At 58.8% G+C, this 111,883-nt stretch carries 110 protein-coding genes (2 of these 110 cut by a window edge); 46 read left to right on the forward strand and 64 right to left on the reverse strand.

The annotated features are described in order from the left end of the window. On the reverse strand, nucleotides 1–325 hold the beginning of the coding sequence (locus HTT03_RS16420) for a 3-deoxy-manno-octulosonate cytidylyltransferase (protein ID WP_174860864.1). It extends 476 nt beyond the left edge of the window; 325 of the gene's 801 nt are visible here — the first part of the coding sequence; the start codon lies at nucleotides 323–325; the stop codon falls past the left edge of the window. Further along, nucleotides 325–1,122, reverse strand: coding sequence for a 3'(2'),5'-bisphosphate nucleotidase CysQ (gene cysQ / locus HTT03_RS16425; protein ID WP_174860865.1), 798 nt, complete (start codon nucleotides 1,120–1,122; stop codon nucleotides 325–327). Before cysQ ends, HTT03_RS16420 begins: the two co-directional genes overlap by 1 nt. 118 nt (nucleotides 1,123–1,240) lie before the next feature. On the opposite strand from cysQ, the gene HTT03_RS16430 reads away from it, so the two are divergent. Further along, complete coding sequence (locus HTT03_RS16430; RefSeq protein ID WP_174860866.1) at nucleotides 1,241–2,065, forward strand: ABC transporter permease; 825 nt, start codon at nucleotides 1,241–1,243, stop codon at nucleotides 2,063–2,065. Further along, nucleotides 2,062–2,676: a COG3650 family protein gene (locus HTT03_RS16435; RefSeq protein WP_174860867.1), complete on the forward strand. Its 615-nt coding sequence runs from the start codon at nucleotides 2,062–2,064 to the stop codon at nucleotides 2,674–2,676. The genes HTT03_RS16430 and HTT03_RS16435 overlap by 4 nt, the downstream gene beginning before the upstream one ends. A 46-nt stretch (nucleotides 2,677–2,722) precedes the next feature. On the opposite strand, the gene HTT03_RS16440 is transcribed toward HTT03_RS16435, so the two are convergent. Then, on the reverse strand, nucleotides 2,723–3,325 hold the full coding sequence (locus HTT03_RS16440) for an alpha-ketoglutarate-dependent dioxygenase AlkB family protein (RefSeq protein WP_174860868.1): 603 nt from the start codon (nucleotides 3,323–3,325) through the stop codon (nucleotides 2,723–2,725). 208 nt (nucleotides 3,326–3,533) lie between these two features. Here HTT03_RS16440 and dnaK point away from each other — a divergent pair, with 208 nt between their 5' ends. From dnaK to radC, 3 genes are all read left to right on the forward strand, one after another. Beyond that, nucleotides 3,534–5,456, forward strand: a complete 1,923-nt coding sequence (gene dnaK, locus HTT03_RS16445) for a molecular chaperone DnaK (RefSeq protein WP_174860869.1) — start codon at nucleotides 3,534–3,536, stop codon at nucleotides 5,454–5,456. Between the two features lie 80 nt (nucleotides 5,457–5,536). Continuing rightward, nucleotides 5,537–6,685, forward strand: a complete 1,149-nt coding sequence (gene dnaJ, locus HTT03_RS16450; RefSeq protein WP_174860870.1) for a molecular chaperone DnaJ — start codon at nucleotides 5,537–5,539, stop codon at nucleotides 6,683–6,685. Between the two features lie 161 nt (nucleotides 6,686–6,846). After that, a complete protein-coding gene (radC, locus tag HTT03_RS16455; RefSeq protein ID WP_174861249.1) occupies nucleotides 6,847–7,560 on the forward strand; it encodes a RadC family protein in 714 nt (237 codons plus the stop codon). Between the two features lie 7 nt (nucleotides 7,561–7,567). On the opposite strand, the gene HTT03_RS16460 is transcribed toward radC, so the two are convergent. The 3 genes from HTT03_RS16460 to secA all read right to left on the reverse strand — a co-directional run bounded on the left by HTT03_RS16460 (nucleotide 7,568) and on the right by secA (nucleotide 12,915). Continuing rightward, nucleotides 7,568–9,127, reverse strand: a complete 1,560-nt coding sequence (locus HTT03_RS16460) for a substrate-binding domain-containing protein (RefSeq protein WP_174860871.1) — start codon at nucleotides 9,125–9,127, stop codon at nucleotides 7,568–7,570. 19 nt (nucleotides 9,128–9,146) lie between these two features. Continuing rightward, a complete protein-coding gene (locus tag HTT03_RS16465; RefSeq protein WP_174860872.1) occupies nucleotides 9,147–10,109 on the reverse strand; it encodes a hypothetical protein in 963 nt (320 codons plus the stop codon). A 103-nt stretch (nucleotides 10,110–10,212) separates the two neighbouring features. Further along, complete coding sequence (gene secA, locus HTT03_RS16470; protein ID WP_174860873.1) at nucleotides 10,213–12,915, reverse strand: preprotein translocase subunit SecA; 2,703 nt, start codon at nucleotides 12,913–12,915, stop codon at nucleotides 10,213–10,215. A 173-nt stretch (nucleotides 12,916–13,088) separates the two neighbouring features. Between secA and HTT03_RS16475 the strand changes: the two genes are divergently transcribed. The 5 genes from HTT03_RS16475 to HTT03_RS16495 all read left to right on the forward strand — a co-directional run bounded on the left by HTT03_RS16475 (nucleotide 13,089) and on the right by HTT03_RS16495 (nucleotide 17,627). After that, nucleotides 13,089–13,937 (forward strand): peptidylprolyl isomerase, encoded by an 849-nt coding sequence (locus tag HTT03_RS16475; RefSeq protein ID WP_174860874.1) that lies wholly within the window; start codon nucleotides 13,089–13,091, stop codon nucleotides 13,935–13,937. 3 nt (nucleotides 13,938–13,940) lie between these two features. Then, nucleotides 13,941–15,167, forward strand: coding sequence for a bifunctional glutamate N-acetyltransferase/amino-acid acetyltransferase ArgJ (argJ, locus tag HTT03_RS16480; RefSeq protein WP_174860875.1), 1,227 nt, complete (start codon nucleotides 13,941–13,943; stop codon nucleotides 15,165–15,167). A gap of 4 nt (nucleotides 15,168–15,171) precedes the next feature. Then, nucleotides 15,172–15,570, forward strand: coding sequence for an NUDIX domain-containing protein (locus HTT03_RS16485; protein WP_174860876.1), 399 nt, complete (start codon nucleotides 15,172–15,174; stop codon nucleotides 15,568–15,570). A 336-nt stretch (nucleotides 15,571–15,906) separates the two neighbouring features. Then, a complete protein-coding gene (locus tag HTT03_RS16490; RefSeq protein WP_174860877.1) occupies nucleotides 15,907–16,824 on the forward strand; it encodes a diacylglycerol/lipid kinase family protein in 918 nt (305 codons plus the stop codon). Next, nucleotides 16,821–17,627, forward strand: coding sequence for a metallophosphoesterase family protein (locus HTT03_RS16495; RefSeq protein ID WP_174860878.1), 807 nt, complete (start codon nucleotides 16,821–16,823; stop codon nucleotides 17,625–17,627). Before HTT03_RS16490 ends, HTT03_RS16495 begins: the two co-directional genes overlap by 4 nt. An 8-nt stretch (nucleotides 17,628–17,635) precedes the next feature. Here HTT03_RS16495 and infB read toward each other — a convergent pair whose 3' ends face one another. From infB to pip, 6 genes are all read right to left on the reverse strand, one after another. Next, nucleotides 17,636–20,101: a translation initiation factor IF-2 gene (infB, locus tag HTT03_RS16500; RefSeq protein WP_174860879.1), complete on the reverse strand. Its 2,466-nt coding sequence runs from the start codon at nucleotides 20,099–20,101 to the stop codon at nucleotides 17,636–17,638. A gap of 9 nt (nucleotides 20,102–20,110) precedes the next feature. Continuing rightward, nucleotides 20,111–20,731 carry an RNA-binding protein gene (locus HTT03_RS16505; RefSeq protein WP_174860880.1) on the reverse strand — a complete coding sequence of 207 codons (621 nt, stop codon included), beginning with the start codon at nucleotides 20,729–20,731 and terminating at the stop codon, nucleotides 20,111–20,113. Between the two features lie 20 nt (nucleotides 20,732–20,751). Next, the gene (nusA, locus tag HTT03_RS16510) at nucleotides 20,752–22,380 is read right to left on the reverse strand and encodes a transcription termination factor NusA (RefSeq protein ID WP_174860881.1); all 1,629 of its coding nucleotides are present in this window, start codon (nucleotides 22,378–22,380) and stop codon (nucleotides 20,752–20,754) included. Continuing rightward, on the reverse strand, nucleotides 22,380–22,958 hold the full coding sequence (gene rimP / locus HTT03_RS16515; protein WP_174860882.1) for a ribosome maturation factor RimP: 579 nt from the start codon (nucleotides 22,956–22,958) through the stop codon (nucleotides 22,380–22,382). The genes nusA and rimP overlap by 1 nt, the downstream gene beginning before the upstream one ends. 136 nt (nucleotides 22,959–23,094) lie before the next feature. Further along, nucleotides 23,095–23,958, reverse strand: a complete 864-nt coding sequence (locus HTT03_RS16520; protein ID WP_174860883.1) for an ABC transporter substrate-binding protein — start codon at nucleotides 23,956–23,958, stop codon at nucleotides 23,095–23,097. Further along, nucleotides 23,958–24,926, reverse strand: coding sequence for a prolyl aminopeptidase (gene pip / locus HTT03_RS16525; RefSeq protein WP_174860884.1), 969 nt, complete (start codon nucleotides 24,924–24,926; stop codon nucleotides 23,958–23,960). Before pip ends, HTT03_RS16520 begins: the two co-directional genes overlap by 1 nt. Before the next feature lie 48 nt (nucleotides 24,927–24,974). Here pip and ubiG point away from each other — a divergent pair, with 48 nt between their 5' ends. After that, a complete protein-coding gene (gene ubiG, locus HTT03_RS16530) occupies nucleotides 24,975–25,733 on the forward strand; it encodes a bifunctional 2-polyprenyl-6-hydroxyphenol methylase/3-demethylubiquinol 3-O-methyltransferase UbiG (RefSeq protein ID WP_174860885.1) in 759 nt (252 codons plus the stop codon). On the opposite strand, the gene HTT03_RS16535 is transcribed toward ubiG, so the two are convergent. From HTT03_RS16535 to HTT03_RS16550, 4 genes are read right to left on the reverse strand one after another with little or no spacing between them, the layout of a single operon-like run. After that, nucleotides 25,708–26,148 carry a MarR family winged helix-turn-helix transcriptional regulator gene (locus tag HTT03_RS16535; protein WP_174860886.1) on the reverse strand — a complete coding sequence of 147 codons (441 nt, stop codon included), beginning with the start codon at nucleotides 26,146–26,148 and terminating at the stop codon, nucleotides 25,708–25,710. The genes ubiG and HTT03_RS16535 overlap by 26 nt on opposite strands. An 11-nt stretch (nucleotides 26,149–26,159) precedes the next feature. Then, nucleotides 26,160–26,990 carry a carbon-nitrogen hydrolase family protein gene (locus tag HTT03_RS16540; protein WP_174860887.1) on the reverse strand — a complete coding sequence of 277 codons (831 nt, stop codon included), beginning with the start codon at nucleotides 26,988–26,990 and terminating at the stop codon, nucleotides 26,160–26,162. Next, entirely contained in the window at nucleotides 26,987–27,247 is a 261-nt protein-coding gene (grxC, locus tag HTT03_RS16545) for a glutaredoxin 3 (protein WP_067941907.1), read from the reverse strand. Before grxC ends, HTT03_RS16540 begins: the two co-directional genes overlap by 4 nt. Before the next feature lie 37 nt (nucleotides 27,248–27,284). Then, nucleotides 27,285–28,016, reverse strand: a complete 732-nt coding sequence (locus HTT03_RS16550) for a ComF family protein (RefSeq protein ID WP_174860888.1) — start codon at nucleotides 28,014–28,016, stop codon at nucleotides 27,285–27,287. 14 nt (nucleotides 28,017–28,030) lie between these two features. Here HTT03_RS16550 and HTT03_RS16555 point away from each other — a divergent pair, with 14 nt between their 5' ends. Both HTT03_RS16555 and hemH read left to right on the forward strand, forming a co-directional pair. After that, nucleotides 28,031–28,849: a methyltransferase domain-containing protein gene (locus HTT03_RS16555; protein ID WP_174860889.1), complete on the forward strand. Its 819-nt coding sequence runs from the start codon at nucleotides 28,031–28,033 to the stop codon at nucleotides 28,847–28,849. Between the two features lie 54 nt (nucleotides 28,850–28,903). Beyond that, nucleotides 28,904–29,965 (forward strand): ferrochelatase, encoded by a 1,062-nt coding sequence (hemH, locus tag HTT03_RS16560; protein ID WP_174860890.1) that lies wholly within the window; start codon nucleotides 28,904–28,906, stop codon nucleotides 29,963–29,965. 101 nt (nucleotides 29,966–30,066) lie between these two features. Here hemH and HTT03_RS16565 read toward each other — a convergent pair whose 3' ends face one another. After that, complete coding sequence (locus HTT03_RS16565; protein WP_067261136.1) at nucleotides 30,067–30,249, reverse strand: hypothetical protein; 183 nt, start codon at nucleotides 30,247–30,249, stop codon at nucleotides 30,067–30,069. Between the two features lie 141 nt (nucleotides 30,250–30,390). After that, nucleotides 30,391–31,002 (reverse strand): L,D-transpeptidase, encoded by a 612-nt coding sequence (locus HTT03_RS16570; protein ID WP_174860891.1) that lies wholly within the window; start codon nucleotides 31,000–31,002, stop codon nucleotides 30,391–30,393. Between the two features lie 163 nt (nucleotides 31,003–31,165). Between HTT03_RS16570 and dalA the strand changes: the two genes are divergently transcribed. Further along, complete coding sequence (gene dalA / locus HTT03_RS16575) at nucleotides 31,166–31,663, forward strand: divisome-associated lipoprotein DalA (protein WP_174860892.1); 498 nt, start codon at nucleotides 31,166–31,168, stop codon at nucleotides 31,661–31,663. A gap of 54 nt (nucleotides 31,664–31,717) precedes the next feature. Here the strand turns inward: dalA and HTT03_RS16580 are convergent, their stop codons facing one another. From HTT03_RS16580 to hslO, 7 genes are all read right to left on the reverse strand, one after another. Continuing rightward, nucleotides 31,718–32,215 carry a L,D-transpeptidase family protein gene (locus tag HTT03_RS16580; RefSeq protein WP_174860893.1) on the reverse strand — a complete coding sequence of 166 codons (498 nt, stop codon included), beginning with the start codon at nucleotides 32,213–32,215 and terminating at the stop codon, nucleotides 31,718–31,720. A gap of 99 nt (nucleotides 32,216–32,314) precedes the next feature. Continuing rightward, nucleotides 32,315–33,538 (reverse strand): class I SAM-dependent RNA methyltransferase, encoded by a 1,224-nt coding sequence (locus tag HTT03_RS16585; protein ID WP_174860894.1) that lies wholly within the window; start codon nucleotides 33,536–33,538, stop codon nucleotides 32,315–32,317. A gap of 37 nt (nucleotides 33,539–33,575) precedes the next feature. Further along, a complete protein-coding gene (locus tag HTT03_RS16590; RefSeq protein WP_174860895.1) occupies nucleotides 33,576–35,408 on the reverse strand; it encodes an ABC transporter ATP-binding protein in 1,833 nt (610 codons plus the stop codon). After that, nucleotides 35,405–37,243 (reverse strand): ABC transporter ATP-binding protein, encoded by a 1,839-nt coding sequence (locus tag HTT03_RS16595; protein ID WP_174860896.1) that lies wholly within the window; start codon nucleotides 37,241–37,243, stop codon nucleotides 35,405–35,407. The genes HTT03_RS16590 and HTT03_RS16595 overlap by 4 nt, the downstream gene beginning before the upstream one ends. Before the next feature lie 169 nt (nucleotides 37,244–37,412). After that, nucleotides 37,413–38,570: a CCA tRNA nucleotidyltransferase gene (locus HTT03_RS16600; RefSeq protein ID WP_174860897.1), complete on the reverse strand. Its 1,158-nt coding sequence runs from the start codon at nucleotides 38,568–38,570 to the stop codon at nucleotides 37,413–37,415. After that, nucleotides 38,567–39,163, reverse strand: a complete 597-nt coding sequence (locus HTT03_RS16605) for a CoA pyrophosphatase (RefSeq protein WP_174860898.1) — start codon at nucleotides 39,161–39,163, stop codon at nucleotides 38,567–38,569. Before HTT03_RS16605 ends, HTT03_RS16600 begins: the two co-directional genes overlap by 4 nt. A gap of 1 nt (nucleotide 39,164) precedes the next feature. Continuing rightward, complete coding sequence (gene hslO, locus HTT03_RS16610) at nucleotides 39,165–40,139, reverse strand: Hsp33 family molecular chaperone HslO (protein ID WP_174860899.1); 975 nt, start codon at nucleotides 40,137–40,139, stop codon at nucleotides 39,165–39,167. Nucleotides 40,140–40,215: 76 nt separating this feature from the next. Between hslO and HTT03_RS16615 the strand changes: the two genes are divergently transcribed. Beyond that, nucleotides 40,216–40,653: an NUDIX domain-containing protein gene (locus tag HTT03_RS16615; protein ID WP_174860900.1), complete on the forward strand. Its 438-nt coding sequence runs from the start codon at nucleotides 40,216–40,218 to the stop codon at nucleotides 40,651–40,653. Here the strand turns inward: HTT03_RS16615 and HTT03_RS16620 are convergent. Continuing rightward, nucleotides 40,641–41,915, reverse strand: a complete 1,275-nt coding sequence (locus HTT03_RS16620; protein ID WP_174860901.1) for a PP2C family protein-serine/threonine phosphatase — start codon at nucleotides 41,913–41,915, stop codon at nucleotides 40,641–40,643. The genes HTT03_RS16615 and HTT03_RS16620 overlap by 13 nt on opposite strands. Nucleotides 41,916–42,037: 122 nt before the next feature. Between HTT03_RS16620 and HTT03_RS16625 the strand changes: the two genes are divergently transcribed. Next, on the forward strand, nucleotides 42,038–42,379 hold the full coding sequence (locus HTT03_RS16625) for an Hpt domain-containing protein (RefSeq protein WP_174860902.1): 342 nt from the start codon (nucleotides 42,038–42,040) through the stop codon (nucleotides 42,377–42,379). A 5-nt stretch (nucleotides 42,380–42,384) separates the two neighbouring features. On the opposite strand, the gene ilvA is transcribed toward HTT03_RS16625, so the two are convergent. Continuing rightward, the gene (gene ilvA / locus HTT03_RS16630) at nucleotides 42,385–43,617 is read right to left on the reverse strand and encodes a threonine ammonia-lyase IlvA (RefSeq protein ID WP_174860903.1); all 1,233 of its coding nucleotides are present in this window, start codon (nucleotides 43,615–43,617) and stop codon (nucleotides 42,385–42,387) included. Between the two features lie 124 nt (nucleotides 43,618–43,741). On the opposite strand from ilvA, the gene HTT03_RS16635 reads away from it, so the two are divergent. Beyond that, entirely contained in the window at nucleotides 43,742–44,968 is a 1,227-nt protein-coding gene (locus HTT03_RS16635; RefSeq protein ID WP_174860904.1) for an argininosuccinate synthase, read from the forward strand. A 140-nt stretch (nucleotides 44,969–45,108) separates the two neighbouring features. Here HTT03_RS16635 and HTT03_RS16640 read toward each other — a convergent pair whose 3' ends face one another. Continuing rightward, complete coding sequence (locus HTT03_RS16640; protein WP_174860905.1) at nucleotides 45,109–45,522, reverse strand: DUF7282 domain-containing protein; 414 nt, start codon at nucleotides 45,520–45,522, stop codon at nucleotides 45,109–45,111. 226 nt (nucleotides 45,523–45,748) lie between these two features. On the opposite strand from HTT03_RS16640, the gene msrA reads away from it, so the two are divergent. Continuing rightward, on the forward strand, nucleotides 45,749–46,414 hold the full coding sequence (gene msrA, locus HTT03_RS16645) for a peptide-methionine (S)-S-oxide reductase MsrA (RefSeq protein ID WP_174860906.1): 666 nt from the start codon (nucleotides 45,749–45,751) through the stop codon (nucleotides 46,412–46,414). 3 nt (nucleotides 46,415–46,417) lie between these two features. Here the strand turns inward: msrA and HTT03_RS16650 are convergent, their stop codons facing one another. Further along, entirely contained in the window at nucleotides 46,418–47,293 is an 876-nt protein-coding gene (locus HTT03_RS16650; protein ID WP_174860907.1) for a ribokinase, read from the reverse strand. Next, nucleotides 47,293–49,551 (reverse strand): phosphate acyltransferase, encoded by a 2,259-nt coding sequence (locus HTT03_RS16655; RefSeq protein WP_174860908.1) that lies wholly within the window; start codon nucleotides 49,549–49,551, stop codon nucleotides 47,293–47,295. The genes HTT03_RS16650 and HTT03_RS16655 overlap by 1 nt, the downstream gene beginning before the upstream one ends. A 194-nt stretch (nucleotides 49,552–49,745) precedes the next feature. Between HTT03_RS16655 and mutS the strand changes: the two genes are divergently transcribed. Next, complete coding sequence (gene mutS, locus HTT03_RS16660; RefSeq protein ID WP_174861250.1) at nucleotides 49,746–52,367, forward strand: DNA mismatch repair protein MutS; 2,622 nt, start codon at nucleotides 49,746–49,748, stop codon at nucleotides 52,365–52,367. Between the two features lie 31 nt (nucleotides 52,368–52,398). On the opposite strand, the gene HTT03_RS16665 is transcribed toward mutS, so the two are convergent. Together HTT03_RS16665 and hrcA are read right to left on the reverse strand one after the other, a co-directional pair. Further along, entirely contained in the window at nucleotides 52,399–52,962 is a 564-nt protein-coding gene (locus HTT03_RS16665) for a nucleotide exchange factor GrpE (protein WP_174860909.1), read from the reverse strand. Nucleotides 52,963–52,971: 9 nt separating this feature from the next. Further along, a complete protein-coding gene (gene hrcA / locus HTT03_RS16670) occupies nucleotides 52,972–54,036 on the reverse strand; it encodes a heat-inducible transcriptional repressor HrcA (RefSeq protein WP_174860910.1) in 1,065 nt (354 codons plus the stop codon). A gap of 110 nt (nucleotides 54,037–54,146) precedes the next feature. On the opposite strand from hrcA, the gene rph reads away from it, so the two are divergent. Genes rph through hemW form a run of 3 tightly spaced genes read left to right on the forward strand, consistent with a single transcriptional unit; the run spans nucleotide 54,147 to nucleotide 56,615 of the window. Continuing rightward, complete coding sequence (gene rph / locus HTT03_RS16675; protein ID WP_174860911.1) at nucleotides 54,147–54,860, forward strand: ribonuclease PH; 714 nt, start codon at nucleotides 54,147–54,149, stop codon at nucleotides 54,858–54,860. Then, complete coding sequence (gene rdgB, locus HTT03_RS16680) at nucleotides 54,857–55,468, forward strand: RdgB/HAM1 family non-canonical purine NTP pyrophosphatase (RefSeq protein WP_174860912.1); 612 nt, start codon at nucleotides 54,857–54,859, stop codon at nucleotides 55,466–55,468. The genes rph and rdgB overlap by 4 nt, the downstream gene beginning before the upstream one ends. Next, nucleotides 55,461–56,615, forward strand: coding sequence for a radical SAM family heme chaperone HemW (hemW, locus tag HTT03_RS16685; RefSeq protein ID WP_174860913.1), 1,155 nt, complete (start codon nucleotides 55,461–55,463; stop codon nucleotides 56,613–56,615). Before rdgB ends, hemW begins: the two co-directional genes overlap by 8 nt. On the opposite strand, the gene HTT03_RS16690 is transcribed toward hemW, so the two are convergent. The 7 genes from HTT03_RS16690 to HTT03_RS16720 form a co-directional block, all read right to left on the reverse strand. Next, nucleotides 56,612–57,511 carry a ParB/RepB/Spo0J family partition protein gene (locus tag HTT03_RS16690; RefSeq protein WP_174860914.1) on the reverse strand — a complete coding sequence of 300 codons (900 nt, stop codon included), beginning with the start codon at nucleotides 57,509–57,511 and terminating at the stop codon, nucleotides 56,612–56,614. The genes hemW and HTT03_RS16690 overlap by 4 nt on opposite strands. A 9-nt stretch (nucleotides 57,512–57,520) precedes the next feature. Beyond that, nucleotides 57,521–58,321 (reverse strand): ParA family protein, encoded by an 801-nt coding sequence (locus tag HTT03_RS16695; protein WP_343035870.1) that lies wholly within the window; start codon nucleotides 58,319–58,321, stop codon nucleotides 57,521–57,523. Next, nucleotides 58,314–58,916, reverse strand: a complete 603-nt coding sequence (gene rsmG, locus HTT03_RS16700; protein ID WP_343035871.1) for a 16S rRNA (guanine(527)-N(7))-methyltransferase RsmG — start codon at nucleotides 58,914–58,916, stop codon at nucleotides 58,314–58,316. The genes HTT03_RS16695 and rsmG overlap by 8 nt, the downstream gene beginning before the upstream one ends. Beyond that, entirely contained in the window at nucleotides 58,913–60,817 is a 1,905-nt protein-coding gene (gene mnmG, locus HTT03_RS16705) for a tRNA uridine-5-carboxymethylaminomethyl(34) synthesis enzyme MnmG (RefSeq protein ID WP_217482847.1), read from the reverse strand. The genes rsmG and mnmG overlap by 4 nt, the downstream gene beginning before the upstream one ends. After that, the gene (mnmE, locus tag HTT03_RS16710) at nucleotides 60,783–62,066 is read right to left on the reverse strand and encodes a tRNA uridine-5-carboxymethylaminomethyl(34) synthesis GTPase MnmE (protein WP_174860916.1); all 1,284 of its coding nucleotides are present in this window, start codon (nucleotides 62,064–62,066) and stop codon (nucleotides 60,783–60,785) included. Before mnmE ends, mnmG begins: the two co-directional genes overlap by 35 nt. Nucleotides 62,067–62,098: 32 nt before the next feature. Next, entirely contained in the window at nucleotides 62,099–63,370 is a 1,272-nt protein-coding gene (gene rho, locus HTT03_RS16715) for a transcription termination factor Rho (RefSeq protein ID WP_067267859.1), read from the reverse strand. Nucleotides 63,371–63,493: 123 nt separating this feature from the next. Further along, on the reverse strand, nucleotides 63,494–63,943 hold the full coding sequence (locus tag HTT03_RS16720; RefSeq protein WP_174860917.1) for a CopD family protein: 450 nt from the start codon (nucleotides 63,941–63,943) through the stop codon (nucleotides 63,494–63,496). A 406-nt stretch (nucleotides 63,944–64,349) separates the two neighbouring features. Here HTT03_RS16720 and HTT03_RS16725 point away from each other — a divergent pair, with 406 nt between their 5' ends. From HTT03_RS16725 to dnaQ, 4 genes are read left to right on the forward strand one after another with little or no spacing between them, the layout of a single operon-like run. After that, nucleotides 64,350–64,949, forward strand: coding sequence for a Maf family protein (locus HTT03_RS16725; RefSeq protein WP_174860918.1), 600 nt, complete (start codon nucleotides 64,350–64,352; stop codon nucleotides 64,947–64,949). Continuing rightward, entirely contained in the window at nucleotides 64,946–65,779 is an 834-nt protein-coding gene (locus HTT03_RS16730) for a shikimate dehydrogenase (RefSeq protein ID WP_174860919.1), read from the forward strand. Before HTT03_RS16725 ends, HTT03_RS16730 begins: the two co-directional genes overlap by 4 nt. Then, the gene (coaE, locus tag HTT03_RS16735; protein WP_174860920.1) at nucleotides 65,779–66,369 is read left to right on the forward strand and encodes a dephospho-CoA kinase; all 591 of its coding nucleotides are present in this window, start codon (nucleotides 65,779–65,781) and stop codon (nucleotides 66,367–66,369) included. The genes HTT03_RS16730 and coaE overlap by 1 nt, the downstream gene beginning before the upstream one ends. Next, nucleotides 66,362–67,051, forward strand: coding sequence for a DNA polymerase III subunit epsilon (dnaQ, locus tag HTT03_RS16740; RefSeq protein ID WP_174860921.1), 690 nt, complete (start codon nucleotides 66,362–66,364; stop codon nucleotides 67,049–67,051). The genes coaE and dnaQ overlap by 8 nt, the downstream gene beginning before the upstream one ends. A gap of 3 nt (nucleotides 67,052–67,054) precedes the next feature. Here the strand turns inward: dnaQ and secB are convergent, their stop codons facing one another. Then, complete coding sequence (secB, locus tag HTT03_RS16745; protein ID WP_174860922.1) at nucleotides 67,055–67,537, reverse strand: protein-export chaperone SecB; 483 nt, start codon at nucleotides 67,535–67,537, stop codon at nucleotides 67,055–67,057. A gap of 65 nt (nucleotides 67,538–67,602) precedes the next feature. Continuing rightward, on the reverse strand, nucleotides 67,603–68,100 hold the full coding sequence (locus HTT03_RS16750; protein ID WP_174860923.1) for an FxsA family protein: 498 nt from the start codon (nucleotides 68,098–68,100) through the stop codon (nucleotides 67,603–67,605). Nucleotides 68,101–68,204: 104 nt separating this feature from the next. On the opposite strand from HTT03_RS16750, the gene HTT03_RS16755 reads away from it, so the two are divergent. Genes HTT03_RS16755 through HTT03_RS16765 form a run of 3 tightly spaced genes read left to right on the forward strand, consistent with a single transcriptional unit; the run spans nucleotide 68,205 to nucleotide 70,482 of the window. After that, nucleotides 68,205–68,867, forward strand: coding sequence for a Tim44/TimA family putative adaptor protein (locus HTT03_RS16755; protein WP_174860924.1), 663 nt, complete (start codon nucleotides 68,205–68,207; stop codon nucleotides 68,865–68,867). 41 nt (nucleotides 68,868–68,908) lie between these two features. After that, entirely contained in the window at nucleotides 68,909–69,901 is a 993-nt protein-coding gene (mltA, locus tag HTT03_RS16760) for a murein transglycosylase A (RefSeq protein WP_174860925.1), read from the forward strand. Next, the gene (locus HTT03_RS16765) at nucleotides 69,898–70,482 is read left to right on the forward strand and encodes a Smr/MutS family protein (protein ID WP_174860926.1); all 585 of its coding nucleotides are present in this window, start codon (nucleotides 69,898–69,900) and stop codon (nucleotides 70,480–70,482) included. The genes mltA and HTT03_RS16765 overlap by 4 nt, the downstream gene beginning before the upstream one ends. Here HTT03_RS16765 and HTT03_RS16770 read toward each other — a convergent pair. The 3 genes from HTT03_RS16770 to hslV are packed head-to-tail and all read right to left on the reverse strand — an operon-like array spanning nucleotide 70,479 to nucleotide 73,598. Next, entirely contained in the window at nucleotides 70,479–71,696 is a 1,218-nt protein-coding gene (locus tag HTT03_RS16770; RefSeq protein WP_174860927.1) for an MFS transporter, read from the reverse strand. The genes HTT03_RS16765 and HTT03_RS16770 overlap by 4 nt on opposite strands. A gap of 37 nt (nucleotides 71,697–71,733) precedes the next feature. Continuing rightward, nucleotides 71,734–73,041 (reverse strand): ATP-dependent protease ATPase subunit HslU, encoded by a 1,308-nt coding sequence (gene hslU / locus HTT03_RS16775; protein WP_174860928.1) that lies wholly within the window; start codon nucleotides 73,039–73,041, stop codon nucleotides 71,734–71,736. Then, nucleotides 73,038–73,598, reverse strand: a complete 561-nt coding sequence (gene hslV, locus HTT03_RS16780) for an ATP-dependent protease subunit HslV (protein WP_174860929.1) — start codon at nucleotides 73,596–73,598, stop codon at nucleotides 73,038–73,040. Before hslV ends, hslU begins: the two co-directional genes overlap by 4 nt. A gap of 27 nt (nucleotides 73,599–73,625) precedes the next feature. Between hslV and HTT03_RS16785 the strand changes: the two genes are divergently transcribed. Continuing rightward, on the forward strand, nucleotides 73,626–73,889 hold the full coding sequence (locus HTT03_RS16785; protein WP_174860930.1) for a hypothetical protein: 264 nt from the start codon (nucleotides 73,626–73,628) through the stop codon (nucleotides 73,887–73,889). A 127-nt stretch (nucleotides 73,890–74,016) separates the two neighbouring features. On the opposite strand, the gene trxA is transcribed toward HTT03_RS16785, so the two are convergent. The 8 genes from trxA to regB all read right to left on the reverse strand — a co-directional run bounded on the left by trxA (nucleotide 74,017) and on the right by regB (nucleotide 85,909). After that, entirely contained in the window at nucleotides 74,017–74,337 is a 321-nt protein-coding gene (gene trxA, locus HTT03_RS16790) for a thioredoxin (protein ID WP_174860931.1), read from the reverse strand. A 36-nt stretch (nucleotides 74,338–74,373) separates the two neighbouring features. Beyond that, nucleotides 74,374–77,748: a double-strand break repair helicase AddA gene (gene addA, locus HTT03_RS16795; protein WP_174860932.1), complete on the reverse strand. Its 3,375-nt coding sequence runs from the start codon at nucleotides 77,746–77,748 to the stop codon at nucleotides 74,374–74,376. Further along, nucleotides 77,745–80,702 (reverse strand): double-strand break repair protein AddB, encoded by a 2,958-nt coding sequence (gene addB, locus HTT03_RS16800; protein WP_174860933.1) that lies wholly within the window; start codon nucleotides 80,700–80,702, stop codon nucleotides 77,745–77,747. Before addB ends, addA begins: the two co-directional genes overlap by 4 nt. Beyond that, a complete protein-coding gene (locus tag HTT03_RS16805) occupies nucleotides 80,695–81,387 on the reverse strand; it encodes a nucleotidyltransferase family protein (protein ID WP_174860934.1) in 693 nt (230 codons plus the stop codon). The genes addB and HTT03_RS16805 overlap by 8 nt, the downstream gene beginning before the upstream one ends. After that, a complete protein-coding gene (locus tag HTT03_RS16810; RefSeq protein WP_174860935.1) occupies nucleotides 81,363–82,370 on the reverse strand; it encodes an aminoglycoside phosphotransferase family protein in 1,008 nt (335 codons plus the stop codon). The genes HTT03_RS16805 and HTT03_RS16810 overlap by 25 nt, the downstream gene beginning before the upstream one ends. Beyond that, nucleotides 82,367–82,843 (reverse strand): tRNA (adenosine(37)-N6)-threonylcarbamoyltransferase complex ATPase subunit type 1 TsaE, encoded by a 477-nt coding sequence (gene tsaE, locus HTT03_RS16815; protein ID WP_174860936.1) that lies wholly within the window; start codon nucleotides 82,841–82,843, stop codon nucleotides 82,367–82,369. Before tsaE ends, HTT03_RS16810 begins: the two co-directional genes overlap by 4 nt. Nucleotides 82,844–82,900: 57 nt before the next feature. After that, entirely contained in the window at nucleotides 82,901–84,427 is a 1,527-nt protein-coding gene (locus HTT03_RS16820) for a PAS-domain containing protein (protein ID WP_174860937.1), read from the reverse strand. Nucleotides 84,428–84,517: 90 nt separating this feature from the next. Beyond that, nucleotides 84,518–85,909 (reverse strand): sensor histidine kinase RegB, encoded by a 1,392-nt coding sequence (gene regB / locus HTT03_RS16825; RefSeq protein WP_174860938.1) that lies wholly within the window; start codon nucleotides 85,907–85,909, stop codon nucleotides 84,518–84,520. A 99-nt stretch (nucleotides 85,910–86,008) separates the two neighbouring features. Between regB and HTT03_RS16830 the strand changes: the two genes are divergently transcribed. Together HTT03_RS16830 and HTT03_RS16835 are read left to right on the forward strand one after the other, a co-directional pair. Then, nucleotides 86,009–86,620 (forward strand): SCO family protein, encoded by a 612-nt coding sequence (locus HTT03_RS16830; RefSeq protein WP_174860939.1) that lies wholly within the window; start codon nucleotides 86,009–86,011, stop codon nucleotides 86,618–86,620. A 51-nt stretch (nucleotides 86,621–86,671) separates the two neighbouring features. Beyond that, nucleotides 86,672–87,220: an ActR/PrrA/RegA family redox response regulator transcription factor gene (locus HTT03_RS16835; RefSeq protein ID WP_174860940.1), complete on the forward strand. Its 549-nt coding sequence runs from the start codon at nucleotides 86,672–86,674 to the stop codon at nucleotides 87,218–87,220. Here the strand turns inward: HTT03_RS16835 and HTT03_RS16840 are convergent. Both HTT03_RS16840 and HTT03_RS16845 read right to left on the reverse strand, forming a co-directional pair. After that, on the reverse strand, nucleotides 87,217–87,696 hold the full coding sequence (locus HTT03_RS16840; RefSeq protein ID WP_174860941.1) for a GNAT family N-acetyltransferase: 480 nt from the start codon (nucleotides 87,694–87,696) through the stop codon (nucleotides 87,217–87,219). The genes HTT03_RS16835 and HTT03_RS16840 overlap by 4 nt on opposite strands. Beyond that, complete coding sequence (locus HTT03_RS16845; RefSeq protein ID WP_174860942.1) at nucleotides 87,693–88,289, reverse strand: HD domain-containing protein; 597 nt, start codon at nucleotides 88,287–88,289, stop codon at nucleotides 87,693–87,695. Before HTT03_RS16845 ends, HTT03_RS16840 begins: the two co-directional genes overlap by 4 nt. Before the next feature lie 77 nt (nucleotides 88,290–88,366). Between HTT03_RS16845 and HTT03_RS16850 the strand changes: the two genes are divergently transcribed. The 4 genes from HTT03_RS16850 to HTT03_RS16865 all read left to right on the forward strand — a co-directional run bounded on the left by HTT03_RS16850 (nucleotide 88,367) and on the right by HTT03_RS16865 (nucleotide 91,737). Further along, nucleotides 88,367–88,669, forward strand: coding sequence for an S-adenosyl-L-homocysteine hydrolase (locus tag HTT03_RS16850; protein WP_217482848.1), 303 nt, complete (start codon nucleotides 88,367–88,369; stop codon nucleotides 88,667–88,669). An 86-nt stretch (nucleotides 88,670–88,755) separates the two neighbouring features. Further along, nucleotides 88,756–90,147, forward strand: coding sequence for an adenosylhomocysteinase (gene ahcY / locus HTT03_RS16855; RefSeq protein ID WP_174860943.1), 1,392 nt, complete (start codon nucleotides 88,756–88,758; stop codon nucleotides 90,145–90,147). 212 nt (nucleotides 90,148–90,359) lie between these two features. Next, a complete protein-coding gene (locus HTT03_RS16860) occupies nucleotides 90,360–91,229 on the forward strand; it encodes a PRC-barrel domain-containing protein (protein WP_174860944.1) in 870 nt (289 codons plus the stop codon). Nucleotides 91,230–91,395: 166 nt separating this feature from the next. After that, nucleotides 91,396–91,737 carry a DUF2853 family protein gene (locus HTT03_RS16865; RefSeq protein WP_174860945.1) on the forward strand — a complete coding sequence of 114 codons (342 nt, stop codon included), beginning with the start codon at nucleotides 91,396–91,398 and terminating at the stop codon, nucleotides 91,735–91,737. 281 nt (nucleotides 91,738–92,018) lie between these two features. Here the strand turns inward: HTT03_RS16865 and HTT03_RS16870 are convergent, their stop codons facing one another. Genes HTT03_RS16870 through tsaD form a run of 4 tightly spaced genes read right to left on the reverse strand, consistent with a single transcriptional unit; the run spans nucleotide 92,019 to nucleotide 94,753 of the window. Then, a complete protein-coding gene (locus tag HTT03_RS16870) occupies nucleotides 92,019–92,438 on the reverse strand; it encodes an EVE domain-containing protein (protein WP_174860946.1) in 420 nt (139 codons plus the stop codon). Beyond that, nucleotides 92,438–92,710, reverse strand: coding sequence for a YciI family protein (locus tag HTT03_RS16875; RefSeq protein WP_174860947.1), 273 nt, complete (start codon nucleotides 92,708–92,710; stop codon nucleotides 92,438–92,440). The genes HTT03_RS16870 and HTT03_RS16875 overlap by 1 nt, the downstream gene beginning before the upstream one ends. Nucleotide 92,711: 1 nt before the next feature. Continuing rightward, nucleotides 92,712–93,665: an NAD(P)H-dependent glycerol-3-phosphate dehydrogenase gene (locus tag HTT03_RS16880; protein ID WP_174860948.1), complete on the reverse strand. Its 954-nt coding sequence runs from the start codon at nucleotides 93,663–93,665 to the stop codon at nucleotides 92,712–92,714. Then, entirely contained in the window at nucleotides 93,662–94,753 is a 1,092-nt protein-coding gene (gene tsaD / locus HTT03_RS16885; RefSeq protein WP_174860949.1) for a tRNA (adenosine(37)-N6)-threonylcarbamoyltransferase complex transferase subunit TsaD, read from the reverse strand. Before tsaD ends, HTT03_RS16880 begins: the two co-directional genes overlap by 4 nt. A gap of 168 nt (nucleotides 94,754–94,921) precedes the next feature. Here tsaD and HTT03_RS16890 point away from each other — a divergent pair, with 168 nt between their 5' ends. From HTT03_RS16890 to HTT03_RS16900, 3 genes are all read left to right on the forward strand, one after another. Further along, complete coding sequence (locus HTT03_RS16890) at nucleotides 94,922–95,527, forward strand: uroporphyrinogen-III synthase (protein WP_174860950.1); 606 nt, start codon at nucleotides 94,922–94,924, stop codon at nucleotides 95,525–95,527. Nucleotides 95,528–95,599: 72 nt separating this feature from the next. Then, complete coding sequence (locus HTT03_RS18910; protein ID WP_343035872.1) at nucleotides 95,600–97,135, forward strand: mitofilin family membrane protein; 1,536 nt, start codon at nucleotides 95,600–95,602, stop codon at nucleotides 97,133–97,135. Between the two features lie 10 nt (nucleotides 97,136–97,145). Continuing rightward, nucleotides 97,146–98,651, forward strand: a complete 1,506-nt coding sequence (locus HTT03_RS16900) for a heme biosynthesis protein HemY (protein WP_174860951.1) — start codon at nucleotides 97,146–97,148, stop codon at nucleotides 98,649–98,651. On the opposite strand, the gene HTT03_RS16905 is transcribed toward HTT03_RS16900, so the two are convergent. The 5 genes from HTT03_RS16905 to HTT03_RS16925 all read right to left on the reverse strand — a co-directional run bounded on the left by HTT03_RS16905 (nucleotide 98,641) and on the right by HTT03_RS16925 (nucleotide 103,608). Further along, entirely contained in the window at nucleotides 98,641–99,090 is a 450-nt protein-coding gene (locus tag HTT03_RS16905) for a GNAT family N-acetyltransferase (protein WP_174860952.1), read from the reverse strand. The two genes, HTT03_RS16900 and HTT03_RS16905, sit on opposite strands and share 11 nt — an antisense overlap. Nucleotides 99,091–99,133: 43 nt before the next feature. After that, entirely contained in the window at nucleotides 99,134–99,979 is an 846-nt protein-coding gene (gene nadC / locus HTT03_RS16910; RefSeq protein WP_174860953.1) for a carboxylating nicotinate-nucleotide diphosphorylase, read from the reverse strand. Next, complete coding sequence (locus tag HTT03_RS16915; protein WP_174860954.1) at nucleotides 99,976–101,538, reverse strand: L-aspartate oxidase; 1,563 nt, start codon at nucleotides 101,536–101,538, stop codon at nucleotides 99,976–99,978. Before HTT03_RS16915 ends, nadC begins: the two co-directional genes overlap by 4 nt. An 11-nt stretch (nucleotides 101,539–101,549) precedes the next feature. Beyond that, nucleotides 101,550–102,602, reverse strand: coding sequence for a quinolinate synthase NadA (gene nadA, locus HTT03_RS16920; RefSeq protein ID WP_174860955.1), 1,053 nt, complete (start codon nucleotides 102,600–102,602; stop codon nucleotides 101,550–101,552). 133 nt (nucleotides 102,603–102,735) lie between these two features. Continuing rightward, entirely contained in the window at nucleotides 102,736–103,608 is an 873-nt protein-coding gene (locus tag HTT03_RS16925) for a MurR/RpiR family transcriptional regulator (protein WP_174860956.1), read from the reverse strand. 120 nt (nucleotides 103,609–103,728) lie between these two features. Between HTT03_RS16925 and HTT03_RS16930 the strand changes: the two genes are divergently transcribed. Genes HTT03_RS16930 through HTT03_RS16960 form a run of 7 tightly spaced genes read left to right on the forward strand, consistent with a single transcriptional unit; the run spans nucleotide 103,729 to nucleotide 111,421 of the window. Further along, the gene (locus tag HTT03_RS16930; RefSeq protein WP_343035873.1) at nucleotides 103,729–104,496 is read left to right on the forward strand and encodes an N-formylglutamate amidohydrolase; all 768 of its coding nucleotides are present in this window, start codon (nucleotides 103,729–103,731) and stop codon (nucleotides 104,494–104,496) included. Next, the gene (locus tag HTT03_RS16935; protein WP_174860958.1) at nucleotides 104,493–105,059 is read left to right on the forward strand and encodes a TRAP transporter small permease subunit; all 567 of its coding nucleotides are present in this window, start codon (nucleotides 104,493–104,495) and stop codon (nucleotides 105,057–105,059) included. The genes HTT03_RS16930 and HTT03_RS16935 overlap by 4 nt, the downstream gene beginning before the upstream one ends. After that, nucleotides 105,059–106,384 (forward strand): TRAP transporter large permease, encoded by a 1,326-nt coding sequence (locus HTT03_RS16940; protein ID WP_174860959.1) that lies wholly within the window; start codon nucleotides 105,059–105,061, stop codon nucleotides 106,382–106,384. The genes HTT03_RS16935 and HTT03_RS16940 overlap by 1 nt, the downstream gene beginning before the upstream one ends. 50 nt (nucleotides 106,385–106,434) lie before the next feature. Next, nucleotides 106,435–107,472 carry a TRAP transporter substrate-binding protein gene (locus HTT03_RS16945; RefSeq protein WP_174860960.1) on the forward strand — a complete coding sequence of 346 codons (1,038 nt, stop codon included), beginning with the start codon at nucleotides 106,435–106,437 and terminating at the stop codon, nucleotides 107,470–107,472. A gap of 59 nt (nucleotides 107,473–107,531) precedes the next feature. Next, the gene (locus HTT03_RS16950) at nucleotides 107,532–108,896 is read left to right on the forward strand and encodes a glutamine synthetase family protein (RefSeq protein ID WP_174860961.1); all 1,365 of its coding nucleotides are present in this window, start codon (nucleotides 107,532–107,534) and stop codon (nucleotides 108,894–108,896) included. Between the two features lie 2 nt (nucleotides 108,897–108,898). Then, the gene (locus tag HTT03_RS16955) at nucleotides 108,899–110,272 is read left to right on the forward strand and encodes an aldehyde dehydrogenase family protein (protein WP_174860962.1); all 1,374 of its coding nucleotides are present in this window, start codon (nucleotides 108,899–108,901) and stop codon (nucleotides 110,270–110,272) included. A gap of 3 nt (nucleotides 110,273–110,275) precedes the next feature. Then, nucleotides 110,276–111,421, forward strand: coding sequence for an iron-containing alcohol dehydrogenase (locus HTT03_RS16960; RefSeq protein ID WP_174860963.1), 1,146 nt, complete (start codon nucleotides 110,276–110,278; stop codon nucleotides 111,419–111,421). Nucleotides 111,422–111,482: 61 nt separating this feature from the next. Here the strand turns inward: HTT03_RS16960 and HTT03_RS16965 are convergent, their stop codons facing one another. Further along, nucleotides 111,483–111,883, reverse strand: the 3' portion of a protein-coding gene (locus tag HTT03_RS16965) for a c-type cytochrome (protein WP_174860964.1). Its footprint extends 79 nt past the window's final position; only the last 401 of its 480 coding nucleotides appear in the window; its start codon lies beyond the right edge, outside the window; the stop codon is at nucleotides 111,483–111,485.

The raw sequence follows: 111,883 nt of genomic DNA on the forward strand, positions 1-111,883 counted from the left end.
TCAGCGGCGCGTCGCCTTGCAGGTTCACCACGATGTCATAGCCCCCACCCAGCGCCGCATGGGCTTCGGCACAACGCTCCGTCCCATTGGCGCAGTTTTCCGAAGTCATAACGACCTCAGCACCAAAACTCTCCGCAGCGTCGCGGATACGCGCGTCATCGGTGGCCACCACCACTTGATCTACGCCGGAGACTGCACAGGCTGCACGCCAACTGCGCTCAATCAAAGTCTGCTGGGTGCCACTGGCCCCGGTTAGAGCCACAAGCGGCTTGCCGGGATAGCGGGTAGAGGCATAGCGGGCGGGGATGACAATCAGAACAGACATCAGCTTTCCTTAAGCTCCACGCCCGGCGCGTGGGCGATGAAGAAGGGGTTGGCAAAGGCGTCTTTGCCATAGGTAAGCGGTGTGAGATCATCGAAACGCACCACGGCGCCGCCTGCCCCGTTCAATACGGCATGTCCGGCGGCGGTGTCCCACTCCATCGTGCGGCCAAGACGGGGATAGAGATCCGCCTCACCTGTCGCCACGAGACAGAATTTCAGCGACGACCCGGCCGAGGTCATATCCCGCACGGCATACTTGCTAATATAATCATCCGTAGCTTGATCCCGGTGAGATTTCGACGCGACGACCATCAGGGCTGAATTATCCGGCTTAGAGACGGAAATTACTTTGGTCTCCCCCACCTGATCCTTCGCGAAGGCGCCGCTCTCCTCAACCGATTGCCCGTCGGCTTGGGTAAAAAACATGCGGGATTTGGCAGGGGCATAGACAACACCTCGTGTGGGCTTGCCCCCTTCGACCAAGGCGATATTTACGGTGAAATCGCCCCGGCGGTGGACAAATTCTTTGGTCCCATCCAATGGGTCAACGATCAAGAACGTATCGCCTTGCGCGGAGTGCGTTGCGGCTTGCTCTTCTGTCACCAACATCACGTCAGGAAACGCACTACGCAGGCCTTCTGAAATGATCGCATCCGCTGCTTCATCGGCGGCAGTCACAGGGCTATCGTCCGATTTCGATTTCACTTCAAAATCATCTTGGCCATAAATTTCCATAATCCGGTCGCCCGCTTCTAGCGCCAAGCGCCGCATTTCTGTGACCAGCTTGTCGTAGTCCATTCTGCCTCCAGCCCTGTTACCGGGAACATTGCTTCAATTAATGGTTTCCCTTATGCTTTGGCACTAACGGAACAGCAAGAATTCCGTGTCACACTAGGACTTCGTCGAGGGCGCGCGCATGTTCCAATCCAACAGAAAGCCGAAGTCGGGTCTTGGGTCAGCCCTCGCCATGGCCGAATTGATCTATCATTCGGTGGTGCGCAATGTGCGCAAACAGCACAACAACGCTTTTGCCGCGATTGCCATGAACATGATGCAGGCTGTGATGTTCGTGCTCGCCTTTTACATCATGTTTTCAATCCTTGGCATGCGCGGTGCTGCGGTGCGGGGTGACTTTCTGGTTTACCTGATGTCGGGCATTTTCCTGTATTTGACCCATGTCAAAGCGCTGGGCGCAGTTGCCGCGTCTGAGGGGCCAGCGAGCCCGATGATGCAACATGCGCCAATGAATACGATTATCGCCATCGCCGCAGCGGCGGTGGGCGCACTTTATATTCAGGTGCTGTCGCTCTTTGTCATCTTGTTTATCTACCATGTGGCGGTCACCCCGATTTCCATTGATCAACCAATCGCAGCTTTCGCGATGCTGTTGATTTCATGGTTTACCGGCTGCGCGCTCGGGCTGGTGATGCTGGCGATTAAGCCGTGGTTTCCATCCTTTGTCTCGATCTTCTCTACGGTCTATCAGCGCGCCAATATGATCGCTTCGGGCAAGATGTTTTTGGCCAACTCACTGCCTGGCTATATGCTGGCGATGTTCGATTGGAACCCGCTGTTTCACACCATCGACCAAGCGCGGGGCTTTGCTTTCATCAATTACAACCCGCGCTACAGCAATTGGGAGTATCCTCTTTGGGTGGGGTTGGTGCTGTTGATGATCGGGTTGATGGGGGAGTTTTATACCCGCCGTCACGCCTCGCTCAGTTGGAATGCCCGGCGATGAGATGGCTGGCCGCCCTGCTCTGCCTGTTGGCCCTGCCTGCGGCTGCGACACAGGATGCTTGGCCTGCGCTTTATGATGTTGTCGATGTTGCGGCGAATGATGTGCTGAACATTCGCAACGATCCCAATGCGCGGGCACCTATTGTTGGCAGCCTTGCACATGATGCCCAAGCGGTGGAACTGATCCGGCCTGATGAAAGCCATCGCTGGGCGCTGGTGAACAACGGCGAAGGCAGCGGCTGGGTGTCACTGCGCTATTTACAACGTCGAGCGGGGCAATGGGCTGGGTCGATGCCGCAGGTGGCGCAGTGTTCGGGAACTGAGCCGTTTTGGTCGCTAGATGTTGAGAGTGCGACAGCCAGCTTCAGTGCGATTGATGCGGAGCGTCAGAACTATGACATTGTGCAAAAGGGGCCGGCCCAAGGGCGACGGGACAGCTTTCACTTGATCGCCGAAGGGGCAGATGGCCTCGCGGTCGGCGCACTTTCGGCGGAGGCGTGTAATGATGGCATGTCTGGCCGTGCCTATGGGCTGTCGGTTGAACTTCTTATGAAGGGTGCGGCGGGCTGGCACCATGTTTCGGGGTGCTGTTCCCTCAGCCGCTCGCGTTGACGAACTTTCTAAAATAGTCCGTTTCGTTTTCTTTAGAGAAAACCGCTTATTCCACCACCCGCAACGTCAGGTTAATCCGCCCGCCTTTGGGCAGCAGCGTCGAAGACCCGGCCTTGATGCGATCTACCCCGTGATAGGTCAAGCGCGCCGCGCCGCCCATCACGACCACATCGCCCGATTGCAGCCAAATTGATTCCGTCTTGCCGCCCCGCGTTAAGTTACCAATGCGGAACAACCCATCATCGCCCAGTGACACCGACACAACTGGCCATTGAAAATCCGCTTCATCCTTATCCTGATGCAATCCCATCTTTGCAGCGGAATCGTAATAATTGATCAGACAGCACTCGGGTCTGCGGTCTAATCCCGTTACCTCGTCCCATATCGCCAGAATTGGTGAAGGGATCTCCGGCCACGGCTGGCCGTCTGGATGCTCGGTCACATAGCGATAGCCACGCCGGTCTGAATACCAGCCATAACGCCCTGCTGAGGTCATACGTACCGACATACGCCCACCGCGGGGGGTCTCCGGTCGGTAAAAAGGCGCTTTACGCACCACACCGCGCAGGGCCTCCAGCACTTCTGTTTGGGCTGCGCGGTTCAGAAAACCCTTGTGAATATCAAAATCCCGAAGGCGCAATACAGTCATTTTATCCTCGTTCTCAGGCGGTTTGGCAAAAACATCACGGAATCGCGACCAACCTGCCTCGCCAGTGGTTGCAGGGTCGAAATACCCTCCCTATATACGCTCCGAACCGTCGAAGGCACGTTGCCTTTGATGCCAACAGATCGGGGCAGGATGCCGAAACGGGTCCGCGTCTCGTGTCATCGCCTTGGATTTAAAGAGGGATCGAAACATGTCCAAAGTAATCGGTATTGACCTTGGAACCACCAACAGCTGCGTCGCCATCATGGACGGCAGCCAGCCTCGCGTGATTGAAAACGCAGAAGGCACACGTACAACCCCGTCGATCGTCGCCTTTACAGACGACGAACGCCTTGTCGGCCAGCCCGCAAAGCGTCAGGCGGTTACCAACCCTGAAAACACTGTCTTCGGCGTCAAGCGCCTGATCGGTCGCCGCAACGACGATGCGGATCTGGCCAAAGACAAAAAGAACATGCCGTTCAGCGTCATCGATGGCGGCAACGGCGATGCATGGGTTGAAGCCAAAGGTGAGAAATACTCCCCGAGCCAAATCTCGGCCTTCATCTTGGGTAAGATGAAAGAAACCGCAGAAAGCTATCTGGGTGAGGAAGTCTCGCAAGCGGTTATCACCGTGCCTGCCTACTTTAACGACGCCCAGCGTCAGGCCACCAAAGACGCCGGTAAAATTGCCGGTCTCGAAGTGCTGCGCATCATCAACGAGCCAACAGCCGCTGCTCTGGCCTATGGCCTCGACAAAGAGAACACGCAAACCATCGCGGTCTATGACCTTGGCGGCGGTACATTCGACGTGACCATCCTTGAGATCGACGATGGTCTGTTCGAAGTGAAGTCCACCAACGGTGACACCTTCCTCGGTGGTGAAGACTTTGACATGCGCATCGTCAACTACCTTGCGGATGAGTTCAAAAAGGCCAACGGCGTTGACCTGACTCAAGACAAGATGGCGCTGCAGCGTCTGAAAGAAGCTGCTGAGAAAGCGAAGATCGAACTGTCGAGCTCCAGCCAGACTGAGATCAACCAGCCCTTCATCTCGATGGGCAAAGACGGCTCGCCGCTGCACATGGTCATGAAACTGACCCGCGCCAAGCTGGAAAGCCTCGTGGGTGATCTGATCAAAGCGTCGATGAAGCCCTGCGCCGCAGCGCTGAAGGATGCGGGCCTGTCCGCTTCCGACATCGACGAAGTCGTTCTGGTCGGTGGTATGACCCGTATGCCAAAAGTTGCTGAAGAAGTGACCAAGTTCTTCGGGAAAGAGCCGCACAAGGGTGTGAACCCTGACGAAGTTGTGGCTCTTGGTGCCGCCATTCAGGCCGGTGTTCTGCAAGGTGACGTCAAGGACGTTGTTCTGCTCGACGTGACCCCGCTTTCGTTGGGCATTGAGACCCTCGGTGGTGTGTTCACCCGTCTGATCGACCGTAACACCACGATCCCGACGAAGAAGTCTCAAGTATTCTCGACCGCCGAAGACAACCAGAACGCTGTGACCATCCGGGTTTTCCAAGGTGAGCGTGAAATGGCAGCCGACAACAAGATGCTCGGTGCCTTCAACCTTGAGAACATCCCGCCTGCCCCACGCGGCATGCCGCAGATCGAAGTGACCTTTGACATCGACGCCAACGGCATCGTGTCGGTGGGCGCGCTCGACAAAGGCACCGGCAAGGAGCAGAAGATCACGATCCAAGCGTCGGGCGGTCTGTCGGATGCGGATATCGAGAAGATGGTCAAGGACGCGGAAGAAAACGCCGAGGCGGACAAGTCCCGTCGCGAGCTGATCGAAGCGAAGAACCAGGCGGAATCGCTGATCCACTCGACCGAAAAGTCGCTGGAAGAGCATTCCGACAAGGTCGATCCGACAACCGTCGAAGCGATCGAATTGGCCATTGCCGCGCTGAAAGACGAACTGGAAACAGACAACGCCGACAAGATCAAATCCGGCATCCAGAACGTCACAGAAGCCGCCATGAAACTGGGCGAAGCCATCTACAAGGCCGCTCAGGAAGAAGGTGGCAACGACGACACGGCGCAGCCTTCGGATGCTCAGCAGTCGCAGGGTGGCGATGACGACATCCTCGATGCCGAGTTCGAAGATCTGGACGACGACAAGCGCGCGTAAGCGTGAAACGGAACCTGTGAAAGGGCCGGTCCGTCAGACGGGCCGGCCCATCACGTTCCAGCGCAGGAGCATGATAACCCATGGCAAAACGTGACTACTACGAGGTGCTTGGCGTTGCCAAAGGGGCCTCTGCCGACGAGATCAAAAAGGCCTATCGCCGTAAGGTGAAGGACCTGCACCCCGACCGCAACAAAGACAATCCCAAAGCCGAAGCCCAGTTCAAAGAAGTGGGCGAAGCCTATGACGTCCTGAAAAGCGACGACAAAAAAGCGGCCTATGACCGCTACGGCCACGCCGCCTTTGAAAACGGCATGGGCGGCGGGCGTCCGGGTGGCGGTATGGGCGGCGGTCAGGGCGATTTCTCGTCGGCCTTTTCTGATGTGTTCGATGACCTGTTCGGTGACTTCATGGGCCAACGCGGCGGCGGTGGTGGACGCCGCGCCGCACGCGGTGCCGATTTGCGCTACAATCTGCGCATTTCGCTCGAAGACGCTTTTTCTGGCATGCAAAAGTCGATCACCGTTCCGGCCTCTGTCCAATGTGACGCCTGTGACGGCAGCGGTGCAGAAGGCGGCGCAGAGCCGACCACCTGTCCCACCTGTTCCGGCATGGGCAAGGTCCGCGCGCAACAGGGCTTCTTTACTGTTGAGCGGACCTGTCCGACCTGTTCCGGCATGGGTCAGATCGTTAAGAACCCGTGCAAGAAATGCCGCGGCGCGGGCCGTGTTGAGAAGGAGCGTACGCTCTCGGTCAACATTCCGGCAGGCGTTGAAACTGGCACCCGTATCCGGCTCGCCGGTGAGGGCGAAGCAGGAATGCGGGGCGGTCCGTCTGGTGATCTCTACATCTTTATCGAAGTGACAGATCACGAGCTCTTTGAGCGTGACGGGCCAAACCTGTTCTGCCGCGTGCCTGTGTCGATGAGCACCGCCGCTTTGGGCGGCAATATCGAAGTGCCAACCATCGACGGCGGCCGTGGTCGGGTACAAATCCCGGCGGGCAGCCAGTCTGGGCGTCAGATGCGCCTGCGCGGCAAGGGGATGCCCCCGCTGCGGGGCGGTGGCGTTGGTGACATGATCATCGAGCTTGCTGTTGAGACGCCGGTGAACCTGACCAACCGTCAAAAAGAACTGCTGCGGGAGTTTGAGGGCGAAGCCCAGAACAACAACCCGGAGAGCAGCAATTTCTTCTCCTCCGTCAAATCCTTTTGGGATTCGATGAAGGGCTAAGCCATCCGGGTGGAGCGTTGCGGCGCTCCACCCCTTCTCTACGCGTTCTTGCTCTGGTAGAATTTAAGTTTCTATTAACTAAATCCTAACCAACTTGGGTCACCTTGACTGACATGGCCCGCGCTCCCACGACCCTTGTTGATCAGCCATTGCCTTTCTTGATGGAAAAGGGCGGCAAGCGGCCGTCCAATGGGCAAAAGCAACCCTCATATATTGCAGACCACCGTCAAAGGCTCCGCAGCCGGTTTATGCAGGGCGGCGCTGCGGCGATGCCAGATTATGAGATGCTTGAACTCGTTCTTTTCCGCGCCATTCCCCGGCGCGACGTAAAACCCCTCGCTCGCGCCTTGCTGGACCGCTTCGGCGATTTTAATCGCGTCATCACGGCACCTTCCACACGACTGCGCGAGGTAAAGGGGGTCGGGGAGGCGGTTATCGTAGAGTTAAAGATTGTTGAGGCCGCTGCGCAACGGCTCGCCCGCGCCAAGGTTCTGCGAAAACATGCGATTTCAAACTGGGACGCGCTTGTCGACTATTGCCATACCACCATGGCCCATCTTGAGACGGAGCAGTTCCGTGTGCTTTATCTGGATCGCAAAAACATCCTGATCGCTGACGACGAGCAGGCCAAAGGCACCGTTGACCATGTGCCTGTCTACCCCAGAGAGGTTGCCAAACGGGCGTTAGAATTGAACGCAAGCGCACTGATCCTTGTGCACAACCACCCCTCTGGCGATCCGAGCCCGTCGCGGGCTGACATTGACATGACCAAACAGGTTGCCATTGCCTGCGATGCTTTAGGCCTGTCGCTCTACGATCACCTGATCATCGGGAAATCGAGCGAGTTAAGCTTTCGAAGTGAGGGCTTTATCTAAGGCCCGCTTAGCGCACCCAAACCTCGACCCGGCGGTTGGCTTGACGCCCCCACTCGCTGTCATCACAGGCCATCGGCATCGCCTCGCCAAAGGCATCTACGCGCAGATCGATCCGCGACAGGTTCGCCGTTTCTGCCGCCGCAGCAACCGCACGGCGTACCGCTTCGGCCCGTTGCAGGGCAATCTGGCGATTGGCCCGCGCTGGCCCTTCGCCATCGCTAAATCCGACAAACATCAAACGGCGCGCATCATATTGCCCCTGCTCCAAGGCCCGCGCCAACTGTCGCACGTTCGACCGTGACTGCGCATCCAACCGGATCGACCCGGCCTCAAATCGGAACGACGTGGTCAGCCGCGCCATAGGGACCAAGGTCGCCGTCATCCGCTGCAATTCTTTCAGCGATGTCTCGCTCCCTGCCACGATAATGGCATTGGCAAAACGATTGCCCTGTTCTTCGACCGGAATCTCTTCGGGCGCCTGATCCACGAAGCCCGCCCGACGGATGATAATTTGAGCGGTTTGGCTGCGCGTAAAAGCGAGGAATTCCCGCGTAATCAACGGCAACCGACGGGCCGGGAAGTATAAAAACATCGGCGCGGTAAGCGGATAGTCCTCAGTTTTGATGGTCCGCCGCGCAGCATCTAGCGCAAAGCCGCAGTCCCCGCCCAGCGTTAAGACTTCGGTCGCACGCTGTTCGGCAAAACTGGTGATGCCAATCGCAAACATGTCATCGGCCACGGCCTTGGCCAGATTTTCAGGCAGCCTATGGCGGCGAATGTCCTCAGCCAATTCAAGCCCGGCTGGTGTCATGACCTGATCAACAATGGCTTGGCTCAGCCCGCTTCCCGTACCCGGCAAATGCAAGGAGATCGGCGCATCAGGGCCGCCCAAACGCTGCCAGTTGTGAATTTCCCCCGCAAAGACACGCGCCAGCGTCTGCGGTGAGATTTGCTCGACCGGGTTTGTCGGGGCCACAACAGGCACCACTGCGTCCAAGGCCAGCACTCGGCTTCGGTTCGGACCGGTTAGATCACCCAGCCCGCGTTCACGGGCGTTGATCCGCTCTCCCCTGCGCACCTCGCGCAGCGCCATGACGACATCCGCCTCATCGGCCAGAAGATCGGCAAAACCCTCGTCCGTGTTCGTCGCCCGGAACGCAAAACTAGCTGCCAGCTTACCACTGTCTGCGCGGGAGAGCAGCATCACGAAACGTTCCGGGTCAATGTCTTCGCGCGTCACGATGTAATCGTTCCGCGCGGCAAAGGCTTCGACCAAGGCGGGCATCAAAACCGCGCCAATCGTCGCTGATCCGGAAAGCCGCACTTCGGCCACGAAATCGGCAAGGCTGGGACAGCCCGGCCCCGCGCAAGACACGCCGCTGCTGTCCACGGTCAGTTCGCCGTAGTCGGTATCAACCCGGTAGAACTCTCCGTCAAAGCCCAACAGCGTGCCGCTGATCTCTACACTGCCATCTCGTGACGTTAAGGCGACATCCTGCGCAGCAAGCCGGCTTGCCGTCAAAAGCAAAAGTGCGGCGCAGATCGCCGCACGTTTTAGACCGTTCATCAAGGTTCACCCGATTGCGTTACTTTTGCGCGACTTTCAGGTCTTGGAGCAAATTATTCAACACCAGAAAGTTGCCCACCGCATCGCAATCCGGCACCGCAAGCGTCAAGTTACGGGTCGTGACCTCGCCCTGATCGCGCAGTTCCAGCGCCTGTGCTTCGATCTCAAGCCCGCAATTGGCTTGGCTCACTTCCGCTTCGACACTAAGCGCAATATCGCCATCCCGCGTCGCTGTTGAGACTGGGAAGCTATAGACTTCGGCCATGAGCGGTTCAGCGACATCGGTATTACCGTTGCGCGTCAGAAACCCGCCCTTGCCAGTGACGGCCGCGGCCATGTCCCGTGGCGCGCCGGACCATACATGGCCTTCTTCGCCATAATCGGCGCCGAACTCACGCGCATGGATTTCAAAGCCAGCCGCGCCTTTCCATTGCAGCACGACACGGTCGTAGTCCGCCAAATCCGGTACAGTGGTCTGGGCAACAGCCCCGTCTCCGTTGCCAAAGGCAAGGATGAACACCGCTTGTTCTGCCAAGGCCGGGACGGTCACGTTCAACTGCCCTTCGTCATCGGTGGTTTCGGTAAAAATCATGCCGTTGTGATGCACGGTCAGGCGCTCATTCGGCAAGCAGGACGCCTCTAGAGACAGCTCTACCATCGCAGCTTCGCTGGCGCGTGCAGTGGCCTCAATGTCGCAAGAAGCCACCACAGCTGCGCCATGGCTCTCTGGCGCGGGCGGGAGGCTCTGAGGAGCGGAGGCCTTGAAAAGCTGGGCGTCGGTGTCCGGCAGGGCGATTGTGTTTACGAACTCGCCGGAGGTCAGCGTAATGCTTTCCACGTCAAGCAGCGCACCGTGATCCGCGATGGGTCGTGCGTCGCCATAGCGCTGTTCCGCCGCTTCGGAGTTCTGCATGACAAAACCAATGGCAACCGCACAGATCAGCGTTCCGGCTGTCGTCAGGATTTCTTTGGTGCGTTTCATAACAGGTCTCCTTCAACGGAATCGTTGGAGACCTCTATGAAGCAGGATCAGGGCCGCGTTATGGCCCTGACACGCCAAGTTATGGGCGAAAAGGTGGCGCCGCTCAGGTGATCTGGCCGTGGCAATGTTTGAACTTCTTGCCGGAGCCACAGGGGCAAGGATCGTTGCGCCCCGGATTGCCCCATGTCGCGGGATCATTCTCGTCAAAGCCAGCCACTGCAGCCTCGGCTTTCTCAGCAGAGGAGTCCGCCGCTTGCGTCGCCGCGGCCTGCATTTCCGCCTGCCGCGCGGCCATTTCGCGCATCATCTCTTGCCGCTGTTCTTCGCTCATCGGTTGGATCTGGCCCAGCTTTTGAGTCACGTCCTGACGCAGGCTGTCGAGCATCGACTCAAACAGTTGGAAGGCTTCGTTCTTATACTCATTCAGCGGGTCCCGCTGCGCGTAGCTGCGGAAGCCAACGACCGAGCGCAGATGCTCCAACGTCAGCAGATGGTCGCGCCATTTGGTATCGATGGCCTGCAAGAGCAACTGCTTTTCGATGTTGCGCATATTCTCTTCGCCGAACTTCTCCGCCTTCTCGGCCATCATCTTATCGGTGGCTTCCATCAGACGTTCGCGGATCACCTCGTCATCCACGCCGTCTTCTTCGCACCACGCAATAATCGGCACATCGACGTTCAACTGTTCGATCACGGCCGCATAAAACCCTTGAGTGTCCCACTGATCGGCGTAGGTCTTGGGCGGCATGTAGGTGTCGATCAGATCGTCGATCACCTGCTCACGCATGTCGGTGACGATCTCATTGAGGTTGTCGGCTTCCATGATCTCGCGGCGCTGGCCAAAGATCACTTTGCGCTGCTCGTTCATCACATCATCGAACTTCAGCAACTGCTTGCGGATGTCAAAGTTGCGGCCTTCGACCTTGGCCTGTGCCCGCTCCAGTGACTTGTTCACCCAAGGGTGCACAATGGCTTCGCCTTCTTTCAGGCCGAGCGTGGTCAGCACCTTCTCCAGCCGTTCAGAGCCAAAGATGCGCATCAGGTCGTCTTCGAGCGAAAGGAAGAAAGACGTGCGGCCCGGATCACCCTGACGGCCCGAACGGCCGCGCAACTGATTGTCGATCCGGCGGCTTTCATGGCGCTCAGAGGCGAGAACATAGAGCCCGCCAGCCTCAAGCACCTTCTTCTTTTCTTCGGCGTGCTGCGCTTCGATCTGCGCCCGAATGTTGGCCGGATCGGCATCCGGATCGGCGTCCAGCGCGTCGAGCACTTTCATCTCGACGTTGCCGCCCAACTGGATGTCCGTGCCGCGGCCCGCCATATTGGTGGCGATGGTCACAGCGCCAAGCTTACCGGCTTCGGCGATGATCTGCGCCTCTTGCTCGTGCTGGCGGGCATTCAGAACGTTATGCTCAATGCCCGCGGCGGTCAGCATGGCGCTCAACTGCTCGGATTTCTCAATCGAAGTGGTGCCGACAAGACAAGGCTGGCCCTTCGCATGGGCCTCTTTCACCTTTTCGATCATCGCATCGTATTTTTCACGCGCGGTGCGGTAGACGGCGTCGTCCTCGTCCACGCGGGCGATTGGCACGTTGGTCGGCACTTCGACTACGCCAAGGCCGTAGATTGTGGCAAATTCTTCGGCTTCGGTCAGCGCGGTGCCGGTCATGCCAGCCAGTTTGTCGTAAAGACGGAAGTAGTTCTGGAAGGTCACGCTCGCGAGTGTCACGTTCTCGGGCTGGATTTCGACACCTTCTTTGGCCTCAATCGCCTGATGCAGACCGTCGGACAAGCGGCGGCCCGGCATCATGCGGCCTGTGAATTCGTCGATCAATGTCACCGCGCCATCGCGCACGATGTAATCCTTGTCGCGCTGGAACAGTTTATGCGCGCGAAGACCTTGGTTGACGTGATGCACGATTGTTGTGCTTTCGGGATCGTAAAGGGTCATGCCCTCTTCGATCAGATCACGGGCGCGCAATTGCTGCTCAAGGAACTCATTGCCTTCATCGGTGAAGGTCACGTTGCGGGTTTTCTCGTCCAGCTCGTAATGCTCTTCGGTAAGCGAAGGGATCAGCGCGTCGATGATCTGGTACATCTCGGACCGGTCCTGCGAGGGGCCAGAGATAATGAGCGGCGTCCGCGCTTCGTCGATCAGGATACTGTCGACCTCGTCCACCACGGCAAAGTTATGCCCACGTTGCAACATGTCCGACAGGTTCGACTTCATGTTGTCGCGCAGGTAGTCGAAGCCCAACTCGTTGTTGGTGGCGTAGGTAATGTCGCAAGCGTAGGCCGCGCGCTTTTGGTCTTCGGGCATGCCGGAATAGGCAACACCGGTGGTCAGGCCAAGTGCGCCAAAGACCTTGCCCATCCACTCAGCGTCACGTTTGGCGAGGTATTCGTTCACCGTCACGATATGGACGCCCTTATGCGTCAGCCCGTTCAGGTAGGCGGCGAAGGTCGCGGTCAGGGTTTTGCCTTCACCTGTCTTTTGCTCGGCGATATTGCCCTGATGCAGAAAAATACCGCCCAGAAGCTGCGTGTCAAAGGCGCGCAGGCCCAGCGTACGCCGGGCGGCTTCGCGACAGTTGGCAAAGGCTTCGGGCAACAGATCGTCAAGGCTTTCCCCCGCCTCGGCCCGTTTGGCCAGTTCGGCGGTGCGCACTTTGATCTCGTCGTCGCTCAGCTTTTCAAACTCAGGCTCCAGCGCGTTAATCTGTGCCACAAGCGGACGGGTCGCCTTGATTTTCCGGTCGTTTGGCGTGCCAAAGACCTTTTTGGCGATTGTTCCGATACCCAGCATGTAATCTCCCGCCGAAGTTATGGTGTCTTGCGCCGACCCGCTTGCCGAGCGCCATGGCAGCCCATAGATAGTGGATGAGCCCGCGCCTCTCAGCGCCATAAGGCGATGTAAGGGGCGTGCCATACACTGTCAATGTAGCAGCCTTGCTACGAACGAAGCGATTGGACCCAACCATGCAAAAACCCCTCACTTTTCTGTCGTCTTTGGCGCTTGCCGCCGCGGTGGCCCTTCCTGTGGCCGCGCAGGACGAACCGGGTGTCGACACGGTTGTTGCCACAGTCAACGACACTGAAATCACGCTGGGCCATATGATCGTCGCCCGCGCGACCCTGCCCCAGCAATACCAGCAGTTGCCGGATGAGGTGCTGTTCAAAGGTATCTTGGACCAGTTGGTGCAGCAAACCGCGCTGGCTGATAGTTTCTCCGGCGAGCTACCGCCGCGCGTAACCCTTTCCATCGAGAACGAAACCCGTTCGCTCACCGCAGGCGAAGCGGTTGAAGGCATCATGGCGCAGGAGGTCAGCGAAGAAGACCTGAAGGCCGCCTATGACGCGCAATATGCCGAGGCTGAGCCAAGCCAAGAATTCAACGCCTCCCATATTCTTGTAGAGACTGAGGAAGAAGCCAAAGCGATCAAAGAAGAACTGGATGGCGGCGCCGATTTTGCCGAAGTCGCCCGCGAGAAATCCACGGGTCCTTCTGGCCCCGGTGGCGGCTCTTTGGGTTGGTTTGGCCCCGGCATGATGGTGCCTGAGTTTGAAGAAGCCGTGGCGTCTATGGAGGTCGACGGCATCTCTGATCCGATCGAAACCCAGTTCGGCTGGCACGTGATCAAACTGAACGAAACCCGCACTTCAGAAGCGCCAGAGTTGGACGAGGTGCGCGAAGAGTTGGAAACACAGATCCGCCAGACCAAGGTGCAAGAAGCGATTGAGGACCTGACCGAAAAGGCCGATGTTGACCGCAGCGCTGCTGAAGGCATCGATCCTACTGTCCTCAAAAACACCGAATGGCTGAACTAACTTATGGCTAAAACACTGGCTGTCTCGCCGCTCGCCCCGGCCCGTTTCCCTGAAATGCCGGTCATTGACGGCGTGACATTCGCCACCATCGCCGCTGGGGTCCGCTATCAGGGCCGCACCGATGTGATGTTGGCGAAACTGGCACCGGGCAGTGCAGTGGCAGGGGCGTTCACGCGCTCTGCCACCCGCGCGGCACCGGTGTTGGACTGCCAGGCAAAAATCGGCGGCGCCTGCGATGAAGGCGCCGCTATCGTTGTGAATTCCGGCAATGCCAACGCCTTTACCGGGCGTGGGGGCACCGAGGCGGTTGAAGCCATCACAGCCGCCGCCGCGGAGGTCTGCGGCGTTCCACAGGCGCGGGTGTTCACCTCCTCCACCGGGGTTATCGGTGAGCCCCTGCCCCATGAACGCGTTACCGCCGTATTGAGCGAACTTCATGGCAGCCTGTCCGCTACTGGCATCGGTGATGCCGCTCAGGCGATTATGACGACAGACACCTTCCCCAAGGGCGCTTCGGCCACGGTCGAGGTTGACGGCAAGACGGTCTCTATCGCGGGTATCGCCAAAGGGTCCGGCATGATCGCCCCTGATATGGCAACGATGCTCGTCTATATCTTCACCGATGCGCAGATCGAACAGGACAGGCTGCAAGAGCGCCTCTCGGTCCATACGGAAACCACTTTCAACTGCATCACGGTCGATAGCGACACCTCCACGTCAGACGCGCTGATCATCGCGGCGACAGGCGCATCGGGTGTCGATGTGACGGACAACGAAGATTTTGACGCCGCGTTGCACGGCCTGATGCGCGATCTCGCGCATCAGGTCGTCCGCGACGGTGAAGGGGCCAGCAAATTTGTTGAGATCACAATCACCGGCGCGAGCAACGACGAAGACGCCAAGGTTCATGCCTTTGCCATCGCCAATTCGCCGCTGATCAAAACGGCAATCGCTGGCCAAGACCCAAACTGGGGTCGGGTGGTTATGGCAATCGGGAAATCCGGTGCCGCAGCAGACCGCGACCGTCTGTCGATCCGCTTTGGCGATGTCGAAGTCGCCCGCGACGGCTGGCGCAGCCCCGACTATTCCGAAGAAGCCGCAGCGGCGCATATGAAGGATGAAAACATCGTCATTGGCGTCGACCTCGGGCTGGGCGAAGGCGCTTGCACCGTCTGGACCTGCGACCTGACCCATGGGTACATCGACATCAACGCTGATTACCGGTCCTGATCCTGTGAAGACACTTTTGGTTTCCGCTGTCGCGCTGATCGACGTTGACGGGCGGGTGCTGCTTGCGCAGCGCCCGGAAGGGAAGGCGATGGCAGGGCTGTGGGAGTTTCCGGGCGGAAAGGTTGAGGCCGGTGAAACTCCTGAAGCTGCGCTGATCCGAGAACTCCATGAAGAGTTAGGGATCGAGACTTGGGAATCCTGTCTCGCCCCGCTGACCTTTGCCAGCCACAGCTATAGCGACTTCCACTTGCTTATGCCGCTTTTCGCCTGTCGCAAGTGGGGCGGAACGCCCATGTCGCGCGAAGGGCAAACCTTGAAATGGGTGCGCCCCAACCAGATGCGGGACTATCCCATGCCCGCCGCCGACGTTCCGCTGATCCCGATCCTGCGCGATTGGCTGTAAACTGGAGCGTTGCATAAATGCCCACCCCCTGCCGAAATAATCAGCATGTCGAGACTTTATTAACCCTAACCACATCATTTTGTCGCAGGCTTGATGAAACTGATGAAAGGGTGCCGACATGCTACGGACTATTACCATCGGAAGTTGTATCTACGTTCAGGGAATATTTGTTCAAACCCTCGCCAGTGGGATGATTGCCGTGCGGGTTGATGGCAAAATCTTTAAGGGCCGTCCGGTCTAACCTGTTCTGACGGTTATATTTACCTTTGCGGTGCAGGTTACGTGAACAAATCACAGCAGTACCGCGTTTCCCCCTGACCAACGGCAGGGGATTATATGTCAGTGAAAAGCGCTATCGTGATCCTCAACCGTGGATCCGGCAAACAAAACGGCGATGAGGCCGAAGCCGCCATTCGCAATGCCTTTGCCCGGCATGAGATCACGGCCAATTTCATCTACATCGACCAGAGCACGACCCCGCAGGCTGCGACCGCGCAAGCATTGAAACAGACCCATGACATTATAGCGGTCGCCGGGGGGGACGGTACGATTTCGGGCGTGACCTCGGTCATGGTCGGACAAGACCGACCTTTGGGCGTGATCCCGCAAGGGACATTCAATTATTTCGCCCGGTCAATGGAAATACCTGACGATCTGGACCGCGCCGTTGATGTGATCGCCGCCGGTCAGCATCGACCGGTGCATGTGGCAACGATCAACGATCAGACCTTCCTAAACAACGCCAGCATCGGCGCCTACCCGGCCATTCTAAAGACCCGAGAAGGCATCTACCGCCGCTGGGGACGCAGCCGGGTCGCGGCTTATTGGTCTGTTCTCAAGGCGCTCGTTACCTTCCGCACCACGCTCAGGCTTAGGATTGAGGTTGATGGTGTTGAACGGCAGCTGAACACGCCGCTGGTTTTCGCCGTCAACAATGCCTTTCAACTCGGCCAGATGGGCCTAGACGGGCAAGACTGTATCGCCCGTGGGGATATCGTTCTTCTGGTCGCGCCGAATACCTATCGTTGGGGCCTATTGCGGCATGCGATCGCCTTGGCAGCCGGGGTGGCGCGGCCACATACAGATTACGAAATGCTCTGCGGCAAAGAGATCAGTATTCGGATCAAACGCAAAAAACGCTCCGTCGCCCGAGATGGGGAGATTTCGGTGATGCAGGGCCCCTACCACCTGCGCCGCGCCACGCAGCCGCTGCATATCTTCGTCGACCAGAGCGCGAAGGAGGGTGTCAGATGAGCCGTTTGATCCACCTATCTGATCTGCATTTTGGCAAAGACCGACCCGATCTGATCGTACCTCTGCTCAATGCAGTAAACGGATATGCGCCGGATTTGGTGATTATCTCCGGCGACCTGACCCAACGAGCGCGGGAGAAAGAATACCGCGCCGCGCGGGCCTTTATTGACCGGGTGAACGCTCCGGTGCTGAGCGTGCCAGGAAATCACGATATCCCGTTTCATCGGCCCTTTACCCGCTTCTTTGCTCCATGGCGCTACTATCGCCAATGGATCGCGCGCGACTTAACGCCAGTTCATCACGGTGGCGATTACGTTGCGGTTGGGATTAATACGGTGGACCGTTTCAAATGGCAGACCGGGCGGTTGGCCGGGCGGCGGCTTCGCCGGGCCTGCAGTGCGCTTTCCGGGGGCGCGAAAGAGACTTTGCGCATCGCCGTCTGTCACCATCCGCTTGACCATCCGAACACCACCAAGAAAAAGCCAATTCCTGGCGCGAAACGTGCTCTGCGCCGTTTGTTGAACTGCGGCGCAGATCTGATCCTGTCGGGCCATTTGCACATATGGCACGCGGGCACCTTTGCGCATCTGGCCGCCGAGCAAGATGGACATCGCGCGATCCAGCTTCACGCCGGCACAAGCCTGTCCTCGCGCCAGCGCGGTGAGCCGAACGACTTCAACCTGATTGATGTCTCCCCCCTCCAGCTTGATGTGGCACGGATCACTTATGACGATGCGCGGGGGGCCTTTACAAAAGCAGAGGCCCGGCAATTCAACCGGGCCTCTGGAGAATTCATTGTTTGACCGTCAGATCAAGAGAGAGTGCGTGTCACTTCTTCGCGCTCGAAAATTTCGATCACATCGCCGGGGCGGATATCATCGTAGTTTTCAAAGGCCATACCGCATTCCTGACCGGACTGTACTTCGGCCACTTCGTCCTTGAAGCGTTTGAGCGTCTTCAGCGTGCCTTCGTGGATCACCACGTTGTCGCGCAGCAGACGGACACCGGCAGAGCGGCGGGCCACACCTTCGGTAACGAGACAGCCAGCAACCTTGCCCACACCCGTGACCTTGAAGACTTCTTTGATATTCGCATACCCGATGAAGTTTTCTTTGATCTCGTTGCTGAGCAGGCCTGAGGCCGCAGCTTTCACATCGTCGACCAGATCATAGATGACCGAGTAGTAGCGGATTTCGACGCTTTTCTGGTTGGCCGTGTTCCGCGCCGAAGCATTGGCACGAACGTTAAAGCCCATGATCGGCGCGCCGGAGGCTTCGGCCAGACCAACATCCGTTTCAGTGATCGCGCCCACACCGGAGTGCAGAACCCGAACGCGAACTTCGTCGTTGCCGATTTTCTCCATCGCCTGAACGATCGCTTCGGCAGAACCTTGCACGTCGGCTTTAACCAAGATCGGCAGCTCGCTGACGTCTTCGTTTGCCTTGGCATTGGCCATAAGCTGTTCCAGCGTCGTGGCAGCACCGGCAGCGGCACGTTTGTCCTTAGCGGCGTTGGCGCGGTATTCTGCAATCTCGCGGGCCTGCGCTTCGGTGTCGGTCACGTTCAAGACGTCACCAGCCTCTGGCGTGCCGTTGATGCCGAGCACCTCAACCGGCACCGATGGCCCGGCTTCCTTAACGCGCTCACCTTGGTCGTTGATCAGCGCACGGACCTTACCGTACTGCTCACCCACAACAAAGATATCACCCTGACGCAGCGTGCCGTTCTGAACCAGAACAGTCGCCACAGGACCACGGCCCACATCAAGCTGTGCTTCGATCACTGCACCCACAGCAGCCCGATCCGGGTTCGCCTTGAGTTCAAGGATTTCCGACTGCAGCGCAATGGCTTCAAGCAGATCGTCCAGACCTTGACCCGTCGCCGCCGACACTTCGACATCCTGCACATCACCGGACATCTTTTCGACGATGACCTCGTGTTGCAGCAGGTCAGTGCGCACCTTATCCGGGTTCGCAGCAGGTTTATCGATCTTGTTGATCGCGACAATCATCGGCACTTTGGCCGCTTTCGCGTGGGCAATCGCTTCGATTGTCTGCGGCATCACAGCGTCATCCGCCGCAACCACCAGAACCACGATATCCGTCACCTGAGCACCGCGCGAACGCATGGAGGTAAAGGCCGCGTGGCCGGGCGTGTCGAGGAAGGACAACACGGTGCCATTGTCGGTTTTGACCTGATAGGCACCGATGTGCTGCGTGATGCCACCGGCTTCGCCAGCAACCACTTTCGCATTACGGATCGCGTCAAGCAGCGATGTTTTACCGTGGTCAACGTGGCCCATGATCGTGATGACCGGCGGACGCGGTTTCAGGTCTTCGGGCTTATCCTCAACCTCTTTGATCACGTCCTCAACGTCAGCATCAGAAACGCGGACAACTTTGTGGCCGAATTCTTCGATGATCAGTTCGGCAGTATCGGCGTCGATCACTTCATTCTGCGTCACCATCATGCCGTTTTGCATGAGCGACTTGACAACAGCGCCGATCTTCTCCGCCATACGTACCGCAAGCTCGGAGACAACAATCGCAGGCGGCAGTTGCACTTCGCGCACGATCTTTTCGCGCTCGACCTGACCACCCATCGCCTTTTGACGCGCCCGCTCTTGCTTGCGCTTCATCTGTGCCATGGAACGCTGACGGCCACCTTCGCCACCGGCGAGGGCTTGGTTCACCGTAAGCTTGCCAGACCGGCGACTGTCGCCGCCTTTGCTACGTTTCTTGGTTTCTTCGCGGTCACGCTCAGTTTTGCGCGGCGTCGCGGCGGGAGCAGATTTGCTCGGCTGCTCACGCGCCGGGGTCGGCTCCACAACAGGCGCGGCCGCCGCTTCTTCGGCCTCGCGCTTGCGACGTGCATCTTCCTCGGCCTTGGCTTTGAGGCTCTCTTCCCGCTCGCGCTCTTCGCGCTCCTTGGCTTCGATCTCGGCCCGGCGGCGCTCACGCTCTTCGGCGCGGGCCTTTTCCTCGGCTTCGCGCTGTGCGGCTTCTTCCGCCTCGCGGGCCTTAGCAGCCTGAACAGCCTTCAGACGACGCTCCATCTCGGCATCGGTAATGCCTGCGGGGCGCTTCTTGGGATCGCCAATCGGCCCGGCACCCGGCCCGGTTGGTTTCTGGCCACCCGGCTTGGGCACCACAACACGCTTGCGCTTGGTTTCGACCACAACGTTCTTGGTCCGCCCGTGGCTAAAGCTTTGCTTTACATTCCCCGGACGTGCGCCGCCGCGCAGACCCAATGTTTTCTTGCCGTCACTATCGCTCATGAAGCTCGTCTATCCTTTCGGATGGCCGCTGCCACCCTCGTTTACGCGCACGCCTTTAAGTCGTCCGGCTTCCTCTACAACACGTTGCGTGAGTCCACCAGAGGCGAGCGCCCCATGTATCACAGTTTGGCGACCGAATGCCAAACCCAATTCATCGGCGGTCAGCCAACCGATGTAATGACCATAGTGTGGGGTGCTCAGCTTGGACTTTCCGCGCCCTGACCCATCTACGGCCTGTATCAATACTTCGGCCTCTTCGGTTTGCAACCAACCCTTGACCTTTTCGTAACCGGCAACCGCCTTGCCTGCCTTGCGCTGGAGCGAGATCAAGTCCACCACCCGGCGCGCCAATTGCTGTTCGACTTCGTCGATCAACCCTTCAGGCAGCGTGACTGGCTGTTTCGCCGACCGGGAGAAGGTCTTTTTCTTTACCGCAAGTTCCAGCGCGGCGCGGTCTGCCGCGACATAGATGCCCCGGCCCGGCAGTTTACCCAGAATATCCGGGTAAACGTGATTGTCCGGGCCGACCACAAAGCGGATCAACCCGTGTTTTGGCTGCACCTCGCCCGTGGCAATGCACTTGCGTTCTGGACCAGTCTGCTGGTCATTCGAAGCGCCACCGCGTCCCATGTGCAACCCCCGAGGCCCAATTAGGCCTCGGCCTCCTCGGCGGTTTCGCCGTCTGTTTCTGCGTCATCTTCGTCCGCATCGGCTTCAAGCTCAGTCGGATCGACCCAGCCCAACATGACGCGGGCGGTCATGATCATTTCCTGCGCGTCTTCGAGGCTAATGTCGAAAGGCTCAAGCGCGCCGTCATCCTTCACACGCTCGCCGTTGACCGTGGTCCAGCCGCCAGCCAGTTCCCAATCGGCACAGGTGGCGAAATCTTCCAGCGTTTTGACGTCGTCCTTGGCCAGCGCTTCTATCATTTGAGGGGTCAGCCCCTCAAATTCAACCAGGCTGTCCTCAACACCGAGCGCGCGGGCGTTATCCAACGCCGCTTTGTTCTGCGCTTCGAGCACGTCGCGGGCGCGGGCCTGCAACTCGCCAGCGGTGTCTTCGTCGACACCGTCGATGACCAGCAGTTCGTCCACTTCGACGTAAGCCACTTCTTCGAGGTTGGTGAAGCCTTCGGAAACCAGAAGCTGGGCAAAGAATTCGTCAAGATCGAGGTTGTCCATGAACAGCTTGGTGCGCAGTTCGAACTCGGCCTGACGGCGCTGGCTTTCCTGCTCTTCGGTCATGATGTCGATGTCGAGACCGGTGAGCTGGCTGGCCAGACGCACGTTTTGACCACGGCGGCCAATCGCCAGCGACAGCTGCTCTTCGGGCACGACCACTTCGATCTTACCAGCTTCTTCGTCCAGAACCACTTTCGATACTTCAGCAGGCTGCAACGCGTTCACAAGGAAGGTCGGCTGGTCTTCATTCCACGGAATGATGTCGATCTTCTCGCCCTGAAGTTCGTTCACAACGGCCTGCACGCGGGAGCCACGCATACCAACGCAGGCACCGACAGGATCGATGGAGCCATCATGCGAGATCACGGCGATCTTGGCGCGCGAACCGGGGTCGCGGGCGACTGCTTTGATGTCGATGATACCGTCGTAGATTTCCGGCACTTCCATCTTGAACAGTTCGGCCATGAATTCAGGCGCGGTGCGGCTGAGGAAAATCTGCGGGCCGCGCTGCTCACGGCGCACGTCTTTGATGTAGACGCGGATGCGGTCGTTCGGGCGGTAGCTTTCGCGGCCGATCTTCTCGTTCCGGCGCAGGATCGCTTCGCCAGCGCCCACATCGACGATGACATTGCCATATTCTTCGCGCTTGACCAGACCGTTGATGATCGTGCCGGCGCGGTCTTTGAACTCTTCGTACTGGCGGTCACGCTCGGCTTCGCGGACCTTTTGCAAGATCACCTGCTTGGCCGACTGCGCCGCAATCCGGCCCATCTCAACCGGGGGGACTTCTTCGACATAGGTGTCGCCCACCTTGGGGTCGGCCATATACTGCTTGGCCTGCTCAACGGTGAACTCAGCCTGATAGTTTTCAAGCTCGTCATCCTCGACCACGGTGCGGACGCGGGTGAATGTCGCCTTGCCGGTCTTGCGGTCGATATCAACGCGGATGTCCATCTCGGCGCCGTAGCGGGACTTGGCGGCGCGGGCGAGGGACTCTTCCATCGCTTCGACGACCAGACCGGGGTCGATCATCTTTTCGCGCGCCACCGCTTCGGCGGTTTGCAACAGCTCAAGCTGGTTTGCAGATGTAATGGCCATTAGGTGTCTCCCTCAGCAGACTCTTCAGTCTCGATATCATCAAATTCATTTTCGTCGATCGCGCCGGACGCTTTGCGCTGGCGGAGCATTTCTTTGATCAGGTCGTCGGTCAGCACAAGTTTAGCATCGCTGAGCCAGTCGAACTGCAAGCCGATGGTGCCTTCTTCGACATTGATCAGCACCTCGCCGCCTTCAACGCCTGCCAGCTCACCCTTAAAGCGGCGGCGGCCATCGATCAGTTCGGTGGTTTCGATCTTGGCTTCATAGCCTTCGAAAGCGTCAAAATCCTTGAGCCGTGTCAGCGGACGGTCGATGCCGGGGCTGGACACCTCAAGCGAATACTCGTCCAAGATCGGGTCTTCGACATCCAGCACCGCGCCGATGGCTTGCGAAATCTTGGCGCATTCATCCACTTCGATCCCGCCATCAGGCCGGTCTGCCATGACCTGCAGGGTCGTGGATTTGCCTGACATCAGGCGCACGCGCACCAACTCAAAGCCCATGTCCTCGATCACCGGGGTGATGATCTCGGCCAGGCGGCGGTCGATGGCGGCTTTGGCGATCAGGTCATTCGACATGAGACATCCATTTTCACTGGGCACAAAAAAACGGGCGCGCGGCCCGTTCACGAGTTCGGTGGAGCCTTCGGTGTGGACCCGAAAGCGCCGCTGTTGAAGGGGATATAGGCCGAAAGCCGCGAAACCGCAACCCCTGTCAGCCGAACCACCACCGCTCGGGCGCGCGCAGGTTGTCCATCGGCGCTTGGCGACCGGGGTTTGGCGGCTGGCGCAGGGCGTTCGACAACACGGTGATCCCGCCGTTGCTATCCGCCTGTAGGGCCACATCAGAGCGCTCTCGGAACCGAGGTCGCGCGGGCAAATCCGCAGCATCCACAAGCTGTTCGGTCAGCGCCTGCGCCCGCGCATTGCGGGCCGGGAGCGATACGAGTTCAACCATGTCGAACCAGCCGGCGGTGCCATCCTTATAATGCGTCTCCACCCGCTCGGCCAAGACCTGACGACCGGCGGAAAAGCGCCGCAAACGGTAAAGCCCGGTGCCGATCCCGTCCTCTGGCGCATGGGCTGGGCGGATCACATAGCGCGGCTCTGACAGCAGCAGCGGCAGGCCGGGATTCGCTTGAGGCAGTGTGATCTGGACTTGCAAAGCACCTTTGGCCGAGACGTCTGCTTCAGGAAGCACCCGTTGCAGGCTCATCACCACATCGCCTGCGGTCAGCGGGCTGCCGTCGTGGAATTGCACCTCGGGCCGCAGATCGAACTGCCATTGCCGTGCATCCCCACTAGCCTGCCAAACGGTCGCCAATTCGCCCTTGAGGATGCCATTGCCCGCCACTTCGGTCAGCGTATCAAACACCAACCCCTGCCGCGCCACCTGCATGAACAGCCCATCGCCCTGCACCCAATCGTCCTGCCGCGTTGCGCCAGACAGCGCCAGCCGCAGCCGCCCGCCACGGCGCGGTGGCTCGCCCGCACTTGCCCCCGTCGCGGCCAACAGCGCTGCCGCGGCACCAGTGGTAAACAGCGCCCGGCGGTCCAAAAGAGAACTGCGCCCGCTCATCACTTGCCAATCCTGTCCATCGTGCGCACCAATTCCAGACTAATCCCCGGTTCCGACAGCGCATGTCCCGCATTGCGGATCATCCGCAAATCGGCTTTCGGCCAACGTTGCGCCAGCGCATAGGCACCTGCAGGGGGGCAGATCATATCGTAACGCCCCTGCACGATAACGCCGGGGATACGGGCAATGCGGCCCATATGCTCAAGGATCTGACCGTCGAACTCCAAAAAGCCCTTGTTGGTGAAATAATGGTTCTCTAACCGCGAAAACGCCCGTGCATAGGCGGACGGGCCGCCATGCGACACCCCGGCAGAATGTACCGAGGCCAGCGCATTCTCCCACGCGGCCCAGGCGCGCCCGTATTCCTGCTCAACCCCCATATCGCCGGAAAACAGTCGGCGGTGATAGGCGGCAATCAGATCGTCGCGCTCGCCTTCAGGGATCAGGTTCACAAACCGCGCCCAAAGCTCAGGCCAGAAGCGTCCGGCCCCGCCGCCGTAGAACCAATTAAGCTCGGCCTGCGTCATGAGGAAGACACCGCGCAGGATCAGATGGCGCACGGCCTCCGGATGCGCTTGGGCGTAAATCAGCGCAAGCGTCGCGCCCCATGAGCCACCGAAGACCATCCACTTCTCAATGCCAAGCGTGGTGCGAATCAGCTCGATATCAGCCACCAGATGCCACGTCGTGTTGTCGGTGACAGAGGCATGGGGTTTGGACCGCCCGCAGCCGCGCTGGTCAAACAGCACCACCCTGTATTTCTTCGGGTCAAAATAGCGCCGCATCGCCGGGCTACAGCCGCCACCGGGGCCTCCATGAAGCACAACAACCGGAATCCCATCCGGGTTGCCACATTGCTCAACATAGACCTGATGTCCCTGCCCGACAGAGAGCATCCGCTGGTCAAAAGGCTGAACCGGCGGATAAAGATGCGATGCACCGCTTTTTTGGTCGGGATACTTGTCCATTGCCGCCCTATATAGTCATTAAAGTTAAAAGAGCACAGGGAGATCAGAATGCAAGCGGATCAATCAACCATCGACCCCGCCGAGATCGCCAAATTCGAAGCAATGGCCGCCGAATGGTGGGATCTGAACGGCAAGTTCAAGCCGCTGCACATGCTGAATCCTTGTCGGTTGGACTATATCACCAGCCAGATCGCAGGCGAGTTTGACCGCGGCCTGAAGACCGACGCGCCGTTCAAGGGTCTGCGCATTCTCGACATTGGCTGCGGGGGCGGGCTGCTGTCAGAGCCGATGGCGCGGCTTGGAGCGGATGTTGTGGGGGCCGATGCAGCAGCGGGCAACATTCCGGTGGCACAGATACATGCGCAGCAATCGGGGCTGGAGATCGATTACCGCCATACCACTGCCGAAGACATGGCTGAAGCAGGCGAGAAATTCGACGTGGTGCTTAACATGGAAGTGGTTGAGCACGTCGCCTCGCCCCTCGACTACCTCACCGCTTGCCGCCGTCTGTTAGAACCGGGAGGGCTGCACATCTGCTCAACCCTGAATCGCAATCCAAAATCCTTTATGATGGCGATTGTCGGGGCAGAACATGTAATGCGCTGGCTGCCCAAGGGGACGCATGACTGGAACAAGTTCATCACACCAGATGAGCTTTATGACCTGCTGAACCGCGCCGGGTTGGAGCCGGTGGACCGCAAGGGCTTTGTCTTCAACCCCATCGCGTGGTCATGGCGCCTGTCGGATCGAGACCTTAGCGTGAACTACGTCACCGCCAGCCTCAATCCTGGCTCAACTGACGCCTAAGCGCCCGCAGGATCGGCAGCGTTGCGCGGACCTGCTCTTCGCCCAGATCGTCCACGACGTTGGAGATCATCGGCGTGATCGCATTGACCGCCGCATCGCGGGCCTGACGTCCGGCCGGGCTGATCGCAACCATCTTGCGCCGGGCGTCATCCCAATCGGGGCGGATATGCACATAGCCCGCCCATTCCAACTTGCTCAGCGTATTGGTCATGGCCCCCCGCGTGACGTTAAACGTCTCGGCCAATTGCGCGGGCGAGCGTTCGCCACCGTGCCACGATAGAGAGTTCAGCACCGAGAAATGCGAAATCTCCATCCCGCGCGGCAGAACCCGCGTAAGGCGACTGCGCACCTGTTGATCGGCGGCCAGCAATTCGCCGAACAGCATGATCGCAAGTGTGTTTTTATCGTCGGTCATTTCGGGTCCGGTCAGGGCGCGGCAAAGGGGCGGCGGTTGGCAAGGCTGGGCACCTTGGCGCGGGCCTTGTCGCATTCTTCCATGTCCATGTCACAAAAGTAAACGCCGGGGGCTGTGCCAGCATCCAATACCACTTCACCCCAAGGGGCCACGACGAGCGAATGCCCATAGGTATCGCGCGTCTTATGCGCGGCGCTGGCATGGGTGCCGGTCTGGGCCGGGGCCAGCACATAGCACCCATTCTCAATGGCCCGCGCGCGCAACAGGCTATGCCAATGCGCCGCCCCGGTGACCGGAGAGAAGGCGGCAGGCATTGTTAAAATCTGCGCCCCCGCTTCGGCCAATGCCTGATAAAGCGCGGGGAAGCGCATGTCATAACATACCGACATGCCGATCTTGCCAAAGGTCGTTTGCGCCACCACGGCCTTATTGCCAGGTCGGAAACCTGCGGACTCGCGGTAGGTTTCTGTCGCGCTGATTTCCACGTCGAACATATGGATCTTGTCGTAACGCGCCACGACCTCCCCCTGTGGAGAGATTAGGAAGGACCGATTGGCAAAACGCCCATCGCCATCGCGCGTCTTAAGCGCAAGCGAGCCAATTTGCAGCCATATGCCCGCCTTTGCCGCCTCTTCGCGCAGGGCGGCAAGGGTGGCGTCGTCTTCCTCATAGGCCAGCACGGACTGCTGATGCCTGCGGCTGGTGCTGACGCAATTCGTCACCTCGGGGGTAAGGACAAATTCCGCCCCGCCCGCCACCGCCTCACGCAGCAAGGCGCGGGTCTCAACCAGATTGGCGGCAGGATCGTCCGAGACGTTGAGTTGCAGCAGCGCGATTTTCATCTGTCTTGCAAAAGCGCGTCAAGCTTGCCGGCACGGTCCAGCGCATAAAGCTCATCACAGCCGCCCACATGCACATCCCCGATGAAAATCTGCGGCACAGTGCGGGCCCCGCCAGCACGCTGGATCATCTCTTTCTTGCGCTCTGGTTCGGACAGAACATCGACTTCATCGAAGGCCGCGCCCTTTTGGGTCAGCAGACGTTTGGCAGAATGGCAAAAGCCGCAGAGCGGCGACGTATAGATTTCGACAGGTTGCATAGGATCACCCTTTCAACAGTTAACGTTGCACAGTGATCTAGGTCTCTTTGCCCACGCGCGCCAGTGCCAGCACGAAAACGGGGCCTGATCCGGCATCCAAACAGGCCTGCGCGGTGGCCGATAATGTTGCTCCGGATGTCAAAACGTCATCCACCAAGACCACCGGCCGCCCAATCAGCCGATGCCGCCTGCGCGGATGTACGCGGATCGCGTGCTGCAACGCGGCAAAACGATCTGCGCGTCCGAGGCCGTCGAGCGAGGGGGTGCGGCGCATCCGTTGCAACAGATCAGCGCACCACGGCAAGTCTGTCTGCGCGGCCAAACCCTTTGCCAGCAAGGCCGATTGGTTGTAGCGCCGTTTGAGCATCCGAAGCCAATGCAGCGGCACCGGGGCGATCAGGGCATCTGGCGGCAAAATATCCCGCGCGGCCTGGGCCAACCAAAGCGCGGCGGGACGTGCGATTTCTTGTCGGTCGCTATGTTTAAGCGCCAAGACCAGCTTGCGCCCTGTATCGCGATAAAGCAACGCTGCCCGCCCCTGAGTCCAAGGGCGCGGCGTGGCGAGGCAGGCATCACAATGTGGTGCAACATGATCCCCGTGGCCGGGCAATGGCACGCCACAGGCATCGCAAACGGTGCCGCCAATAAAGGCCGTATCGCGCCAGCAGGGGCCACAGAGACCAAAATCAGCGTCGACCAATCCACCGCAGGCGAGACAGCGGGCCGGATAAATAACCGATACCGCTGTTTGAAGTCCCGGCGGCAGCATTCTATTGTTCCTCTATGACAACACAGCCCTCCCTGACCGATCCCACAGCCCTCGCCCAACATCGCGCCCGCGCGACGGGACGGGGTATGTTCCTGCAAGAGACCGCCTTTGATGAGGTCAAGGATCGGCTGGAAGTGGTTAACAAATCGTTTACCGCTCCGGCGATTGTAACGGGCTTTCCGCAGATTTGGTCGGCACTGCATAGCAACGCGAAGCTGGTTCCAGATAGCGAAACACTGGACCTGACCCCGCAGACTCACGATCTGGTGGTGCATGCCATGGGGCTACATTGGGCGAATGACCCTATCGGCCAGTTCATCCAATGCCGCCGTGCCCTGCGCCCGGATGGGTTGTTGCAGGCCGTGGCCTTTGGCGGTCAAACGCTGCACGAATTACGCGCCTGTCTGGGCCAAGCCGAAGCCGAGATCACTGGCGGCATGTCTCCCCGGATCGCGCCGATGGCAGAGCTGCGCGACCTTGGCGGGTTGTTGCAGCGGGCGGGGCTTGCCCTGCCGGTGGCCGATAGCCTGCCGCTAACGGTCGAATATGCAGACGCTTGGGCGCTGATGCGCGATCTGCGTGCCATGGGCGAAACCAACGCGTTGGGGGGACGGTTGCGCCGCCCTACCGCCCGCGGTGTGCTAAACCGCGCCGCAGAGCTCTACACTGCGCATTTCACCGCCCCCTCGGGCCGGATCACGGCAACCTTTGATCTGATCTTCCTCACCGGTTGGGCGCCGGACGACAGCCAGCCCAAACCGCTGCGTCCCGGCTCGGCCCAGCAACGGCTGGCAGATGCGTTGAATAGTCGCGAAGAGCCCCTGCCCGATTGACCCAGAAGGCAGAGCCGCTATTTCAGCGCGGACCCCATGTGCAAGGAACACCCGATGCAGGCCAATCAGAATGACCTCGTTCAGCCCCAACACGCCCCTGCCGAGCACCCTGCCGTGCCACGGCCCAAGGTGGGCGTATTGCTGGCCAACCTCGGCACGCCGGATGGCTATGACTATTGGTCGATGCGGCGTTACCTGAATGAGTTCCTCTCTGACCGTCGGGTGATCGATTACAGCCCCTGGAAATGGCAACCCCTGCTGCAACTGGTGATCCTGAGCAAACGCCCCTTCACCAGCGGTGCGGCTTATAAATCCATCTGGAACGAGGCCGAAAACGAAAGCCCGTTGGCCACGATTACCAAAGCGCAAACCGCCAAGATTACAGCGGCGATGCAGGCCCGCTATGGGACGGATGTAATGGTCGATTACGCCATGCGCTACGGCAACCCTTCGACCAAATCCAAGGTCGAGGCCATGGTGGCAGCGGGCTGTCAGAAGATCCTCTTTTTCCCGCTCTACCCCCAATACGCAGGCGCCACGACGGCCACCGCGAATGACGCTTTCTTTGCTGCGCTGGCGAAAGAGAAATGGCAACCCGCGGCCCGCACAGTGCCTGCCTATTTCGACCGGCCTGACTATATCGAAGCATTGGCCCAATCCGTTGAGCGTGCCTACGGCGCCAAGGACAAAAAACCCGATCTGCTGATCTGCTCTTACCACGGTTTGCCACAGCGCTACCTGATGGAGGGCGACCCCTATCACTGCCAGTGCCAGAAAACGACACGCCTGCTCAAGGAGCGGCTTGGTTGGCAAGGCAGCGAGATCATGACGACCTTCCAATCGCAGTTCGGATCTGAGGTATGGTTGCAGCCCTATACGGTGGAAGAGGTCGCTCGGCAGGCCAAAGCGGGCAATAAGAGCATCGCCGTATGCGCACCCGCTTTCTCGGCGGATTGCATCGAAACGCTTGAAGAGATCAACGAAGAGATCAAGGAAAGCTTTGAAGAGGCAGGCGGTGAGGAGTTCACCTATATCCCCTGCCTGAATGACGATGACGCGCATATCGAGGCGCTGTCGGCCATCATTACCGAAAATCTGGCAGGTTGGCTCGACTGAGCCAGTCTAGGGCCGTTCCGAGGGTCGGCCTTATTACCCTACCCCCAGACGCAAAAAAGGCGGTGCAAGCACCGCCTTTTCCGTTTGATCGTCAGTTCCGATTAGTCGGAAGCAACAGCTGCGGCAACCAGGGCCAGCAGGATCAGGGGAACCAGGATGCCCGAGGACGAACCTGTTGTTTCTTCCACGATGACCGGTGCTTCAACAATCGGCTCAGCCAGCGAACCAGCGAAAGCAGTCGATGCAGCAGCGGACAGAGCAGCGGCGAGAACGAGTTTCTTCATAACATAACCTCCAGAATAGGCGTGCAGTATCATATACATACACGCACCCAAGACTTACCTCGTGAAACTGTTCTAAACAGGGTCGGCGAAAGTTTGCAAACCCACAATTAGCTATTGCCTAAAGGAATCAGGGGCATGTCGTCATATTAGCAACACTTGGGTGCCCACCTTCGACAAGGCAAAAAGTTCCGCGATATGTTCATTGTAGAGCCCGATGCAACCATTGGAAGACTTGCGGCCAATTTTCCTTGTATCGTGGGTGCCGTGGATCCGGTAATAGGTCCAGCTAAGGTAGAGCGCATGGGTGCCAAGCGGGTTGTCCGGGCCGGGGCCAACATAGGGCGGCCAATCAGGATTGCGCTTAAGCATCGAGGGCGTTGGACGCCAGCTTGGGCCTTCGACCTTTTTGATCACACGGGTCCGGCCACGACGGGTCAGGTCTTCGGTCAGAGGCACGGAAGAGGGGTAAAGCTTGTAGATGCTTTGATCGTCGGACCAGTAATGCACGGCGCGGCTGTCGATATCTACGAGGATCGCGCCATTGCGCGTATTGCTGAAATAGGGACGCCAATCCAGCATCCGAAAGCTTGAGACATTGCGCTTGGCGCTGCCAGCCAGATCACCATCAGCTTGGGTCGTCGCGGCAGAGTTCAGCGATGTCGTGTCCTGCGCCAAAGCTGGGGTCGCCAGCATGGCTGCACTGCCAGCAAGAAAGCCACGGCGGCTCTTTAACGAAAATCGGTGAGCGGACATGGGATCTCCAGACTATGATTATGCTAACTGTCTCTATATGGCGCGAATGTCGCAGTTTCAAATCAAACCGGCCTCCGCTGGCAGAGTCATGCCGATGTGCGTTTGAACTGCAACGCCCGCCGATGTAAGGCAAGAAAAAATTTTAACAGCGTGGAGCGCTCTCATGATCCGTATCCTGTCCATCCTATTGGCGCTCACGGTGGCGCTGTCCGCCTGTACGCCTGTGTCGGCCCCCGGTGGGAAATCGGGCAATATCTATCGCCTCAGCCGCTCGGATGCGGGCAAGATTCAGTTTCGGATGTTGGATTCGGTCAACGCATTGCGCAGCGCTGCCGGTGTGACGCCGCTAGAGCTGGACTCGAAGCTCAACGCAGCCGCTGCAACTCATGCGCGGGATATGTCGGTGCAGAACCGCCCTTGGCACTTTGGCTCTGACGGTTCTTCGCCAATCGACCGCATCCAGCGTGTTGGCTACACCGGCGGCTTGGTGGGCGAGGTTATCTCCGAAACCTATGAGACAGAACTTGAAACGCTGGCTGCTTGGATGGAAAAACCAGACACACGCCGCATTCTGATGGCACCCGATGGCCGTCAAATGGGCTTTTCGTGGTATCAAGAAAACGGCGGCAAAATCTGGTGGACGTTGGTTGTGGGTAATTAAACCAGCAGGGTAATCTCGCACCGGCCCTTCGCGGGGCCGGCGCAAGGCGCGGCCTTATGGGGTGATCAGCACCGGCGTGCCGTCACGGACCATCGCATAGATGTCCTCAATCTCGTCATTGTCGCAGGCGATACAACCCCAAGTCCAATCGCCTTTCTCTTTCTTTCGCGGGTGTTTTTGCCCGTGAATGAAGATGTCGCCACCCGGACTTTTCCCAAGCGACCGCGCATATTCAACGTCCTGCGCATTGGGGTAATCGATCCCAACAGACAGATGGAATCGGCTGTTCGGGTTGCGCCGATCAACGCGGTACAGCCCTTCGGGCGTGCGCCCATCCCCTTCGACCCTCTTGTGGCCAACAGGGGCAAAGCCCAGCTTAATGCGATAGCTCTCAAGCACCTCATTGTGATGCAAAAGCATCATCCGGCGCTGGCCTTTATTCACCACCACATAGGTCACTTCCGGCCCGGTATAGCGCTTGAACTTGCTGCTGCTACATGCCCCGAGCGCCACCAAAGCGGTGCCCCCAAGTATCATATTCCTGCGTTTCATCTCTGTGCCCTCTGCCCAGCCTTTGCGGCCCTTTTGACAGGCGGTAGCATAGGTTGGGGTTAATTTCATCCAAAAAGAGATGCCAAGCGGCTTTCTGTCTCAGCTTTCGGCGACGGTCAGACAGGCGGCCAATTCCACATGGGATGACCAGCGGAATTGATCGACAACCTGCACCCAATCGAGCCGATAGCCCGCTGCCACAAGGTTCTGCACGTCGCGGGCGAAGCTTACCGGGTTGCAGGACACATAGGCCAGACGCGGCACTTGGGCGCGGATGATCTCAGCCACCTGCGCTTCTGCCCCGGCGCGAGGCGGGTCCAACACAAGGGCATCGATCTTGGCCAACTCGTCCGGCAACAGAGGGCGGCGGAACAGATCGCGTGTTTCGGTAGTCACAGGGCGCGCACCTTTGGCCTGGCGCCAACCTGCTTCAAGCGCGGCCATCATTTCCGCGTCGCCTTCAACCGCATGAACCCGCGCCTTTTGCGCCAGTGGCAGCGCAAAGGTGCCGCAGCCCGCGAAAAGATCGACGATATTCTCCGCTCCACCCAAAGCCTCAGTCACTGCCGCAAGCAAAGCAGCCTCGCCGTGGCGCGTGGCCTGAAGAAATGCGCCCGGCGGTGGGGTCACACGGGCGTTGCCAAAGGTCTGCGCAGGCGGCGCACGCATGGCGATCACCTCGCCGTCCCACGTCAGCCGTGCCAGAGCCAGTCGCTCACAGGTCTGCGCCAACTGCTGGCGAAGCGGCCCGTCGAGCGGTTTGCCATTGGCCACCGATACATCCAGCCCTTCCTCGGAAAGCGTCACTGTCACGGCGAGTTCAGCCTTGCGGCTGGTACCGATCAGCGCCAATTCCTCAGCCACTTTCAAACCGGGCAGCAAAGCCGGATCGACCAACTGACACCCCGGCACTTCGATCAGCACATCCGAGGCACGGCCATGAAACCCGGCCATGGCACCCTTTTTCGTCCGCCGCGCGGCAAAGGTCGCCCGCCGCCGAGACTGCGCAGGTGAGGTCTGGATAGGGCGGAACGGGGCGTCGATCCCATGGGCCGCGAGCGCCTTGCGCACCACATCAACCTTCCACTCGGCCACGAAATCATCCGCCGCGTGTTGCAACTGACAACCGCCACAGGATTTGAAATGCCGACAGGGCGGCGCGACGCGCTGCTCGGACGGGGTGATGATACGGATGTCGCGTAGCTGTTGGCCGTCGATCTCGCCGCTCACAGTTTCACCGGGAAGGGTCATCGGCGCAAACAGTGGGCCTTCGGCAATGCCGTCGCCGTGGTGGCCCAGTCGCAGGATTTTATGTTCTGTCATAGCCTGCCCATAGCGCGGAGCGGGTCACAGCGAAAGCCTATTCCGCCGCCTTTACATCCTGAAACCCGCCCGATTGACGGTGCCAGTAGCGCGCGTAGAGCCCGTTTTGCTCCAGCAATTCCGCATGCCTTCCAATCTCTGCAATACGGCCAGCGTCCAAGACCAGAATGCGGTCCATCTCGGTCAGGGTCGACAAACGGTGCGCAATGGCCAGCACCGTCTTGCCCTCCTTCACCCGGTTTAGGGTCTGCTGGATTGCCGCTTCCACCTCGCTGTCCAACGCGCTAGTCGCCTCGTCCAGCACCAGAATGGGCGCGTCTTTCAGAATGGCACGGGCCAAAGCGATGCGCTGGCGTTGCCCGCCCGACAGTTTCACCCCGCGCTCGCCCAAATGCGCGTCATAGCCACGCCGGCCTTTGTGATCCTCAAGGTCTTGGATAAATTCATGCGCCTCGGCCCGTTTAGCTGCCGCGATAACCTCTGCCTCTGTGCCATCGGGGCGACCGTAGAGAATATTGTCCCGCGCTGAGCGGTTAAACATCGCCGTTTCTTGCGTGACCATGCCGATATTGCGCCGCAGGCTTTCCTGAGTGACCTTTGATATGTCCATGCCATCAATCACGATCTGACCCTCTTCGGGTTCATAGAGCCGCAATAGCAGGGCCACGAGCGTCGATTTCCCGGCCCCCGACGCGCCGACGATTCCCAGTTTCTCGCCCGGTTTGATCGTCAGCGATATTTGGTCGATCCCCCCGGTTTGACGGCCATAAGCAAAGCCGAGGTTGCGCAGCTCAATCTGTCCCGCATCTACCATCAACTCCGGTGCCGCTGGTCCATCGTCGAGCCGGACAGGCGGTGTCAGCGTCCGCATACCGTCTTCGACCTCGCCAATATTGGAATAGATCGCCATCAGCGTGAAGGACACCCAGCCGGTCATCTGCGCAATGCGGATCGCGATGGCGCCTGAGGCAACAATATCCCCCTCGCTCGCCATGCCGCGTTGCCACAAGAAGATCGTGCCGCCCATGAGCAGCACCGGCAACAGCCCGGCAAGGCTCATCAGAGCCAAACGGAACCCAGCAGCGAGATAGCCGAATTCAAGCGCGCGGCTGCGGAAACTCTGCATGGCGCTTAGCGCGGCGCGATCTTCGTGATCGGCATGGGCAAACAGCTTCACGGTCTTGATATTGGTGATCGTATCGACCACCTGCCCCGACACCATCGCCCGCGCTCCAGCCCGGCCAGCGGCCCGTTTGCGCACGCGGGGCAGGAACCAGTTGATCAGCGCCAAATACATCGCCAGCCAAACCGTAAACCCAAGCGCCACACGCCAGTCGATCGCCAGAAGCAGCGCCACAGAGCCCACAAGAGACGCCAGCGCAAAGGCCACGACGTTAATGACCTCAGCCGCCACTTCGGTCACCGCCCGCGCCGCTTGCATCTGCTTTTGCGCAATGCGTCCGGCGAAATCATCGTCAAAGAAGTTGACGTTTTGCCCCAGTGTCCAGCGGTGCAGCCGTGACAGCACCAACGGGTTTAGATTGGGCTGCACCATGATCGCGTTTGACGCCGATGACAGCGCAAAAAGAACGGGACGCGCGATCAAGAAAAACGCCACCGCAGCCAACACTAAGGCAAGACTGCTGCCTTCGAAAAACCGCTCCGGCCCCGCGCTTACTGTGGCATCAATGACCTTGCCCAAAATCCACGCAGTCCCAGCCTCCATCGCGCCAGCGGCGGCAGATAGGAATGTGGCGAGCCAAAGAACGGGCCACGCGCCCGACAGGCACCACCGCATGAAGGCACCTAACGTCTGCGGCGGCGGGCCGTCGGCGGGGTGGAAGGGGTTGATCCAGTTTGCAATGTTCAAGACGTGTCATCCATTGTCAGAAATCCGCCCGACTGACGGTGCCAGAAGGCTGCATATAGGCCCGATTTGCGCAAAAGCGCGTCATGTGTGCCTTCTTCAACGATACGGCCCTGATCCAGCACAAGAATTCGGTCCATCTTTGCAATGGTCGAAAGCCGGTGTGCGATGGCGATCACGGTTTTGCCCGCCATCATGCCATAGAGCGTTTCCTGAATGATCGCTTCCACTTCGCTATCTAATGCGCTGGTTGCCTCGTCCAGCAACAGGATCGGTGCGTCTTTCAGGATCACCCGCGCCAGCGTGATCCGCTGACGTTGTCCGCCAGAGAGCTTCACCCCCCGTTCGCCCACCCGCGCGTCATAGCCGGTCCGCCCTTCGGGGTCGGTGAGGTCAAGAATGAAGTCATGTGCCTGTGCCTGCTTTGCTGCGGCGATCATCTCGGCCTCTGTGGCGTCTGGCCTGCCATAGAGAATGTTCTCACGCACAGATCGGTGCATCAGAGAGGAATCCTGCTGAACCACACCGATATACCGTCGCAGGCTGTCTTGCCTTACGTCGCTGATGTTCTGCCCGTCGATCCGGATCTCGCCCGCCTCGGCGTCGTAGAACCGCAGCAGCAGCTTGATGATAGTCGATTTCCCCGCGCCAGATCGGCCGACGAGGCCAATTTTCTCGCCCGGCTGCACAGTGATATTCAGCCCTTGGATACCGCCACTGTCGCGCCCGTAATGGTGGCTAAGACCGCGCATCTCGATCCGTCCCTCGGTTAACCTTAGCGGCGACGCGTCGGGACTGTCGGTCAGGGTGATCGGTTGGGCAATCGTTTCCATGCCTTCGGCCACGACACCCAATTCGCGAAAGAAGCTCGATACGGCCCACATGATCCACCCGGTCATCGCGTTTAGCCGGAGCGCAAGGGCTGCGGCGGCGGCCACGACGCCCACGCTCGCCTCACCGCCCATCCATAGGGCCAGCGCCCAGCCCACAACCCCGACGATCAGCAGACCGTTCAGCGCGGTGAGCACCACATCCATTATGGTGAATATCCGCATCTCTCCCTGAAAAGTGCGGCGGGCCTCTTCGATAGCCTCCCCGGCGAAATCGACCTCCAGATCATGATGGGCGAACATCTTGACCGAATGGATATTCGTATAGGCATCCACCACCCGGCCGGTCACCTGAGAACGCGCATCCGAGGCGGCTTTGGACGCCGGCCCGACCCGTTTGATCGTCCAGACCACCAATGCGGAATAGAGCAGAAGCCATGCCAAAAGCGGCACTAACAAGCGGATATCGGAGGTGGACAGCAAGACCGCCGCACCGATTACATAGGCCAGCGAATAGGACAGCGCGTCGAAGGTTTGAAACACCACCTCCCCCGCTGCCGGGGGTGTCTGCATGATGCGATTGGCAATGCGTCCGGCAAAATCATTCTCAAACCAACCAACCGATTGTCGCAGCACATGCCGATGCGCACGCCAACGGATCAGCGTGCCAAAGTTTGGCAGGATCGTGTTGTTGAGCAACATGACGTCAAACGCCTGCACCATGGGCCGCAGGAACAGAACGGCCAGGGCGACCAACATTAACTCGGTGCCATGAGCCTCCCACATCTGCATTGGATCATTGGACAGAAGATCAACGATGCGACCCATGTAATAGATCAGCCCAACCTCGATCGCTGCAACGAGGATCGCCATGATTCCGGCGAGCACGAAGACCTTTTTGAAGGGCTTCGCATAGTTGCGCATGAACGGCCAAAGCCCCTGTGGCGGGTGATCACCCTCGACGTAAGGGAGGTATGGATCAACGAGGTTTTCAAAGAAGCGGAACATAAGAAGGCCTTAGGATAAGACGTGCAAAAATGTCGGCGCCACCTAATGATGGGGCCGAAAAACGGGCTGGGGCTATGTCAGCTTAGCTGAACCAGATCCCACGGTACATTTTGCACACCTCCTCGGTTGATGTGCCTCAGTAGCCGAATTTACCTATTTTGTCGACCTGTCAGCGCCCGTCCAGCAATTCGGCGGCGGTTAGGGTGAAGTCTGATGCGATCCACAGATGCTCCAGCCGGGCAAGTTCTTGGCCAAGCTCAGGGCCATTGAACCGGGGCATGAGGTCTTTGCCCTTCACAGGAAAACGCGCGGTAGACGCTCTTTCAATCGTCTCTAACACAGCACATTCGGGCATTTGTTCTGCAAGACACCCCCGCAACAGCGCTGCAGCGCGCGCGAGGTCCGCCCCATGGCGGTAGGCCAACTCCGGAAGACCAACCCCGGAAAATCCCTGTTCCTGCAACAGGGCAAGCGTTTTTGCCTCTGCCTTGCTCAGACGCAGCCGTTCACTCACCCCTTCCCCGCCCAGCGCGGCCAGACGGGTGAGCCAGTTCGGCGCGAGCCCCAAGGTCTGCTCAAAATGCACCAGCAGCGACATCCAACGGTCGTCACTGCCCGGTAGTAGCACCGGGAAAACCCCGGTTTGGCGCATCAGCGCGAGAGCCGACGCAGGATCATCTGCCCGCAGTAACTTTCTAAATTCCTGCCCGACCCGCTCTGCGGAAAGTGTCTCTAACCCGTCAAGATTAGAGGCGATGGCGTCTACTGCGTCAGGGTCTGGCCCATCTTCTGGATCACCATACCAAGCCATAAATCGGAAATAGCGCAGCGTGCGCAGGTAATCTTCGCGAATGCGGCGGTCTGCATCCTCGATAAAGCGCAGCCGCCGTGCGCGTAGGTCTGGCAAACCGCCCAAAGGATCAACAACCCGGCCTTCGGGAGTCGCATAAAGCGCGTTCATCGTGAAATCACGACGCCGCGCATCCTCGCGCATGTCAGTGGAGAAGGCGACGACAGCGCGACGCCCATCAGTGTCCACGTCGCGGCGGAATGTCGTGATCTCAAAGGGCTTCCCGCCCGAAACTAAGGTCACCGTGCCGTGGTCAATGCCCGTTGGCACCGCTTTCACACCGGCGGCTTTGGCGAGAGACATTACCACCTCTGGCGGCGCATCCGTCGATAGGTCTACATCGCTGTCTGGCAGACCCAAAAGCGCATCACGCACGCAGCCGCCGACAAAGTAAATCTGATGACCGCCGCCCTGTACCACGCGACACACCTGCTGTGCATCCTCGTCTTGCAGCCAGCGGGTTTGGGGGGGAATCATCTGTTCATTCGGGTCGCCCATGCGTGCAACATACGCGCGGTTGCGCCCCAAATGTAATAGGGGCCATAGGGAACAGTGTAATAATACCGTCGCTGACCGCGCCAGCGACGGGAATGCACAATGTAGTTGCTAGGGACCAGCACATGGTCGAGCGGCACGCGAAACACCTCTTCGACCTCACCGGGCTCTGGAACCACTTCGAACGCGCGGGTCACATGACCGATCACCGGCGTCACGCTGAAGCCTGTTACAGTCTCATGCGCGGGCAGAACGCCCAATACATCGACGATCTCGCTCGGCAAGCCAATCTCTTCCCGCGCTTCGCGCAGAGCAGCGGCGATGACATCTGCATCACCGCCGTCTTGCTTGCCGCCCGGAAAGGCAATCTGTCCGGGATGGTGCTTTAACGCCGAAGAACGTTTGGTCAGGATCAATTCCAGCCGATCACCGGTATCGATCACCGGGGCCAACACACCCGCAGGCCGCAAAGCGCGGCCTTTGGGCAGTGTGACATCCGGGTTCAGGTCAAAATCAGAGGATTCCACCCCCGTCTGCGCAAGCGCTGCGCGGTAGGACTGGAATTTATCGCTCACCTCAGACCTTGGCCTCGAAACCCACTGACTCAGGATCAAGGTCGTAATGCGCCCCGCAGAACTGGCAGTCTGCGGTGACCCGACCTTCGTCCGTGGTCATCTTCTCGATGTCACGGGCGGAGTAGATCGACAGGCTCTGCCGCACACGGTCCTCGGAACAGGTGCAGCCGAAACGAACCGGCTGGGGATCATAGACTCGCGGTTGTTCCTCGTGAAACAATCGCAGCAACAGGTCCGTCGGTGGCACGCTGGGGCCGATCAGTTCGAGGTCTTCGACCGTGCCAAGCAGGATATTAATACGGTTCCAGTTCTCAGCATCATCGCCTTCGACCAAGTCATCGGCCTTAAGCACATCGCCCGAACCTTCACCAGATGCAGCCAAGGGGGATGCTTTGGGCATATGCTGCAACATGATCCCGCCTGCGCGCCAATGCTCAGGCTCATCGGGGCCTGAGGATTTGCCGAAGCTCAGCGAGAAACGTGTTGGCAGTTGCTCGGACTGCGCGAAATAGGACTCAGCGCAGGCCGAAAGCGACCCAGCGGCCAAAGGCGTGATGCCTTGATAGGGGGTCATGCCTTTACCTTGGTCAATCATAATTGCGAAATAGCCTTCGCCTACCTGCTCAAACGGCGCGGCATCGGTCAGACGATCCGCATCATAGCTGGCATAGGCGCGAATACGGGCAGGTTCGCCCTCTTTCTCAGGGCCATAGTAATCAGTGGCGATCATCCGCACCGCACCCTTGGACTGGACCTGAAGCGACAGTTTCCAGCGCAGTTTAATGGTCTGCCCAATCAAAGCGGTCAGCAAAGCCATCTCGGCCACCAAGGCTTCGACCTGCGGCGGGTAATCATGCTGTTTCAAAATACCTTCCAACACGCCATCAAGCCGCGCCACGCGGCCGCGCATGTCGACATTGTCTAACTGGAAGGGCAGAACGGTATCGTCCCACGCGATTGTAGTTCCTTGGGTCATCGGGTTTCCTTATCGGGGGCCGCTTGGCATACCGCGTCTATATAGGGGCAGCAACCCATGGAAAAAGGGGCAGCGAATGATCCGACGTACAGACCGACCACCAAGACCCGATAAGACCTATACGCCCCGGCCCGGAGTCTATGCCATCTTGCCGCTACAGAACCGGTTTTTAATGACATTGGAACAGGCGGCACAGACCGAAGTGCAACTGCCCGGCGGCGGCATTGATCCGGGGGAGTCCCCTCTTCAAGCGCTGCACCGCGAAGTTATGGAAGAGATTGGTTGGCGCATTGCCCGCCCTCGCAGGCTGGGGGCGTTCCGACGGTTTACCTATATGCAGGATTACGACCTTTGGGCGCAGAAAATCTGCCACATCTACGTGGCCCATCCCATACGCCAGATCGCAGAACCAAGCGAGCCGCATCACGCCACGCTAGTACTCTCTGCGTCCGAAGCCATAGCAACACTGGCCAATGACGGTGACCGTATGTTTCTGCAACGCTATCTTGGCTGAGGGCCCAAATACTCAAACAATATGCCAGAGACATCATCCGGAAATTCGCGACTGCCCGCAAATTCGGACAGGTTCCAAACCAAGGCGCTCAGCAATGCCGGGCCACTGAAACGACGCAGATCGGTCAGCATCTCTGCCAACCCGGCCTCACCCAACATATTGCCCGCTCGGTCAGGACATTCAGTGACCCCGTCCGACAGCAAGAGCAAGCGATCCCCTTGGGACATCTGCACTTCAAACTGATCGAACTTAACGCCCGACAGCAGGCCAACGGGAAACCCGCCTGTCCCGTTCTGCTCGATCCTCCCGTCATTGCGCAGCAAAGCGGGATGCGGATGACCAGCCTGCGCTATGGTTACGGCACCGCTGCTGAGATCAACAATCGCCAATATCAGCGTAAAATAATGCTCAGTATCCATTTCATCGAGCACCAGATCGTTCAGCTCCTCGATCACCTCACGGGGCGGCCGGGCGGCATAGCTTCCGTCGGGCTGCAAGCTTAGCGCCACATTCTGATCCGGTGCCGTGGCCGATAGATACCCCGCCAGCCGCGCGGTCATCAGCGCCGAACTGATGCCATGGCCCGAGACATCCAAACCAAACAGACCCAACTGACCAGGGCAAACCGGAAAATAGCCTACCAGATCACCCCCGACATGCCCCGCAGAGCGGAGCATCATGGACAGATTGCCCCCATCAAGGGCGCGGTATCGCTCTCGGATCAATGACTGCTGAAGCTTCTTGGCTTCAATCAAATCCTTTTCGATCACCGCCTGTGTGCGCTGCAATTCCCCCAACGTTTCTGAAATCAGATGGTTCTTCTGTGTCAGTTCCCGTTGCATGTTCAAAATACGCTGGCCTGCGGTCATACGTGCGCGCAGTTCGGAGTTATTGACCGGCTTGGTAAGAAAATCATCGGCCCCGGCATCAAGCCCCCGCGCCACTTCCGCCTTATCGCTTTTCGCAGTCAGCAGGATAAAATAGCCGTATTGATCCTGAGATAACGCGCGAAACGCGCGGCAAAACTCCAAGCCGGACAGGCCGGGCATCATCCAATCGCTCAACACGATCTGCGGCATCCGTTCGCGGCACAGCGCTAAGGCGGCTTCGCCTGTGCTTGCCTCCATCACCTCATAGCCCCAGCGTGTGAGTGATTTGCACAGGATACGCCGCTGCACTCGGCTATCATCAACGACCAAAACCAACACAGGTTCTACAGGCGCAGCTTGCGCCGATGTCTTGCAAGGTAGGTCCAGTTTCATGCGCATATATCCCGACAGTCGCCCTGCCTTAGCGCATGCCTACTTAACAGCTCATGAAGCCCATTGTGCGAACCGTTTTTTAACGTCCCCCCGCCAGAATGCCGCGCAACGGAGGTGGCAAAATGATTGATTGGACACGCGTGCTCGAACTGCGCGATGAGGTCGGCGCCGAAGACTTTAACGAGGTGGTCGATCTGTTCCTCGACGAAGTGCAAGAAGTGATTATGCGGCTCGACGATAACCTGCCCCCGGCGCAAGTTGAGGCTGATTTACACTTTTTGAAAGGAAGCGCGCTCAGCCTCGGCTTTGCCGCCTTCTCTGATCTATGTGAGACCGGCGAAAAAAAGGCCTCTGGCGGAGAGAACCTAACAGATGTCTTGCCTCGCTTGCGCGATTGCTATGCAAAGTCGCGGCAGATTTTCCTGAATGACCTTCCGCAAAAGCTGACCGCACCAGCGGTTTGACCGAATTAAAGCACGAATTGCGCTAAAATCTCGTCATTCGTGATGTCGGTATAGGTAAAGCCTGATCTGGCCAATTGCTGCAGGAAGGGGGCGAAGTTCTCCGGCTGGCTCGTCTCGATCCCGATCAGAACCGACCCAAAGTTGCGCGCGGATTTCTTCAGATACTCGAACCGACAGATATCATCCTCCGGCCCCAGCATCATCAAAAACTCCTTCAGGGCGCCAGGACGCTGCGGCATCCGCAGGATGAAATACTTTTTAACACCGGAATAGCGCTGCGCCCGCTCCTTAACCTCAGGCAATCGCTCGAAATCGAAGTTTCCGCCGGAAGCCACGCAAACCACAGTCTTGCCCGCGATCTCATCCGCCACCTCGCTCAATGCATCGATCGACAGCGCGCCCGCAGGCTCCAACACGATCCCTTCGACATTCAGCATCTCGTTGATTGTCACGCAAATCCGGTCCTCCGCCAGATGCACAACATCAGTGGGATCTACCCCGCTTAACCGCGCAAAGGTCCGCGCCCCGATCTTAGCAACCGCAGCCCCATCGACAAAACTATCAACAGGCGAGACATCCACTGGCTCTCCCGCTTCCAACGCGCGCGCAAAGCTCGGCGCCCCCGCAGGTTCAACAAAGGTGTAGCGGCAGGCGTCACCAAAGTAGCTCACTACCCCGGACGACAGCCCGCCGCCGCCCACTGGCAAAATCACGTGATCCGGCACGCGGCCCAATTGCGCTTCGATCTCCACCGCAACGGATGCTTGCCCCTCAATCACATCATCATCGTCAAAGGGCGACAGAAAATGCGCCCCTTCAGCGGCACAAAACGCCTGCGCAGCTTTCAACGTCGCATCGAAATAGTCGCCAACAAGGCGAATCTCGACATTATCGCCGCCAAATATGCGGGTCTTCTGTACCTTCTGCTGTGGCGTAGTCACCGGCATAAAGACCACGCCGCGCACGCCGAAATGGCTACAGGCAAAAGCCACCCCCTGCGCATGGTTCCCCGCCGAAGCGCAGACGAACACCTGCTTCTCGGGGATCAACTTGCGCATCGCATTGAACGCCCCACGCAGTTTGTATGAGCGTACCGGGCTTAAATCTTCGCGCTTCAACCAGATATCCGCGCCAAACCGTTCGGACAGGTGTTCGTTGCGCAGCAGCGGCGTGGCTGGAAACAAGACGCGCAAAGCCTCTGCCGCCGCTTGTGCTTTATGTGCAAAATCATCCGCCATCTGTGCTCTCCTTGCTGCTTCCCGTCGATAGGCGCGCAACCGGACCAGGTCAACGCAGGCTTCAATCTTGCCCGCGCCCGCGAAAACCGCTACCTCGCAGGGCGAACTTGAAAGGAACCCCGTCATGTCCGCGCCCAAGAAAGTCGTGCTTGCCTATTCCGGCGGCCTCGATACCTCGATCATCCTGAAATGGCTGCAAACTGAATACGGCTGCGAAGTGGTGACCTTCACCGCCGACCTCGGCCAAGGTGAAGAGCTCGAACCGGCCCGCAAAAAGGCCGAGATGATGGGCATCGCCCCGGAAAATATCTACATCGAAGATGTCCGCGAAGAATTCGTCCGCGACTTCGTCTTCCCAATGTTCCGCGCCAATGCAGTCTACGAAGGGCTCTACCTCTTGGGCACCTCCATCGCCCGCCCGCTGATCTCCAAACGTCTTGTGGAAATCGCCGAAGAAACCGGCGCCGACGCGGTAGCCCACGGTGCCACCGGTAAAGGCAACGATCAGGTCCGCTTTGAACTGGCGGCCTATGCGCTGAACCCCGATATCAAAGTCATCGCCCCTTGGCGCGAATGGGATCTGTCGAGCCGCACCAAACTGCTGGCCTTCGCCGAACAGAACCAAATCCCAATCGCCAAGGACAAACGCGGCGAAGCCCCCTTCTCCGTCGATGCCAACCTGTTGCACACCTCGTCTGAGGGCAAAGTCCTCGAAGACCCAGCCGTCGACGCGCCCGACTACGTCTACCAGCGCACGGTTAACCCCGAAGACGCCCCCGACACACCCGAATACGTCGAAATCGGTTTCGAACGTGGCGACGCAGTCAGCATCAACGGCGAAGCCATGTCCCCCGCCACGATCCTGACCAAACTCAATGAGCTTGGCGGTAAACACGGCTGCGGCCGCCTCGATCTGGTTGAAGGCCGTTTCGTCGGCATGAAATCCCGGGGGATTTACGAGACCCCCGGCGGCACCCTGCTGCTTGAAGCGCATCGCGGCATCGAATCCATCACCCTCGACCGCGGTGCCATGCACCTGAAAGACGAGCTGATGCCGAAATACGCCGAGCTCATCTACAACGGCTTCTGGTACAGCCCCGAACGCAAGATGCTGCAAGCTGCCATCGACGCAAGCCAAACCCATGTCACCGGCACCGTGCGCCTGAAACTCTACAAAGGCCACGCTCGCACCGTCGGCCGCTGGTCCGATCACAGCCTCTACTCCGAGGCTCATGTGACCTTTGAAGACGACGCCGGCGCCTACGACCAAAAAGACGCCGCAGGCTTCATCCAGCTGAACGCCCTGCGCCTCAAACTGCTCGCCGCCCGCGACAAACGCAGCAAAGGCTGAAGCACGGGCCGAAAACCCTCCTTCATCCTTTCTTAAATACCCGCGGGGGTCCGGGGGCAGCGCCCCCGGCGGCCTGCCCCGGCCGCAACGCAAAAGGCCCGAGCGTTCCCGCCCGGGCCTTCTCCAAATTTACAGCCAGATCATTTAGCGGTGACGACCTTCATCACCAACTCCCCTTCTGGCTTAATTGGGCCATCTTCCTTAGCACCCAACGTATATTCGAATACACCGGTTTTCATGCCGCCCTCTTCGGAATGCACCATAAGCATCAGCATATCACCTGAGGCGACTTCCTCTTGCAATATCGCCGCCACATCCGTGCTCTCCCCGGCCCGCAGCGGCGCATAGGCAACGACGGGGCCGGGCTTCATATCAGCATCGGTCCGGTGCACGACCAGCCAGCCATTTTCGCCTGCCATAACCTTATCCGCCGTTACGACACCGCTTGATACGTCTTGATCAGAAGCTTCCACCATCGGCGTGGCATGAGCCGCGGCAAAGGCGGCGCCGGTTGTCAGAGCGAATGCGAGTGTTGCGCTTGTCAGAATTCTCATTTGGTTTTCCTCCTGTTGAACCTGACACAGTCACGTGTGGTCTCCGTTCAAAGTTTCGCACCTCTCTAATTAATTCCTACGGCATAAAAATGCGCTTTAAACGATGCGGGCTCATCCCGGTGCCATCCGCCCTCTTCAATTTGGCTTCACTACAGCGTGACTTTCCCCACCCTGATCTTGCGCTACCCTCGACCGCGCGGCAGCGTTAGCGCAAAGGAGGACCGTCATGTTCCGAAAAAGAATCGTAAAGCCCACCATCCTTACTCTTGCCATCGCCCTCGGCTTTGTCGTGCAAAGCAGAAGCGCTGAAGCGGCAGAGACTGAGGTGCTAACCGTCGCAGGCGGCTGTTTCTGGTGCGTAGAGGCCGACTTCGAGTCGGTACGGGGGGTGAAAGAGGCCGTGTCCGGCTTTGCCGGGGGGCGAACCAAGAACCCGACCTACAAACAAGTCACAGGCGGCAACACTGGCCATTATGAGGCCGTGCAGATCACATTCGATCCTTCCGTGGTCAGCCGAGATACGCTGCTCGACCTCTTTTTCCGCTCCATCGACCCGACAGACGCCGGGGGTCAATTCTGTGATCGCGGCGAAAGCTACCGCACCGCAATCTTTGCAGGCACTGCCGCGCAGAAAGCCGCAGCAGAGGAAGCGAAAGCCGAGGCTCAGGCCGCTTTGGGCACAGAAGTCGTGACACCAATCCTGGGCGATGCGCCGTTCTACCCGGCAGAGAGCTACCACCAAGATTACTACAAGAGCAGCGATCGGCTGGCTTTCAGCAGCGTTGGCTTGGGGGTCAAGAAATCGGTGGCCTACAAACGCTACCGCGAAGGCTGTGGGCGCGATGCGCGGGTGAAACAGCTTTGGGGTAGTGACGCGCCTTTTGTTAACTAACGGTTAGACGTCAAAATCATGGTCCCTGACGTCCTTGAGGTCGGGGATCACATCGGCTGTGCCGTGGCGCGTTACCATCAGTGCTCCGGCCCGCATGGCAAGATCAATGGCCTGTGGCATCGTCATTCCCCGATCCAACCCTGCGACAAGGTAGCCGGTAAAGGTATCGCCCGCGCCGGTGGTATCGACGGCCTCAACCGGGTAGGCCGGGTAGGTTTCGATCCGATGCACCTTGTTAGAGACCCATTCGCATCCACCTGCGCCCAGCGTCACAACGATATCATCCACTGGCAGTTGCCGCAGTTCAGCGCCGGTCGCTTTGCGCAATTGTGCCGCTTCAACCTCGTTCAGGACGAGCAAATCGATATGGTCGATAATCGCTAAAATGGCCTCTGGATCGAAAGGCGCAGCGGCATAAGCCAGCCGCAGGCCTAGGGTCTTGCCAGTGCGCGCCGCAAAGTTCTGACCATTGGTCTCATTCTGCATCAACAGCCAATCACCCGATGAAGCCTCGCTCAGCGCCGCTCCGATCATCTCTTCGGTGAACTCGTGGTTGGTGCCGGGAAAGATAACGATGTTATTCTCCCCCTCAAAATCGACAGCGATATTCGCGTGGCCGGTCGCCCCCTCCATCAAAGTGATATGCGCGGTTTCGACCCCATATTCCAACAGCCGTTCCAACGCCCATCCACCATCAGCACCAAGGGCGCCGATATGCATAACCCGCGTCCCGGCACGTGCTGCGGCGACCGACATATTGGCCCCTTTACCACCTAGACCCTGCCGAAACTTTCGCGCGGAAATGGTCTCCCCCGGTCCCGGCAGATGCGGCAGCAGATAGAAGTTATCCGCGTTGATAGAGCCGAGATTCCAGATCATCAGCCCACCTTACAGGCCGCAAGAATGGCCATGTTCAGGATGTCATTGGCTGTCGACGCCGAAGAGCAGATTTGGATCGACTTATCCAAACCCGTCAGGATCGGTCCGAGCACCGTGGCTCCAGCCATTTCTTGCATCAGTTTCACCGAAATGCTGGCTGAGTGCCGCGCAGGCACCACAAGAATATTCGCAGGGCCGGTGAGGCGCGAGAACGGATAGTTCGCTTGGCTGGCAGCATTGAGCGCCACATCGACAGTCATCTCGCCTTCGTACTCAAAATTTACCCCACGACGATCCAGCACCTCGGGCGCGAGGTGCATCTTCTCGGCCCGCTCCGACACAGGATAGCCAAAGGTCGAGAAGCTGACAAAAGCCACCCGTGGCTCCAACCCCAAGTGCCGCGCGACCCGCGCACCGCTTTCGGCGATATTGGCCAGATCGTGTTCGTCGGGCCATTCATGCACCAGCGTATCAGCGATAAAGACGATCCGCCCCTTATGCAGCAACGCCGTGATCCCGGCGGCGCCCGCTTTGGCGTTGGCCTCAAAGACATGGTTGAGCCGTTCCAGCACATGCGCCGATTTGCGGGTGGCGCCAGTGACCAGACCGTCACCGTGACCATGCGCCAACATCAGCGCCGCAAAAACGTGACGATCACGTGACGCAAGGCGGTGAATGTCTTTGCGGTCAAACCCCTTGCGCTGCAAGCGGCCGTAGAGGAAATCTTTGTAGGTCTGCAAATGCTGCGTATTGGCGGCGTTCACCACCTCCAACTCGCGCACGGCGTCCTCCATGCCACTGGCTTCCAGCTTGGCGCGGACGTCATCTTCGCGCCCAACGACCAGCGCTTTGCCCAACCCGGCACGCTGATACATTACTGCGGCACGCAATACCTTTGGATCGTCGCCTTCGGCAAAAATCATCCGTGCTTGGTTGGCACGTGCCCGCGCATTGATGCCGCGTAGGATGCTCGCGGTCGGGTCCATGCGCGATTTCAGACCGACTTCATAGGCGTCCATATCGATGATCGGACGACGGGCAGCGCCCGTATCCATCCCCGCTTTGGCTACGGCTGGGGGAATACGGTGAATAAGACGGGGGTCAAAAGGCGTTGGAATGATGTAATCGCGCCCAAAGGTCAGCGTCTTGCCATAGGCCAGCGCCACCTCATCTGGCACATCTTCCCGCGCTAATTGCGCCAAAGCATGGGCGCAGGCGATCTTCATCTCGTCGTTAATGGCGCGGGCATGAATATCCAGCGCCCCACGGAAGAGATAGGGGAAGCCCAGCACGTTATTCACCTGATTGGGATAATCCGAACGGCCTGTGGCGACGATAGCATCCATGCGGACCTCATGCGCCTCTTCTGGCGTGATCTCCGGGTCCGGGTTCGCCATGGCAAAGATCACCGGATCATCGGCCATAGAGGCGACCATATCAGGCGTCACAGCCCCCTTCGCAGATACGCCAAGGAAGACATCAGCGCCCTTCATTGCTTCTTCGAGCGTGCGCAGCTCGGTATTAGCTGCATGGGCCGATTTCCACTGGTTCATGCCCTCAGTGCGACCTTGATAGATCACACCTTTCGTGTCGCACATGATGCAGTTGTCGTGTTTCGCGCCCATCGCTTTGAGCAACTCTAAGCACGCGATCCCCGCCGCCCCGGCACCATTCAATACGATCCGCACATCTTCGATCTTTTTGCCCGACAGATGCAGCGCGTTGATCAGACCTGCCGCACAAATGACCGCCGTGCCGTGTTGGTCGTCATGGAAAACGGGGATGTCCATTTCCTCTTTCAGACGCTGTTCAATGATAAAACATTCCGGCGCCTTGATGTCTTCGAGGTTGATGCCCCCAAAGGTCGGCCCCATCAGCTTGCAAGCGTTGATAAAAGCTTCGGTGTCTTCTGTGTCGAGTTCAATGTCGATGGAGTTTACATCCGCAAAGCGCTTGAACAGCACCGCCTTGCCTTCCATCACCGGCTTGGACGCCAGCGCGCCGAGGTTTCCCAGCCCCAAGACTGCTGTCCCGTTGGACACCACGGCGACCAGATTGCCCTTGTTGGTATAGTCATAGACTGTTTCTGGGCTTTCGGCGATCGCCTCACAGGGCACGGCGACACCCGGCGAATAGGCAAGGCTCAGGTCCCGCTGGGTGGTCATCGGCACTGTAGCCGAGATCTCAAACTTTCCGGGCGTCGGTTCAAGGTGAAAGGCAAGCGCCTCTTCAGAGGTGATACGGTTCTTTCTCGTCACGACATGGCCCTTTTCCTGCTTCGAAATCTTTTTAGCCACGATCGCGGGGCTACACAACGCGGGCGCGGCGTCAGCGCAGATTTGCACGACAAAGACCGCCCATCGCACCCGCACCCCCTTTCCCTGCTTCGGGGGGTTTTGTAGGGTCCGCGCGGCAACAGGGGGCAGCCGTGCAGTCAGAAAAAGTAACGCCAATGATGGCGCAATACCTTGAGCTTAAAGCGAACCACGCGGATGCGCTGCTGTTTTACCGCATGGGCGATTTCTACGAGATGTTTTTTGACGATGCCATCGCCGCGGCGGAGGCGTTGGACATTGCGCTGACCAAACGCGGCAAACATCAGGGCAAGGACATTGCTATGTGCGGCGTGCCAGTCCATGCCGCCGAAGGCTATCTGCTCACGCTGATCCGCAAAGGCTTTCGTGTGGCTGTTTGCGAACAGATGGAAAGCCCCGCAGAAGCGAAAAAACGTGGCTACAAAGCGGTCGTGAAACGCGATGTGGTGCGGCTGGTCACCCCCGGTACGCTGACGGAGGAGTCGCTGCTCGAGGCGCGTCGTCACAACTACCTCGCAGCTTTTGCAGAGGTCCGTGATGCCTGTGCGCTGGCGTGGGTGGATATCTCAACAGGTGCGTTCCATGTGATGCCTTTGGCACAGGTGCGGCTGGGTCCGGAACTGGCGCGGCTTGCGCCCTCGGAGTTGATTGTCTCGGAAGCGAAAGAGGGTGATTTGCACGAAGTCGTCTCTGAATTCGGCATAGCCCTGACAGGTTTGGCACGCTCGGCGTTCGACAGCACCAGTGCCGAAAAGCGCGTTTGCGAATTGTTTGACATTGCGACCCTCGAAGCCTTTGGCAGCTTTACCCGTGCCGAGGTTTCCGCCATGGGCGCGGTAATAGAATACCTCACCATCACACAACGCGGCAACCTGCCACTGCTGCGCCCGCCCCAAAAAGAGGCCGAAGCCCGCACCGTTCAGATCGACGCGGCGACCCGGCGCAATTTGGAACTGACACATTCGCTAAACGGGGGGCGCGCGGGATCGCTTTTGTCGATCATGGACAACACAGCCACCGCCGCCGGTGCGCGACTGCTTGAGCGGCGTATCTCCAGTCCATCGCGGGTTGTCGATGTGGTGAAAACCCGCGCAGATGCGGTGAGCTTTGCCTTTGACACACCGCGCATTGCCCAAGTCATCCGCGAGCGTCTGCGCAATGTCCCAGACCTTGACCGTGCGCTTTCCCGGTTGTCCCTAGACCGAGGCGGGCCGCGCGACCTTGCGGCCATTCGCAACGGGTTAATCGAAGCAGAAGCCCTGCATCAGTCCCTGACAGAACATGATCTACCCGATCTTCTGAAAGATGCCGCCGAAGGCTTGCAGGGTCATGGCGCGTTGATCGACCTATTAGACAGCGCCTTGGTCGCCGAGCCACCGTTGATGGTGCGCGATGGCGGGTTCATTGCGCCGGGCTATGACGAAGACCTCGACGCCGCGCGGCAGTTGCGTGACGAAGGCCGGGGTGTGATCGCTGGGATGCAGCAGCAAATCGTCTCTGAAACGGGGATTTCATCCCTCAAGATCAAACATAACAACGTATTGGGCTATTTCATCGAATGCACCGCCACCCATGCGGAAAAGATGCTCTCCCCGCCCCTGTCAGACACTTTTATCCACCGTCAGACGACAGCCAACCAAGTGCGTTTTACCACGGTCGAACTGTCAGAGTTGGAGACGAAAATCCTCAACGCGGGAAACAACGCGCAGGAGATCGAAAAGCGACTCTATGAAAGGTTGCGCAATGCGGTTCTGGATCATGCTGTCGAGATCGGCGGTGCGTCTTCCGGATTGGCCGAAGTCGATCTTGCCGCCGCGCTGGCGGACCTTGCCCGCAGCGAAAACTGGACCCGACCCCGTGTCGATATGAGCCGCGCTTTCGACATCAAAGGCGGTCGCCATCCCGTTGTCGAACGTGCCTTGGCCCAGCAATCGGGCGAGCCGTTCATTGCCAATGACTGCGACCTGAGCGCAGAGGGCGAGGCGGCAAATATCTGGCTGCTGACTGGTCCGAACATGGCGGGTAAATCGACCTTTCTGCGTCAGAACGCGTTGATCGCATTGATGGCGCAGATGGGCAGCTTCGTGCCCGCCTCGTCAGCACATATCGGCATCGTCAGCCAGTTGTTCAGCCGCGTCGGCGCGTCAGATGACCTCGCCCGAGGTCGCTCAACCTTCATGGTCGAGATGGTGGAAACCGCTGCAATTTTAAACCAAGCCGACGACCGTGCGCTGGTGATCCTTGATGAGATCGGGCGTGGCACGGCGACCTATGACGGGCTTTCGATCGCTTGGGCCACGCTGGAGCACCTTCACGACGTGAATCGAGCGCGGGCACTGTTTGCCACCCATTACCACGAGATGACCGCCCTCGCAGGCAAGCTGCCAGGGGTCGATAACGCAACTGTGGCGGTGAAAGAATGGGAGGGCGACGTCGTTTTCCTGCATGAAGTCCGCAAGGGCGCCGCAGACCGGTCTTATGGTGTCCAGGTCGCGCAGCTTGCAGGTCTGCCCGCCCCCGTCATCGCCCGCGCGCGTGTGGTGCTAGAAGCCTTGGAAAAAGGCGAACGCGAAGGCGGAGCAACGCAAAAGACCTTGATCGACGATCTGCCGCTCTTTGCCGTCAGCCCTACCCCGCAACCACAGCCAGCTAAGACCTCTGCGGTGGAAGAGAAGCTGAAAGAGGTCATTCCCGACGAACTCTCCCCGCGGGAGGCGCTTGAGCTGATTTATAAACTAAAAGAGGCGGCCAAAACCTGACCGCCTCTTTCCAAACCGAACCGCTAAGCGCCTAGCTTGCTGGCGTCGAAGACACGCCAACCTGCGCAGGGCGCAGCAAACGGTCATGCAGCATGAAGCCTTCAGCAGAGACCTGAATGATCTCACCCGCGACCGTTCCCGGCACTGGCGCTTCGAACATCGCTTCGTGGTGCTTCGGATCGAACTTATCGCCCACCTCGGGCGCGATCAGTTCGATACCGTGCTTCTTAAACACGTTCAGCAGCTCGCGCATGGTCAGTTGGATACCTTCCAACAGCGGGCCAAGCGACTCGCGCTGCTCGTCCGTGGTGGTTTCCAACGCGCGTTTCATATTGTCATAGACCGGCAGCATGTCACGGGCGAGCTTTGACCCGCCGTAGTTTTCTGCCTCGCGCCGGTCCTTGTCAGACCGTTTGCGCGCATTCTCTGCGTCGGCCAGCGCACGCATGAAACGGTCACGATACTGATCCCGCTCGGCGCGCAACTCCTCTACCGCGAGCGCTTTCTCATCGATCTCGGCCATTTCTTCGGCGTATTCTTCAGCTTCGGCGCTGTCGATCTCGTCCAAAAAATCGTTTTCTTTCGGCTCTGCCATGTTCCACCTCTAGTTCCGGTCGGAAATCAGCTTTCCCACCAGTTGTGCCGTGTAGTTCACGATCGGCACGATACGTCCATAATTCAAGCGGGTCGGGCCAATGACACCCACGGCCCCGATCACTTTACGATCAGCGTTCATATAAGGGGAAACCACCAGAGAGGAACCCGAAAGTGAGAAAAGTTTGTTTTCCGAGCCGATAAAAATGCGAACACCCTCCCCATCCTCAGCAAGTTCGAGGAATTCGGCGATGTCCCGCTTGCGTTCGAGGTCGTCAAACAGGCTGCGGATGCGTTCCAGGTCTTCAGCCTCGCTTTCGTTGTTGAGCAGATTCGAGCGTCCGCGCACAATGAGCCGTTCAGAATGTTCATTCTCACCGTCCCACAGCACGGCGCCGCTTTCGACCAACTGCTGCGCCAACACATCGATTTCCTGTCGCCGCTTAGCGATCTCTTGTTTTATGCTGCGTTGCAATTCGCTGATTGTCTTGCCTTCGACAAAAGCGTTCAGGAAATTCGCCGCTTCGCGCATGGAGCTTGGGGTCTGACCGGGCGGCGGGGTAAAGAGCCTGTTCTCCACATGGCCGTCAGAAAATACCAGAACCACCAGCGCCCGTTCCGCCGAAAGAGAGACAAATTCGATATGTTTGATAGGTGCTTCATGCTTGGGAGTCAGCACGAGTGACGCGCCATGGGTCACGCCAGACAGGGCCGAGCCGATCCGGTCGAGCAGCCCCCCTACATCCGAAGAGTTATTGCCAAGGGTGGCGTCGATCTTCTCGCGGTCGAGCTCCGTCGGATCGCCGATCTCGATCATCCCGTCGACGAACATCCGCAGGCCCAACTGTGTTGGAATACGTCCGGCAGAGACATGTGGGCTGTCGAGCAGACCCATATACTCCAGATCTTGCATCACGTTTCGGATCGTCGCCGCCGATACCTTTTCGCTAAAATCGCGCGTCAGGGTCCGTGACCCCACCGGGTCTCCGCTTTCCAGATAGCCTTCGACCACCCGGCGAAAGACTTCGCGGGATCGATCGTTCATATCTTGTAGCAATTCAGGCGTGTTTTTCATGGGTGCTCGCTCTCCTCTCTAATAAAGGTACAAGCCGGGCAAACGTCAATCGGGGTTGCATCAAAGCCGCGTGGGGCGGTATCCCCGGTCAACATTAAAAAGGATATGTCATGCGCCCCTCTGGCCGGAAACTCGATGAAATGCGCGCCGTCTCGATCGAGACAGGTTTTACCAAACATGCCGAAGGGTCGGCCCTGATTAAGATGGGCGATACCCATGTGCTTTGCACCGCCACTATCGAGGACCGCGTGCCGCCGTTTATCAAAGGCTCAGGTCTGGGCTGGGTCACTGCAGAATACGGGATGTTGCCCCGCGCCACCAATACGCGGATGCGCCGTGAGGCCGCATCGGGCAAGCAAGGAGGCCGCACGGTTGAAATCCAGCGTCTGATTGGCCGTGCCCTGCGCGCAGGCGTGGATCGTTCCGCTTTGGGTGAGCGGCAGATCACCGTCGATTGTGACGTGCTTCAAGCCGATGGCGGCACCCGCTGCGCGTCGATCACCGGCGGTTGGATCGCGCTGCGTCTGGCGGTCAACAAATTGATGAAGGCGGGCGATGTCATCTCTGACCCGCTGGTCGATCCGGTCGCGGCCGTGAGCTGTGGCATCTATGCAGGCCAGCCGGTGCTGGACCTTGATTACCCAGAGGATTCTGAAGCCGGCGTCGACGGTAACTTCATCATGACCGGCTCAGGTAAGCTGATCGAAGTGCAGATGAGCGCAGAAGGCTCTACTTATAGCCGTGACCAGATGAACCAACTGATGGACTTGGCTGAAAAAGGCGTGAGCGAATTGGCAGAAATTCAAAAATCGGTCACAGCATGACCCGCAAATTCACCGAAAAACGCATTCTTATTGCCACGCATAATGCGGGCAAACTGGACGAAATGCGGCAACTGTTCGCGCCGTACGGAGTTACCGTTGTCGGCGCTGCTGAGATGAATCTACCCGAGCCGGAAGAAACGGAAACGACCTTTGTCGGCAATGCACGGATCAAAGCGCACGCGGCTGTCAAGGCGACCGGCCTGCCCGCTTTGGCCGATGATTCCGGCATTGAGGTCGAAGCGCTCGACAATGCGCCCGGTGTCTATACAGCCGATTGGGCCGAAGCCGAAAATGGCCGTGATTTTCTCATGGCCATGACCAAAACACGCAATCTGCTCGAAGAGAGGAACGCCCCCCACCCCCGTCGCGCCCGCTTTTGCGCGACCCTGGTGCTGGCTTGGCCAGATGGGCATGACGAGGTCTTTGCAGGTAAAGTGAACGGCACCCTCGTTTGGCCGATCCGAGGGGCGCTTGGCCATGGATATGACCCTATGTTTCAACCCGACGGGTATGAGATAACCTTTGCCGAAATGGACGCCGAGCAGAAAAATCGCATCAGCCACCGGGCCGACGCCTTCGCAAAATTGATTGCAGGTTGTTTTGGCTGAAGATTGGCAACAGGGCGGCTTCGGCCTCTACATCCACTGGCCGTTCTGCGAAGCGAAATGCCCCTACTGCGATTTCAATTCGCATGTAAGCCGTAGCATTGACCAACGCGCTTGGCGCGATGCGTATCTGGCTGAACTGCAGCGGGCTGCCGATGAAACTCCGGGCCGATTCCTCAATGCGGTCTTTTTCGGCGGCGGCACCCCCAGTCTGATGGACCCAGATGTGGTCGCCGATATCATAGCCGCGATCCGCCGACATTGGCCCACCGCAAACGATTTAGAAATCACACTGGAAGCCAACCCCGGCTCTGTCGAGGCCGGTCGTTTCGCCGCCTATCGGCAAGCCGGGGTCTCCCGCGTCTCTATGGGCATCCAAGCGCTGAACGATGCAGACTTGAAACGCCTCGGCCGCTTGCACTCAGCGCAGGAAGCTATGACGGCGTTTGAGACTGCGCGAAACGCATTTGATCGTGTTAGCTTCGATCTAATCTATGGGCGACAAGATCAAACGGTTGCAGAGTGGCAAAGCGAGCTAAAACAAGCTCTATCCCTCGCGATAGACCATATCTCACTCTATCAGTTGACCATCGAACAAGGCACCGCTTTCGGAGATCGCTACGCACGTGGAAAATTGCGCGGCCTGCCCGATGAAGACCTTGGCGCGGATATGTTCACGGCGACGCAAGACATTTGTAACGACATGGGCATGCCCGCCTATGAGGTCTCAAACCACGCGCGCGACGGTGCGCAGTCCCGGCATAATCTGATATACTGGCGCTACGGGGACTATATTGGGATCGGCCCCGGTGCGCATGGGCGATTGACGTTGCAAGACCAGAAATTGGCCACCGTCGCTTACAGTAACCCGCAGCGGTGGCTTGACGGTGTCGCAAAAGGGGATGCCGAAAAACCGCGCGTTGCGATCAGTCGGAGCGAACAAGCGACGGAGTTCCTGCTTATGGGCCTCCGCCTGAAGGAGGGTATCGACCTGAAACGCTACACCGCCCTAGCCGGGCATGAGATCAATCCAGACGCTATAAAGCATCTGGAAAATATCGGAATGGCGACGCAGCGAGACGATAGATTATTCGTTACAGATCAAGGGGTTATGGTCTTGAACGCTGTGATCGAAGCTTTGCTACCTTAAGCGCTTCCAAGCAAACGGCAAAGCTCGTCGAGCTCTTCAAGCGTCTTATAATGCAATGTCACCTTACCCGCTTCTTGCCCGGGCTTATGGTCAATCACGACCTTCATTCTAAGGTTAGCTGACAGATCGCCTTCAAGCGCCTGAGTATCGGCATCTTTCTCTGAGCGCGCTGAGGGGCGCTCCTTATTTACCATATTATCGCGCTCGCCAGCCTGGTCTTTCTTGACCAAAGCCTCTGTCGCCCGCACGGACAGACCCCCTTTAACCACCTGCTGTGCAAGTTTCATCGGATCTTTCGCCGGGATCAATGCCCGCGCGTGGCCAGCGCTTAATTCATTCTGTCGCACCATTTCTTGCACGGGTTCGGGCAGGTTCAAAAGACGAAGCAAATTTGCGATATGGCTCCGGCTTTTGCCAAGAGCTTCGGCCATCTTCTCTTGGGTATGGCCAAACTTATCCATCAACTGACGATAGCCCGCAGCTTCTTCGACCGAGTTCAAATCCGCGCGTTGGATGTTTTCGATGATTGCGACTTCAAGAACTTCGACGTCGGTGAATTCTCGAACGATAACCGGAAGACTGTGAACTTTCGCAATCTGCGACGCCCGCCAACGTCTTTCGCCCGCGACGATTTCGAACATCCCGCCGTCCATAGCGCGAACGATAAGCGGCTGAATGACGCCTTTCTCGCGGATCGACGCAGCGAGGTCATCTAGATTCTCTTGCTCGAACCGCTTCCGCGGCTGATCGGGATTGGGCTTGATCCGCTCTATGGGAACGAACTGCTCTGCCGCCGCTGCGCCTTTCGCTGCAACGGTCTCTGTCTCTGCTACATCAGCCATCAGTGCCGACAACCCCCGGCCGAGACCGCGTTTACGCTCATGTTTATCTGCCATTCTGCCACCTTATTCGCCATTGTTTTTTATCAGTTCCGCCGCCAAATCGCGGTAGGCTTGTGCACCCTTAGAGGATGAGTCATAGCTCAGCACAGGAACCGCAAAACTTGGAGCCTCGCTCACTCTCACATTTCTTGGAATTACGGTCTTAAAGACGAGTTCCCCCAAATTGCTCCGCGCGTCGCTCTCAACCTGTTGCGACAGATTATTGCGCCGATCGTACATCGTAAGAAGCACACCTTCTATCCGAAGATCCTTGTTGCCGGACTGTCGTACTTCTCTGATCGTCAACATAAGTTGTGAAAGCCCTTCGAGCGCGAAAAACTCACTCTGCAACGGCACGAGGACAGACTGGGCTGCGATCATTGCGTTAACCGTTAAGAGGTTTAGCGACGGCGGGCAATCGATCAGAATATAATCAAGGTCAAAAGCATCCATCTGCGTCTGTCGAAGCGCGTCATGAAGCAAAAAACTCCGCTTCTCGTTAGAGAACAACTCAATATCGGCCGAACTCAAATCTACTGTGGCGGGAACAATTAATAGCCCCTCAGTACTAGTGGTTTGCACGACATCGTCTAATGCAACATCATCCAGTAAGAGGTCATATGTCGTGTATTGCCTGTCATCGACCTCAACGCCAAGTCCAGTAGACGCGTTGCCTTGCGGATCAAGGTCAACCACGAGAACCCGCTTATCCTGCTCTGCTAAGCCGGCTGCCAGGTTGATCGTCGTGGTCGTCTTTCCCACACCCCCCTTCTGATTGGCGATAGCAATGATTTTTGGCGCCTTTGGTCGCGATAAATCAGGCACGAATGACATCCTTAATCATCAAAACGGAAGCTTCTGGGTTCGTCTTACTTGGTATTGTATTCAGCGTATAATCCCACGTTTTGCGTGCTATCTCATCTTCGGTTTTCCAGCTACCGCCCTTTGGGAACAATGCCGTGCCTTTTGGGTGTAGATGACGCTCCGCAAATTCAAGGAGCTGACTGAGATTGCTCAATGCTCGGGCGGATAGAACGTCAGCGTGCTGAGGCTCCAGATTCTCAATTCGATCATTTAGTACACACCCTTCGATCTCTAACTCTCGTAATACAGTATTGAGGAAGGCGCATTTTCTCTGATCGCTCTCGACCAATGCAACGCGGAACCGCTTCTTTTCCATGTTCATAATTGCGACAACTATCCCGGGGAAGCCCCCACCGCTGCCGATGTCGAGCCAATACCCCCTAGCATTAACAAGATGGAATACCTGTGCAGAATCAGCGATATGACGGTCCCATAGGTGTTCCAAGCTTGATTTGGATACCAAATTGATCTTGGGATTCCATTTCCGGACTAGTGCGGCATAGGCTTCCAACCGGTCCATTGTTTCACGTGAAACATCCGATAGGTCCATAGTCATGCGCTTTTCTTTCCCCGACGAAGCCAGGCAAGGATTAGGGTCAGGGCGGCTGGTGTCATCCCTTCAACACGCGCCGCATTAGCGATCGAGTTCGGCTGAGCCTTCTGCAACTTTAGCTTCAATTCGTTTGAAAGCCCGGAAAGAGTGGCGTAATCGAAATCTGTCGGGATTTTGATGGCCTCGTCGTGTTGAAGGGCGAGAATGTCTTTCTTTTGTCGTTCGATATAGGTCGCATAGAGAGCATCCCTCTCGATCTGTTCCTGTATCTCTGTCGAGAATTCGGCCAGATCAGACCTAAGCGCTATAAGCTGATGAAACTTCACATTCGGAAAGGACAATACCTGAAATGCATTCCGTTTCGATCCATCTTGATTAACCTCGATACCAGCATCACGAAGTTGTGACGGGGTATAAGTGGTCTCAGACAACCTCTTTCGCACGTCTTTAAGAGCTTCCGATTTAACTTCAAAAAGGTGCCGGCGGGTGTCGGAGCAACATCCCAGGCGAATGGCCCACGGCGTCAGGCGTTGATCAGCGTTGTCTGCACGAAGAGATAACCGGAATTCTGCGCGGGAGGTAAACATGCGATAGGGCTCCGTCACCCCGCGCGTGGTTAGGTCATCAATCATGACGCCAATGTAGCTATCCGACCGGCGGAATAAAACTGGTTCCGCCCCTTGACTACTAAGCGCCGCATTCAGTCCAGCCACGAGCCCCTGAGCCGCAGCTTCTTCATAGCCGGTAGTTCCGTTGATCTGGCCCGCCAAATACAAGTCATCGACATTCTTTACGGCCAAGGTAGCATCCAACGCGCGCGGGTCGATATAATCATACTCAATGGCGTAGCCGGGCTGAAGGATTACAGCATTTTCCAATCCCCGCATCGTGCGGACATATTTTTCCTGAACATCCTCAGGCAAAGATGTCGAAATGCCATTCGGATAAACAGTGAAATCATCAACGCCTTCGGGTTCAAGGAAAACCTGATGAGACTCTTTCTCCGCGAAACGCACGACTTTGTCTTCGATTGACGGACAATACCGAGGCCCCACACCATCAATATGGCCGCCGTACATAGCAGACCGCTCCAGGTTTTCTCGAATGATTGCGTGGGTTTTTGTATTCGTGTGCGTGATTCCGCAGGAGACTTGCTTCGCAGACGTTCCGTTAGACAGGAATGAGAACAAGACCGGCTCATCGTCGCCTGGTTGCGCGTCTAAAATGTCCCAATTTATCGTGCGACCGTCTAGCCGCGGAGGCGTTCCAGTTTTTAGTCGCCCCATGGGGAGGTTAAAGGAATCGACGCGTTCGGCCAAGCGGACTGAAGCCTTATCCCCCATCCGCCCACCAGAGCGCGATACGTCACCAATGTGAATGACGCCGCGGAGAAATGTACCTGTCGTAAGAACAACGCTTTTTGAAGATAGTTCGCTGCCATCAGCAAATTGTACGCCGCATACCGCGGTGCCGTCCATACGGAAATCAACAACCTCTCCTTCCACTATGGTGAGGTTTTCGGTGTTTTCAATTTCTTCCAGCATTGTCTGCTGATAGATTTTCCTATCCGCTTGCGCGCGTGGCCCTTGAACGGCAGGTCCCTTACGGCGGTTAAGAAGGCGGAACTGTATACCGGCTCTGTCCGCTACACGCCCCATAAGGCCATCCATTGCATCGATCTCTCGAACGAGATGACCCTTTCCCAAACCGCCGATAGCGGGGTTACACGACATGACGCCGATTCCGCTGCGGGACATGGTAACCAATGCAGTGTTCGCGCCAAGCCGCGCCGCAGCGTGTGCAGCCTCGGTTCCCGCATGACCTCCGCCAATAACGATGACATCAAAATGTTTCACGTGAAACACTCCATTATTTACCGACGCAAAAACTGCTAAAGATTTCATCCAGCAGGTTCTCAACGCCAATCAGCCCTACCAACGATTCAAGGCTACGAACCGCATAGCGGAGCTCTTCCGCGGCCAAATCATAGGACTCTGGCCCTTGAGTGAGAATAACATCAACTTCGGCTAAGGACGAGGCAGCTTTTTCCAGAGCGACACGATGCCGCTCATGGGTTGCAAGGCCGATGTTTGAACTGCGAGTGGACAGGGTCTCCTGGACCTTAGCGATCAACGCGTCGATCCCCTCGCCGGTTTTACCAGACACGCTATCTAGCCGTTTTATAAGGTCCGCTTTTGGGCGCACAAAAATATCGCCGGACTGCATTTTAACGCCGAGTTCTTCATTTGGCTCTGTCAGAAATACTCTCAGATCAGCAAATTCTGCACGTTCACGTGCGCGATTGATCCCGATCGATTCGACTTGATCATCGCTTTCCCTGAGGCCAGCCGTATCTAGTAACGTTACGGGCAGGCCGTTCAAGTCCATCCGCACTTCGATCACATCGCGGGTCGTTCCGGCGATCTCGGACGTAATGGCGGCCTCACGGCCAGCGATCGCGTTTAACAGCGTAGATTTCCCCGCGTTGGGCGCGCCGACGATCGCAACCTCAAAACCATGGCGGATACGTTCCGCGACATGAGTACCAGCGATTTCTGCCTTCAAATCTTTATTGACGTCGCTGAGCAGGGATGCCACCTCTGGCGTCACATCGACCGGCACCTCTTCGTCTGCGAAGTCAATCGTCGCTTCTAAAAGTGCTGCGGCGCGGATCAGATTCGCGCGCCAGGCCTCAACCCGCTTACCGAGATGGCCCGATAAGACCCGAACAGCTTGCTTTCGCTGCGCCTCGGTTTCGGCCTCAATAAGATCGGCGAGACCTTCGACCTGAGCAAGGTCAAGTTTCCCATTCTCTAGCGCACGTCTAGTGAATTCGCCAGCTTCGGCCGCACGGGTTTCATCAAACGTCGATAGCAAAGACAACATCGCACGAACGACGGCAATCGAGCCATGAAGATGCAGTTCAATAACGTCTTCGCCCGTAAAGGAATTTGGACCGACGAAACTCAGCACCAACGCTTGGTCAATTACCTCGCCGTCGGCGCTATACAAGTTGCGCAGAACTGTATCGCTCCGGTCAACGGGTTTACCGGTGATCTCTTGAGCGATTGCAAAGGCACGCGGGCCAGAGATGCGGATGACCGCCACCCCTGCCCGGCCCGGCGCGGACGCTTGGGCGAATATCGTATCCATAATTCACTAACCTATTGTTATTGCTAAATAACTCAGGTGTTCATGGAGTCGAAGAAATCCGAATTCGACTTAGTTTGCTTCAGTTTTCCAAGCAGGAATTCAATAGCATCCGTCGTTCCCATCGGGTTGAGAATACGGCGCAGAACGAAGGTTTTCTGAAGATCGACCTTATCGACCAACAGGTCTTCTTTTCGCGTGCCGGATTTGAGGATGTCGATGGCGGGGAAGACGCGCTTGTCCGCGATCTTGCGATCTAGCACAATTTCTGAGTTACCGGTGCCTTTGAACTCTTCAAAGATTACCTCGTCCATCCGGCTGCCGGTGTCGATCAACGCGGTGGCGATAATGGTAAGCGAGCCGCCCTCTTCGATGTTTCGCGCAGCACCAAAGAAACGCTTCGGACGTTGCAGCGCGTTGGCATCAACACCACCCGTAAGAACTTTACCGGAGGACGGAACCACGGTGTTAAACGCCCGCCCCAAACGCGTGATCGAATCGAGCAGGATCACAACGTCGCGCTTATGTTCGACCAAGCGCTTCGCCTTCTCGATCACCATCTCGGAAACGGCCACGTGGCGGGTTGCTGGTTCGTCAAAGGTAGAAGAGACGACCTCCCCCTTCACCGAACGTTGCATGTCGGTAACCTCTTCAGGACGTTCATCAATAAGCAACACGATCAGATAGCATTCGGGATGGTTCTTTTCGATGCTATTGGCGATGTTTTGAAGCAGAACGGTCTTACCGGTGCGCGGCGGCGCGACAATCAGCGAACGCTGACCCTTACCAATGGGCGAGACCAGATCGATAATGCGGGCGGAGCGGTCTTTGATCGTCGGGTCGTCGACCTCCATCGTCAGACGCTCATCCGGGTAAAGCGGCGTGAGGTTTTCAAAGGCAACTTTGTGGCGGGCCTTCTCAGGTGCCTCAAAGTTGATCTTGGTAACTTCAGTCAGCGCAAAGTAGCGTTCCGTATCATCAGGCGCTTTTATCAACCCTTCGATGGTGTCCCCGGTGCGCAGCGACCATTTCCGGATCATATCGGGCGAGACATAGATGTCATCGGGGCCCGGCAGATAGTTCGCTTCGGGCGAGCGGAGGAAGCCGAACCCGTCCTGCAACACTTCTAGCACACCGTCGCCGGAAATCTCCCAACCGTCATCCGCCCGTTCGCGGAGAATCTGGAACATCATCTCGCCCTTACGCATGGTCGAGGCGTTTTCGATCTCCAACTCTTCGGCCATGGCGAGCAGATTTTTCGGTGTCTGCGCCTTGAGATCAGCGAGGTTCAGCGTTTCGGTTGTCATGGAGCATCCTGTTCAGCCGCAGCAGAAGCGGGCTGGTCGACTATTTGAATGTGGCAGGCAGATACCGCCCCGGACGGGACAGTGGCGCAGATATAGGCAACGCGGCTGAGCGAGTCAATCAGCTTAGAATTTCACCACGACTGAGAAGACGATCACGATCATCAAAAGCGTCGGCACCTCGTTCAAAAGGCGAAACTGGCGACCTGTCACCGTGCTCTCGCCGCTTTCGACCGATTTTACCTGTTTTTTAAGCCAAATATGGAAAACCGTCATGGCGATCACGCTGGCCCCTTTGGTCCAAGGCCAGATCATCGTCCAGTCCACGATTCCGGGCGTCAGAACGAGCGCGAGGCCAAACACCCAGGTCGCCATCATCGCGGGCCGCATGATGAACTGAGCGAGCTTATATTCCATCATCGAAAAAGTGTCATGCATCGGGCCGCTGGTACCAGCCTGCTCCACATGATGCACGAAGAGCCGCGGCAGATAGAAGAGCGCGGCCATCCAACTGATGACGGACACGATATGGAGCGCTTTGATCCATGGGTAAGCATAGCTGAGAAGGTCAAACATGGGGAAGGCTCCGGTGTGCGTGCTTCTTTCTTAATAAATAAGAAAAGAGAAAAGATGTAGTTGATTGTAGGGCGCCAGATTCCTGTGGATTAATGATTTATACCGCCGCTTATCAACAGGTGAACAAACTTCCCGACGCCCTGTGGAAAAAACGGCTTCGATTCGCTAATATTCAATTTTCTCAATATCTTGCCAGCGTATTTTCCGGGGGACAAAATGTATCAAAGCGGGGATAACCAGTGAAGTGCGGTGGTTATACGCACAAGCGGCTTATCCCTATCCATGGGGGTGGGAATCGGCGACAAAACTCGCGACTCGGGGCGAGATTTGCGGCCTTGTGCTGTCAACGTTTATCTCGCAGAACAAACCCTCAGGATTTGCGCCAGTTCACCACAGGGTTATCCACATGCCGCAAAAATTCGTCCTCGCCTCCGGCTCGGAGATCCGTGCGCAGCTCTTGCAACAGGCTGCGATTGCGCATGAGGTGATCCCCGCACGCATTGACGAAGAGATGATCACCGCCGCCCTGCGCAGTGAGGCGGCGAAGCCGCGTGATATTGCCGATACATTGGCCGAGATGAAGGCGCGGAAGGTGAGCGAGAAGCTCCCCGGTGCTTTGGTTTTGGGCTGCGATCAGGTGTTGGAGCATCGTGGGGAGATGCTGCATAAGCCTGCGAACCGAAATGAGGCCATCGCGCAACTGCATTTGTTGCGCGGGGACCGCCATTCGCTGCTCTCTGCCGCAGTGCTTTACGAAGATGGCAAACCGCTGTGGCGGCATGTCGGTCAGGTGCGCCTTCGAATGCGCGAAGCGAGTGATGCCTATATCGCAGACTATGTTGAGCGAAACTGGGAGAGCATCCGCCACGCCGTGGGCTGCTATAAGCTTGAGGAAGAAGGCGTGCGGCTGTTCAGCCAGATCGAAGGGGATTACTTTCACGTCCTCGGTATGCCATTTCTTGAACTGCTTAACTATCTGACGCTGCGCGGAGACCTGCCGACATGAGCCTATCGAAAATCCCCCTTGCCGGTGTGATCGGCTCGCCCATTGCGCATTCCAAATCCCCACAGTTGCACCGTCATTGGTTGGAGACTTACGGCATCGCCGGCCACTACGTGCCGCTCGACGTTGAACCGGGCGACCTCAAAGAAGTGCTTAGAACGCTGCCGAAGATGGGTTTTGTCGGCGTGAACTTGACCATTCCGCATAAAGAAGCGGTGATGGAGATCGCGGACCTTATTACGGACCGCGCCACGCTGATCGGTGCGGCGAATACGCTGATCTTCCGCGCAGATGGGAAAATCCATGCGGACAACACCGATGGCTATGGCTTTATCGAAAACTTGAAGGCCGGTGCGCCGGATTGGGATCCGAAAACCGGGCCAGCAGCGGTACTGGGCGCCGGGGGTGCTGCGCGGGCGGTGGTGTCGGCCTTGATCGACGCGGGCGTGCCAGAGATTTGCCTCTCGAACCGCACTCGCGTGCGGGCAGAGCAATTGCAGCGCGATTTTGGCAACCGTGTCACCGTTGTCGATTGGGTGCAGGCGGGTAATATGCTGGATCACGCCAATTTGGTGGTAAACACCACTTCGCTTGGGATGATCGGCAAAGGTGCCTTGCGCGTGCCGCTCGACGGGCTGCGCCCCGGCACGGTGGTGACCGACCTCGTCTATGCGCCGCTGCGCACACATCTGTTGGAAACAGCCGAGGAAATGGGCTGCGTCACTGTCGATGGGCTGGGCATGTTGTTGCATCAAGCGGTGCCGGCTTTTGAACGGTGGTTCGGCACTCGGCCGGACGTCGACCGCGCCACACGCACGGCGGTGCTACGCTGATGTTTCACTTGGGGCTCACCGGGTCAATTGGCATGGGGAAGTCGACAACGGCAAAGATGTTTGCCGAGGAAGGCTGCGCAGTCTGGGATGCAGACGCGGCGGTGCATCGGCTTTATGCCAAGGGCGGTGCTGCGGTAGCGCCAATGCAGGCGGAATTTCCCGCGGCGATCGTAGAGGGCGCGGTCTCCCGCGGAGCGCTTAAAGAAGCCATCGCCGCTGATCCAACGGCCCTGCCCCGGATCGAAGCGATCGTGCATCCGCTGGTGGCCGAAGATCGCGCAACATTTCTTGCTGACGCAGAGAGCGACATCGCCGTGCTCGACATACCGCTGCTGTTTGAAACAGGCGGTGACAACGCAATGGATGCGGTCGCATGTGTCAACATCCCCGATGACATCCAACGCGACCGCGTGCTCGCCCGCGGCACGATGACGGAGGCGCAATTCGACGCCATCCGCGCCAAGCAGATGCCCGCCAAAGAGAAGTGCGCCCGGTCAGACTATGTGATAGAGACCGACACGCTCGACCATGCCCGCGCGCAGGTTCGGGCGGTGATCCGCGACATCAGGGAAAAACTGCGCCATGCGTGAAATCGTACTCGATACCGAAACCACCGGCTTTGACCCCGAAAGCGGCGACCGGATCGTTGAAATCGGCGCGGTTGAATTGATGAACCATATGGCGACGGGTGAGACCTATCACCAGTACGTCAACCCCGAACGCTCCATGCCCGAAGAGGCGTTTCAGGTGCATGGGCTGGGCGACGATTTCCTGCGCGACAAGCCCAAGTTCGCGCAGATCGGGCGGCAGTTCCTAGATTTCATCGGCGATTCCAAGCTGATCATCCACAACGCTGCCTTCGACATCAAATTCCTCAATGCCGAGCTGCGCTGGATGGGTCTGCCGCAAATTCCTTGGGAGCAAGCCCTCGATACGCTTGAGATCGCGCGCAAACGTTTCCCCGGCTCGCCTGCATCGCTCGACGCGCTTTGCCGCCGTTTTGGCATCGACAACACATCGCGGACCCTGCACGGCGCTTTGCTGGACAGTGAAATTCTGGCGGAAGTCTATCTGGAACTGATTGGCGGGCGGCAGCCGGATTTTGCGCTGTCTTCGGCCCCAGAGCGGAAAACGGGGGAGCCTGACACCCGTTGGACCCCGAAACCGCGACCCAACCCCCTGCCCTCGCGTTTGACAGAGGCCGAAGCCGCCGCCCATGCCGAATTTATCAGCAAACTGGGCGACGACGCGCTGTGGAAACAGCTGGGCTAACGCTTAAGCGTCGGCTTTAGGCTTGTTTTCGGCCTGACGGCGGGCAACTTCGTTGCGGTAGAGCGACAGGAAGTCGATGTTTTCGAGGTTCAGCGGCGGGAAGCCACCGTCGCGGGTCACGTCGCTCACGATGCGGCGCAGGAAGGGGAAAATCATGCGCGGGCATTCGATCAGCAGATAGGGGTGCATCTGCTCTTCCGGCACGTTTTCAACTTGGAAGATGCCAACGTAATCGATTTCCAGCAAGAAAAGCGTCGCATCGCCCTCTTTGGCCTTGGAAGTGATGTTCAGCTTGATCGCGGTTTCGAACTGATTGTCACCGCCGCGCTTTTTCGCATCAAGGTTGACCTGAACCTGCACGTCTGGCTGCACATCGGCAGGCGCGCCCTTTTGCGCCATGATGTTTTCAAACGACATGTCGCGGATGAACTGGCCCAATACGCGCATCGAAGGCTGCTGAACTTGGGGTGTTTCGTTTTCTGCCATGGTCTGTGTCCTGTTGTGGTTAATTCTTTAAATCCAGCCGGACTTATCAGTTTGACTGGCGTCGCTCAATCCTTTGTCCAGCCGGATGGGCCCTTGGTCTGGCGGGGCTGTTCGGGGATTTCGTGAAAATCACCATCGATCACGTCGCCGCGTGGATCATGCCGATGGTGCGGGCCGGAGCGCGGACCCTGCCCGCCCGGCGTGCCAAAGCTCTGAACCTTTACACGATCCCGAATCGCACGATAGGCAGCGGCCCGAAACCGTGGAATCAGAAAGGCAAAGCCGACCGCATCGGTAAAGAAACCCGGCGTGAGCAATAATGCGCCGGAGAACAGGATCATCGCTCCATGCACCAAAGGCTCCGTCGGGTCGCGCAGGTCAGAGAAGGAACTGCGCAACTGCCCCATCGCAATCGCCCCCTGAGAGCGCACCAACCACGTGCCCAGAATGGCCGTCAGCACCACAACGGCAAGTGTCCAGCCAAGGCCGATGGCCCCGCCAACTTGGATGAAAAGCGTGATCTCGATCAGAGGCACGGCGATAAATGCGATCAATAGCCACATGCGGCAGGGTCCTTTCGCTGGGGGCAGAGTGGACTTGCCCCGGTCGAACACCTACATAAGAGCTTAACCTGCATGTTTCCATGCCACCCCTGAATGAGGTTTCGATGAATTCTCCCCTGATACAGCTTCTGGTGCTTGCCGGTATCGCCGTATTCCTGATCCTGCGCCTGAAAAACGTGCTCGGCACCCGCGAAGGTTTCGAGAAGCCTCCGGTGTCAGATCAGTCGCCAGCGCCCCGCAGCGGCGGACCGGCTTTTGAAGTCATCGAAGGTGGCCCGGATCTTGATATTACAGATCATGTGCCTGCCGACAGCACGTCGGGCAAAGCATTGGCCGAGATGAAACGGCTTGAGCCATCCTTTGGCGTCAGCGATTTTCTGCAAGGTGCGCGTGGTGCCTATGAGATGATCGTCATGGGCTATGAGCGCGGCGATCTAAAAGAAATCCAACCGTTCCTTGCAGAAGATGTCTACGAGAGCTTTGTCGATGGCGTGGCCGCCCGTGAAGATCAGGGTTTGACCATCGATGCCAATTTCATCGGCGTGCGTGAGATGGAGCTGGTCGACGCCCGTCTGGACGAGACCACCAAGGAAGCAGAGATGACCATCCGCTTTGTGGGAGAGTTGACTTCGGAAGTACGCAACCGCGAAGGGGAGGTTGTCGAAGGCAGCAGCACTGAGATCAAGCGCCAAAAAGACACTTGGGTTTTTGCCCGCATCATGGGCTCGGATGATCCAAATTGGCTGTTGGTTTCCACAGACGGGTAATCCATGCGCTTGGCGCTTTGGCTCTGCTGGCAGGGGGTGGCATGACTCTGCCAGCTAATGCAGAAGTGCATTATGAAGTCTTGGATTTTGCCGATCTGGACGGCTGGGCCGAGGACGACCACGCCGCCGCGTTCGAGGTCTTCACCAGCACCTGCGGCGACATGAAAGATGTCGATTGGCGGGCCCTGTGCAAACTGGCCAAAGATGGGCCGGACCCCCGCCAGTTTTTCGAACTGTTCTTCCGCCCGGTACTGATGGAAGATGGGAAAGACCCGCTTTTTACCGGCTATTTTGAGCCCGAGTTGGACGGAGATCTTTATCCTTCAGCCCGCTTTCAATATCCGATCTACGCGATGCCCCCAGAGGCCGAAGAGGTCCGTCCCTGGTTGACGCGGCGTGAAATCCTCGACGGAGATGTCATGCGCGACCGGGGGTTGGAGATTGCTTGGGTCGATGATCCGGTGGAATTGTTTTTTCTTCAAATTCAAGGTTCTGGCCGCATCCGCCTGCCTGATGGCAGCTATCTGCGCGTGGGCTATCGTGGGGCAAATGGGCATGATTACCGCTCCGTCGGGGTCGAACTGGTGCGGCGTGGGGTCTATGAGGCGCATCAGGTCAGCGCCGATGTGATCAAGAATTGGGTGCGTCGCAATCCGGAGGATGGACGCGAGTTACTGTATCATAACCCGTCTTACGTCTTCTTTCGCGAGGTGAGCCGCGTGCCGGCAGACAAAGGGCCGCTCGGGGCCATGAACCGCTCAATCACCGCCATGCGCAGTGTCGCGGTCGACCCGTCGCACGTGCCGCTCGGCGCGCCCATCTGGCTTGAGAAAGATGGCAAAGAGCCGCTGCGCCGCCTGATGATCGCGCAGGACACTGGCTCGGCCATTAAAGGTGCACAGCGCGCCGATGTATTTTTCGGAACCGGAGACAAAGCAGGCCGTGAAGCGGGCCGCCTGCGCGATCCGGGGCGGATGCTGGTCCTGATGCCGATCCAACGCGCTTACGCTTATCTGCCTGAAAGTGCTATATGAAACGGCGACGTTTAAACGACGATGATCTGGCGCTCTGGCGTAAGGTGGCGGAGCGGACCGAGAAACTCGATCTCAAAACGCTCTTTACCCCTGAAATTGATGCGCCCCCGCCTGCCCCGCCCCAAGTGCGGCGGGCCAAGCTGGCTGTGCAGGGCAGTAAACCGCAGCCGCCGGTCAAAAAACACGCCCATGATCTGCGCCCTGCCCTCGCCGAACAGATGAAATCGGCGCCGGTTCAGATGGATTACAAAGCCTTCGGCAAACTCAAGCGTGGCAAGCTACGCCCGGAGGGGCGCATTGACCTGCATGGGATGACGCTGGACCGCGCCCATCCGGCACTGCAAGGCTTCATCTTAGACGCGCATCGGCGCGGCAAACGGCTGGTTTTGGTCATCACCGGCAAGGGCAAGCGCCGCGACGACGGCGGGCCAATCCCGGTGCGTGACGGGGTGCTGCGCCATCAGGTGCCGCAATGGTTGTCGATGCCGCCGATAAATTCCGTCGTGCTTCAGGTCACGCAGGCCCACGTCAGCCACGGCGGCGGCGGTGCCTATTATGTCTATCTGCGCCGCAACCGTTAGGTTGGCAGTTTGGGTCTATAGCGGTGGATCGCCCAGCCTGCCAAAGCTGCTGCCACGAGATAGTAAAGTGCAATCGGCAACATCTGATCTGGGAAATCAACGCCTAGATCGATAAACAGCCCCGTCACTCCCGGCCCGATCGCAGAACCAAAGACCATCAAGGCTGCCGCAACAGCTTTGATCGCGCCCACATGCCGCGTTCCGTAATACTCCGCCCAGAATGCCGCCGGCGCGGTGGACTGCATGCCCTGCCCCGCACCAAAGATGATCAGCCCGACGCCTGCCATCCAAAGCGTGTCCGCATAGGCCAGCACGACAAAGGCAACGGCAAAAGGAAGCATCTGTACCGGCACCACGCGGCTCACCCCAAAACGGTCTATCGCCCAGCCAGACAGAAAGGTGCAAGCGACAGCAGATAGCGTATAAATGGGCATCAGCGCGACGAATTCGACCAGTTCCCAGCCTTTCATCTCAACCAAATGCACTTGATGAAAGAACAATGCGGTGCCCCAGGCCGCAGGCCCGACAGCAAAGGGGATCATCATCCAGAACAGGCCGGAACCGAACATCTCTTTGCGCGTCCAATGCCGCCCCTGCATCCCCGCCCGCTGTGCTTGTTCGGCCATGGACTGCGGCGTGCGCTCTTGCCGTAGCAGCACAAGGATCACCGGAATAGTCAGCAGCACCAGCACCGCCGCCAAGACCCACAGGCTGCGCCAGTGAAAGCTGGCGAAAAGTGCGACGAAGATTACCGGGAGGAAGGCTTGCCCCGCCGCAAACCCCATTGATGACAGCGACAGTGCCTTGCCCCGCGACGCCTCAAACCAGCGAACCATCGCGACCTGTCCAAGCTGAGACATCATCCCCTGCCCGGTCAGCCGCAGCGCGTAGATCACAAAGATCAACGCGATCCAGTTCGGCACCGCTGCCATCGCAATGCACGCGCCCGCGAGCGTCACCATCACGCCAAAGGCCAACACCCGTACGCGAAAGCGATCCGTCAGCACCCCGGCCCAGACCATCGTCAGCGCCGACAAAGTGGTGCCGATGGTATAGATGCCACCCCATTGCCCATCGCTCAGGCCAAAGTCGCCCTTTATCGCGCCCGCAAAGAGCGAGATGAAATAGGTTTGCCCATAGGACGAGGTGAAGGTCAGCAGGAAACCGGCCAATAGAAACAGCCAGTTACGCCGCAGAAATAAAAGGTACTCCATGCCCCTTCATCGCCGGGGCATGGAGAAATGGAAAGCCCTAAAGAACGTAGCGGCTAAGATCGGTCGACCGGGTCAATTCGCCCAAGTTCGCCTCAACAAAATCCGCATCAACGGTGATTTCCTGCCCGGACCGATCCGGCGCGTCGAAGGAGACCTCCTCAAACACCCGTTCCATCACGGTATAGAGCCGCCGCGCACCAATGTTTTCGACCGAGGTGTTCACATCTGCCGCGATCTTGGCCAACGCCGCGATGCCGTCATCGGTGAAGGTGACGGTCAACTCTTCGGTGCCCATCAGCGCGGTGTACTGCCGTGTCAGCGCGTTGTCGGTTTCGGTCAGGATGCGAACGAAATCCTCTTCGGTGAGCGCCCGAAGTTCGACACGGATCGGCAGGCGGCCTTGCAACTCGGGCAGCAGGTCCGACGGTTTCGCGATGTGGAAGGCACCGGACGCGATGAAGAGGATATGATCGGTCTTCACCGGACCGTATTTGGTCGAGACCACCGTGCCTTCGATCAGCGGCAGAAGATCGCGCTGCACGCCTTCACGTGAAACATCACCGCCGCGCGCATCAGAGCGGGCGCAGACCTTGTCGATCTCATCAAGGAAGACGATGCCGTTCTGTTCCACCGCATCAATCGCGGCGCGGTTCACGGCTTCTTCGTCGAGCAGTTTGTCAGCCTCTTCGCCGAGCAGCACGTCATAACTATCGGCCACGGCCATGCGTTTTTTAGTCGTGCGACCGCCCATGGCTTTGCCAAAGATATCGCCAAGGTTCATCATCCCCATGCTGCCGCCGGGCTGGCCCGGAATGTCCATCATCGGGAAGGGGCTGGAAGTGTCGGCGACCTCAAGCTCGATCATCGTGTCGTCCAACTCACCGGCGCGTAGCTTTTTGCGGAACATTTCGCGGGTGCCATCACGCGCATCAGTCCCGGCGATGGCATCAATCACGCGCTCTTCGGCGGCTTGCTCGGCCTTTGCCTTCACATCTTCGCGCATAAACTCGCGGGTCATGGCGATGGAACTGTCGAGCAGATCACGCACAATTTGTTCAACGTCACGCCCAACATAGCCGACTTCGGTAAACTTGGTCGCTTCAACCTTGATAAAAGGCGCACGGGCCAGTTTGGCCAAGCGGCGGCTGATCTCAGTTTTACCCACGCCTGTGGGGCCGATCATCAGGATGTTCTTTGGGTACACTTCATCGCGTAGATCGTCTGCCAGTTGCTTGCGCCGCCAACGGTTGCGCAGGGCCACGGCAACGGCACGTTTGGCGTCTTTCTGGCCGATAATATAGCGGTCCAACTCAGAGACGATCTCGCGGGGGGTTAGGTCAGTCATGCGGTGATTTTCTCCACGGTGAGGTTGCCGTTGGTATAGACGCAGATGTCGGCGGCAATCGCCATCGCATCGCGGGCGATGGTCTCGGCGTCGCGGTCGCTTTCCATCATGCCACGTGCAGCGGCAAGGGCGTAGTTCCCGCCGGAGCCAATCGCGGCGACTTCATGCTCCGGCTCCAGCACATCGCCTGCACCGGTGATAACGAGCAGGTCCTTACCATCCGTGACGATCAGCATCGCTTCGAGCTTTTGCAGGTACTTATCGGTGCGCCAATCCTTGGCCAGCTCCACGCTTGCGCGGGCCAACTGCCCCGGTGTCGCTTCCAGCTTGGCCTCAAGCCGTTCCAGTAGTGTAAATGCATCAGCGGTAGAGCCAGCAAAGCCCGCCACCACATCATAGCCGCCGGGGCTGAGCTTGCGCACCTTCCGCGCGGTGCCTTTGATCACGGTCTGGCCAAGGCTGACCTGTCCGTCACCGGCAATCACCACTTCGCCGCCTTTTTTGATGCCAATGATCGTGGTCCCGTGCCAACCGGGGAAATCGTCGTTCTGTGCCATGGGGCCTCCTGTCGCTTGGCGCTCTATATGGCCCCCATGGTCATGCGGGACAAGGGCAGCGGCGCTCGCGGACAGGGGGCCATCGCGTTACCGGCCATCGATGCGAGTACCCAACTGTTGTTGAACTCTATCCTCAACCCACCTCTGCACGCGGAAACGGCGCTGCGTTATGGCGAGATTGATGTCCGCCATATCGAGGTGAAAGCAGACCTGTCCGATCTTGCAGGCCGCTTAGGCGCAGCGTCGCAGGCAGGACCGCCGATCTTTTTGGTTCAGGGAAGACGGCATTAACGCTGGACGCCCGGGGGGCCGTGGCGCAGGTCGCACTAAGGCTTCGGCGCTTTGGCTAGGCAGATCAAAAAAGGGCGCCCCAAAAAGGCGCCCGTTCTTCAAACTCATATCACGCAAAGCGCTGATATCAGATGGATTCTTCGATCCAGCTTTGAAGTGCCGCTTTCGGGCGCGCACCGGCGAGGTTCGAAATGACCTGACCGTCTTTGAAGATGAACAGCGCCGGGATGCCGCGCACGCCGACCTGAGCAGGCGAGTTCGGGTTTTCGTCGACGTTGACTTTGACGATCTTCACGCGACCGCTCATTTCATCCGAAAGCTCTTCGAGCGATGGGCCGATCTGTTTGCACGGGCCACACCATTCGGCCCAGAAATCGACCAGAACCGGAATGTCCGAATTTTTGACTTCGGCGTCGAAAGTGTCGTCGGTGACTGCGACGGTTGCCATGATGCTCTCCTGACAGGAATTGGTTAAGGCCTGAACCTAAGAACGCGGGGCGGTGGCGTCAAGATATGGCAGGGCATGGAGTGACTTTGTCACGATATCGTTGGGAAGCACCATTAGATCAGCTTTGGCCGTCCACAGGATCGCCGTTTCGATCCGCCGGTCGGGGTAGATTTGCTGCAGCATATGCGCGTAGGCCCCCATCTGACGCAGCAACCCATCTGGGCAGGCCTCGGGGCTGGTCGGCACCACGCGGTTGGTCTTGAAATCCACGGCGAGGATATGATCCTCGGCGATTACCAGACGGTCGATGGTGCCGTGCAACCGCTGATCGCCCAGACTGCCGGTAACAGGCACTTCGGCAAATGTCGTCTCGTCAAAAAGCGCGGCGAGGGCGGGCGTGTTGAGCACGGCTCCAGCCTCATCCTGTGCGCGTTGAATGACGTCGTCGGCATGGTGACGCCGCAGCCGGTTGAGGAAAATATCCCGTGCGTCAGCGTTCATCAGCGGAAGATGTTCGAGCAGTTCATGCACCAAAGTGCCGTAGCTTAACGCCGTTTCCATATCGAACCCCGCTTCGCCCGCCAGTGCTTTGGCACCCCCCAGATCAGAGGGGGACAGGGTTTTAATCTCACTTTTTGGTGCGGGCGCTGCGCGGATAAAAACAGGGTCTAATACAGGCATTGTGACGGTTTCAGGAAGGGTTTCTACCACCTCAAGCGCGTCCCAATCCCCTTGCTGATACCGCAGCGTGCCATCCTCTGACAGCTGTTCTGCCTGCAATCGTGTCAGGGCCGCTTCGGTGATCTGATACCAAGAGGAGCCGTCTTTCGATAACTCACCCGCAGCAGCCACGATCAGCCATTTTTCGGCGCGGGTCATGGCGACGTAAAGCAGGCGCAAACGTTCTTGCAGTTCCGCCCCTTTCATTTCATCCAGCCGGACGCGCATGGGCTCTGGCATGTCCTCCGCGGCGGCCTTCCACAGTGGCGTGCCGTTAAGGGTGATAATGTCGTCTTTGACATTCACATCGCGCCGCCCGGTGTCGGGTAGGATCACAATAGGCGCTTCCAGCCCTTTGGCGCCATGCACCGTCATCACTCTGATCTGGTTCGACGCGCTGTCGATTTGACGTTTGATCTCCAGATCATCGGTCTGCATCCACTGCAGGAAACCGGTCAGACTTGGCACCGAGCCGCGCTCATAGGCAAGCGCTTGGCTCAGCATCGCGTTGATCCCGTCTTCGGCTTCCGGCCCCAACCGCGCGAGCAGTTTACGTCGACCATCGTGCCGCGTCAGAATACGTTCAATCAGGTCATAGGGCCGCAGATAATCTACCTGCGCCCGCAGGTCGCGCAGCACGGCAAGGGTCGGGGCATGTTGCTCGGTCAGCTTGCGCAGCGCTTGCCAAAGGTGATCCTCTTTGCGGTAATGCGCAACGGTAAAAAGATCCTGCTCAGACCAGCCAAAAAGCGGCGATTTCAGCGCGGTGGCGAGTGATAAATCATCGTCAGGCGTCGCCAAGAAGGACAGGATCGCCGCCAGATCTCGTACTGCCAGTTCCGCGCCGACCTTCAGGCGGTCGGCCCCAGCAATGGGCAATTCTGCCGCCTTACAAGCGCGGATGATCTCGGAAAACAGGGCCGAGCGACGTTGGACAAGGATCAGAAAATCGCCCGGCTGAATCCGCCGCCGGGCGAGGGTGCCTTGGCTATCGTCGGGAAGGTAATGGGGCTCTGTGGTCAGCTCTTTGATGCGCCGCGCGATACGTTCTGCCAATTGCACCGTGTGATGGCGCGCACTGCGGCGGTCAACAGGGTCGGTCCAGTCACCTTCCTCATCAGGGCCCGCTTTTTCGATAAACGGCCAAAGATCAACGCGCCCCGGCAAAAGGTCTTTGAAGGCTTTATGGCCTTCGTCATTTGCGAAACCGCTCTGGATATCGGGGTCAAAAACGCCATCAACCGCTTGCAAAATGGCCGAAGAAGAACGGAAGGAATAGGCTAGGCTGCGACGCTGGAAGAACTGGCCGGCCTCACCGATTTTTTGTTCAAAGGTCACGCCTTTGCGGTCCAACTCTTCAGGGTCCGCGCCTTGAAAGGAATAGATCGACTGTTTCTTGTCACCGACAACGAACAGGGTGCGGTCCACGTCATTCCGAGCGCCCGCACCGCTGTAAAATTCGTCCGTCAGCCGCTCAATCACGTCCCATTGTCGGGGCGAGGTGTCTTGGGCTTCGTCCACAAGGATGTGATCGATGCCACCATCGATCCGGTACAGCACCCATGCCGCTACGGCTTTGTCGGTTAACAAAGCGCGGGCTTTCAGGATCAGATCGTCGAAGTCGAGCCAGCCGCGCTTTTGCTTTTCATTCGCATAGCGATCAAGGAAACGGCTGGCGAACCGGTGCAATACATAGGATTTGCGCGCCGCCTTTAGCGCCAGCCGCGCAGCGCGCGCGTCTTCGACACGTTGCATCAGCTGTTCGAGCTGGGGCATCTGTTCGGCAATGACCTTTTGCGTCGGCTTGGTCGGGAAACTGCCGATTTTGGCGGTATAGGGGGCCTTGGCACCGCTGCCGGTGAGCAAGATTTTTTCGAGCATTGGCAGAGCCGAGAGATCGTAGCTCTCAATCTCTTGCAAGGCCGCCCCGGCCTTCCCGTCATTTCCGCCTTTAGCGAGCAAATGTGGAATGATCTCCGCCATCATTGCCGCTTCGCTGCCCAGAAACACCGACCCGGCGATCTTGTCCTCCGTCAGGTCTGCGGGTTGGTCAAAAAGCGCCAGTATTTCGGGCCACGAGCGGGTCTCGGCAAAGGCATCGCGCTGGCCAACTATGCTGCGGGTGAGGCTGGCGAAATCCTCGCCGGTATAGTGCCGCGCAAGGTCCGCGACGAGCGGCGCGTCTTCGTTTTCGGCCATTTCATCAATAATCTCGGCCCGTAGCAGATCAGCCGCGCGGTCTTCGATTTCGGTGAACTGCGGGCTGACCTGTGCCTCTAGCGGGAAACGGCGCAACAAGGCGGCACAGAAAGAGTGGATGGTCTGAATTTTTAGCCCGCCCGGCGTTTCAATCGCGCGGGCAAAGAGGGTGCGCGCATTACGTAGTTGTTCAGGCGCCAACTCACCCGCGACGCCAAGATCGGCCAAGGCATTGCGCAGGGCATCGTCTTTCAACATCGCCCATTCGCCGAGACGTTTGAACAGGCGGTTCTGCATCTCAGACGCGGCGGCTTTGGTGTAGGTCAGGCACAGGATATGCTGCGGCTCGACGTCATCCAAGAGCAGCCGCGCCACGCGGTCGGTCAGCACGCGGGTCTTGCCAGAGCCTGCATTCGCGGTCAGCCATGTGGAGGCATCGGGCCGCGCAGCGTCGATTTGGGCGCGGGTGGCATCGTTGAAATCACGCATCATTCCAGATCCTCCGGCTTGACCGCCGTGGTGCCATCCCATTCCCCGAAACGGGCCAGTTGGTCGTAGTTTCCTGCGAAAGCATCTGTCTGCACCATGCGCCGGGCAGTGAAGCCTTGGCCTTCGTCAAGGTAGCGCGACAATAGCGCGTGCAGCCCGGCCAATACTTCCTGAGGGGTTTCTTCATCCAATGGGGCGGCCACTTCGACAGGTTTGGAGCCTAGCCCGATAAAAGCCGCATGGGCCACATGGGCCACCCCCACTTCGGGGAAACCGCCGCGTTCGACCATGGCCGCTTCGATCAGCAGTTGTTTGTCAAACAGCCGCTGTTCCTTTTTGCCCGGCGGGGTGCCGGTTTTGTAGTCATAGATCAGCACATCGCCGTTGTCGGTCTGGTCGATCCGATCTGCGAAACCGCTGAGGGTAAATCCAAGGTCCGCGAAGGTGTGGCTGCCGCGCGCGCCTTGCTCAAAGGCGACGGGGCTGGAGAAGGCCGCACGGATGCGTTCGCGGGAAATGAACCAGTCCGCGATCCGGTCTATCCGTGCTAGCCACATGGCGCGGGCAGCGGGCCAAGGCGCTTCTTCTTCCAACACCTGCGCGGCAACATCCATCAAGATTTCGCGGGTCAGCCGCGCCGGATCGCGGGCCACGAGCTTGACGAAATTCTCCATAATCCGGTGCAACACGATACCGCGCACCGGCGCGTCGGGTGATTGTACCAGAGGATTGATCGCGCGCAGTTTCAGGCTGTGTTTGGCATAGATGGCATAGGGGTCGCGGATCAGGGTCTTGATCTCGGTGACGGACAGTTTGCGCGGGCGGGCCGCACGCGGGGGGCGGGGGGACGGACGCGTGGCCGGGGGGGTGCGGTCCACCGCCTCTAGCGCGCGGACCTGATCCAACCACCGCACACCGCGTTGCTGCATGGCTTTCCACGCTTCCGGTCCGCCGGTTTCGGCCAATCCGCCCAGCAGGTTGCCCAGTCGGTTCAGCCAGCGCGACGGGACCATCTCTGCCTCGTCCGACCGGATGGCACGGGTGATCCAGACCTCTGGGCTGGCGATGGCTTGTTGATAATCATGCGCCGAAAGCCCGATGCGCCGTTCAGGCAGCAGCAACCCTGCTTTCTCGCGCATTTGACGGTTCAGCCAAGGGTCGGGTGGTGGTGCTTCGGGCCATGTCCCTTCGTTCAGGCCGCCAAGGATGACCAGATCGGCGCCCTGAACCCGCGCCTCCATCGTGCCCCAGATCATAATGTCAGGGTGCGGCGTATCGGCCTCACGCACCTCTTCTTGGGACAGCAATGCGCCCAATAGATCGGCGTAATCCGACGGATTCATCGCGCCACCATGCACAGCATGTTCGGTCAGATTGGCCATGACGCCCTCTGCCGCGATGCCCGCGCCCTGCTGCCAAAGCAGGTGTTCGGGATCGGCGGTTTGCCCGGCAGCGATCTTCTCGGCCAGCGCCAAATGTGCGGCCACGCAATCGGGCAGGGGCCGTTCGCCGGGGGTGTCATGGCCCGGAAAAGTCTCGCTTACCCAAGTGATCCAGTTCTGAAAGCCGCTAGGGTCTTCCATACGTTTGGCCGCCCGCTCTGCTATTTCAGAAAGTCCGTCGGCGTCTGGATAGGGTAGGCCATGACGGCGAATTTCGGCCTCAAGGCGCTGGGTGTAAAGCTGGTGAAAGTTCCGCCCAGTGCCGCTATGGGTCAGCGGGTGTTTCAACAAGGTCAGCAGCGCTTCGGCATCCAGTTTGCGCACGAAAAGCGCTGCAACATGGCGCAGGAACCGCCCCGGAGGCGACAGTTGCAAAGGCATCCCGGCGCTATCGTCTGGCAGGATGTTCCACCGGTCAAGCGCGGCGGTCACCTGACGGGTGAGCATCCGGTCGGGCGTAATCAGCGCCGCCTTTACGCCGTCCTCCGCAGCTTGGCGCAGACGCAGCGCGATGGCGAGCGCTTCGACCCGGGGCGTTGGCGCTTCGATCAGCGTAATATCAGCCGTGGCGCCCTCAAGGTCCTCCAGTTTTGGCCCTTCGTTGAGCCACGCATGGGTCACCGGGGCAGGGCGCAGGGACAACGACAGCAGCTTGTTCCGCGCGGCAGATACGGGAGGCATCTCGCACCATGGCATGATAGCACCCCGTGGGACATCAAGCATGTTCATCAGTTTGCGGAACCGGTATTGCGGGTGATCTTCAGCCAGAAGCGCCTGATCCAGCTCGTTCCAAACGGCGGTAGGCATCTCGAAGTCGAAACCCGGCAGAATGATCGCCCCCTGCGGCAGGCGGGCCACGGCTTCCATCAGCAGCGCCGTTGTCCCACGCGAGCCGGTGGACCCTGCAAGGATCACCGGATGTTGCGGCGGGTTGTCTTGCCAGCGGGCGATGATCCGCGCAACCAACTGCCGCCGCCGCGCCTCGGCATCAGGGCGCGTGGTGGTTTGGCCAAGGTAGTCATGGGCGATGGCAAGGAAGCGCTGCGCGCGCTCCCAATGCGCCGACAGGTTGCCGACATCCAGCCCGGCCACGGTCTCGGGCGAAACACCTTCGCCCTGCATTTCGTCGATCAGCCCAGCAAGACTGTCTGACAGGGCATAAAGCGAGGCGCGTGGTGCGAGGTCGGGTGCGGCATCGAGCAGACGCGAAACAAGTTGGATCAACTCCAGCCGCCGCTGCAACGGCGGCGTGGGTGCGGGCAGCGCGATGCCGGGGGCCAGAGCGTCAAGGTCGGTAATCAACCGAATCCGCGGCAGGAAACCCGCGGGGCCAGTATCAAAATCATGGCGCAGGCGGCGCGCCATCCGGTTGGTGTTCACCAGTAGTTCAACCCGGGCCATCGCTTCGGGCGGGCTGTCCTCCAACCGATCGCAAAGCCCCCGCACCAAGCCGCGTGGGAAGTCGACGCCGGGGGCAAGACCAAAGACGCGGGGCGTGTCTTGCGGCTCAAACATCGGCACCTGCCAAGAGGCTCTCGGCCAAGGCGATGCCGCCGGGATGACCGACGTCGCACCAGCGTCCGGGGTAAGGTAGGCCGAACAGCCCTTCGCGTTGCAGCATTATGTCCCACAAGATGTTAAGCGAAAAACGATCTGCGTCGATCTCCGTCAGCAGGTCGGTTTTGATGATTTGCACACCGCCATAAACATTCCCCGGACCGCGGGTCAGCCGCCCATCCTGCCCAATCGCAAAATCGCCCTTGCCTTCATGACCCAAAGTTTGGCTCAACGGTACGGTCATCAAAAGCGCGTCCATTCGGTTTGGCTCCCAAGCGTCACGCAGCAGTGTTAGCGGGTTTGGGCCGGCCCAGATTGCGTCGCTGTTCATGGTGAATACAGGCCCACCCCCAAGCAGCGGCAAGGCATTGCGCAGTCCGCCGCCGGTATCCAAAATGTCGGGCGTCTCTAGGATCGTCGCAACACCCAGTGGCCGCAGATGCGCGTCAAGCTGCTCGGGGAGGTAGTGCAGGTTCGCGACGATTTTGCGCGGCGCGATGTCCTGCGCCAGCTTTAGCGCATGGTCAATCAACGGACGGCCGGCCAAGGGCACCATCGGCTTTGGTTGGGTCTGGGTCAGATGTTTCATACGCGTGCCGAAACCGGCCGCGAACATCATTATGGCGTCGGGTTGGTCGCGCATTGGCTCTTCAGATGCTCCAGAAATTCGGGGGTCGGGCAAGGCAGGACACCATCGATGCTGCGTGCCACCGGGGCCAGCGCGGGGTGGCGCAGATTATGTTGCAGATAATTCCAGACCCGCGGGATCAGATCGACATAATGTGCCTTTCCATCACGCAGGCACAGGCGGGCGAAAATGCCCAAGATACGGAGATTTCGCTGCGCACCGAGCAGAGCGTAAGCGCTGCGAAAGTTTTCCGCGTCTTGGCCGGTCTGCATCAGGTAATAGTCAACCATATGCGCTTCGATCGCAGGCGACACATCGCGGCGGGCATCTTGCAAGATAGAGACGAGGTCATAGGCCGGATGCCCCACAAGCGCGTCTTGGAAGTCGAGCAAACCGACACGGGCCACGCCCTGACGATCCGGCAGCCACAACAGGTTCTCGGCATGATAGTCGCGCAGGATCACCACGTTCGAAACCGGGTCTAACACCTGCGCCAGCGGATGGAATGCAGCGGCAAAAGCCGCGTACTGCTGTTTTCCATCGGGCGCGTAGAACTCAAACGCCGGAACGGCCATATCCGTAAGCCATTGCGCATCGCAGCGCGGCAGATCGGGGGCGGAGGCACGGTGGAGGTGAACCAACACATCAACTGCCGCGCGGTACAATGGCGCCTCCCGCGTGGGGTCGTCGGCCATCAGGCGGGCGAAAAGATCATCGCCAAGGTCTTCAAGCAAAAGCAGTCCCTGCTCGGGATCGGCATGGTAGATGGCTGGCGCACTTAGGCCAATCGATGTGAGATGAGCCGCGACCGCAAGGAACGGGCGCACGTCTTCACCTCGTTCCGGGGGCGCATCCATTAAAATGGCGCTCTGTCCATCCGCCCGATGCAGCCGATCATAGCGCCGGTTTGACGCATCTCCGGCCAATACTTTGCGGGAGGCATCCGCCCAGCCTGCGTCTTGAAGGAAGCTTTGAATGAGGTGGCTACGTTGGGTCATGCGATCCGCCACGCCTTCAATCTATCCCCCCATTCGGCCCCTTCCCACTGTGCCACAAGTTGACGGCTTTGGTCATCGGGTCCGGGTGAGAGATCAATATGCAGCGCCTGCGCCGGCGTAAGTGGCCCCAGACGGTCCGGCCATTCAACAAGACAGATCGCGTCATGGAAAGCGTCCACAAGACCAAGTTCTTCGATCTCATGTGTCGATGTCAGGCGGTACAGATCCGCGTGCCAGATCGCGCTAGTTTGTCCCTCATAGGTTTGGACGAGGGTGAAGGTCGGGGAGGGAATGTCTTCGGGCTCGGCCAAAAGATTTTGGATCAAGGAGCGGGCGAAATGTGTCTTGCCAGCACCGACATCGCCGGAGAGTAAAATTACATCGCCCGGCCGAAGTAAATCGGCCAATGCGCGGGCGCGATTGGCGGTGTCTTCGGGACTGGTGAGCGTAACAGATAGGGTTTCGGCGGCCATGCCCCATGCTTAGCGTTCCCATGAGCAGCCGCAAGATCAAAGCGGTCGTCTTCCCTGTCACTCGGAGGGTTGGCGTTGATCTGTTTCGTTGCGTAATCCTGACGCTCCGCGATGCGCATTAGCATCAGACATCACGCGAAACCGCACCAAGGTGGCACCCGAAGCGATTGCTGAGATTTCGCAGCGCAGCGGCGTGCTGTTCTGAGGATGAACTGTCATGCTCCAGCCGCCACGGTCCCCCCGCCCTGAAACAAATTCGGCAATCTCGGTCCAGTGCGGGTTGGGCGCTGAATTTTTGCGCCAGACATCAATCGCGTCCGATATGGTGATAGCCGCAAAGCTGTTTTCCGGGTCTTGTTGCCAAAGCTCACGGTAGGCTGCATTGCTAAAAGTCAGCACGCCAGCGGCGGAAAAGACGGCGAAACTGTCTTCTAACTTGTCCAGCAAGCTCTGGCTCACCTCCAACTCCGCGCGGAAATTTCTGGTCAAGGTCACTTCGGCGGTGATGTCTTCGATCAGAAACGCAGTGGCCCCATCCGGATGAGGGCGTCCCATGACGCTATAGGTCTGGCCAGTCTCGAGGGTCCAAGTCTCCTGATAGCGCCCATCGGTTGCTGCCGCGATCACCTCCGCTATTTCCTGCCGCCAGTTCAGGTAGTTCTTAGGCTCCGGCATATGACGATTTTCGCGGAGCTGGTCGAAAAAGGACACCATTGTCGGGCGTGCGCTGAGAAAGGGCGCGGGCAGGGCGGTCAGATCAACGAGGGCGGGATTGAACAGAGCCAACTGACCATTGCGGTCAAAAATTGCGAGACCGATTGAGAGATGTGCAAAGGTCTTGGCGAGGGTTTGCACAAAGTTGCGCTGCGCGTCCTCTGCCGCAACCACAGCATCGATACAGGTGGCATGATATATCTGAACCCCGTCGATCGATGTGGTGGTCAGGGCATACCAATTTGGCCGCTCTTGCCTGTCGCCTTGCAAGCAGACGCGGTTAGGGTGCTCCGGCTCCGGCGTGCTAAACAGCGCGGCGCCGCTTGCGTTTGGGCTGTGCTGCGCACTGCGTTTGAGTGTTGCATAGGCGCGGTTATGCCAGATGATTTGACCACTGACGTTGGTTTGCCAAGCCGGGTTGGGGCTGCAGTCGCTGGCGCGGCGCAGGGCGGCAAACTGTTCATCCGCCTCCCGCGCAACATCAGGGCGGGTTCGCGCAATCGGCATGTGCAACCAGCAAAGCGCATCGCGCCAGCTGATCCGCACTTCGCCCGGACTGTCGCCATCTTCGGCCCGCAGGGTCAGGCTGCCGGGATGACCTGCACGTGGCAGCGTGGGGAAATCAGGGAAACGCGGCAGCAACGCGCCGCGAATATCCTCCCACTCATGATGGCCGGGCGCGAGGGCGAAGCGGGTCAGCGCCATGTCTGAGCCATGTAGCAGATGACCGTCCTCAAACAGCAGACTCATGCTACCGTCGTCTTGGGCGAGCATCGGGGTGGCTGAAGTAGGTATGCGGAGCAACCAAAGCGCCGCCGCAGCACTACAGCAGATCGTGATTAGCAGTATGAAGACGTCTTGCAATGCCATTTCGGAAGATCCTTTCGGCAAATGCACCCGCCCTATGCTGCCGCCAATAAGTTAACAAATGGTTAACGCGCCAAAGGTGGCCCTTTTTTATCAAGCAGTTTGCGGCTGGTTTTCTGAAGCCATCGCATCCTCAGCGCCAAGATCAAGCAACCGTCGCGGCCAGACAACTTCTACCACCGCGCCACTGCCCGCCGGGGGCAGCCCGCGCAGCCAACCGCTGTCTGACCCATTGGCAAAACGCAGCCGCCCGCCGCCACGCTCAAGAAAGGTTTTTGCGATGAACAACCCTAGCCCCATGCCTTCATAGGCAGGGCGGGCAGACGCGTCGGACGGGCTGCTGCGACGACGCAAAAAGGGATCGCCAATGCGCCCCAAATCTTGCGGCGGAAACCCCGGCCCATCGTCGATAATCCGAACCGAAATGTTATCTGCTGTCCATTCGGTCTCAATCCAAACGGTGGTTTCCGCGAAATCCACAGCGTTTTGGACAAGGTTGCGAAGCCCATAGATAATTTCCGGTCGGCGCGGGATTGTAGGCGGGCGGCCATGGCCGACAAGCATCGGGTTGTCCGAGAATATAACCGATTTGCCCCGGCACAAATGCGGCTCGGCGGCCTCTTTTATCACCGCAGTAAGGGGCGCGCGTTGCATATGTGGATCGTCTTTTCGCGAGCGGCCCATATCGCGCAGGATGTCTCTGCAACGATCCGCCTGATCGCTGATCAGCGCGGCGTCGTCAGCGAGGTCAGGGCGGTCTTCCAACTCGCCCAGCAACTCAGTGCTGGCCAGTTTGATGGTGGCCAAAGGCGTGCCGAGTTCATGCGCAGCGGCGGCGACCACGCCGCTGAGGTCTGACAGTTTCTGCTCTCGCGCCAATACCATTTGTGTTGCAGAAAGCGCGTCGGCCATCGAATGCACTTCGGATGTGATGCGGCGGGAATATGCGCTGGTGAAAACAATCGCGATCAAAAGCGCGATCCATTGGCCAAAGACAAAGATACGCGGCAATTCAAGCGCGTCGCCCGATTCCGTGACCAGCGGCAGATGCCACAGCGCAAGCACAGAAGCAGCAACGATCGCCGTCGCGCCAAGCACCAATGTGGAGCGCAGACTAAGCGCCGTGGCAGAGATCGTCACCGGTGCCAGCAGCAGCAAGGCGAAGGGATTGTGCAGCCCGCCGGTCAGCCCCAAGAGTGCCGTGAGCTGCAGCAGATCAAAGAGCACCATGGCGAGGTTCTCTTTTTCAGTCAGACGTTTGTTCTGCGGAAAGACAAACCCGGCTACGAGGTTGCCTACCACCGACGCCCCGATCACGAGGTAACAAAGCCCGAACGCCAGTTGCAGCCCGAACATCCATTGCGCGATGGTTACAGCGGCCAACTGCCCCATGATAGCGAACCAGCGCAGCAAGATCATCGTGCGCAGTCTGATCCAACTGGCGCGGGTACGTCCGCTTAGGGGTCGTATGTCTGGCTGCGTCATCTTTACCCCTTCACGTCTTTGCGTCTTGCATCGCCTGCAATCTAGCGTAGGTCTGCCGCGAAACACGATCAAGAGCGCCCATTGGCGCAGGAGGCTGACATGAAACGGATGGTCGCATTTGGCGCTGTTGGCGTAGCAGCAGTATTTCTCGCAGGCACGGCCTTTATGGTCCTGCAGGGGGAGGACGACGCCTATGCCTCCTGCCGCTCAAGCCAAGTGGCGGGCGGGGATATCGGCGGGCCGTTTGAGTTGGTGAACAGCGCCGGCGAGACCGTGACTGATACAGATGTCATCAAAGAGCCTGCTTTGGTGTATTTCGGCTATACCTTCTGCCCCGACGTCTGCCCGCTGGACGTGGACCGTAACGCCGCGGCGACGGAAATCTTGGAAGAGCGTGGCCAGAGCATCACCCCGGTTTTCATCACTGTGGACCCTGCGCGGGATACGCCAAAGGTCGTGGGCGAGTTTGCCGAAGCCATGCACCCACGGATGGTGGGCCTGACCGGCTCGCCTGAGCAAGTGAAGGCCGCGAGCCAAGCTTACCGCACCTATTACAAAGCGCATCCGCCGCAGGATGGCGAATACCTTGTTGATCATTCCACCTTTAGCTATCTGGTGATGCCCGGCGAAGGCGTGGTCGATTTCTTCCGCCGCGAAGTTCGGCCCGAGGAGATGGCAGACAAAATTGGCTGCTTCCTCGACCAACGGTAAAATTGACCACGGGCTTGTGTCGCACCATATTAAGCGCGAGAGGGGACGTTGATGCCGGATATTTCTGACCTTGGTCCAGACCGCACGCTGCTGCTTGTGGATGATGACGAGCCGTTTTTGCGCCGCCTTGCCAAAGCAATGGAAAAACGCGGTTTTGAAGTTGAGACCGCAGGGTCGGTGTCGGCGGGCAAAGCGATAGCCACCGCGCGGCCCCCGGCCTTTGCCGTGGTGGACCTGCGGCTTCAAGATGGCAATGGTCTTGATGTCGTCGAAGTGCTGCGTGAACGGCGTGCTGATACGCGGGTGGTGGTGCTGACAGGCTATGGCGCGATTGCGACGGCGGTGGCAGCGGTGAAATCGGGGGCCACGGACTACCTCTCAAAACCCGCCGACGCCAATGACATCGTGAATGCGCTACTGGCCACAGGGGGCGATTTGCCAGAACCGCCGGAAAACCCAATGAGCGCAGACCGTGTGCGGTGGGAGCATATCCAGCGGGTTTACGAGTTGTGTGACCGCAATGTCTCAGAAACCGCGCGACGGTTGAACATGCACCGTCGGACATTGCAGCGGATTTTGGCCAAACGCTCGCCGCGCTAAAGCTCGTAGCGTTTCCAGATTTTATCGACGCAGCTGCCATTGGCCAATTCGCTGTTGGGCAGACGTTTAAAATCTTCGAACCCTCGGCTTTGGTAATAGGCCAGCCCGCCGGCATTATCTGCGCGTATAATGGCGTGGATATGCCTGTACCCAAGGTCTCGGGCTGCTTCCTTCGTCCGCTCAAACAGTGCAGAGCCGATCCCCAAACCTGTCTCTCCCAGCCGCACAAAAGTCGCTATATCAACGCCGTCTTCGGGCAAGTCGGGATGCGGCTCGATATACTGAAATCCTTTGACCGTACCGTGCTCGTCTTCGGCCAGATGCCAGGCGCTGTCCGGTGCGGCCATCCAGCTTTGCAACTCGCGAGGGGTGACTGGGGTGACCATAGCGGTGGTGCCGCCCTTAGCGATAATCGCGTTCAGAAGTTGCGCTAACGCACGTGTATCCAACGCTCCGGCGCGGCGGATATGGATCATGCTATCTCGCGCAGCAGCGCTTCAAAGCGCCCAGTGAATTCGTTCCGCACTTCGACAGGGGGGCGCAGCAGGATGTTCAGCCCGTCCATCAACGCGGTGTCGGGGCGGCCAAAGAAACGGGTAGCCTCGGCTTCGGAAAAGCCCGCGATCTGGCTTGCCTCCATCCACGCGCTGACACGATCGGCCTTTTTGATCTGCTGTTTGACGCGCACTGGCAGATTGGCAGGCAGTCCGAACCGCAGATGGACGGCGGTGGTCAGACGCTCATCCAAGGCGCGGTAATTAGGACCAACAGCCGTTTTGACCGGCGAGATCATATCGCCAATCACATATTCCGGCGCGTCATGCAGCAGAGCAGCCAAACGCCACTTTGCCGGGGCGCGCGGCGCGATGCGGGTGAAAATCGTCTCTACCAAAAGCGAATGTTCGGCCACGGAATAAGCATAGTCCCCCCGGGTCTGCCCATTCCAACGCGCGACAAAGGCCAAACCGTGGGCGATGTCCTCAATCTCAACATCCACCGGGGTTGGGTCTAGCAAATCAAGCCTGCGGCCAGAGAGCATACGTTGCCATGCGCGGGGTTTTTGGGCCATCGCCTGCGGTCCTTCTCTTGGCAATCCTTTGGGAACCATTCCCCTGTATTTCTGTTCATCCCACGAAGGAGATAATCATGAAACCCGTTTTTTCCGGTCTGATACTTGCAGTTACATTTGGCAGCTTTGCCGGTATCGCCCAAGCAGAAGAAGTCTGCATGCCGCAACATGAGATGAAATCCGCGCTGATCGACTGGTACGGCGAAGCGCCCGTCCCCGGTCAGGCGAAAGACAACAGCCAGTTGTGGGCATCCGAGCAAACCGGGACTTGGACATTGGTGAGATCCATGGCGGACGGAAACGCCTGTGTTTTGGCACAGGGCAAAAACTGGATGGAAGGCGTTACCGACAATAAGCAATTGGCCGCCTTGCTGGACTAAGCGAGCAAGGCCAACCGTCCATATAGATTGAGAACTGATCGCTGAGATGCTAGGCGACCTCCAACACCTCTAGACAGGAGCGCCGCATGGCCCACGACTATATTGTTAAGGATATCAATCTGGCGGCCTACGGGCGTAAAGAGCTGGACATCGCTGAAACTGAAATGCCCGGCCTGATGGCGCTGCGTGAAGAATACGGCGACAGCAAACCGCTGAAGGGCGCGCGGATCGTTGGCTCGCTGCACATGACCATCCAAACCGCCGTGTTGATTGAGACGCTCGTGGCACTCGGCGCTGATGTGCGTTGGGCGTCTTGCAACATCTTCTCGACCCAAGACCACGCTGCGGCTGCCATTGCCGAAGCGGGCGTTCCGGTTTTCGCGATTAAAGGTCAGTCGCTGGTTGAGCATTGGGATTACCTCGACAAATCCTTTATGTTCCCCGATGGCCCGAACCTGATCCTCGACGATGGCGGCGATGCGACGCTCTATATCCTCTTGGGCGCGCGAGTGGAAAACGGTGAAGATGAGCTGATCGCCGTGCCTAAGTCCGAAGAAGAAGAGGCGATCTTTGCTCAGATCAAGAAACGCATGGCCGAAAGCCCCGGCTGGTTCACTAAGATGCGCGATCAGATCAAAGGCGTGTCCGAAGAAACCACCACCGGCGTGCACCGTCTCTATGATCTCGTGAAACAGGGCCAATTGCCCTTCCCCGCGATCAATGTGAACGACTCTGTCACAAAGTCGAAGTTCGACAATAAATACGGCTGCAAAGAAAGCCTTGTCGACGGCATCCGCCGCGCCACGGACACGATGATGGCCGGCAAGGTCGCGGTCGTGATGGGTTATGGCGATGTGGGCAAGGGTTCCGCCGCGTCGCTGCGCGGTGCTGGTGCGCGGGTCAAGGTCACAGAGGTTGATCCCATCTGTGCCTTGCAGGCTGCAATGGACGGTTTTGAAGTCGTGCTGTTGGAGGATGTCGTCAGCACGGCCGACATCTTTATCACCACCACGGGCAACAAAGACGTGATCCGCATCGAGCACATGCGCGAGATGAAGGACATGGCGATCGTTGGCAACATCGGCCATTTCGACAATGAAATTCAGGTTGCCAGTCTAAGAAATCACAAATGGACCAATATCAAAGAGCAGGTGGACATGATCGAGATGCCGAATGGCAATCGGCTGATCCTGCTCTCTGAGGGCCGTTTGCTGAACCTTGGCAATGCGACCGGGCATCCGTCTTTCGTGATGTCGGCGTCCTTTACCAACCAAGTGCTGGCGCAGATCGAACTGTGGGAAAACACCGATAAATACGGCAACGACGTTTACATCCTGCCGAAACATCTGGACGAAAAGGTTGCGCGTCTGCATCTCGACCGGATCGGCGTGAAATTGTCCAAGTTGGACCCAGAGCAGGCCGCATATATCGGCGTGTCGCCTGATGGTCCGTTCAAGCCGGAGCATTACCGCTACTAATATCAGCGGTTCCCTGCCGGATATTTAAGAGAGCACCGCCTGATTGATTTCAGGCGGTGCTTTTCTGTTTCGGCTTCAAATCTCTGTAAAATAATAGAATTTTCGCTCAATCGGCGGATTCAGGCACATTCCTGCCCGCTTCCGAAAGCTGCCGGAACATCTACCCGAGAGCGGTGTTTCCTCCCCAGACCAACACCGAAAGGAGTTCGAAAATGAAACGTACATTCCTGAATTCAACCGTCGCCGCGCTCGCTCTGACCGCAGGCACCGCCTTTGCACAGGATGTAGACGCCACCGCAGACGCGGCCGCTGAGGCCGAAGCAACCGTCGCGGGTGAAAGCGTAAGCAACAGCGCAGATGATCTTGGCAACTCGCTGAAAAAGCAGGCTGAGGATACGGCGCAGTCCCTGCGTGATACCGCAGACGACACTGCCGATGCCATCGATGGTGCCGTGGATTCAGCTACCGACACGGCCGATGCTGACGTTGATGCCGATGTTGAGACTGATAGCGAGATGGCGTCTGACACCGAGATGGAGACAGACACAACGCTGGACGCGGAAGCTGATCTGAACGGCAACTCCGACTCCGAGTCGAATTCGACTTTGAGCGCCGAGACCGACAGCGATATCGACAGCAATACAGACACTGATCTCGCCTCCGACGATGATGCAGAACTGGACAGCGACACCGACCTGACCGCTGGCGTCTCTTCGGATACCGAAACCGCGATGGAAACGGACGTCACGCGCACCGACACCAGCATGAGCAACGCTTTTGCCGGGATGGTTGCCGGTGATTTGATCGGTCAGACTGTGGTCGAAGCCGATGGCGAGAAAGTTGGCGAAGTCGACTATGTGATCAAAACCGATGAGGGCTATGCTGCAGTTGTTGGCATGGGCGGTTTCTTGGGCCTTGGCGAGCGCACCGTCGCAGTGCCGCTGGAAGAGATTTCCATGGCTGCTGAAAACGACCTGAAGCTGAGCGCTTGGACCAAAGCCGAGCTGGAATCCCAGCTCGAGGTGAACAAAGGCGAGATCGAAGCACTGGAAACAGACGCTCCCCTCGACGACGCGTCTTAAACCTCAACCCTAACGGTCTATTGGAGGCGCCCCTTGCGGGCGCCTCTTTCTGTGTATGCGCCCGTGCAGGCGCATTCACAGAAATAGTTTGCGAAACAGTTGTTTGACCTTAGGCTGCGGCACAAGGACCCTAGCGAGGGCCGAAATGACACAAGGGAGTATTGATATGGGCAAACGTGACGAATGGATCGCGAAATATGCTGAGGACCTGCGCAACAAATGCGGTGTAGAGCCTGATATGGACCTGTTAACCAAGGTAACCATCGGCTGCGGCCCGTCGATCTATAACGCGGACGCTCAAACCGTTTCGGCTGGTGATACGGCAGAATTGAACACGGTGAAGGACAACTTTCTGATCAAGAAGCTCGGCCTGCCGGATGACGAGCATCTGATGGGCGGTATTCAAAAGGCGATTGAGACCTATGGCCGCTCTGAACGCAACAAATACCGTGCTGTGATCTATTACCTGCTGGTCAAGCATTTTGGTAAAGAAAGCGTCTATGCCTGACGGACTAGGGGCCAGCGTAACGCTTTGTTTATAGGTAACTAAAACCTTTACAGCAGCCCTGTTTGGTTAAGCGCGTATTTCGTTTTTCCAAGGGGTTTGAGATACTCGGAAGTTGCCTAAATCGGTGCTTTCGGGTATCCCTATTACATCGGCCAGGACGGCCAGAACGAGATTTCGAATACGTGTGTGGTGGATTTGGGAGCACACGGGGTGAGAAAGGGTTCTGGCGGGGTGCCGGAACCCTTTTTTCGTTTTTCAGTGTTGGACCGGGGCAAATTTGCTCAGGGCGTCGTAGCGCCCAAAGCGCAGATGATTTGCCATTCCTGCGCTGTCACAGGCTGCACGGATAGGCGGGGACTTTTCACCAACACCATATCGCTCAGCCGAGGATCAGCTTTGATCGTATCAAGCGTCACTGGCGTCACAAAGGGCCGCACGGCTTTGACGTCGACACAGTCCCAACGGTCATCATCAGTCGTGCTATCAGGATGCGCCTCGGCACAGACTTCGACGATCCCCACTATTTCGCGGTCTTTCTGGGAGTGGTAAAAGAAGCCCAGATCCCCAAGCTGCATTTCGCGCATGAAGTTACGCGCCTGATAGTTGCGCACGCCGTCCCATTCTTCGCCCGCCTCACCTTTGGCCAGTTGGTCCTCCCAACTCCATGTCACGGGTTCGGTTTTGAACAACCAATAGGCCATTAGCCGATGACCCTGTTCCAATGGGTCAGGGTCACGCTTTTGAACAGACCAGCCTTTGCATAGGGGTCATTTTCGGCCCATGTCCGCGCCGCGTCCATGTCCGCGACGTCAAGAATGATGAGCGAGCCGATCATTGTACCCTCGTCGTCCAGCAAAGGCCCAGCTTGGGCAACGGCATCGCTTGATTTCAGATAGGCCAGATGGTCCGGACGGTTTTCCTGCCTAATCGACAGTGCATCTGGTTTGTCATGGGCGAAGAGGGCAACAAGCATATCATTCTTCCTTTAGGGGTCGGGTGAGTAGCGATTTCAAGGCAGTGGCGACATCGAGTTCATTGTCGAGCAGAGCAGCCACCGCGCGGGTGATGGGCATATCAAGCGACGCATCCCGCGCCAGAGCATCGACAGCGCGCGCTGTGGCGGCGCCCTCAACCGTTGTGTCCGCGTCAAAGGCGTGGCCAGCCCCCAGCGATTGGCCCAAACGATAATTGCGTGACTGTTCGGAGGTGCAGGTCAGCGTCAAATCTCCGAAACCTGAAAGCCCCGCCAGTGTCGTCGGCTCCGCCTGCAAATGCGCTGCAAGGCGCTGCATTTCCGCATAGCCGCGTGTCATCACGGCAGCACGCGCGCTCTCTCCCAGCCCGGCACCAATAGCCGCACCGCTGGCGATGGCGATCACATTCTTTAGCGCCCCGCCAAGTTCGGCACCGATGGTATCCGTGGTGCGGTAGAGCCGGATGTTCTCGGTCGTGAGTGCTTTTTGCAGATCGGCGCCCGCGCTGGCATCCGCGCAGGCAAGGGTCAAAGCAGTGGGGAGGCCGCGGGCAATATCAGCCGCAAAGCTCGGCCCGGTGAGGATCGCAGCTGTCGCGTTGGGAATGGTCTGTTCGATAATGGTGACCGGCCCACATCCGCTGCGCAATTCGATACCTTTGCAGCAGGCAACAAGGTGTTTCCCGGCAAGGTTGTCGGCCTGCGCTGTCAGCAAGTCGCGCAGCTTTTGCATGGGCACGGCGAGCAGCAGAATATCGGCCTGTGCAGCCTGCGCGAAATCATCCGTTACAGCCAGATCATCCGGAAAAGCACAACCGGGCAGGCGTTTGCTGTTCTCCCGCGTGAGGTCCATATCCCCCAGCTGCCGCGCCCAGAGGGTGACAGGTTCCTTGCGGGCCAATGAGATTGCCAGCGCCGTGCCAAACGCTCCTGCGCCGAGAACTGAAATGCTCATGCCTTGGCCCCCTTTTTCCCGCTGCCAAGCATTGATGGGCGGACCGTATCCAGCGGCCAGCGTGGGCGGGCCGAAAGGCTCAAGTCATCGAAGCCACGTTCCGCCGCTTGTTCGGCAGCAGCAAAAGCGATCATCGCGGCATTGTCTGTGCACAGCGCGAGCGGCGGCGCGATGAACCGCGCCGATTGCTCTGCTGCGACCGCCTCTAGCGCCGCGCGAATGGATTGGTTCGCAGCCACGCCACCCGCCACGCAAAGCCCAAGCGGCGCGTCTTGGGGGTAGTTGGCAAAGGCACGGCGGGTCTTTTTTGCCAGCACCTCGACCACGGCGGCTTGAAATCCGGCGGCAAGATCGGCTTGATCCCGGTGCGTCAGCCCGCCCGCATCGGCCATAGCTTTGTCCCGCGCGCGTAGAACTGCCGTTTTCAAGCCAGAGAAGGACATATCGCAGCCGTCGCGATCCAACAGTGGACGGGGTAGCGCAAAGCGCTCAGGATCACCGGTTTTGGCGCAAGCCTCAATCGACGGGCCTCCGGGTTGGGGCAGACCGAGCAGCCGGGCAACCTTGTCAAAGGCTTCACCCGGCGCGTCGTCAATGGTCCCGCCAAGCCGTTCAAAATTGTTCGGCCCGCGCACCATCAAGAACTGGCAATGCCCGCCGGAAACCAGCAACATCAGATAGGGATATGGCACATCGTCTGTCAGACGGGGCGTTAGGGCGTGGCCTGCCAGATGATTGACCCCGTAAAGAGGTTTGCCCGTGGCTGCCGACAGACCTTTGGCGCACATCACCCCCGACACCACGCCACCGATCAGCCCCGGCCCTGCGGTCACGGCAATGGCATCGATCTGAGGCAAGGCGATCCCGGCCTCGGCGAGCGCGTCTTCGACACAGTGATCGAGCTTCTCGGCATGGGCGCGTGCTGCAATCTCGGGCACGACCCCGCCAAAATCCGCATGCAACGCCGTTTGACCTGCAACGACAGAGGACAACACCGCGCCGCGCCCGTCTTCGTCAATACGTACGATGGCGGCGGCGGTATCGTCGCAGCTGCTTTCCAATCCTAGAATGAGCTGAGGTCTGGGCATGGGGGCTTTCCGTTGCAAGGCACCTGTACCGCAGGTAACACCGCTGTCAGCCGCAAACAATGCCGGAGCCCTCACATGACGCAGCCAAGACTGCTTCTGACCCGCCCGCCTCAGAGTTCGGCCGTTTTTCTGAAACGGTTGCCTTCTGCCCTTCATAAGGGGGTCGTGGTGTCGCCTTTGATTGAGATTGTACCCAGCGGCGACGCGCCAGACTTGAGCGGCTATGCCGGCGTGATCTTTACCTCGGCAAACGCCGTTGCCAATGCGCCCGCGGGGGAGGGGCGCCCGGCCTATTGTGTGGGGCCGCAGACGACAGAGGCAGCGCTCGCGGCAGGCTGGCAAGCGCAGATGTCGGGCTTTGACGCGGTTTCGATGATTGCAGAACTGTCTGGTCGCGCCGACCTTGGGCCATTGCTGCATCTGGCTGGTCTGCACCGGCGCGGTGACATTGCAGGAGACCTCACGGCAACCGGGCTGACCACTGACGTCCATACCCTTTATGAGCAGCGTCTTTTGGCGCTTAGCGATGAAGCACAGCACTTGTTGCAGGGGGATGACCCGGTGCTGGTCCCGTTATTTTCCCCGCGCAGCGCCGCGCAGTTCGCGCGTGAGGCTGCGCGCACCGCTCAAGTGCTTGCGGTTTCAATCAGCGATGCCGCCGCACAGGCGCTTGAAGGCCTGCCGCTACGTGCGCATGATGTGGCAGCGCTCCCAACGGGTGAAGCTATGGCAGAAGCCGTTGAAAAACTGTTCCGCCGCTCCACCTTGCCTTGAGAGGCGCATTTATGCCGGGTAAGCTTGCTGCGGCAAGCGATAGACAGGTTCAGAATCGGAAAGGCGGGCGGCGTGGCGAAACCCAAAAAGACTGTCACTAAAAGCGAAGACAACGAGACCGCAGCCGATAAAACGGTGTCAGACAAGTCAGAAGCGACAACACCCATGCCGGAGGACAAACCGTCTGCAACGCAGACTGGTGATAAGGCCCCATCGACTTTTGAGACGGATAAGCCAGATGCGAAAACTGTGGACGCGGCTGAGAAAGACAACACAGCCAAATCTGCGGTAAAGACGTCGGCTGAGGTTGAAACCTCTGCTGCCACTGACAAATCGGATACCGCCCCCGCGTTGGATGAGGCGAAGCCAAAAGCATCAGATGCCTCAACGAAGCCATCGCCGGTGACGCCCGAGAAAGCCAAGGCCGATACTTCCCCCCCCGCAACCGCCAAGCCGCCGAAGACCACAACTGACAAAGACAGCAGCAAGCCGTGGGACAAGGGTGCGAGCAAAGCGACCAGCGCATCGCCCACCAGCTCCACGTCGACTGCAAAATCGGACAGTGCAAAGACAGATACTGCAAAGCCAAGCGAAAAGACTCCAGCCGAGAAGCCGGTACAGAACACCAAGGCGCCAGAACCTGTCGTCAAAGAGCGCAAGCGGAGCGTCTTTTTCCCGATGGTGCTGGGCGGTCTTATCGCCGGCGGGTTGGGCTATGCGGCTTCGGAATACGATGTGCTTGGCAATCGCGCGCAGAACGAAGCGGCGCTGCAAGAAGCACTCGACGCGCAACAAGCCCGTATCGCAGAACTGGAAACCCGCGTTGACGCCCCTGCACCAGAGCCCGAAACCCCGCCGGAAGTTGCCGCCCTCACCGAAGAGTTGACCACCGCTCGCCAAGAGCTTGCGACGTTGCAGGAGCAGTTAGCCGGGATCGATAGCCGTTTGACGACGGTCGAGAAGCAGCCTGCCAGCGGCGGAGACAATGAAATCGCTGTCGCGGCATTTGAGCGTGAGATGGAAGCGTTACGGAACTCTGTCGCCGAACAACGCAGCGAAATCGAAGCCTTGCTTGAAAACGCCCAAAGCGTGGAAGAAGCGACCGCCGAAGCGGCTGAGGCCGCCCGCGCGCAAACGGCGATGTCTCGGATCAACACGGCCCTCGCGGCTGGACGGCCCTTTGACGCGGTTTTGGCTGAACTGCAGGCGGCAGGTGTCGAAGACATCCCCGAAGCGCTGAGCGCAGCCAGCGGTGGTGTTGTTACCCTTGCCAACCTTCAGTCACGCTATCCTGACGCCGCCCGCGCGGCTCTTGCGACGGCGCGTGCAGAGGTGCCGGAAGGGGGCGAAAGCGGTTTTGGCAGCTTTTTGAAGCGCCAGTTGGGCGCACGCTCCGTCGCCCCGCGCGAGGGGACGGACCCGGATGCCGTACTGTCGCGTGCCGAAGCCGCTGTGCGCGATGGCCGCCTAACCGATGCGCTGGCCGAGATTGAAACGCTATCAAACGCTGCGCAAGACGCCATGGCGGACTGGCTTGCCGATGCACGCGCCCGTCAAGCAGCGGAAAACGCCGCTGACGACCTGTCACAACGCCTGACGGCAAACTGAGGAACGACAAATGCTTTGGTCTCTAATTAAAATCGTTCTTTTCGTCGTGCTGGTGGCCGCGCTCGCCTGGGGGGCTGGGTTCTTGCTGGAAAGCGAAGGCGGAATACAACTGACCGTCGCTGGCACTGAATATACCCTCGGCCCTTTGCAATCGGTGATCGCGGTCGCACTGCTGATGTTGGCTGTCTGGGTGCTGCTCAAGATCGTGGCGCTGCTGTCTGCCACTTGGCATTTCCTGAATGGTGATGAGACTGCCCTGTCGCGTTATTTCGACCGCAACCGCGAGCGTAAAGGCTATCAAGCGCTGTCTGACGGGCTTATGGCGCTCGCCAGCGGTGAGGGGCAGGTCGCTATGGCCAAAGCCGCGAAGGCAGACCGCTACCTGAAACGCCCGGCTTTGACCAATCTGCTCACCGCTCAGGCCGCCGAACTGGCCGGAGATCGGCGCAAGGCGGAGCGGACCTATCGCAAGCTGGTCGAAGACGAAAAGACCCGTTTCGTCGGTGTGCGCGGCATCATGAAGCAAAAGCTGGCCGAAGGTGATACGGAAACCGCGTTGAAACTGGCCGAAAAAGCCTTTGCCCTGAAGCCGAACCACGAAGAAACCAGCGACACGCTGCTCAAGTTGCAGGCCGATAAGCATGATTGGTCCGGAGCGCGTCAGACGTTGCAGGCCAAGTACAAAAACGGCCAACTGCCGCGTGATGTGCATAAACGCCGCGATGCGGTACTTGCGTTGTCTGAAGCCCGCGATGTCATCGCCGAGGGCAACAGCATCGAAGCGCGTGAAGCTGCGATTGAAGCGAACCGATTGTCGCCTGATTTGGTCCCGGCAGCGGTCATGGCCGCACGCGGTTATATCGCGCAGGACAAACCGCGTTACGCTTCTAAGATTCTGCAAAAAGCGTGGAGCGTTCACCCGCACCCAGACCTTGCCGCTGCCTTTGCAGAGATCCAGCCCGATGAGACTCCGCAACAGCGGATCAAACGCTTCCGCGCGCTGACCAAATCGCAGCCGGACCATCCCGAAACCAAGATGCTGCTGGCCGAGTTGCACATCGCGAATGAGGACTTTCCCGAAGCCCGTCGTGCGCTTGGCAATCTGGTGGAGACTGATCCTTCGGCCCGTTCCGTCACACTGATGGCCGCGATCGAGCGGGGCGAGGGCGCGTCGGATACGGTGGTCAAAGGCTGGCTGACACGTGCGCTCAATGTCTCGCGCGGGCCACAGTGGATCTGTGAAAACTGCCACCATATCCATGCAGAGTGGAAGCCGATCTGCGAGAACTGCAAGAGCTTTGACACGCTGGAATGGAAGACACCGCCGCTGTCGGAAGTCGCGACGCCAAGCGGTGTGCAGATGCTTCCGCTGATCGTCGGCACACCCGAGACCACCCCGACCGAAGGCGCGGTGGTAACGCGCAGCGACGATATCGAAGAGGCGGAGTTGGTGACGGAGCCAGAAGAGCCTACCAACTCCGATGCCCCGAGAAAGGCGCCAGACCCTACAGCTTGATGTCGTAGGTGACCCAGTTGGTGCGCGTGGCGAGCTTGTCATAAACGCCACGGCCACGGTAATTGTCCTCGGCCGTGATCCAGCGCACAAGGCTCCACCCGCGTTTCTGAGCGATCTTTTGTACCTCCCCGATCAGCGCGTCGGCAGCCCCGCTGCCGCGTGCTTGCGGCTCCACAAAAAGATCGTCGAGGAAGCAGCCCGTTGCCGCCGCCAAGGGGCGCGCGAAATGCCGGAAATGGGTCAGGCCGATCACCCGGCCATCCGCATTCTCGCAGACCAGCCCTTCGACCTCGGTCAAGGGATCATGCAGCCAAGACCAGACCCGCGCTCGCATCTCCGGCGTCTGCTCGACTTTATAAAACTCAGCATAGCCTTGATAGAGCCGCTCCCAATCGGCGCGGTCATGGTCTTTCACGGTTCGGACTGTAAGGTCGGACATGGCGGGCTCCCTTCGCTGCTGCGCGATCTTTGCCCCAGTTGGTTCAGAAATCCAGCCCAAGGTCCAGCGTTGACGCAGAATGTGTCAGCGCGCCCATGGAAATGTAGTTGACCCCCGTTGCCGCGACCTCGGCAAGGCGCGGCAGGGTCATATTGCCCGAGGCCTCCAACACGATGCGCCCCTGCGCCATTTCGACGGCCTGCGCGAGGGTGGAGGTGTCCATGTTATCCAGCAGCACCACATCCGCGCCGCCTTCGTCCAAGACCTCTTCGAGTTGCGCCAGCGTGTCCACTTCGATCTCGACCCGGATCATATGCGAGGCATTGGCTTTTACCGCCTGCAACACAGGCCGGATGCCCCCAGCGGCGGCGATGTGGTTGTCCTTGATCAGGATGGCATCTGAGAGCGAGAAGCGGTGATTGAACCCGCCGCCATGCAGCACCGCCTGTTTTTCGACCATGCGCAGCCCCGGCGTGGTTTTCCGAGTGCAAGTGATGCGGGTCTCGGTGCCTTTCGTCTCGGCCACGCAGGCCGCCGTCAGGGTGGCGATGCCCGACAGGCGCCCCGCAAAGTTCAGCGCCACACGTTCAGCGGACAAGATCGCGGCGGCCGCGCCTTCGATCTCCATCAAGACATCGCCTTTTGCGATCTTGCAGCCATCTTCTTTCAGCGTGCGCACCTCAAGCGTGGGATCAACGAGGTGAAAGGCCAGCCGCGCGATTTGCATGCCTGAGACGACCCCATCTGCGCGGCTGCGCAGCCGAGCGGCATAGGTTGTCCCTGCGGGGATCACGCTGCGGGTGGTGACATCGCCATAGGTGCCGAGGTCCTCCATCAAGGCGGCACGGACCAGCGGCTCAAGGATCAGGTCGGGCAGGGCGGTGGTCATCTTGGGGCGTCCTCGGGGTTGGAGCGGCGGACGCGGGCCTCCGCCAATGTCATGAAGCTGCGCGCAGCTTCGGGGCGTGTTTCGGGATAGTCGGTGCGGCAGTGCGCGCCGCGGCTTTCGCGGCGGGCAAGGGCGGCAGCGGCGATCAGGGTTGCGGTGGCTGTCATGTTTTGCAGTTGCGCACAGTCGGGTTGTGCGGCCTCAATCTGCGCAATGGTGGCAAGGGCGCGGCGCAGCCCTGTCGCATCGCGCAGGACGCCGACATCGCGCGTCATGGTTTGGCGCAACTCGGTGACGAGGGCCGCATCAGGCGTTTCGCCAGTAGGGAGATCGGGCAGGGCTACCGTGTCGCTACCGCCTGCGCCGCACTCCTCCAGCATGTCCTGCGCCGCGCGGCGGGCAAAGACGAGCGCTTCGAGCAGCCCGTTCGATGCGAGTCGGTTCGCACCATGCAACCCGGTTGACGCAGCCTCTCCACAGACCCAAAGACCTGCAAGACTGGACCGTCCATGCGCATCCGTGGCGACGCCGCCCATGTGATAATGCGCGGCGGCGGCCACCGGGATGGGCTGGCTGACAGGGTCGATGCCATTGCGCGCGCAGGCTGCGGCGACGGCGGGGTAGTCCGTCAGCACCGCCGCACCCAGTGCCTTGCGGGTGTCGAGCATGGGGCGCAGACCCGCTTGGGTCTGGGCAAAAATCGCGCGGGCCACGATGTCACGCGGAGCGAGTTCGGCAAGGGGGTGAACCTCTTCCATAAAGCGCGCGCCCTCGCGGTTGATCAGATGCGCCCCGGCACCGCGCAAGGCTTCCGTTGCCAAGGGCGCGGGATCTTCGCCGCAGTCGATGGCGGTGGGGTGGAACTGCACGAACTCTGCATCGGCGATAAGCGCGCCTGCGCCGGCGGCCATGCCGATCACCTCTCCACGAATGCGGGCCGGGTTGGTCGTCAGCGCATAAAGCCCGCCCGACCCGCCGCCCGCCAGCAAGACCCCCGCGCCGCGTAGCATCACGGGGGCGGAGCCTTCGGGCCGGGAGAGTTCAACCTCAACCCCGGTGACCTTGGTGCCGTCGCTGTCCAAGCCGCGCGCCAGCACGCCTTCAACCACTTGGATCGATGGCGTGCCGCGCAGCTTTTCTATCAGCGCGCGCATGATCTCGGCCCCCGCCTGATCGCCCTGCACGCGCACGACGCGGGCAAAGCTATGCGCGGCCTCGCGCGACAAGACATAGCCGCCATCGGCGCTGCGGTCGAAGGCGGTGCCAAAGTCGGTGAGGGCAAGGATATGGGCGCGGGCCTCATCCGTGACGGTGGCGGCGACGCGCGGCTCGACTGTGCCGGCCCCTGCTTTGATGGTGTCGAGCGCATGGGCCTCCGGGCTGTCGGCCTGTGCCATAGCGGCAGCCACACCGCCCTGCGCCCAAGCGGAACTGGCCCCCGATCCGAGCGGATCGGGCGAGATCAGCAAAACAGGACGCGGCGCAAGGCATAGCGCGGCATAGAGCGCGCCCAGACCGGCCCCAACGATAATGATTCTGCCGGTTGTGATCTCTTCCACGCGCGCGCCCTTCAGAGGCCGAGTTCGCGGGAAAGGTCGATCATCCGTTGCACGGCCACCCGCGCCTTGCTGGCAACCTCGGCCTCCACCTCAACCGCGCCGGACTTCGTGTGGAGCGACCAGAGCACCTTTTCGAGCGTGATCTTCTTCATGTAGGGGCACATGTTGCAGGGGCCGACGAAATCGACCTCGGGCAGCTCGTCGGCAATGTTGGACGCCATGGAGCATTCGGTGACCAGCATCGCTTTCGCCGGTTTCTCGCGGTGGACATAGTCGAGGATACCGCTGGTGGAGCCGGAGAAATCCGCCTCGGCCACCACATCGGGCGGGCATTCGGGGTGCGCGATGATGCGGGTGTCAGGGTTCCACTCGCGGTAGTCCGCGATGTCTTTTGCAGTGTAGCGTTCATGTACAATGCAAGCGCCGTCCCACCAGACGATGCGTTTTTCCGGCACCTGTTTGGCGATGTTCTGGGCCAGATATTTGTCCGGCGTCATGATGATCGTGTCGGCTTCAAGCGCCGCGACGATCTGCGCTGCGTTTGACGAGGTGCAGCAGATGTCCGACGCTGCTTTCACCTCGGCCGTGGTGTTGACGTAAGTCACCACCGGCGCGCCGGGGTACTCTGCGCGCATCTGTGCGACACCCTCGGCGGTGATGCTTTCGGCCAGCGAACAGCCCGCTTCCATATCGGGGATCAGCACAGTTTTGGCGGGGTTCAGGATCTTCGAGGTCTCGGCCATGAAATGCACGCCGCATTGCACGATCACATCGGCCTCGACCTCGGTCGCCTTCACCGCCAATTGCAGACTGTCGCCGACGAAATCCGCGATGCCGTGATAGATATCCGGCGTCATGTAGTTATGCGCGAGGATCACCGCGTTGCGCTCTTTCTTAAGCTTGTTGATCGCGGCAACATAGGGCGCGTGGATGGCCCAATCGGGGGGTGAAACCACACGGTCCATCTTGGCATAGAGATCGGCCATTTCAGCCGCCAGCGCTGGCGATGGCGCGAGGTCATAGTGGCGCTCAAGCTCGCCGGGTGAAAAGATTTCATCACGCATGGTCGGTCCCCCTCCGGCCTTGGCGCGTGTCACGGCACCGCGCTGGACACCACACCCGGCGTGCTGGCCATAGACGACTGGTGGATTTTGGGCAAGCTATTACCCCCTGCGACAGGGGTGTTCAGGGGAAAGATCAGGTGAATTTGCGGAATAGTCGGGTCTGATCAAACATCTCTTCCAGCCGCTCCGCCCGATCTTTGGTGTCGGCCCAATTGATGTCCTGCATAGAGGAGATCACGCTTTCCACCAACAGCAAGGTCGCCGCTGCGCTGTCCCAAGCCGAGGGTGCGACGATGCGGCTGGAAAAACAGATATCGGCGAGGCTATGCACCGGCGAGCGCCACTGGTCGGTAAAAAGGATGATCTTGGCCCCCCGCGCATGAGCCATTTCCGCCAGCTTGAGCGTGTTGTTTTCATAGCGGCGCACGTCGAAAATAACGAAAACATCGCCTTCGCCCACATCGAGCAGATAATGCGGCCACGCATTCGAGGTGGATTGGATATGCGTCACGCGCGGACGGATGATCTGCGCATGTAGGAACAGATATTCCGCCATCGTGTGGGTGATCCGCCCCCCGACGATATAAAGTGGATGCGCCGTGTCGGCTATTAACGCACAAGCGCGGTCAAACGTCTCAGGTTCGATCTGACCCAAAGTATGGCGGATGTTGTTGATCACCGCGTCGGTAAAACGGTTGAGCACATGGCCAGAGGGCGCGCCTTCGGTCCATGTGTCGTGTTTGGCGATGGGGTTTTTGGCCTTGGCCTTCAGCTCCTCGCGCAGCTCGTTCTGGAACTCGGGGTAGCCTTTGAACCCCAGCTTTTGCACCATCCGCGCCACGGTGGGGGTAGAGACATTGGCGGCCTCGGCCAGCGCGGTCAGCGGGCCGAGGCCGGACGCAGGGTAATTCTCTAGAATCGAATGGGCAAGTTGGCGTTCCGCACGGGTCAGCCGGTCCAGCTCTTGCTGGATACGGTCGGAGATGGTCAGCGTCGGTTCAGCCATGGATGCCCCTCTTTTGACGAGTAATAACACAAACTGAACGGCGTTGTAATAAATTTGACATTATTCTGTTGACAGAAGCCCCCCGCCCGAATGAGGTTTGATGCAACTGAGGGGGACAGGGTGTCAGACCAGACAGATCTTTCGAATGAAGCCGTCGAGGTGATCAACGCCGGGGCCAAGGCGCCGCTGGTCTTGGTCTGCGAACATGCGGCGCGTGACATACCAGCCTGCTACGACGGTCTGGGGCTGGATGCTGCGGCCCGCGAAAGCCATGTGGCTTGGGACCCCGGTGCCTTGGGGGTGGCTCGCGCGATGGCGGAAGAACTGGATGCGGTGCTGGTCGCGGGGCGCGTCTCGCGTCTCGTCTATGACTGCAACCGTCCGCCCGAAGCCCCCGGCGCGATGCCTGCGCAAAGCGAGATTTTCGCGATCCCCGGCAATGCCGCGCTTGATGACGCAGGCCGGGCCGAGCGGGTGACGCGCTACTACGAGCCTTTCCGCGCGACTTTGGCCGCGACGATCAAGCGGGTCGATGCGCCTGCGATCGTCACGGTGCATAGTTTCACCCCCATCTACCACGGCAAGCCGCGCAGCGTGGAGATCGGGATTCTACACGACAGTGACACGCGCCTTGCCGATGCGATGCTGGCGGTGGCGGCAGAGTTCACAGATCTAAAGGTCGAGCGTAACGCGCCTTACGGTCCGCAAGACGGCGTGACCCATACGTTGAAAGAACATGGTTTGGCGCATGGTCATCCGCATGTCATGCTTGAAATCCGTAATGACCTCATCACGACCGAAGCTGAGCAACAGCAGATGGCCGAGATGATCAGCAACTGGCTGCGCGCCACCCTTGAGCGGCCGGAAATGAAGGATGCCAACCGATGAGAATGATGCGGGGATATATCCGAGGCATCGACGCGATGAACCGGCGGATCGGGCGGATCATGATGTATGGCATCTTTGTCCTGATGGGGGTGCTTTTGTGGTCCACCGTCAGCAAGGCCTTCTTTGTCCCCTCGCTCTGGACGCTGGAAATGGCGCAGTTTGTCATGGTGGGCTATTACATTTTGGGTGGTCCCTATTCGATCCAGCTTGGCTCTAACGTGCGGATGGACCTGCTTTATGGCGATTGGTCGCTGCGTCGGAAGGCGTGGTTTGATCTCTTCACCGTTTGCTTCCTCATCTTCTATCTCTGCGTGCTGCTCTATGGGGCCATCAGTTCCACAGCCTATTCGTTAGGCTATTGGGGGACCGAGCCGTTCAGCTTCTTCGGCGGGTTGATCACCGGCAGTGAAGAGGTCGGCCATATGGAGCAATCCAGTTCCGCTTGGCGGCCTTACCTCTGGCCGATCAAGGTCGTGATGATCGTCGGTATCTTTCTGATGCTGCTGCAATGTCTGTCCGAGCTCGCAAAAGACGTGCTGCGGCTCAAGGGTGAGGCCATTTAATGTCTTATGAAATGATCGCGACATTGATGTTCTCATCAATGATGTTGATGTTGTTGACCGGCCAGCGCGTCTTTGGCGCCATTGGTTTTATTGCTGTGGTCTCGGCCCTACTGCTTTGGGGCGACAAAGGCGGCTATGACATCGGCTTTGCCGCCGCGATGAAGCTGATGAAATGGTATCCGCTGCTGACGCTGCCGATGTTTATTTTCATGGGATATGTGCTGAGCGAGAGCCGCATCGCCGATGACCTATACAAGATGTTCCACGTCTGGATGGGCGGCGTGCGCGGCGGGCTGGCGATTGGTACGATCGGTCTGATGGTGCTGATTTCGGCGATGAATGGTCTCAGTGTGGCGGGTATGGCGATTGGCTCGACCATTGCGCTGCCGGAATTGCTGAAACGCGGCTATGACAAAAGGATGGTGACCGGGGTGATCCAAGCGGGGTCGAGCCTTGGTATCCTTGTGCCGCCTTCGGTCGTGCTGGTGCTTTACGCGATGATCGCGCGGCAGCCGGTGGGGCAGCTGTGGCTCGCGGGCGTAGTGCCGGGGCTGATGATGGCCTCGATGTTCATCGCCTATATCGTGATCCGCTGTTGGATGAACCCGACCCTCGGCCCGGTGCTGTCTGCCGAAGACCGTGACATTCCCCGCGCCGAAAAGTTGCGTCTGTTGCGGGCGGGCATCCTGCCGCTGGTGATCTTTGCGGTGATGATGGTGCCTTTCGTCAACGGCTGGACCAGCCTTGTGGAAAGCTCGGCCATTGGTGCGGGTGCGGCCTTCCTTGCGGCGGTGCTCAAGGGTCGCATGACGCGCACCGTGTTCGAGAATTCGGTGCGCAACACGCTGGGCATCACTTGTATGTTCATGTGGATCATTCTTGCGGCGCTGGCTTTTGGCGCAGTCTTTGACGGGTTGGGCGCGGTGAAGGCGATTGAAAGCCTGTTCACCGAAAAGATGAACCTCAGCCCCTGGATGATCCTGATCCTGATGCAACTGAGCTTCATCATCATGGGCACCTTCCTTGATGACACGGCTATGCTCGTGATCGTGGCCCCGCTCTATGTCCCGCTTGTCGGTGCGCTGGGCTTTGATCTGATCTGGTATGGTATCCTCTACACGATCACTACGCAGATCGCCTATATGACGCCGCCGTTTGGCTATAACCTGTTCCTCATGCGCGCCATGGCCCCGCCAGAGATCACCCTGCGCGACATCTATGCTTCGATCACGCCTTTCGTATTGGTGATGGTCTTAGCGCTGATATTGGTCATGCTGTTCCCAGAGATCGCCACATGGCTGCCCGATTACATCTACGACAAATAACAACGAGAGCCGCGCAAAGACGGCCTGACATTTCAACAAAGGAGAGACGTATGACCACTCGCAGAAAGTTTCTATCCGGGGCCGCCGTCGCCGCCCCAGCGGCTCTTGCCGCGCCGTCCATTGTCCATGCCCAAGCGCCGATCAAATGGCGCATGCAGACCTACGCGGGTGCTGCCTTGGGGGAACAGGTGACCAAACCTGCCGTCGATTACATTAACGCCGCCGCCAATGGCGAGATGGAGATCGAACTCTTCTACGCCGACCAGATTGTGCCCACCGGCGAGCTGTTCCAAGCCATGCAGCGCGGCACCATCGACATGGTGCATTCCGATGACGACTCCATGGCATCGCCGACACCGTTGCAGCAGTTCGGCGGCTACTTCCCCTTTGCCACCAAGCACATCCTCGACGTGCCGGTGCTATTTAACCAATACGGCCTGGCCGATATTTGGAAAGAGGAATACGCCAAGGTTGGGGTCGAATGGCTGTCTGCTGCGGGCCAAGACCCCTGTAACTTCAACACCACGAAAGAGATCAAGTCCGTCGCTGATCTGGACGGTCTGAAGCTCTACACCTTCCCCACCGCGGGCCGCTTCCTGTCGAAGTTCGGCGTGGTGCCGGTGAACATTCCTTATGAAGATGCCGAAGTCGCCGTGCAAACAGGCGAGTTGGACGGCATGGCATGGTCGGGCATCACCGAAGACTACACCGTCGGCTGGGCCGATGTGACCGACTACTTCCTGACCAACAACATCTCGGGCGCTTGGATCGGGTCGTTCTTCGTGAACCAGCAGCAGTGGGCTGATCTGCCAGATCACCTGAAGAAGTTGGTCATGGCGGGTATCGAGGCGGGCCACACATACCGCAACCAGTGGTACTGGGGCGGTGAGGCGCGCCTGCGCGCACAGGGTGACAAGCTTAAGCTTAGCACCGTGCCTGCCGATGAATGGGCCGAGGTCGAAAACGCGGCCAAGGAGTTCTGGACCGAGATCGCTGAGGAAGGCGAAGTGCACGCCAAGATCGTGCAGATCTTCCGCGAGTATAACGAAGTCATCAACAAAGCCGGTCCGCCCTACACCAACGGCTGAACCGACAACCGGGGGCGCGCGACCCGCGCCCCCGCCTTATCTCTTGAAGTGGACAGAACATGCCCGGCACCCTGACATTCGACGCGCTGAAGAAAATGGTTAAAGACGGCTCGGTGGATACCGTTCTTGCCTGCCTTGTGGACATGCAGGGCCGCTTGATGGGCAAACGCTTCCACGCCGTGAACTTTGTCGAGACCTCTTACAAAGAGACCCATTGCTGCAACTACCTGTTGGCCACTGACCTCGTGATGTCGACGCCCGAAGGCTTTGCTTCGACCTCGTGGGAGACCGGCTATGGCGATTATGTCATGCAGCCTGATCTTGAAACGATCCGCCCGGTGCCGTGGCTCGAAGGCACGGTGATGGTGCTCTGTGACGTGCTGGACCACGACACCCATGCTCCCGTCCCCCATTCCCCTCGCGCCATGCTGAAGAAACAGATCGCGCGGCTGAAGGAGTTGGGCTTTGACGCGATGATGGCGACCGAGCTTGAATTCTTCCTTTTCGAGCAGAGCTTCGACGCGATCCGTAAGGGCGATTATCGCGAGTTGACGCCGATCAGCGGTTACAACGAAGATTACAACATCTTCCAGACCACCAAGGAAGAGAACGTGATGCGCCCGTTGCGTAACCATCTCTTTGCCGCCGGTCTGCCGATTGAAAACACCAAGGGCGAGGCCGAGGCTGGGCAGGAAGAGCTGAACATCCGCTATTCCGAAGCGCTGGATTGTGCCGACTACCACACGATTGCAAAACATGCGGTCAAGGAGATCGCATGGCAACAGGGTCATGCAGCGAGCTTTCTGCCTAAATGGAACCACGACCGCGTCGGCTCTTCCAGCCACGTCCATCAGTCGCTGTGGAAAGACGGCAAGCCGATGTTTGTTGATACGGACGACGAACTGGGCATGTCCGACCTGATGCGCCACTACATGGCCGGTTTGATCGCCTATGCGCCGGAATACACCTATTTCCTCGCGCCCTATATCAACAGCTACAAACGCTTCGCCAAAGGCACCTTTGCCCCCACCAAGACCGTCTGGTCCGTCGACAACCGCACCGCTGGTTTCCGCCTCTGCGGCGCGGGGACCAAGGGCGTGCGGGTCGAATGCCGTATTGGCGGATCGGACCTAAACCCTTATCTGGCGCAGGCGGTCATGCTGGCCGCTGGGATTAAAGGGATCGAAGACAAGATGGAACTCGCCCCGCCCACACGCGGCGATGCCTACGGCGAATCCGACGCTGTCGATATCCCCCAGACTCTGCGGGCAGCAACCGAGACCCTGCGCGGCTCAACGTTCCTGCGTGAGGCTTTGGGCGACGATGTAGTGACCCATTACACCCGCGCGGCGGAATGGGAGCAGGAAGAATTTGACCGGGTGGTGACCGATTGGGAAATCGCCCGTGGCTTTGAAAGGGCCTGAGAATGACGACGGTAAAATGTATCTCTCCGATTGACGGTTCGGTCTATGCGGAACGCGAAACCCTAAGCCCGGAGGCGGCGCAGGACGCGGTCGCGCGTGCCCGCAAGGCGCAGAAGGCATGGGCCGCCCGGCCTTTGCAGGAACGTGTCGATCTGGTGATGGGCGCGCTGAAAGAGATCGAGAATTCCACTGACCGGATGACCAAGGAACTGGCCCATCAGATGGGCCGCCCGGTGCGCTATGGCGGTGAGTTCGGTGGTTTGCAGGAGCGCACCAGCCACATGGCGAAAATCGCCGCCGATGCGCTGGCGCCTAAGGTGATCGAGGACAGCGACGCCTTCAGCCGGAAGATCATGCGCGAGCCGCATGGCGTGGTTTTCGTCGTGGCGCCGTGGAACTACCCCTATATGACCGCCAACAACACCATCGCGCCCGCCCTGATTGCGGGTAATACGGTGATCTTGAAACATGCCTCGCAGACCATTCTGGTCGGTGAACACCTCGCTGACGCCTACCGCGCTGCGGGCGTGCCCGAGGATGTGTTCCAGAACGTCGTGCTGAGCCATGACACCACATCTGCACTGATCGCCGACAACACCTTCGATTTCGTCAACTTCACCGGTTCGGTCGGCGGCGGTCAGGCGATGGAACGCGCAGCGGCGGGCACCTTCACCGGTGTCGCGACCGAATTGGGTGGCAAAGACCCCGCCTATGTCCGGGCCGATGCCAACCTCGACGCGGCAGTCGACGGTGTGATGGACGGCGCAATGTTCAACGCGGGCCAATGCTGCTGCGGGATCGAACGGATTTATGTGCACGAAAGCCTCTATGACTCCTTCGTCGAAAAGGCCGTGGCATGGGTGAACAACCTCAACCTCGGTAACCCGTTGGAAGAAGCGACGACGCTTGGCCCGATGGCCAACGTGCGCTTCGCCAATGAGGTCCGCGCTCAGATCGAGGAGGCCGTTGCCGCAGGTGCCAAGGCGCATATCGAAAAAATGCCCGCTGATAATGGTGGTGCCTATCTGACCCCGCAGGTCCTCACAGAAGTGACCCATGAGATGCGCGTCATGCGTGACGAAAGCTTTGGCCCCGTGGTCGGCATCATGCCGGTCAAGGACGACGAAGAAGCCATCGCGCTTATGAACGACAGCCAGTTTGGCCTGACCGCTGCGATCTTTACCGCTGACGCTGACGCCGCCGAGGCCATCGGCCAACGGTTGGAGACAGGCACTGTCTTTATGAACCGTGCCGACTATCTGGACCCGGCGCTCTGCTGGACCGGTTGCAAGCAAACCGGGCGCGGCGCGGGCCTGTCTGAACTGGGCTATCACGCGCTGACACGCCCCAAATCCTACCACCTCAAGAAAGCCTGAGACATGTCCCTGACTGCCAATTGGTCTTACCCCACCGCCATCCGTTTCGGCGCGGGCCGGATTAAAGAGATTGCCGAGGCCTGCGCCGCCGCGGGTATCAAAAAGCCCCTCTTGGTCACCGACAAAGGGCTGGCCTATTTGCCGATCACCCAGTCGACACTAGACTTGATGGAAGCCGAAGGTCTGGGCCGTGCAATGTTCTCGGACGTTGACCCCAACCCGACCGAAATGAACGCCGAGGCGGGCATCAAGGTCTACCGCGACGGCGGCCATGACGGCGTGATCGCCTTCGGCGGCGGCTCCGGTCTCGATCTGGGTAAGGTCATCGCCTTCATGGCGGGCCAGACGCGCCCGCTGTGGGATTTCGAAGATATCGGCGATTGGTGGACCCGCGCCGACGCGGATGGCATCGCGCCGATCGTGGCAGTGCCGACGACCGCCGGCACCGGGTCGGAAGTGGGCCGCGCCAGCGTTATTACCAATTCCCAGACCCATGAGAAGAAAATCATCTTCCACCCCAAAATGCTCCCCGCCGTCGTGATCTGCGACCCGGAACTGACCGTCGGCATGCCGCCGATGATCACGGCAGGCACCGGCATGGACGCATTCGCCCATTGTCTGGAGGCCTTCTGCTCGCCGCATTACCACCCGATGAGCCAAGGCATGGCCCTTGAAGGGATGCGTCTGGTTAAGGAGAACCTACCGCTCGTCTATGCGGACGGGAGCAACATCGAAGCACGCGGCCATATGATGTCTGCAGCCGCGATGGGGGCCACGGCGTTTCAAAAGGGTCTTGGTGCGATCCATGCCATCAGCCACCCGATTGGCGCGGTGCATCACACCCATCACGGCACCACCAACGCGGTCGTCATGCAGCCGGTGTTGCGGATGAACCATCCCGCGATCGAAGATCGGTTGTCCAAAGCCGCAGCCTATCTTGATATCGTAGGCGGTTTTGATGGCTTCTATGATTTCGTGGGCAAACTGAATGCAGAGTTAAACATCCCCGCCAATCTGACCGCGCTTGGCGTGACAGACCCTGATATCGACGCGCTGGTGGCCTCGGCTTTGCAAGACCCAAGCTGTGGCGGCAACCCGATCGAACTGACCAAAGAGAACGTCACGCAACTGCTGCGCGACTGTTTTTAAACGCAAAACGGGGGGCCGGATCATCGGCCCCCCGTTCTTTAGCACCGCCCGGAAAGACGGTTTACTCTGTCTTCTCGGCTTCGGCGCCTTTCATGTCTTCTTCGGTGATCTCAGGCCCGACTGAAACCAGATAGGCCCAGACATCCTTGGCGTCGTCTTCATCTCTCAGACGGAAGGTCATCTTGGATTTCGCGCGTTTGGTGTCGAGGAAATCGGCTAGATAGCCTTTTGGGTCCGCCACATAGCCAACGAAGTGCTCTTCATCCCATGCAAGACCTTCTTCGCCCGCTTCGACGATCGAGTCGCCATAGCGATAGTCTTCGACCGATCCGGCAACACGGTCATAGATACCATAAAGGTTCGGGCCGGTGCGGCCGCCTTTTTGAATGTCATTGCCCTCATCGTCGGTGACCATGTGGCAGCTTTTACACTTACGGAACACCTTTTCCCCGGCCTCCGCGT

The sequence above is a fragment of the Sulfitobacter maritimus genome (assembly GCF_013346665.1).
GTDB classification, from domain to species: domain Bacteria; phylum Pseudomonadota; class Alphaproteobacteria; order Rhodobacterales; family Rhodobacteraceae; genus Sulfitobacter; species Sulfitobacter maritimus.

Bases quoted from the DNA above. Each gene is read 5' to 3' on its own strand.
- regB (WP_174860938.1), bottom strand. From the start codon at position 85,909: ATGACGCAGCCAGACATACGACCCCTAAGCGGACGTACCCGCGCCAGT.
- HTT03_RS16945 (WP_174860960.1), top strand. From the start codon at position 106,435: ATGACCACTCGCAGAAAGTTTCTATCCGGGGCCGCCGTCGCCGCCCCA.
- tsaE (WP_174860936.1), bottom strand. From the start codon at position 82,843: ATGGCCGCCGAAACCCTATCTGTTACGCTCACCAGTCCCGAAGACACC.
- msrA (WP_174860906.1), top strand. From the start codon at position 45,749: ATGTTCCGAAAAAGAATCGTAAAGCCCACCATCCTTACTCTTGCCATC.
- HTT03_RS16720 (WP_174860917.1), bottom strand. From the start codon at position 63,943: ATGTTTGACCTTCTCAGCTATGCTTACCCATGGATCAAAGCGCTCCAT.
- HTT03_RS16435 (WP_174860867.1), top strand. From the start codon at position 2,062: ATGAGATGGCTGGCCGCCCTGCTCTGCCTGTTGGCCCTGCCTGCGGCT.
- secB (WP_174860922.1), bottom strand. From the start codon at position 67,537: ATGGCAGAAAACGAAACACCCCAAGTTCAGCAGCCTTCGATGCGCGTA.
- HTT03_RS16600 (WP_174860897.1), bottom strand. From the start codon at position 38,570: ATGATTCCCCCCCAAACCCGCTGGCTGCAAGACGAGGATGCACAGCAG.
- HTT03_RS16755 (WP_174860924.1), top strand. From the start codon at position 68,205: ATGAATTCTCCCCTGATACAGCTTCTGGTGCTTGCCGGTATCGCCGTA.
- HTT03_RS16810 (WP_174860935.1), bottom strand. From the start codon at position 82,370: ATGACCCAACGTAGCCACCTCATTCAAAGCTTCCTTCAAGACGCAGGC.
- nadC (WP_174860953.1), bottom strand. From the start codon at position 99,979: ATGACCACCGCCCTGCCCGACCTGATCCTTGAGCCGCTGGTCCGTGCC.
- HTT03_RS16960 (WP_174860963.1), top strand. From the start codon at position 110,276: ATGTCCCTGACTGCCAATTGGTCTTACCCCACCGCCATCCGTTTCGGC.
- HTT03_RS16520 (WP_174860883.1), bottom strand. From the start codon at position 23,958: ATGAGCGGGCGCAGTTCTCTTTTGGACCGCCGGGCGCTGTTTACCACT.
- HTT03_RS16540 (WP_174860887.1), bottom strand. From the start codon at position 26,990: ATGAAAATCGCGCTGCTGCAACTCAACGTCTCGGACGATCCTGCCGCC.
- argJ (WP_174860875.1), top strand. From the start codon at position 13,941: ATGGCTAAAACACTGGCTGTCTCGCCGCTCGCCCCGGCCCGTTTCCCT.
- hemH (WP_174860890.1), top strand. From the start codon at position 28,904: ATGCAGGCCAATCAGAATGACCTCGTTCAGCCCCAACACGCCCCTGCC.
- trxA (WP_174860931.1), bottom strand. From the start codon at position 74,337: ATGGCAACCGTCGCAGTCACCGACGACACTTTCGACGCCGAAGTCAAA.
- dnaQ (WP_174860921.1), top strand. From the start codon at position 66,362: ATGCGTGAAATCGTACTCGATACCGAAACCACCGGCTTTGACCCCGAA.
- HTT03_RS16870 (WP_174860946.1), bottom strand. From the start codon at position 92,438: ATGGCCTATTGGTTGTTCAAAACCGAACCCGTGACATGGAGTTGGGAG.
- HTT03_RS16785 (WP_174860930.1), top strand. From the start codon at position 73,626: ATGGCCCCCATGGTCATGCGGGACAAGGGCAGCGGCGCTCGCGGACAG.
- HTT03_RS16690 (WP_174860914.1), bottom strand. From the start codon at position 57,511: ATGGCAGATAAACATGAGCGTAAACGCGGTCTCGGCCGGGGGTTGTCG.
- HTT03_RS16935 (WP_174860958.1), top strand. From the start codon at position 104,493: ATGAGAATGATGCGGGGATATATCCGAGGCATCGACGCGATGAACCGG.
- pip (WP_174860884.1), bottom strand. From the start codon at position 24,926: ATGGACAAGTATCCCGACCAAAAAAGCGGTGCATCGCATCTTTATCCG.
- radC (WP_174861249.1), top strand. From the start codon at position 6,847: ATGGAAAAGGGCGGCAAGCGGCCGTCCAATGGGCAAAAGCAACCCTCA.
- HTT03_RS16725 (WP_174860918.1), top strand. From the start codon at position 64,350: ATGCCGCAAAAATTCGTCCTCGCCTCCGGCTCGGAGATCCGTGCGCAG.
- HTT03_RS16495 (WP_174860878.1), top strand. From the start codon at position 16,821: ATGAGCCGTTTGATCCACCTATCTGATCTGCATTTTGGCAAAGACCGA.
- HTT03_RS16840 (WP_174860941.1), bottom strand. From the start codon at position 87,696: ATGATCCATATCCGCCGCGCCGGAGCGTTGGATACACGTGCGTTAGCG.
- ahcY (WP_174860943.1), top strand. From the start codon at position 88,756: ATGGCCCACGACTATATTGTTAAGGATATCAATCTGGCGGCCTACGGG.
- HTT03_RS16430 (WP_174860866.1), top strand. From the start codon at position 1,241: ATGTTCCAATCCAACAGAAAGCCGAAGTCGGGTCTTGGGTCAGCCCTC.
- dnaK (WP_174860869.1), top strand. From the start codon at position 3,534: ATGTCCAAAGTAATCGGTATTGACCTTGGAACCACCAACAGCTGCGTC.
- HTT03_RS16460 (WP_174860871.1), bottom strand. From the start codon at position 9,127: ATGAACGGTCTAAAACGTGCGGCGATCTGCGCCGCACTTTTGCTTTTG.
- HTT03_RS16465 (WP_174860872.1), bottom strand. From the start codon at position 10,109: ATGAAACGCACCAAAGAAATCCTGACGACAGCCGGAACGCTGATCTGT.
- HTT03_RS16955 (WP_174860962.1), top strand. From the start codon at position 108,899: ATGACGACGGTAAAATGTATCTCTCCGATTGACGGTTCGGTCTATGCG.
- HTT03_RS16595 (WP_174860896.1), bottom strand. From the start codon at position 37,243: ATGTTCCGCTTCTTTGAAAACCTCGTTGATCCATACCTCCCTTACGTC.
- HTT03_RS16805 (WP_174860934.1), bottom strand. From the start codon at position 81,387: ATGCGCGACCAACCCGACGCCATAATGATGTTCGCGGCCGGTTTCGGC.
- rsmG (WP_343035871.1), bottom strand. From the start codon at position 58,916: ATGACTATGGACCTATCGGATGTTTCACGTGAAACAATGGACCGGTTG.
- HTT03_RS16580 (WP_174860893.1), bottom strand. From the start codon at position 32,215: ATGAAACGCAGGAATATGATACTTGGGGGCACCGCTTTGGTGGCGCTC.
- HTT03_RS16505 (WP_174860880.1), bottom strand. From the start codon at position 20,731: ATGGGACGCGGTGGCGCTTCGAATGACCAGCAGACTGGTCCAGAACGC.
- mnmE (WP_174860916.1), bottom strand. From the start codon at position 62,066: ATGGATACGATATTCGCCCAAGCGTCCGCGCCGGGCCGGGCAGGGGTG.
- HTT03_RS16750 (WP_174860923.1), bottom strand. From the start codon at position 68,100: ATGTGGCTATTGATCGCATTTATCGCCGTGCCTCTGATCGAGATCACG.
- HTT03_RS16845 (WP_174860942.1), bottom strand. From the start codon at position 88,289: ATGGCCCAAAAACCCCGCGCATGGCAACGTATGCTCTCTGGCCGCAGG.
- rdgB (WP_174860912.1), top strand. From the start codon at position 54,857: ATGACCCGCAAATTCACCGAAAAACGCATTCTTATTGCCACGCATAAT.
- HTT03_RS16475 (WP_174860874.1), top strand. From the start codon at position 13,089: ATGCAAAAACCCCTCACTTTTCTGTCGTCTTTGGCGCTTGCCGCCGCG.
- dnaJ (WP_174860870.1), top strand. From the start codon at position 5,537: ATGGCAAAACGTGACTACTACGAGGTGCTTGGCGTTGCCAAAGGGGCC.
- ilvA (WP_174860903.1), bottom strand. From the start codon at position 43,617: ATGGCGGATGATTTTGCACATAAAGCACAAGCGGCGGCAGAGGCTTTG.
- HTT03_RS16535 (WP_174860886.1), bottom strand. From the start codon at position 26,148: ATGACCGACGATAAAAACACACTTGCGATCATGCTGTTCGGCGAATTG.
- HTT03_RS16555 (WP_174860889.1), top strand. From the start codon at position 28,031: ATGACAACACAGCCCTCCCTGACCGATCCCACAGCCCTCGCCCAACAT.
- HTT03_RS16565 (WP_067261136.1), bottom strand. From the start codon at position 30,249: ATGAAGAAACTCGTTCTCGCCGCTGCTCTGTCCGCTGCTGCATCGACT.
- HTT03_RS16615 (WP_174860900.1), top strand. From the start codon at position 40,216: ATGATCCGACGTACAGACCGACCACCAAGACCCGATAAGACCTATACG.
- HTT03_RS16640 (WP_174860905.1), bottom strand. From the start codon at position 45,522: ATGAGAATTCTGACAAGCGCAACACTCGCATTCGCTCTGACAACCGGC.
- mltA (WP_174860925.1), top strand. From the start codon at position 68,909: ATGACTCTGCCAGCTAATGCAGAAGTGCATTATGAAGTCTTGGATTTT.
- HTT03_RS16820 (WP_174860937.1), bottom strand. From the start codon at position 84,427: ATGGCATTGCAAGACGTCTTCATACTGCTAATCACGATCTGCTGTAGT.
- coaE (WP_174860920.1), top strand. From the start codon at position 65,779: ATGTTTCACTTGGGGCTCACCGGGTCAATTGGCATGGGGAAGTCGACA.
- HTT03_RS16620 (WP_174860901.1), bottom strand. From the start codon at position 41,915: ATGAAACTGGACCTACCTTGCAAGACATCGGCGCAAGCTGCGCCTGTA.
- addB (WP_174860933.1), bottom strand. From the start codon at position 80,702: ATGTTTGAGCCGCAAGACACGCCCCGCGTCTTTGGTCTTGCCCCCGGC.
- HTT03_RS16905 (WP_174860952.1), bottom strand. From the start codon at position 99,090: ATGTCCGACCTTACAGTCCGAACCGTGAAAGACCATGACCGCGCCGAT.
- HTT03_RS16765 (WP_174860926.1), top strand. From the start codon at position 69,898: ATGAAACGGCGACGTTTAAACGACGATGATCTGGCGCTCTGGCGTAAG.
- dalA (WP_174860892.1), top strand. From the start codon at position 31,166: ATGATCCGTATCCTGTCCATCCTATTGGCGCTCACGGTGGCGCTGTCC.
- HTT03_RS16440 (WP_174860868.1), bottom strand. From the start codon at position 3,325: ATGACTGTATTGCGCCTTCGGGATTTTGATATTCACAAGGGTTTTCTG.
- hslO (WP_174860899.1), bottom strand. From the start codon at position 40,139: ATGACCCAAGGAACTACAATCGCGTGGGACGATACCGTTCTGCCCTTC.
- HTT03_RS16665 (WP_174860909.1), bottom strand. From the start codon at position 52,962: ATGGCAGAGCCGAAAGAAAACGATTTTTTGGACGAGATCGACAGCGCC.
- HTT03_RS16900 (WP_174860951.1), top strand. From the start codon at position 97,146: ATGCTTTGGTCTCTAATTAAAATCGTTCTTTTCGTCGTGCTGGTGGCC.
- HTT03_RS16490 (WP_174860877.1), top strand. From the start codon at position 15,907: ATGTCAGTGAAAAGCGCTATCGTGATCCTCAACCGTGGATCCGGCAAA.
- mutS (WP_174861250.1), top strand. From the start codon at position 49,746: ATGATGGCGCAATACCTTGAGCTTAAAGCGAACCACGCGGATGCGCTG.
- HTT03_RS16770 (WP_174860927.1), bottom strand. From the start codon at position 71,696: ATGGAGTACCTTTTATTTCTGCGGCGTAACTGGCTGTTTCTATTGGCC.
- HTT03_RS16860 (WP_174860944.1), top strand. From the start codon at position 90,360: ATGAAACGTACATTCCTGAATTCAACCGTCGCCGCGCTCGCTCTGACC.
- HTT03_RS16625 (WP_174860902.1), top strand. From the start codon at position 42,038: ATGATTGATTGGACACGCGTGCTCGAACTGCGCGATGAGGTCGGCGCC.
- hrcA (WP_174860910.1), bottom strand. From the start codon at position 54,036: ATGAAAAACACGCCTGAATTGCTACAAGATATGAACGATCGATCCCGC.
- rph (WP_174860911.1), top strand. From the start codon at position 54,147: ATGCGCCCCTCTGGCCGGAAACTCGATGAAATGCGCGCCGTCTCGATC.
- HTT03_RS16585 (WP_174860894.1), bottom strand. From the start codon at position 33,538: ATGACAGAACATAAAATCCTGCGACTGGGCCACCACGGCGACGGCATT.
- HTT03_RS16925 (WP_174860956.1), bottom strand. From the start codon at position 103,608: ATGGCTGAACCGACGCTGACCATCTCCGACCGTATCCAGCAAGAGCTG.
- cysQ (WP_174860865.1), bottom strand. From the start codon at position 1,122: ATGGACTACGACAAGCTGGTCACAGAAATGCGGCGCTTGGCGCTAGAA.
- rho (WP_067267859.1), bottom strand. From the start codon at position 63,370: ATGACAACCGAAACGCTGAACCTCGCTGATCTCAAGGCGCAGACACCG.
- rimP (WP_174860882.1), bottom strand. From the start codon at position 22,958: ATGTCGAATGACCTGATCGCCAAAGCCGCCATCGACCGCCGCCTGGCC.
- HTT03_RS16830 (WP_174860939.1), top strand. From the start codon at position 86,009: ATGAAACGGATGGTCGCATTTGGCGCTGTTGGCGTAGCAGCAGTATTT.
- mnmG (WP_217482847.1), bottom strand. From the start codon at position 60,817: ATGAAATCTTTAGCAGTTTTTGCGTCGGTAAATAATGGAGTGTTTCAC.
- hslU (WP_174860928.1), bottom strand. From the start codon at position 73,041: ATGACTGACCTAACCCCCCGCGAGATCGTCTCTGAGTTGGACCGCTAT.
- HTT03_RS16940 (WP_174860959.1), top strand. From the start codon at position 105,059: ATGTCTTATGAAATGATCGCGACATTGATGTTCTCATCAATGATGTTG.
- addA (WP_174860932.1), bottom strand. From the start codon at position 77,748: ATGATGCGTGATTTCAACGATGCCACCCGCGCCCAAATCGACGCTGCG.
- HTT03_RS16835 (WP_174860940.1), top strand. From the start codon at position 86,672: ATGCCGGATATTTCTGACCTTGGTCCAGACCGCACGCTGCTGCTTGTG.
- nadA (WP_174860955.1), bottom strand. From the start codon at position 102,602: ATGCGTGATGAAATCTTTTCACCCGGCGAGCTTGAGCGCCACTATGAC.
- HTT03_RS16570 (WP_174860891.1), bottom strand. From the start codon at position 31,002: ATGTCCGCTCACCGATTTTCGTTAAAGAGCCGCCGTGGCTTTCTTGCT.
- HTT03_RS16950 (WP_174860961.1), top strand. From the start codon at position 107,532: ATGCCCGGCACCCTGACATTCGACGCGCTGAAGAAAATGGTTAAAGAC.
- nusA (WP_174860881.1), bottom strand. From the start codon at position 22,380: ATGGCCATTACATCTGCAAACCAGCTTGAGCTGTTGCAAACCGCCGAA.
- HTT03_RS16875 (WP_174860947.1), bottom strand. From the start codon at position 92,710: ATGCTTGTTGCCCTCTTCGCCCATGACAAACCAGATGCACTGTCGATT.
- ubiG (WP_174860885.1), top strand. From the start codon at position 24,975: ATGCAAGCGGATCAATCAACCATCGACCCCGCCGAGATCGCCAAATTC.
- secA (WP_174860873.1), bottom strand. From the start codon at position 12,915: ATGCTGGGTATCGGAACAATCGCCAAAAAGGTCTTTGGCACGCCAAAC.
- tsaD (WP_174860949.1), bottom strand. From the start codon at position 94,753: ATGCCCAGACCTCAGCTCATTCTAGGATTGGAAAGCAGCTGCGACGAT.
- HTT03_RS16635 (WP_174860904.1), top strand. From the start codon at position 43,742: ATGTCCGCGCCCAAGAAAGTCGTGCTTGCCTATTCCGGCGGCCTCGAT.
- grxC (WP_067941907.1), bottom strand. From the start codon at position 27,247: ATGCAACCTGTCGAAATCTATACGTCGCCGCTCTGCGGCTTTTGCCAT.
- hslV (WP_174860929.1), bottom strand. From the start codon at position 73,598: ATGGCACAGAACGACGATTTCCCCGGTTGGCACGGGACCACGATCATT.
- HTT03_RS16850 (WP_217482848.1), top strand. From the start codon at position 88,367: ATGAAACCCGTTTTTTCCGGTCTGATACTTGCAGTTACATTTGGCAGC.
- HTT03_RS16865 (WP_174860945.1), top strand. From the start codon at position 91,396: ATGGGCAAACGTGACGAATGGATCGCGAAATATGCTGAGGACCTGCGC.
- HTT03_RS16730 (WP_174860919.1), top strand. From the start codon at position 64,946: ATGAGCCTATCGAAAATCCCCCTTGCCGGTGTGATCGGCTCGCCCATT.
- HTT03_RS16650 (WP_174860907.1), bottom strand. From the start codon at position 47,293: ATGATCTGGAATCTCGGCTCTATCAACGCGGATAACTTCTATCTGCTG.
- HTT03_RS16550 (WP_174860888.1), bottom strand. From the start codon at position 28,016: ATGCTGCCGCCGGGACTTCAAACAGCGGTATCGGTTATTTATCCGGCC.
- infB (WP_174860879.1), bottom strand. From the start codon at position 20,101: ATGAGCGATAGTGACGGCAAGAAAACATTGGGTCTGCGCGGCGGCGCA.
- HTT03_RS16880 (WP_174860948.1), bottom strand. From the start codon at position 93,665: ATGAGCATTTCAGTTCTCGGCGCAGGAGCGTTTGGCACGGCGCTGGCA.